Source organism: Psychrobacter sp. AT9, from assembly GCF_047272965.1.
Classification (GTDB): domain Bacteria; phylum Pseudomonadota; class Gammaproteobacteria; order Pseudomonadales; family Moraxellaceae; genus Psychrobacter; species Psychrobacter glaciei.
In genome coordinates, this window is record NZ_JBKOTW010000001.1 from 1,325,904 (window position 1) to 1,441,246 (window position 115,343).

General features: G+C 43.5%; 94 protein-coding genes (2 of these 94 cut by a window edge). 49 read left to right on the plus strand and 45 right to left on the minus strand.

What is annotated here, in order from left to right; genetic code table 11:
• Positions 1 to 335: the final stretch of a saccharopine dehydrogenase NADP-binding domain-containing protein gene (locus ACMFL8_RS05730; protein WP_413190329.1), read on the plus strand. The gene continues 940 nt to the left of window position 1, outside the view; 335 of the gene's 1,275 nt are visible here — the last part of the coding sequence; its start codon lies beyond the left edge, outside the window; the stop codon is at positions 333 to 335.
• Between the two features lie 358 nt (positions 336 to 693).
• Here the strand turns inward: ACMFL8_RS05730 and rpoD are convergent, their stop codons facing one another.
• Both rpoD and ACMFL8_RS05740 read right to left on the minus strand, forming a co-directional pair.
• Positions 694 to 2,613 carry an RNA polymerase sigma factor RpoD gene (gene rpoD / locus ACMFL8_RS05735; RefSeq protein ID WP_413190330.1) on the minus strand — a complete coding sequence of 640 codons (1,920 nt, stop codon included), beginning with the start codon at positions 2,611 to 2,613 and terminating at the stop codon, positions 694 to 696.
• 474 nt (positions 2,614 to 3,087) lie between these two features.
• Positions 3,088 to 5,277, minus strand: a complete 2,190-nt coding sequence (locus ACMFL8_RS05740; RefSeq protein ID WP_413190331.1) for a DNA primase — start codon at positions 5,275 to 5,277, stop codon at positions 3,088 to 3,090.
• 423 nt (positions 5,278 to 5,700) lie between these two features.
• On the opposite strand from ACMFL8_RS05740, the gene ACMFL8_RS05745 reads away from it, so the two are divergent.
• Positions 5,701 to 7,329 (plus strand): alkaline phosphatase, encoded by a 1,629-nt coding sequence (locus ACMFL8_RS05745; protein ID WP_413190332.1) that lies wholly within the window; start codon positions 5,701 to 5,703, stop codon positions 7,327 to 7,329.
• A 500-nt stretch (positions 7,330 to 7,829) separates the two neighbouring features.
• Here ACMFL8_RS05745 and ACMFL8_RS05750 read toward each other — a convergent pair whose 3' ends face one another.
• Positions 7,830 to 9,044: an outer membrane protein assembly factor BamD gene (locus ACMFL8_RS05750; protein WP_413190333.1), complete on the minus strand. Its 1,215-nt coding sequence runs from the start codon at positions 9,042 to 9,044 to the stop codon at positions 7,830 to 7,832.
• 1,035 nt (positions 9,045 to 10,079) lie between these two features.
• Between ACMFL8_RS05750 and ACMFL8_RS05755 the strand changes: the two genes are divergently transcribed.
• From ACMFL8_RS05755 to ACMFL8_RS05780, 6 genes are all read left to right on the plus strand, one after another.
• Positions 10,080 to 11,159 (plus strand): RluA family pseudouridine synthase, encoded by a 1,080-nt coding sequence (locus tag ACMFL8_RS05755; protein WP_413191372.1) that lies wholly within the window; start codon positions 10,080 to 10,082, stop codon positions 11,157 to 11,159.
• A 102-nt stretch (positions 11,160 to 11,261) separates the two neighbouring features.
• The gene (locus ACMFL8_RS05760; RefSeq protein ID WP_413190334.1) at positions 11,262 to 12,254 is read left to right on the plus strand and encodes a polyphenol oxidase family protein; all 993 of its coding nucleotides are present in this window, start codon (positions 11,262 to 11,264) and stop codon (positions 12,252 to 12,254) included.
• An 83-nt stretch (positions 12,255 to 12,337) separates the two neighbouring features.
• On the plus strand, positions 12,338 to 12,955 hold the full coding sequence (locus ACMFL8_RS05765; protein ID WP_413190335.1) for a flavodoxin family protein: 618 nt from the start codon (positions 12,338 to 12,340) through the stop codon (positions 12,953 to 12,955).
• 1,096 nt (positions 12,956 to 14,051) lie between these two features.
• On the plus strand, positions 14,052 to 15,521 hold the full coding sequence (locus tag ACMFL8_RS05770; RefSeq protein ID WP_413190336.1) for a c-type cytochrome: 1,470 nt from the start codon (positions 14,052 to 14,054) through the stop codon (positions 15,519 to 15,521).
• 206 nt (positions 15,522 to 15,727) lie between these two features.
• Positions 15,728 to 17,329 (plus strand): flavin monoamine oxidase family protein, encoded by a 1,602-nt coding sequence (locus ACMFL8_RS05775; RefSeq protein WP_413190337.1) that lies wholly within the window; start codon positions 15,728 to 15,730, stop codon positions 17,327 to 17,329.
• 44 nt (positions 17,330 to 17,373) lie between these two features.
• Positions 17,374 to 18,051 carry a c-type cytochrome gene (locus ACMFL8_RS05780; protein WP_413190338.1) on the plus strand — a complete coding sequence of 226 codons (678 nt, stop codon included), beginning with the start codon at positions 17,374 to 17,376 and terminating at the stop codon, positions 18,049 to 18,051.
• Between the two features lie 162 nt (positions 18,052 to 18,213).
• Here ACMFL8_RS05780 and ACMFL8_RS05785 read toward each other — a convergent pair whose 3' ends face one another.
• From ACMFL8_RS05785 to tolQ, 4 genes are all read right to left on the minus strand, one after another.
• On the minus strand, positions 18,214 to 19,506 hold the full coding sequence (locus ACMFL8_RS05785) for a translocation protein TolB (protein WP_413190339.1): 1,293 nt from the start codon (positions 19,504 to 19,506) through the stop codon (positions 18,214 to 18,216).
• 137 nt (positions 19,507 to 19,643) lie between these two features.
• Positions 19,644 to 20,672, minus strand: a complete 1,029-nt coding sequence (locus ACMFL8_RS05790; RefSeq protein WP_413190340.1) for a TonB C-terminal domain-containing protein — start codon at positions 20,670 to 20,672, stop codon at positions 19,644 to 19,646.
• 75 nt (positions 20,673 to 20,747) lie between these two features.
• Complete coding sequence (gene tolR / locus ACMFL8_RS05795; RefSeq protein ID WP_194619882.1) at positions 20,748 to 21,206, minus strand: protein TolR; 459 nt, start codon at positions 21,204 to 21,206, stop codon at positions 20,748 to 20,750.
• Positions 21,203 to 21,931 (minus strand): protein TolQ, encoded by a 729-nt coding sequence (gene tolQ, locus ACMFL8_RS05800; protein WP_413190341.1) that lies wholly within the window; start codon positions 21,929 to 21,931, stop codon positions 21,203 to 21,205. Before tolQ ends, tolR begins: the two co-directional genes overlap by 4 nt.
• 610 nt (positions 21,932 to 22,541) lie before the next feature.
• On the opposite strand from tolQ, the gene ACMFL8_RS05805 reads away from it, so the two are divergent.
• From ACMFL8_RS05805 to ACMFL8_RS05815, 3 genes are all read left to right on the plus strand, one after another.
• Positions 22,542 to 23,837 carry an NCS2 family permease gene (locus tag ACMFL8_RS05805; RefSeq protein WP_010201193.1) on the plus strand — a complete coding sequence of 432 codons (1,296 nt, stop codon included), beginning with the start codon at positions 22,542 to 22,544 and terminating at the stop codon, positions 23,835 to 23,837.
• A 741-nt stretch (positions 23,838 to 24,578) separates the two neighbouring features.
• Positions 24,579 to 27,854 carry a bifunctional proline dehydrogenase/L-glutamate gamma-semialdehyde dehydrogenase PutA gene (gene putA, locus ACMFL8_RS05810; protein ID WP_413191373.1) on the plus strand — a complete coding sequence of 1,092 codons (3,276 nt, stop codon included), beginning with the start codon at positions 24,579 to 24,581 and terminating at the stop codon, positions 27,852 to 27,854.
• Positions 27,855 to 27,865: 11 nt separating this feature from the next.
• Complete coding sequence (locus ACMFL8_RS05815) at positions 27,866 to 28,555, plus strand: 1-pyrroline-5-carboxylate dehydrogenase (RefSeq protein WP_201588386.1); 690 nt, start codon at positions 27,866 to 27,868, stop codon at positions 28,553 to 28,555.
• A gap of 142 nt (positions 28,556 to 28,697) precedes the next feature.
• Here the strand turns inward: ACMFL8_RS05815 and ACMFL8_RS05820 are convergent, their stop codons facing one another.
• Positions 28,698 to 29,870 carry a JmjC domain-containing protein gene (locus ACMFL8_RS05820; protein WP_413190342.1) on the minus strand — a complete coding sequence of 391 codons (1,173 nt, stop codon included), beginning with the start codon at positions 29,868 to 29,870 and terminating at the stop codon, positions 28,698 to 28,700.
• 167 nt (positions 29,871 to 30,037) lie between these two features.
• Here ACMFL8_RS05820 and ACMFL8_RS05825 point away from each other — a divergent pair, with 167 nt between their 5' ends.
• Positions 30,038 to 30,223 (plus strand): NF038104 family lipoprotein, encoded by a 186-nt coding sequence (locus ACMFL8_RS05825; protein WP_010201200.1) that lies wholly within the window; start codon positions 30,038 to 30,040, stop codon positions 30,221 to 30,223.
• Positions 30,224 to 30,248: 25 nt separating this feature from the next.
• On the opposite strand, the gene ACMFL8_RS05830 is transcribed toward ACMFL8_RS05825, so the two are convergent.
• The 3 genes from ACMFL8_RS05830 to mnmA all read right to left on the minus strand — a co-directional run bounded on the left by ACMFL8_RS05830 (position 30,249) and on the right by mnmA (position 33,604).
• Positions 30,249 to 30,884, minus strand: coding sequence for a DUF2238 domain-containing protein (locus ACMFL8_RS05830; protein ID WP_413190343.1), 636 nt, complete (start codon positions 30,882 to 30,884; stop codon positions 30,249 to 30,251).
• Complete coding sequence (purB, locus tag ACMFL8_RS05835; protein WP_413190344.1) at positions 30,871 to 32,274, minus strand: adenylosuccinate lyase; 1,404 nt, start codon at positions 32,272 to 32,274, stop codon at positions 30,871 to 30,873. The genes ACMFL8_RS05830 and purB overlap by 14 nt, the downstream gene beginning before the upstream one ends.
• Before the next feature lie 112 nt (positions 32,275 to 32,386).
• Positions 32,387 to 33,604 (minus strand): tRNA 2-thiouridine(34) synthase MnmA, encoded by a 1,218-nt coding sequence (gene mnmA / locus ACMFL8_RS05840; RefSeq protein WP_413191374.1) that lies wholly within the window; start codon positions 33,602 to 33,604, stop codon positions 32,387 to 32,389.
• 278 nt (positions 33,605 to 33,882) lie between these two features.
• On the opposite strand from mnmA, the gene ispF reads away from it, so the two are divergent.
• From ispF to ACMFL8_RS05870, 6 genes are all read left to right on the plus strand, one after another.
• Positions 33,883 to 34,374, plus strand: a complete 492-nt coding sequence (gene ispF / locus ACMFL8_RS05845; protein ID WP_413190345.1) for a 2-C-methyl-D-erythritol 2,4-cyclodiphosphate synthase — start codon at positions 33,883 to 33,885, stop codon at positions 34,372 to 34,374.
• Positions 34,375 to 34,542: 168 nt separating this feature from the next.
• The gene (grxD, locus tag ACMFL8_RS05850; RefSeq protein ID WP_010201219.1) at positions 34,543 to 34,893 is read left to right on the plus strand and encodes a Grx4 family monothiol glutaredoxin; all 351 of its coding nucleotides are present in this window, start codon (positions 34,543 to 34,545) and stop codon (positions 34,891 to 34,893) included.
• A 201-nt stretch (positions 34,894 to 35,094) separates the two neighbouring features.
• Positions 35,095 to 35,682, plus strand: coding sequence for a hypothetical protein (locus tag ACMFL8_RS05855; protein ID WP_413190346.1), 588 nt, complete (start codon positions 35,095 to 35,097; stop codon positions 35,680 to 35,682).
• A gap of 272 nt (positions 35,683 to 35,954) precedes the next feature.
• The gene (mnmG, locus tag ACMFL8_RS05860) at positions 35,955 to 37,850 is read left to right on the plus strand and encodes a tRNA uridine-5-carboxymethylaminomethyl(34) synthesis enzyme MnmG (RefSeq protein WP_210540642.1); all 1,896 of its coding nucleotides are present in this window, start codon (positions 35,955 to 35,957) and stop codon (positions 37,848 to 37,850) included.
• 223 nt (positions 37,851 to 38,073) lie between these two features.
• Positions 38,074 to 39,033: an AEC family transporter gene (locus ACMFL8_RS05865; protein WP_413190347.1), complete on the plus strand. Its 960-nt coding sequence runs from the start codon at positions 38,074 to 38,076 to the stop codon at positions 39,031 to 39,033.
• Between the two features lie 67 nt (positions 39,034 to 39,100).
• Positions 39,101 to 40,132 carry an ornithine cyclodeaminase family protein gene (locus ACMFL8_RS05870; protein WP_413190348.1) on the plus strand — a complete coding sequence of 344 codons (1,032 nt, stop codon included), beginning with the start codon at positions 39,101 to 39,103 and terminating at the stop codon, positions 40,130 to 40,132.
• A 99-nt stretch (positions 40,133 to 40,231) separates the two neighbouring features.
• Here the strand turns inward: ACMFL8_RS05870 and ACMFL8_RS05875 are convergent, their stop codons facing one another.
• A complete protein-coding gene (locus ACMFL8_RS05875) occupies positions 40,232 to 40,378 on the minus strand; it encodes a hypothetical protein (protein WP_189584903.1) in 147 nt (48 codons plus the stop codon).
• A gap of 30 nt (positions 40,379 to 40,408) precedes the next feature.
• The gene (locus ACMFL8_RS05880; protein WP_413190349.1) at positions 40,409 to 41,428 is read right to left on the minus strand and encodes an LLM class flavin-dependent oxidoreductase; all 1,020 of its coding nucleotides are present in this window, start codon (positions 41,426 to 41,428) and stop codon (positions 40,409 to 40,411) included.
• A gap of 393 nt (positions 41,429 to 41,821) precedes the next feature.
• Here ACMFL8_RS05880 and ACMFL8_RS05885 point away from each other — a divergent pair, with 393 nt between their 5' ends.
• A complete protein-coding gene (locus tag ACMFL8_RS05885) occupies positions 41,822 to 42,073 on the plus strand; it encodes a hypothetical protein (protein ID WP_413190350.1) in 252 nt (83 codons plus the stop codon).
• 25 nt (positions 42,074 to 42,098) lie between these two features.
• Positions 42,099 to 42,533: a hypothetical protein gene (locus ACMFL8_RS05890; RefSeq protein WP_413190351.1), complete on the plus strand. Its 435-nt coding sequence runs from the start codon at positions 42,099 to 42,101 to the stop codon at positions 42,531 to 42,533.
• Between the two features lie 82 nt (positions 42,534 to 42,615).
• On the opposite strand, the gene ACMFL8_RS05895 is transcribed toward ACMFL8_RS05890, so the two are convergent.
• Positions 42,616 to 43,560, minus strand: a complete 945-nt coding sequence (locus ACMFL8_RS05895; RefSeq protein ID WP_413190352.1) for a LysR substrate-binding domain-containing protein — start codon at positions 43,558 to 43,560, stop codon at positions 42,616 to 42,618.
• Positions 43,561 to 43,999: 439 nt separating this feature from the next.
• Complete coding sequence (katG, locus tag ACMFL8_RS05900) at positions 44,000 to 46,183, minus strand: catalase/peroxidase HPI (protein WP_413191375.1); 2,184 nt, start codon at positions 46,181 to 46,183, stop codon at positions 44,000 to 44,002.
• Between the two features lie 774 nt (positions 46,184 to 46,957).
• Between katG and ACMFL8_RS05905 the strand changes: the two genes are divergently transcribed.
• From ACMFL8_RS05905 to ACMFL8_RS05925, 5 genes are all read left to right on the plus strand, one after another.
• Entirely contained in the window at positions 46,958 to 48,868 is a 1,911-nt protein-coding gene (locus tag ACMFL8_RS05905; protein WP_413190353.1) for an AmpG family muropeptide MFS transporter, read from the plus strand.
• A 57-nt stretch (positions 48,869 to 48,925) separates the two neighbouring features.
• Positions 48,926 to 49,798, plus strand: a complete 873-nt coding sequence (prmC, locus tag ACMFL8_RS05910; RefSeq protein ID WP_413190354.1) for a peptide chain release factor N(5)-glutamine methyltransferase — start codon at positions 48,926 to 48,928, stop codon at positions 49,796 to 49,798.
• Between the two features lie 45 nt (positions 49,799 to 49,843).
• Positions 49,844 to 50,632, plus strand: coding sequence for a HesA/MoeB/ThiF family protein (locus ACMFL8_RS05915; protein WP_413191376.1), 789 nt, complete (start codon positions 49,844 to 49,846; stop codon positions 50,630 to 50,632).
• 71 nt (positions 50,633 to 50,703) lie between these two features.
• On the plus strand, positions 50,704 to 52,056 hold the full coding sequence (locus ACMFL8_RS05920) for an ABC1 kinase family protein (RefSeq protein ID WP_189584921.1): 1,353 nt from the start codon (positions 50,704 to 50,706) through the stop codon (positions 52,054 to 52,056).
• A gap of 94 nt (positions 52,057 to 52,150) precedes the next feature.
• Positions 52,151 to 53,407, plus strand: a complete 1,257-nt coding sequence (locus tag ACMFL8_RS05925) for a YbfB/YjiJ family MFS transporter (RefSeq protein ID WP_413190355.1) — start codon at positions 52,151 to 52,153, stop codon at positions 53,405 to 53,407.
• Positions 53,408 to 53,412: 5 nt separating this feature from the next.
• Here the strand turns inward: ACMFL8_RS05925 and ACMFL8_RS05930 are convergent, their stop codons facing one another.
• Positions 53,413 to 53,901 (minus strand): Lrp/AsnC family transcriptional regulator, encoded by a 489-nt coding sequence (locus ACMFL8_RS05930; protein ID WP_189584927.1) that lies wholly within the window; start codon positions 53,899 to 53,901, stop codon positions 53,413 to 53,415.
• 217 nt (positions 53,902 to 54,118) lie between these two features.
• Here ACMFL8_RS05930 and leuA point away from each other — a divergent pair, with 217 nt between their 5' ends.
• Positions 54,119 to 55,903: a 2-isopropylmalate synthase gene (leuA, locus tag ACMFL8_RS05935; protein WP_413190356.1), complete on the plus strand. Its 1,785-nt coding sequence runs from the start codon at positions 54,119 to 54,121 to the stop codon at positions 55,901 to 55,903.
• 266 nt (positions 55,904 to 56,169) lie between these two features.
• On the plus strand, positions 56,170 to 56,790 hold the full coding sequence (locus ACMFL8_RS05940) for a hypothetical protein (protein WP_413190357.1): 621 nt from the start codon (positions 56,170 to 56,172) through the stop codon (positions 56,788 to 56,790).
• A 178-nt stretch (positions 56,791 to 56,968) separates the two neighbouring features.
• Here ACMFL8_RS05940 and accC read toward each other — a convergent pair whose 3' ends face one another.
• The 5 genes from accC to ACMFL8_RS05965 form a co-directional block, all read right to left on the minus strand.
• Positions 56,969 to 58,330 carry an acetyl-CoA carboxylase biotin carboxylase subunit gene (accC, locus tag ACMFL8_RS05945; protein ID WP_010201258.1) on the minus strand — a complete coding sequence of 454 codons (1,362 nt, stop codon included), beginning with the start codon at positions 58,328 to 58,330 and terminating at the stop codon, positions 56,969 to 56,971.
• Between the two features lie 139 nt (positions 58,331 to 58,469).
• Positions 58,470 to 58,898, minus strand: a complete 429-nt coding sequence (accB, locus tag ACMFL8_RS05950) for an acetyl-CoA carboxylase biotin carboxyl carrier protein (protein WP_010201260.1) — start codon at positions 58,896 to 58,898, stop codon at positions 58,470 to 58,472.
• 399 nt (positions 58,899 to 59,297) lie between these two features.
• Complete coding sequence (locus tag ACMFL8_RS05955; protein WP_240215974.1) at positions 59,298 to 60,665, minus strand: MATE family efflux transporter; 1,368 nt, start codon at positions 60,663 to 60,665, stop codon at positions 59,298 to 59,300.
• A 484-nt stretch (positions 60,666 to 61,149) separates the two neighbouring features.
• Positions 61,150 to 62,190, minus strand: a complete 1,041-nt coding sequence (locus ACMFL8_RS05960) for a hypothetical protein (protein WP_413190358.1) — start codon at positions 62,188 to 62,190, stop codon at positions 61,150 to 61,152.
• 156 nt (positions 62,191 to 62,346) lie between these two features.
• Positions 62,347 to 62,844: an EVE domain-containing protein gene (locus ACMFL8_RS05965; protein WP_413190359.1), complete on the minus strand. Its 498-nt coding sequence runs from the start codon at positions 62,842 to 62,844 to the stop codon at positions 62,347 to 62,349.
• A gap of 383 nt (positions 62,845 to 63,227) precedes the next feature.
• Between ACMFL8_RS05965 and hemW the strand changes: the two genes are divergently transcribed.
• Positions 63,228 to 64,550: a radical SAM family heme chaperone HemW gene (hemW, locus tag ACMFL8_RS05970; protein ID WP_413190360.1), complete on the plus strand. Its 1,323-nt coding sequence runs from the start codon at positions 63,228 to 63,230 to the stop codon at positions 64,548 to 64,550.
• A gap of 123 nt (positions 64,551 to 64,673) precedes the next feature.
• Here hemW and ACMFL8_RS05975 read toward each other — a convergent pair whose 3' ends face one another.
• Complete coding sequence (locus ACMFL8_RS05975) at positions 64,674 to 64,814, minus strand: entericidin A/B family lipoprotein (RefSeq protein WP_189584958.1); 141 nt, start codon at positions 64,812 to 64,814, stop codon at positions 64,674 to 64,676.
• A 362-nt stretch (positions 64,815 to 65,176) separates the two neighbouring features.
• On the opposite strand from ACMFL8_RS05975, the gene ACMFL8_RS05980 reads away from it, so the two are divergent.
• Positions 65,177 to 65,740, plus strand: a complete 564-nt coding sequence (locus ACMFL8_RS05980) for a tRNA (cytidine(34)-2'-O)-methyltransferase (protein WP_413190361.1) — start codon at positions 65,177 to 65,179, stop codon at positions 65,738 to 65,740.
• Positions 65,741 to 65,815: 75 nt separating this feature from the next.
• Here the strand turns inward: ACMFL8_RS05980 and ACMFL8_RS05985 are convergent, their stop codons facing one another.
• The 4 genes from ACMFL8_RS05985 to tusD form a co-directional block, all read right to left on the minus strand.
• Positions 65,816 to 66,151, minus strand: coding sequence for a TusE/DsrC/DsvC family sulfur relay protein (locus tag ACMFL8_RS05985; protein ID WP_026037337.1), 336 nt, complete (start codon positions 66,149 to 66,151; stop codon positions 65,816 to 65,818).
• A gap of 14 nt (positions 66,152 to 66,165) precedes the next feature.
• On the minus strand, positions 66,166 to 66,495 hold the full coding sequence (locus tag ACMFL8_RS05990; protein WP_413190362.1) for a hypothetical protein: 330 nt from the start codon (positions 66,493 to 66,495) through the stop codon (positions 66,166 to 66,168).
• Between the two features lie 54 nt (positions 66,496 to 66,549).
• Positions 66,550 to 66,873 carry a hypothetical protein gene (locus tag ACMFL8_RS05995; protein WP_413190363.1) on the minus strand — a complete coding sequence of 108 codons (324 nt, stop codon included), beginning with the start codon at positions 66,871 to 66,873 and terminating at the stop codon, positions 66,550 to 66,552.
• 67 nt (positions 66,874 to 66,940) lie between these two features.
• On the minus strand, positions 66,941 to 67,402 hold the full coding sequence (tusD, locus tag ACMFL8_RS06000) for a sulfurtransferase complex subunit TusD (RefSeq protein WP_413190364.1): 462 nt from the start codon (positions 67,400 to 67,402) through the stop codon (positions 66,941 to 66,943).
• 580 nt (positions 67,403 to 67,982) lie between these two features.
• Between tusD and glnE the strand changes: the two genes are divergently transcribed.
• From glnE to ACMFL8_RS06030, 6 genes are all read left to right on the plus strand, one after another.
• Positions 67,983 to 70,850: a bifunctional [glutamate--ammonia ligase]-adenylyl-L-tyrosine phosphorylase/[glutamate--ammonia-ligase] adenylyltransferase gene (glnE, locus tag ACMFL8_RS06005; RefSeq protein WP_413190365.1), complete on the plus strand. Its 2,868-nt coding sequence runs from the start codon at positions 67,983 to 67,985 to the stop codon at positions 70,848 to 70,850.
• A 560-nt stretch (positions 70,851 to 71,410) separates the two neighbouring features.
• Positions 71,411 to 72,340 (plus strand): branched-chain amino acid transaminase, encoded by a 930-nt coding sequence (locus tag ACMFL8_RS06010; RefSeq protein ID WP_194363167.1) that lies wholly within the window; start codon positions 71,411 to 71,413, stop codon positions 72,338 to 72,340.
• 106 nt (positions 72,341 to 72,446) lie between these two features.
• Positions 72,447 to 73,283, plus strand: coding sequence for a glycosyl transferase (locus ACMFL8_RS06015; protein WP_210540623.1), 837 nt, complete (start codon positions 72,447 to 72,449; stop codon positions 73,281 to 73,283).
• An 89-nt stretch (positions 73,284 to 73,372) separates the two neighbouring features.
• Entirely contained in the window at positions 73,373 to 74,254 is an 882-nt protein-coding gene (locus tag ACMFL8_RS06020) for a glycosyltransferase (protein WP_413190366.1), read from the plus strand.
• 66 nt (positions 74,255 to 74,320) lie between these two features.
• On the plus strand, positions 74,321 to 75,412 hold the full coding sequence (locus tag ACMFL8_RS06025) for a glycosyltransferase (protein ID WP_413190367.1): 1,092 nt from the start codon (positions 74,321 to 74,323) through the stop codon (positions 75,410 to 75,412).
• Positions 75,413 to 75,744: 332 nt separating this feature from the next.
• Complete coding sequence (locus ACMFL8_RS06030) at positions 75,745 to 76,854, plus strand: glycosyltransferase (RefSeq protein ID WP_413190368.1); 1,110 nt, start codon at positions 75,745 to 75,747, stop codon at positions 76,852 to 76,854.
• Between the two features lie 73 nt (positions 76,855 to 76,927).
• Here ACMFL8_RS06030 and ACMFL8_RS06035 read toward each other — a convergent pair whose 3' ends face one another.
• The 4 genes from ACMFL8_RS06035 to ACMFL8_RS06050 form a co-directional block, all read right to left on the minus strand.
• A complete protein-coding gene (locus ACMFL8_RS06035) occupies positions 76,928 to 77,695 on the minus strand; it encodes a hypothetical protein (RefSeq protein WP_413190369.1) in 768 nt (255 codons plus the stop codon).
• Positions 77,696 to 77,775: 80 nt separating this feature from the next.
• Positions 77,776 to 78,789 (minus strand): NAD-dependent epimerase, encoded by a 1,014-nt coding sequence (locus tag ACMFL8_RS06040; protein ID WP_413190370.1) that lies wholly within the window; start codon positions 78,787 to 78,789, stop codon positions 77,776 to 77,778.
• Positions 78,789 to 79,955, minus strand: a complete 1,167-nt coding sequence (locus tag ACMFL8_RS06045) for a nucleotide sugar dehydrogenase (protein WP_413190371.1) — start codon at positions 79,953 to 79,955, stop codon at positions 78,789 to 78,791. The genes ACMFL8_RS06040 and ACMFL8_RS06045 overlap by 1 nt, the downstream gene beginning before the upstream one ends.
• Before the next feature lie 44 nt (positions 79,956 to 79,999).
• Positions 80,000 to 81,001 carry a capsular polysaccharide biosynthesis protein gene (locus ACMFL8_RS06050; RefSeq protein WP_413190372.1) on the minus strand — a complete coding sequence of 334 codons (1,002 nt, stop codon included), beginning with the start codon at positions 80,999 to 81,001 and terminating at the stop codon, positions 80,000 to 80,002.
• Between the two features lie 334 nt (positions 81,002 to 81,335).
• On the opposite strand from ACMFL8_RS06050, the gene ACMFL8_RS06055 reads away from it, so the two are divergent.
• Positions 81,336 to 82,448: a glycosyltransferase gene (locus ACMFL8_RS06055; protein WP_413190373.1), complete on the plus strand. Its 1,113-nt coding sequence runs from the start codon at positions 81,336 to 81,338 to the stop codon at positions 82,446 to 82,448.
• Between the two features lie 11 nt (positions 82,449 to 82,459).
• Here ACMFL8_RS06055 and ACMFL8_RS06060 read toward each other — a convergent pair whose 3' ends face one another.
• The 4 genes from ACMFL8_RS06060 to aspS all read right to left on the minus strand — a co-directional run bounded on the left by ACMFL8_RS06060 (position 82,460) and on the right by aspS (position 87,207).
• The gene (locus tag ACMFL8_RS06060; protein ID WP_413190374.1) at positions 82,460 to 83,317 is read right to left on the minus strand and encodes a hypothetical protein; all 858 of its coding nucleotides are present in this window, start codon (positions 83,315 to 83,317) and stop codon (positions 82,460 to 82,462) included.
• A gap of 64 nt (positions 83,318 to 83,381) precedes the next feature.
• Positions 83,382 to 84,128: a glycosyltransferase gene (locus ACMFL8_RS06065; protein WP_194620402.1), complete on the minus strand. Its 747-nt coding sequence runs from the start codon at positions 84,126 to 84,128 to the stop codon at positions 83,382 to 83,384.
• 180 nt (positions 84,129 to 84,308) lie between these two features.
• Positions 84,309 to 85,313 carry a lysophospholipid acyltransferase family protein gene (locus ACMFL8_RS06070; protein ID WP_413190375.1) on the minus strand — a complete coding sequence of 335 codons (1,005 nt, stop codon included), beginning with the start codon at positions 85,311 to 85,313 and terminating at the stop codon, positions 84,309 to 84,311.
• 79 nt (positions 85,314 to 85,392) lie between these two features.
• Complete coding sequence (gene aspS / locus ACMFL8_RS06075; RefSeq protein ID WP_194619804.1) at positions 85,393 to 87,207, minus strand: aspartate--tRNA ligase; 1,815 nt, start codon at positions 87,205 to 87,207, stop codon at positions 85,393 to 85,395.
• Between the two features lie 377 nt (positions 87,208 to 87,584).
• On the opposite strand from aspS, the gene sohB reads away from it, so the two are divergent.
• From sohB to ACMFL8_RS06100, 5 genes are all read left to right on the plus strand, one after another.
• Positions 87,585 to 88,565 (plus strand): protease SohB, encoded by a 981-nt coding sequence (sohB, locus tag ACMFL8_RS06080; RefSeq protein WP_194619802.1) that lies wholly within the window; start codon positions 87,585 to 87,587, stop codon positions 88,563 to 88,565.
• A 260-nt stretch (positions 88,566 to 88,825) separates the two neighbouring features.
• Positions 88,826 to 90,076 carry an acyl-CoA dehydrogenase family protein gene (locus ACMFL8_RS06085; protein WP_227676190.1) on the plus strand — a complete coding sequence of 417 codons (1,251 nt, stop codon included), beginning with the start codon at positions 88,826 to 88,828 and terminating at the stop codon, positions 90,074 to 90,076.
• 177 nt (positions 90,077 to 90,253) lie between these two features.
• Positions 90,254 to 91,540, plus strand: coding sequence for a phosphotransferase family protein (locus ACMFL8_RS06090; RefSeq protein WP_413190376.1), 1,287 nt, complete (start codon positions 90,254 to 90,256; stop codon positions 91,538 to 91,540).
• A 48-nt stretch (positions 91,541 to 91,588) separates the two neighbouring features.
• Positions 91,589 to 92,347 carry a histidine phosphatase family protein gene (locus tag ACMFL8_RS06095; RefSeq protein ID WP_210540610.1) on the plus strand — a complete coding sequence of 253 codons (759 nt, stop codon included), beginning with the start codon at positions 91,589 to 91,591 and terminating at the stop codon, positions 92,345 to 92,347.
• A 109-nt stretch (positions 92,348 to 92,456) separates the two neighbouring features.
• Positions 92,457 to 93,326 carry an SDR family oxidoreductase gene (locus ACMFL8_RS06100; RefSeq protein WP_413190377.1) on the plus strand — a complete coding sequence of 290 codons (870 nt, stop codon included), beginning with the start codon at positions 92,457 to 92,459 and terminating at the stop codon, positions 93,324 to 93,326.
• 140 nt (positions 93,327 to 93,466) lie between these two features.
• Here the strand turns inward: ACMFL8_RS06100 and ACMFL8_RS06105 are convergent, their stop codons facing one another.
• The 5 genes from ACMFL8_RS06105 to ACMFL8_RS06125 form a co-directional block, all read right to left on the minus strand.
• A complete protein-coding gene (locus ACMFL8_RS06105; RefSeq protein ID WP_194619794.1) occupies positions 93,467 to 95,170 on the minus strand; it encodes an AMP-binding protein in 1,704 nt (567 codons plus the stop codon).
• Positions 95,171 to 95,939: 769 nt separating this feature from the next.
• Positions 95,940 to 97,637, minus strand: a complete 1,698-nt coding sequence (locus ACMFL8_RS06110) for an AMP-binding protein (protein WP_413190378.1) — start codon at positions 97,635 to 97,637, stop codon at positions 95,940 to 95,942.
• 557 nt (positions 97,638 to 98,194) lie between these two features.
• Positions 98,195 to 98,986, minus strand: a complete 792-nt coding sequence (locus tag ACMFL8_RS06115; protein ID WP_413190379.1) for an ABC transporter permease — start codon at positions 98,984 to 98,986, stop codon at positions 98,195 to 98,197.
• A 77-nt stretch (positions 98,987 to 99,063) separates the two neighbouring features.
• Entirely contained in the window at positions 99,064 to 99,906 is an 843-nt protein-coding gene (locus ACMFL8_RS06120; RefSeq protein ID WP_413190380.1) for an ATP-binding cassette domain-containing protein, read from the minus strand.
• Positions 99,907 to 99,918: 12 nt separating this feature from the next.
• Complete coding sequence (locus ACMFL8_RS06125) at positions 99,919 to 100,512, minus strand: thioesterase (protein ID WP_413190381.1); 594 nt, start codon at positions 100,510 to 100,512, stop codon at positions 99,919 to 99,921.
• Between the two features lie 221 nt (positions 100,513 to 100,733).
• Here ACMFL8_RS06125 and xthA point away from each other — a divergent pair, with 221 nt between their 5' ends.
• The 3 genes from xthA to ACMFL8_RS06140 all read left to right on the plus strand — a co-directional run bounded on the left by xthA (position 100,734) and on the right by ACMFL8_RS06140 (position 103,608).
• Positions 100,734 to 101,558: an exodeoxyribonuclease III gene (gene xthA, locus ACMFL8_RS06130; RefSeq protein WP_189585038.1), complete on the plus strand. Its 825-nt coding sequence runs from the start codon at positions 100,734 to 100,736 to the stop codon at positions 101,556 to 101,558.
• 47 nt (positions 101,559 to 101,605) lie between these two features.
• Positions 101,606 to 102,829 (plus strand): bifunctional glutamate N-acetyltransferase/amino-acid acetyltransferase ArgJ, encoded by a 1,224-nt coding sequence (argJ, locus tag ACMFL8_RS06135; RefSeq protein ID WP_413190382.1) that lies wholly within the window; start codon positions 101,606 to 101,608, stop codon positions 102,827 to 102,829.
• A 380-nt stretch (positions 102,830 to 103,209) separates the two neighbouring features.
• Positions 103,210 to 103,608, plus strand: coding sequence for a DUF4377 domain-containing protein (locus ACMFL8_RS06140; RefSeq protein WP_010202007.1), 399 nt, complete (start codon positions 103,210 to 103,212; stop codon positions 103,606 to 103,608).
• A 114-nt stretch (positions 103,609 to 103,722) separates the two neighbouring features.
• Here the strand turns inward: ACMFL8_RS06140 and ACMFL8_RS06145 are convergent, their stop codons facing one another.
• Entirely contained in the window at positions 103,723 to 105,156 is a 1,434-nt protein-coding gene (locus ACMFL8_RS06145; protein WP_413190383.1) for an L-serine ammonia-lyase, read from the minus strand.
• Positions 105,157 to 105,697: 541 nt separating this feature from the next.
• Here ACMFL8_RS06145 and ACMFL8_RS06150 point away from each other — a divergent pair.
• Positions 105,698 to 107,116, plus strand: a complete 1,419-nt coding sequence (locus ACMFL8_RS06150) for a solute carrier family 23 protein (RefSeq protein ID WP_413190384.1) — start codon at positions 105,698 to 105,700, stop codon at positions 107,114 to 107,116.
• Positions 107,117 to 107,214: 98 nt separating this feature from the next.
• Here the strand turns inward: ACMFL8_RS06150 and ACMFL8_RS06155 are convergent, their stop codons facing one another.
• On the minus strand, positions 107,215 to 108,147 hold the full coding sequence (locus tag ACMFL8_RS06155; RefSeq protein ID WP_413190385.1) for a DMT family transporter: 933 nt from the start codon (positions 108,145 to 108,147) through the stop codon (positions 107,215 to 107,217).
• A gap of 491 nt (positions 108,148 to 108,638) precedes the next feature.
• Between ACMFL8_RS06155 and ACMFL8_RS06160 the strand changes: the two genes are divergently transcribed.
• A complete protein-coding gene (locus tag ACMFL8_RS06160; RefSeq protein ID WP_413190386.1) occupies positions 108,639 to 109,679 on the plus strand; it encodes a WG repeat-containing protein in 1,041 nt (346 codons plus the stop codon).
• 104 nt (positions 109,680 to 109,783) lie between these two features.
• Here ACMFL8_RS06160 and ACMFL8_RS06165 read toward each other — a convergent pair whose 3' ends face one another.
• Positions 109,784 to 110,815: an alpha/beta fold hydrolase gene (locus tag ACMFL8_RS06165; protein WP_194619774.1), complete on the minus strand. Its 1,032-nt coding sequence runs from the start codon at positions 110,813 to 110,815 to the stop codon at positions 109,784 to 109,786.
• Between the two features lie 27 nt (positions 110,816 to 110,842).
• Positions 110,843 to 111,007 (minus strand): rubredoxin, encoded by a 165-nt coding sequence (locus ACMFL8_RS06170; protein ID WP_010201990.1) that lies wholly within the window; start codon positions 111,005 to 111,007, stop codon positions 110,843 to 110,845.
• 329 nt (positions 111,008 to 111,336) lie between these two features.
• Here ACMFL8_RS06170 and ACMFL8_RS06175 point away from each other — a divergent pair, with 329 nt between their 5' ends.
• Entirely contained in the window at positions 111,337 to 111,906 is a 570-nt protein-coding gene (locus ACMFL8_RS06175; protein WP_210540601.1) for an adenine phosphoribosyltransferase, read from the plus strand.
• A gap of 82 nt (positions 111,907 to 111,988) precedes the next feature.
• Here the strand turns inward: ACMFL8_RS06175 and ACMFL8_RS06180 are convergent, their stop codons facing one another.
• Positions 111,989 to 112,456 (minus strand): hypothetical protein, encoded by a 468-nt coding sequence (locus tag ACMFL8_RS06180; protein ID WP_413190387.1) that lies wholly within the window; start codon positions 112,454 to 112,456, stop codon positions 111,989 to 111,991.
• Positions 112,457 to 112,564: 108 nt separating this feature from the next.
• Positions 112,565 to 113,506, minus strand: coding sequence for a transaldolase (locus ACMFL8_RS06185; RefSeq protein WP_413190388.1), 942 nt, complete (start codon positions 113,504 to 113,506; stop codon positions 112,565 to 112,567).
• A 491-nt stretch (positions 113,507 to 113,997) separates the two neighbouring features.
• Between ACMFL8_RS06185 and pheA the strand changes: the two genes are divergently transcribed.
• On the plus strand, positions 113,998 to 115,173 hold the full coding sequence (gene pheA / locus ACMFL8_RS06190; RefSeq protein WP_189585062.1) for a prephenate dehydratase: 1,176 nt from the start codon (positions 113,998 to 114,000) through the stop codon (positions 115,171 to 115,173).
• A gap of 93 nt (positions 115,174 to 115,266) precedes the next feature.
• On the plus strand, positions 115,267 to 115,343 hold the 5' end (the start) of the coding sequence (gene hisC / locus ACMFL8_RS06195) for a histidinol-phosphate transaminase (RefSeq protein ID WP_413190389.1). The gene runs 1,054 nt beyond the window's last position; the window shows 77 of its 1,131 coding nt (coding positions 1-77); its start codon is at positions 115,267 to 115,269; the stop codon falls past the right edge of the window.

Consider the following 115,343-nt stretch of genomic DNA (forward strand, 5'->3'; position numbering starts at 1 on the left):
CAAGCTCGCTTGCGCCAAATTATACGGGCAAGACTTGCATCGGTGACAAAGTCAAAGGCACCATTAACGGCATCGATACTGAGGTGTTTATTTATAATATCTCAGATCATGAAGACGCTTATAATGAAGTCGGTAGCCAAGGTATTTCTTATACCGCAGGTGTGCCACCCGTCGCCGCCGCGATGCTGGTCGCGACTGGCGAATGGGACGCTGGCAAGATGGTTAATATCGAAGAGCTAGATGCTAAGCCGTTTATTAACCTACTTAATAAGATTGGTTTGCCAACACGTATCAAAGATAGCGAAGGCGATAGAGCACTAGCGTTCGACATTTAATACGTTATCTGCATTCAAAAAAAGCTCGTTTAAATTCTCAGTCAGAGAGTTAAACGGGCTTTTTTGTGTGGTTTGTGTCGTTTAAATTGAGATGTGTCTAAAATTGATATCAGCAATGCGTGATGTATCGATATGACTTTTTACTGACTATATTTAATGAACGTCTCATGATTGGGAAGATTATCATTATTGGTATGGTGATTTGCCTATTTGATGTGTTAATTGGTGGTCACGCTTAATAATCATTATCATGAGGTATCTAACAGGCACAAAAAAGCCGAGATATACTCGGCTTTTTTAATGCTTTCTTGATAGATATTTAAGACCTATTGTCTAAGCTCAATACTTTCTTGAGAATCTAGTCATTTTCAAGGAAAGAGCGCAAGTGCTCAGAGCGTGAAGGATGACGCAATTTACGTAGTGCTTTTGCCTCGATCTGACGAATACGCTCACGCGTCACATCAAACTGCTTACCAACTTCTTCCAGCGTATGATCCGTTGGCATATCGATACCGAAACGCATTTTTAGCACACGCGCTTCACGTTCAGTCAAGTTACCCAACACATCACGGGTAGCTTCACGTAGACCAGCAGACGTCGCATCATCGACAGGACTTGAGATCGTACCATCTTCGATGAAATCACCTAGATGCGAATCTTCATCGTCACCGATTGGTGTCTCCATAGAGATAGGCTCTTTAGCGATCTTTAGTACTTTACGGACTTTGACTTCGTCCATCTCTAAGCGTTCGCCTAATTCCTCAGGCGTCGGCTCGCGTCCCATTTCTTGTAGTAGCTGACGTGAGACACGGTTGATTTTGTTGATAGTCTCAATCATATGCACAGGAATACGGATGGTACGCGCCTGATCCGCGATAGAGCGGGTAATCGCCTGACGAATCCACCAAGTGGCGTAGGTCGAGAACTTATAACCACGACGGTATTCAAATTTATCGACGGCTTTCATCAGACCAATATTACCTTCTTGGATAAGATCCAAGAACTGTAGACCACGGTTGGTGTATTTTTTAGCAATAGAAATAACCAGACGTAGGTTGGCTTCGACCATTTCTTTCTTAGCGCGGCGAGCTTTTGCTTCACCAACAGCCATACGGCGTGCGACATCTTTCATGTCGTGGATTTTCATGTCGAGCTGCTGCTCGTAATCCCGAATTTTGCGCTGTAATAAAATCACGTCATCGGTGACTTTTTCTAGAGTGCCAGCAAACGCAGGCTTACCTTTAATACGCTCAATGAGCCAATCAACGTTGGTTTCGTTACTAGGGAAGGTCTTGCGGAACTCGTCACGCGGCATACGACCACGGCGAATGACCAAACGCATGATTTGACGTTCTTGCTTACGCACATCGTCATACACGTCATGCATAATAGCCATGACTTGATCTGACAAGCGGTTGTTTAGCTTTAGCATCATAAAGCGCTCAGCAAGTAGAGCATACGCTGTGTCAGCCTGTACGCTACCACGGCCATAATCGAGCAAGGCTTGCTTGGCTTTGATAAATAGATTTTCGATCTCTTCTAGACGTAGGCGTACTTCTTCTGGATCGATACCGCCAGTTTCTTCTTCCTCTTCCTCAGCGTCGTCAATATCATCAGAGTCGTCGTCATCGAGATCCTCTTTAGCATTGGCTTTTGGCTTGACTGGTGGTGGGTTTTCTTTTTCTTCTTTGATGCGTTCTCTTTCTTCTTTTGCCGCCTCTTTGGCTTCTTGTGCGGCTATTTTGTCTTCTTCAGTTTCAGGATCCAAAAAGCCAGTAATAACATCAGAGAGCTTTTTGTCACCATCTTGTACTTTTTGATATTCATCAAGGACGAATTGTACTGTACCAGGCCAATAAGACATGGCATGCTGCACGTCACGAATACCTTCTTCGATACGCTTGGCAATAACAATCTCGCCCTCACGGGTTAGCAAATCGACCGTACCCATTTCACGCATATACATACGCACAGGGTCGGTGGTACGACCTGGATCGGTTTCAACTGCGGCTAATACAGCGGCGGCTTCGTCTGCTGCCGACTCATCATCACTCGAATCATCGTTCATCAAGATGTCATCGGCATCAGGTGCAGATTCAAAGATTTTAATACCAACGTCGGTCAGCATTTGCACAATATCTTCGATCTGATCGCTTTCGGTAATAGAGTCGGGCAGTTGGTCATTCACCTCAGCATAGGTTAAATACCCTTGCTCTTTACCCATTTGGATTAAGGTGGCCAGTTGAGATGTGGACTTAGAAACTGACTTATCGTTCATAAATACTCGCTTACTTGCATCGGACATTTTTATATTGTGACGCGCTATCGCTGGCTGGGTGCGTTGATCTTATCAATCGATTGATCAAAATGTGGCGTAGAGGTTGTCAATAATATCAAAAATGAGTGGATATGAATAAAGGCTCAAAACACTACAATAACAGGGCTAAAAAACCACTAAAAAACTGTTAAAAATATATCAAAAATAATAATTGCTAAAAATAATACTTAAAATTCGTGCTTAACGATGCATGCTTATCATTATTTCGTAAGCCATGCCATAAATAGTTAGCGACACAGTTTAACACAGACCAGTGTAATCAAGCACGAGGTAGTGAATGCTCGCTACCATTTTTTACTATCTGCTTAACGATAAAGAAACGGTCTGAGCGACTGACCATAATCATTATTAGTGGGGTCAATCATCATACTTTTAAAGGGCTGGCATTTTATAAAACATAAATAACACCAAATATTAAGACTGAACCGTGACCATCTGCGCTGATTGTTCGGCTTGCTGTGCACGTAGCCAATCATTTAATAACTGTGACTGCTTACGAACTATCGCTAGCTTAATGTGGTCAGGGTTTTTGATCAGCTCTTGCATCTTTTTTTGCAAATGTAACTTAAGCAATTGCATGACTAAATTTTCGACCAATTCATCGAGGCTTAAAATATTTCTTGCCGTTAACGTTTTATAAAACCCACCCCAACTACGGCTGAGTGTCTCTTGAGTCATCGGCTGTACGTTAGATAATATAAAGTGTGCTGCTGCGTTAGCATCTGTTGGTAGATATGTTAGGCAACGCTTGATCGTACTGACAATATCCAACAGGTCGGTATCTTGCAGGTCTTCCCAAGCAAGTGGACGAAGGGTATCGCTCGCAGCTTTCTGTTTGATATGCGCAGGCAGCTGTAAGTCACTGATACCTGCTTGTTGCCAAATCGATTCAATAGGGTCTTCGAGTAAGGCGCGCGGTTGGAATAAAAAGCACAGCTGCAACTGCTGGCTGATGGTCATGTCACCATCAAAATCTAGCAGGGCGTCTTTCGCTTCGATGTTTTGACTGCGTTTACCACCAAGCTTTTGATAAATGTCATTATTCAGCAGGTAACGAAAGCTACTGCCTTTGGGAAGCGCCATGGTTAGTGAGCGTACCTGTGACATCAGCTTGGCTTTGCCTTCTACCAAGGTCAAATCGTAACGTTCGCTTAAGTAGGCAAAAATATACTGTGACAGCGGCATGGCATTTTTGATTTGCTCCCGCATGGCGTCACCGCCCTGACTTTTGATAAAAGTATCAGGGTCATGATTATTCGGTAAGGTCAAAAACCGCAGCTCTTTATCATCAGCCAGTACAGGCAGAGCAACTTCTAGCGTGCGCCAAGCGGCTTTTTGTCCAGCACTATCACCATCAAAACTCAATGTGAGGGTTGGGTTGAGGGTTAATAGCCGTGATATTTGGCTCTCATTAATCGCTGTACCCATAGAAGCAATTGCGCCATAGATACCGGCTTGGTAAAGGGCAATCACATCCATATAACCTTCGACCACTAACCAGCTGTCTGCGCGCTGCTGGCGAGATTCATAATAGCCATACAGTACGTGCTGCTTATGAAAAACGGGCGAGTCGGAGGAGTTAATGTATTTAGGCTTCACTTCATCATCGAGCGCGCGACCACCAAAGCCAATGGTGCGGCCTTGATTGTCTCGAATTGGAAAAATCACCCGATCACGTAGTAGATCATAATCGCGTCCGGACTCCGATTGGCGAACCAGACCTAGAGCTTTGAGTCCTTCAATGTCCTGCGGAAACTGATGCTCAAGATGCTGCCAACCAAATGGCGCATAGCCTAGACCGAAAGTCTCAAAGATGTCTTCCGTGATACCACGCGATAAAAAGTAATGTTTGGCATGAGGGTGGGTCGTCAGACTGTGCTGATAAAAATGCTGAATTTGCTCTAACAGATCGTATAGGTTTCCGTCTTTATCAGAGACACTATTATCACTAGGTAAGCCTGCACCAACATTGGTATCGGTCAACCATGCAGGTGGAGCACTATTATCAGCTGTGTCTTGATAATCGGTGGGATAAGAATCCGTCGGGTAAGGCGCTGAATCGTAAGCGTCTAACGATGGATAACCGTCGTAGCTGTCTTCATAGCTATTGTCATAACTGGTGTCATGGCTATTGCTGTCATTATAAGTAGGCTGATCTGCATAATTTTTCTGCTGATAATCAGGCGCTATGCTTGATGGTAATTGCTCATCGGCAGTTGGCTGAAATTTAACGGTTTCAGCCGGCGCACGCGTGGTAGGTTTTATAGCAGGTTGTTTTTTTGTGCGCTGATAACTGACGTTTTGCTGTTCTTCTTTTGGGACTTCAATACCGGTTTGTTTTGACAGTTCATTGACCGCTTCAATAAAAGTGAGGTTCTCATAATCACGTAAAAAACTGATGGCATTGCCGCCGACACTACAGCCAAAGCAGTGGTAAATGTTTTTTTGTGGATTGACATAAAAAGAAGGCGATTTTTCACCATGAAAAGGGCAGCAGCCCTTAAACTCACTTCCAGCACGTTTAAGCGTCGTGTGACGCCCAATAATACTGATTAAGTCAGCTTGGCTATTTAATTGTTCGAGAATGTGGTTTGGAATGCTCATAAGGACGCATATTTTACCACAAGGTCTACATACAATTCATAAATGGGGACTACCGATACCTAAAATAGTTTCAGACTAGGTGAGAAACCGCTTAATTTGTCATGAAATTCGGTGCAAGATTGTAACAGAAGTGTGTTAGTGTGTTCGTTTGAACTCTCTCTCACTGCAATGAGCATCCATTTTATAGGGAAGTTATTAAGAGAGCGGTATGAGTTCAATGAGCCATGGAGTGCGCGTACTTCATGAAGATTTGCGTAAAAAACCCTGTCTGCTAATTCTGCTGTAGGTAAAAAACAGTGAAATAATCGGCGCCGTTGGTGACCGAGATCTACCCCATGATAGATAAACATCTGGACGACAGCTAAGGCAGCAGTAGCCGCACCCAAATAGCCATAAAAACACAAACCGCAATGGGATTTGATTATGAACGTCCGTAAAGCCACAGCAGCAGGGTTGGTCACAACCTACCTCATGCTGACAGCGTGTACAACAATGCAGTCCGCGCCGCAAGCAGTACAATCCACGCCGGAAAAAGCCAAAAATGTCATTATGATCATTGGTGACGGTATGGGGCCACAACAAGTTGGTCTACTATTGGCGTATGCCAAGCAAGCGCCAAATTCGGTAATCACCGACGGCACGACAGCCTTTGACCGAATCGCCGCCAACGGCCGTATGGGTATTTCCATGACCCACGCCAACAACAACCTAGTGGTCGATTCTGCCGCTTCCGCCACACAACTGGCAACCGGTCAGCTAGCTGGCGCTGAGATGGTTGGCACAAATAAAGACGGTAATAGCGCAGAAAGCATACTGGAAAAGGCCAAAAAACTAGGAAAATCTACCGGGCTGGTGTCCGATACCCGTATTACTCATGCAACCCCAGCAGGCTTTGCCGCGCACCAGAGTCACCGCAGTCTGGAAAATGAAATTGCGGTTGATCTGCTGAACAATAACGTAGATGTCATGTTGTCCGGCGGTCTGCGTTACTGGATTCCTGAATCCGCTAATGACGAGCAATCAGCTGTCCGCCAAGAATTGGAAGTGCTATCAGAAGGTAGCGTCGTTATTAAATCTAAGCGTAAAGACAACCGAAACTTGATCGCCGAAGCACAGCAGAAGAACTATGACCTAGCATTCAATCGCTCACAGATGGAAAAGGCCGACGGCAAGATACTCGGCCTGTTTGCTTACTCAGCGTTGCCAAACGGTATTACCGAGCACCAAACTAAGAATGACCCCGCACGCACTATACCAACGCTGAAAGAAATGTCAGAAAAAGCGATTAATTCGTTGTCCAAAAACGATAAAGGCTTTTTTCTGATGATCGAAGCTGGGCAAATCGATTGGGCAGGGCATTACAACGACACTGGCACTATGCTGCACGAAATGCTGCGGTTGAACGAAACACTTAATCACGTATTGGATTGGGCGGAAGGCCGTGACGATACTCTTGTTGTGGTGACTGCCGATCACGAAACAGGTGGCTTTGGCTTCAGCTATTCTGCTAACGATCTACCCCATGGACGTGACCTACCGGGCAACGTGTTCAAAGAGCAACAGTTTCAACCACTCTTCAACTTCGGCGACGTAGCGACCCTCGATAAACTATACGAGCAGAAGTCCTCCTACGGCGATATCTTCTATAGCCAGTTCGATGCATTAGAAGCAGACCAGCAAACACCTGCTAGCTTAGCCCGTATTGTAAACGCTGAAACTGGTTTCGATATCACCGAAGCTCAGGCCAAGCGAGTGCTCGCAACCGAAGACAATCCTTTTTATACCGAAGGCCATCCTTATCTGAGCACCAAAACTGTCCCAAAAATGAACGCTAACGGCGCCTTTTTCGCTTACCAAACTGACGACAATCGCCAGAATCTGCTGGCTCGCGAAGTGGCAGAACAGCAAAATGTAGTTTGGGCCACCGGCACCCACACCAATACACCGGTACTAGTATTCACCCAAGGCCCGGGAGACACTACCGCACCCTTTGGTAAGGTGCTGCATCACACAGAAGTAGGTCAACACGCTATTGAAGCACTAGAAGACTAATAACCGCCTGAAGACCTTTTGAATACCTTACCGGCCCTCGATACTTATCGGGGGCCGGTCTACTTTTAGTATCTTTCTTATCTTCTGCGAACTGAGGATATAGACTCGCTGCGGTTCATGTTGCCCATGTCCTCGATTCCTATAATATTATGCCACTACAGTATGGTTGACTTTAAGAAATAAAAAAGTCACGCGATTATATGATGAGGGTTGGAAACGTTGGGCATAAAATGAGGGAACACGTGAAGAGTTTTTAGGCTGAGCTCGTACGTGTCGTTATCGGTGCAATGAGATGCGATCATCATGCGAGTGGAAATGCTGTGATCAATATTTTTAACCCATTTAGGTGCTTTCGTTCAGATTGAGGGCACACCCTAGTATGAACTAAATAAGGCCAACATGAGCGTTGGCCTTATTTAGTTCATACTGTTTCTTAATATGTTAAAAAGAAAAAATGCTATCTTAATTAACGTAGATAAGCCATCTTAACTCTAGAGCATTTATTCATCATCCATATCGGTACTATCGACATTTGGATTTGATGGCGTGATACCAACACCTTGGTCAGATAGCGTTGTACGGCGTGTAGGGTTAATATTTTGTGGATCTACATTCGCTTCTCTAGCGGTAGAGCCAGTGCTCGATTGGCTAGTCACGCGCTCAGTTGATGCCTCAGGCAGACCCAAGCCTACATTGATGCCATTACCACGTGTAGGAGAAGTATTGGCTATCGGTGCGTTGGCAGACGTAGTGTTTTCGCTAGGCAATCTCAATTGACTGGCATTACGAATAACTTGAGTTTTGGTCGCGCCAGTATAATTGCCTTCAGAGACCGAGCTGTCTTTAATACCTGAACGACCAAGCTTACCAAAGGTTAGCTTGTTAAACCAAGTGCGGTCACGTTTGGTATTGAGCTTAACGCGTCCATCATTGGTCAGCCAATTCGGATAGTTGATCTGTAGTAGGGTTTTGTATTCTTTTGCCAAGTCCGTTAGCCCCAGTTTTTCATGGCTATAGGCCAAAATGGCGATGGCTTCGGGTACAGATTCACTCAGTGGATAGTATTGAAACACCCATTTGGCACGGTTGACAGCGGCGACATAAGCCTCACGTTCAATATACCAACTGGCGGCACTCAGCTCACTTTCGGCAAACTGGTTATAAATGAAGGTCATACGCTGCGCAGCATCTGGCGTATAAGGACTATTTGGGTACTTATTAATGAGCTCTTGGAAGTTAGCAAAAGCGATACGCAGATAGGCAGTATCACGTTCAGCTTGGTTCAGCTTGAACAGTTTAAGGCCTTCAGATGAGCCTTGCATATTGGCGACACCGCGCACGTAATAGGCGTAACTGACCTGAGGGTTAGAAGGGTAGAGACCGATAAACTGATCGGCACTAGCCGCTGCCAATTCGAACTTACCGCTTTCATACTGGGCATACATCATATCGAGCAGGGCTTGCTCAGCATATTGTCCGGTAGGATAAAAGGTACGCAGATTGGTCAAGTCTTCAATCGCTTGAATATAACGAGATTTATCAATCTGAGCGATGGCATCGTTATAGTAGCCTTGCTCTGACTTTTCCGCAGTTTCGACTGCATCGACGTCTTTGTTGGTCAGGTTCTTAAAAGTTTGACAACCCACCAAGTTGACACTTATTGCAAGCAGGGTGATTGAGGACAGTTTGATAAACGTATTGCCAACAGCGTGCATACTTCTTCTCCGACACAAGGCGCATAATAGCAGCGACGCTATCATACTATATATAAGGTTAATAATAAAAACGATGCTTATCGCACCAGTTAACTGTCTATTATTGAGCGTGCTAGTGGTTAAAACGACTCGTAATTGACATGATTTTTATCAAAGGCAGTTTTTGCTATGACCTATTAAGAGGGACGTTTTTAAAAATACCGTGCCATAGCATACAGTAAAATAACGCTTACTTTATAGAATAACCACCGTTTCGTCTATTTTTTCGTCATCTATTTTGCAGTTCATTTATCTAGGCTGCTTTGAATTTTAGCAAGCCTGCAATATTTATCTTAGTGTATGACAGTCTGACCCGCGGATATATCCTAAACGTCTTTGTCTATTATGTTTCATCTATAACGTGTCAGCTTTGCAGTTTAGCATGAGCCGCCGCAACGAGCGATATCGAATGTCACTGACATCGACAAATATACAGTAAATTACAGCAATGTCATATTTTAGAGAGTTAATCGTCAATGATTTAGGTATCAAATGATATGCATAAAGTGACAGATAACAGTCAGCTTCTATAGGGCTTGAGCGCTTGGCATGCTACACTATGGCAGTATTGCCTCTGCTTTTTTGACCATGATAGGTTTTAATCATCAGGGCACGGCACTGTTTTTCTTATGCAGCACTATATTTTCTTATTATATTCTCTTATAAAGTGCCTTACAAAAACCTGTCAGGGACTTTGCTATATATAAATATAAATCTGTTATGAATAATAATACTATGACCACCCATTTATCACCGAATCAATCGCTAGATACTGATTTATCAGCGCCACATTTATCAGCGCAAGAGCCTTCCATGCCAAATAAAGTTTTAAAAAGTAATGAATCATCTGATGCTAAGCAGCTAGACACTGAAGACCGAATCAACGCAAAAACTGTGTCCAATGACGCCCTCTCAGAGGATGCTATGTCACAAGCTTCTGAAAGTATTGTTTCAAAAGATGCTGCCTCAAAAGATAGTGATATGCTCGATGACGAGATGATTGAGGACTATGAAGCCGATGAGGCTGATGAAGGGATTGATGACAGTGACGACGATGACAGTGACGACGATGACGCTGATTATGAAGCGCCAACTATAGGCCAAGCGGTGCCAGTCATTATCGATGCCACCTACACGGTCACCGAAGAAGAAGCTGGTCTACGTATCGATAAGCTGGCATCACTGGTGTTTACCGACTTTTCGCGTGCGCAGTTGCAAGGCTGGATCAGCGATGGTAGCTTGCTGTATAACGATAGCGTGCAAAAACCAAAAATTCGAGTCAAAGTAGGTGATGTCATACATCTATCAACGACGTTGCAGCAGCATAGTGAAGATCAGCCAGAAGACATCGATATCGATGTGGTGTATGAAGACGATGATGTCTTGGTGATTAATAAGCCAGTTGGCATGGTGGTTCATCCTGGCGCTGGCAATCAGACGGGCACCTTGGTTAATGCTTTGCTGTATCACTATCCACAGCAGCATCATTTGCCGCGTGCCGGTCTGGTGCATCGCATTGACAAAGACACTTCTGGATTGCTGCTTATTGGCAAGACTAAACCGGCACAAATGGCATTGATGGATCAGCTAAAAGACAAGTCAGTCTATCGTCATTATCAGTGTGTGGTGGCAGGGGATGCGGCAAGTTTATTGCGTCATCGCCGTATCGATGCACCGATCGGTCGTCACCGTAGTCAGCGTACCAAAATGACGGTCATGACGGCAGGTCGTGAAGCAGTCACGCACTTATTAAATGTGACCGCGCTCAATGGTAATTATTGTCTGTTAGACGTGGGTCTTGAGACGGGTCGTACGCACCAGATTCGTGTGCATTTAAGTCATATTACCTATCCGATTGTAGGCGATCGCGTCTATGGTGGTCGCCGTCAACTGCGGGCAGGTCTGACAGAAGTACAGCGTCAGGCGATCAGCAACTTCCCGCGCCAAGCACTGCATGCCTATACGTTGGGTTTTGTTCATCCGACGACAGGTGAGGATGTCGAAGTCACAACGCCAATCCCTGAAGATATGCAGCAGCTAATGACAGTGTTAAGTGATGGCTACGATGAAGAGTAACCGTTCTGTGTAAGCAGCGTAAATACGCTTATAATAGACAGATAACAGCAGTAAATAGCTATCAGTGATGTAAAGACGACTCATTAAGACGGTAAATCAGCCATGACTCATAAGCTTCCTATGACATTACTAGCGCAGCTAGAGGATGTGGCGGTTTTTCAGACATCCGCATTCACTAATAAGGATGAAAGCGAGGCTGATATAACCAGCCAGCTGAGACAAGCGGATTATGGCACGCTCAATTTAGGCTTGCACGTCAGTGATAACGCTACCGAGGTCTTAGACAATCGCATGCGGCTCTTAACGGTGATGAATGAGCAGTTTACTAGCTTGCCATCAATCCGCGAGCGATATACGCCTATTAAAAGACTGCATTGGGTCAATCAAGTTCATGGCAATCGCATTCATGATACTGACTCCACAGCGCTCAGTATGCGGCCGATGGCGGCTGATGCTATGTTGAGCCAGCAAGCAGGAGTGGGTCTAGCGATAATGACTGCTGATTGTGTGCCTATCGTTCTATACCAACCAGCCAGTGGCAAAATTGCCGCTATTCACGCGGGTTGGCAAGGGTTGGCATGTGGCGTCATCAAAGCAACGACTGAGTGTTTTACTGATTCAGGGCAAATCATGGGTTGGATTGGTGTCTGTATCAGCCAACAAAATTATGAAGTGGGCAGTCAAGTTCGCGATAAGCTGCTGGCAGGTTGTATAGACAGTCAGTCATTGACGTCAGCCAGTATTGACAAATTTGATGAGCGCTACGTGATGGTTTCTAAGAATCAGATCGCTGATGACAGTCGTACTGATATGAGTAAAAAGTCGAATATTGATCCTCTATACTTACATAAGTCAGTTGATAAACTATCAAATTACGCTAAAGTAAACGCGGATAAAATTAAGCTGAACTTACCAAGACTTGCTGCTGATCAATTAAGCACTGCTGGTGTAATATTGTGCAACGAGTCACCTATAGACTGTAGCTATGCCGATACTCGTTATTACTCTTATCGACGTCAGACGCATTTACGGCAGCCAGCGACAGGACGGATGGCACTGGTGATTGTACGCCGTTCTGCTACCCAGTCAGAATAAACCTACCGGACGCTGGTAGATACTAAGCATCCTTAATCCGTTTTATTTCTATTCAATTATTTATAGCTATTATTAGAGTTTGTATGAATACATCTGCCACAGCATCTTTGACATCTACACTGACTGACAGCACGCAAAGTGTATCGATTGCCGTCATCTATCATAGCAACTACGGTCATACCAAGCGTGTGGCTGAAGCAATCGTCATGGGCGCGCACCAGCAACTTCCAGAAGCACAGGCAAAAGCCGTCGATGTTCACGATGTCGACTGGGATTTTTTAGATCAGGCAGATTTGCTGGTTTTTGGTAGTGCCGTCTATATGGGCAGCGTGACTGCTGAATTTAAGACTTTTATGGATGAGACCTCAAAGCGCTGGTATCACAGAAAATGGGAAGGCAAGTGGGCAGCCGCTTTTGCCAACTCGGGTGGACTGAGTGGTGATAAACTTGCTGTGCTACAGCAGATTTCTCTATATGCCATGCAGCATGGTATGAATTGGATCGGTTTGCCATTAATGCCGACAGGTCATGAGGCTCATGACTTGAACCGTCTATCTAGCTTTCTAGGATTAATGACGCAATCTCTTGATGGTCCACCTGAAGAGACCCCAGGGAAAGGCGATATCGATACAGCTATTTGGTTCGGTGATCATTTGGCTAAGACTATCATAAAGCATCAACCAACCACATCAACTTGCTAAAGTACGATTATGATATAGTCAATCCCATATAAATTAGATACGGTGTCAGGCTCGCTTAGTCTACTATTTGTAGTACTTTCACTCGCCTTTCTGGTATCCAAATTATATTGAACCGACTCTAGAGCATGCTGATAATATCAATATCATTAGACCTTAGAGTTTATTAAGTAAACCAAAAAAGCAGATATCAACTTGATATCTGCTTTTTTTATTGTCATGAGTAAAGCTATTTATCAATGACCTTGGTTGACAACGCCGTAACAGGAATAGGACTGTCGAAAAATTGAAAAGATTGGCATGCGGTTAATAGCATCGTCGCCGAAAGTATATAAGTCATAATGAAGGGTTTCATAGGGATATCTCAGGACACAGTTGGCATTGTTAAAACAGCGTTCATCATAAACAAATTACCGTGTTATACAACGGCTAATGCCATACATATAATAAATACTAGGGAAAGCAGGGACAGTATGCTGATTCTACAATGTGTATGTATTATGTACAGTGGAAATTAAAAATAACAGCTAAATTATGCGTTTATTAAGTTTTTTTTAACTGGTTCGTCACTAGAAAAAAATGAATTGAGCGATTCATAATGATGAGTAGTTGTTTTCCATCAGTATTTTAAAACATCAGCAGTAATAATATAAAAAAACATATTAATTAATTAAAAACTCAGTGCTGATTATAGGAACTTTTATTTTTGTAAAAAAATAGGAGGATTAAGTTACTATTCGAACAATTTTAGCAAAATAGTTTTACCTTAGTAAGAAGGACAGACATTCTACGGTAACTAAGCTTGATAATTGCCTTATGAATAACAAAGAAAAATTCGTTATCGACTTTTAATATTTATAGTCGATTCAATTCAAAAGTAGTACAAGGCAACCGAGTGTAGATGTATATGTGATACTTCAAGCGAGGTTAACGCTGTAATACTTTTATAGTGGAATGACTATAGTACGAAGAACACACAGCGAAAGCATAGATAAATAGTGGAAGACTTGGATTTTTTGAATGTAGATACTGTTGGATAGTAACTGTCATGAGTTAAAAATAATTAAAACACCCTAGATGCCAGCTATATGAGGATATTATGAAGCCACTTTCTATGATGTTATCGATGCTCGTCATTGGTATGACCTCCAACGCTGCGATGGCTGAAGGTGCAAGCAGCGTTAATACAAGCCTAGCCAATACCAGTTTACCTAATACTAGTTTACCTAATATTAGCCCTGCCAATAGCGAGCTTGTAAATCGCGGTGTCTACATTGCCCGTGCGGCCGATTGCATGGCATGTCATGGTGAGGACTATACCGGTGGGACACCAATCGAGACCCCAATGGGGGAGATTTACTCGACCAATATCACGCCATCCAAACGTTACGGTATCGGCGACTATACCGAAGCGGACTTAAAGAATGCGCTGCAAAAAGGTCGTGCGCCTAATCACATGCTTTATCCTGCCATGCCATACCCTTCTTATAGTGGTATGAAAGAAGAAGATATCAGTGCGTTGTTTGCTTATTTACAGACAGTACCAGCGGTTGACGAAGCTCCCAAAGAAAAAACGGACTTGCCATTTCCTTTTAATATTCGCAGTTTAATGATTGGCTGGAATTTGCTCAACGTACCGTCTACTGAAAAGCGCGACGGACTGAACGAGACCCAAAAACGCGGTGAATATCTGGTCAATAATCTGGAGCACTGCGGTACTTGTCATACCCCGCGTAATAGTACGATGGGTTTTGATAAGAGTATGTACTTATCTGGTGCCCAGCTCGGTCATTGGCATGCACCAAATATCACGCCTGATGAGTCGAGCGGTATCGGCAGCTGGAGTGAGCAGGATATCGTCACTTATCTGCGTACGGGTGAGCTTGACCAGCGTGCTTACGCGGGTGGCCCCATGGGTGAAGCAGTCGCGCACAGTACACGCTACTTAAAAAACGAAGACTTGAGTGCCATTGCTTCTTATCTGAAGGCAGTACCTGCTGTCCAGACCGACGATAAAGTGTCTGCGGTAGATGTGTCGCGCCTACCAACGCCAATCAACGAATCTATCACTCATGATCTACTGGCGCAAAAAGAATATTTGAAACAGGCAAAAGCCGCAGTAGGTAATGGCAGTAATTCCCCCGAATCATTATATTTAGCCACCTGTGGTAGTTGTCATGGGGTTGACGGCTATGGTCAGCCTGATGCACGTTATGCCCCTATCGTCGGCCTGAGTAGTATCCGCCGCGAAAGACCTGATGCGCTGGTCAATATGATCCTTCATGGGGTAGAAGGGGCAACCAATACATCGCCCATCATGCCAGGGTTTTCAGATGAGTTAAATAGCGAGCAAATCGCTGGTATTACCAATTACGTACGGGTGAACTTTGGTGGTCTTACCAGCAGTGACGTGAATGCCAGCGATGTCGATCGCATCGCAAATACTGGCGTTGATAAGCCTTTCTTGATTAAGTACGCAGGCTTACTGGCGATAATCGGTATTATCGTCGCGATTGCTATTATTGTGTTTATCATCCGCGCCATCTTACGCTCTAGACGCCGCGCTTAGTTTGACTCTATTTAGGTAAACGGTCGAACATAGAACTTATAAAGGCGTTCTAGACGCTGATTACAGTACGAGAATTAAGGTTAAAACGGTAATGCATTAAGGCTTGGCAAGACAAACGTTCGAGATAAACTGAGCCGATAATAAAAGCAAAATGCCAAAGACGATTGCCTACCGTTATACATGACGTCTACTTTAAGGACATTATTATGAAAGACATGCTTCAATCACCAACGCGGCGCCAACTGCTCTCGATGATTGGTAAAACCGCAGGCGCGACAGCGATGTATCAGGCAATGACGACGTTAGGATTTGCGTCAGAGTCGAGTTTTAAAGAGACCATGGATCTTAAAGGTGCACCTCCGGGCGCTAGTATCGTCATTCTTGGTGCGGGTCTTGGCGGACTGACCGCGGCTTATGAGTTACGCAAAGCGGGCTACGATGTCAAAGTGCTCGAATATCAAAATCGTGGCGGCGGTCGTAGTTGGACATTGAACAGCGGTGATAAATATACCGAGCTTGGCGGTGAAGAAGTCACCTGTGATTTTGAAGAGGGCAATTATTTTAATGGTGGGCCGTGGCGTCTACCAAGCCATCACTATGCCGTCTTCCATTATTGCAAACAGTTCGGCGTTGAGATGCAGCCCTTTATCCAAACCAATGATCGCGCTTATTTGCATCGTACTGATCATTTCAATGGTGTACCTCAGCGTTTGGGTGATGTGAAAAACGATATTCAAGGTCATGTCGCGGAGCTGCTATCAAAGTCAGTCAACGTCGGTGGTCTTGATCGTTCGGTCAATACTGAGGACAAAGAAAAGCTATTAGAAGGTTTAAAAGGCTGGGGTGTGCTCGATAAAGATTATCGCTATCGCGCCAGTAATGAAACCAGTAAACATCGTGGCTTTAGTGTCTTTCCAGGTGGTGGCCTGATGCCCGATGCGACACCATCAAAACCTTTGCCAATCAGTGAGATATTGGATTCGGGTATGTGGGCAGATATTTATGGCAATCATATGACTTATGCTCACCAGCCAACCATGTTTCAGCCAGTAGGCGGCATGGGGAAAATTGGTGATGCGTTCACTCGTGAATGCCGCGATATGATTGAGTTTAATGCAAAGGTCACTAAGATTCATCAAGATGACAGTGGCGTCACCGTCGATTATGTCGACAGCAACAGTCCAGATGGTGCCACCAAGACCATTCGTGCAGATTGGTGCGTGTGCAATATTCCGCTAACGGTGCTGACGCAGATTGATATCAATGTCTCAAAACCGATGAAGCAGGCGATGGCCGCTGTGCCTTATGAGACCTCTTATAAAGTTGGTCTAGAGTTCAACCGTCGCTTTTGGGAAGAAGATGAGTGGATATTTGGTGGTCTGACTTATACCGATATGCCCATTGCGCAAATTGCCTATCCGTCACAAAATATGTTCAAAGACGGTACGGGCGTGTTACTCGGCGCGTATGGTTATGGTCCTACGTCTTATAAGTTTAATACCTTAACGCCGAAAGAACGCATCAATGTCGCGCTTGCTTATGGTAAATACATCCATCCCCAATATCCAAAAGAATTCCGCGCAGGGACATCAGTTGTCTGGCACCGTATCCCATGGACGCTTGGCTGTTATGGGATTTGGAATGAGTCGACCCGTCGTCAGCATTACGACACCTTGTGCAGTATTGATAATCGTATTGTGCTGGCGGGTGAGCATTGCTCACATATTCCGGCATGGCAAGAAGGCGCTATTTTATCTGGTATGGATGCCGCGAAGCGCCTACATAAAAAAGCAAAAATGCTTGTTTAATAACGCTTGGTTAATATGAATAACTACAAAATTCAGAGGCTATTATGGACAATGCAATCGTGAAAAAGGCAATCTTGAAGGAAAAAGTCACGAAAGAGATGACACTCAAACTGCTGACGGTGATGCTGCTGAGTGGGATAAGCAGTGCAGCACTGTTGGGCTGTAATCAACCGTCAGAGGATGAAGTAACGGTTTCCAGTGTACAAGATCAGGATTCCCTAACAACCAATGACTATCAAGAAAGCCGAAATACGGGTGCGTGGGGCGGTGTTTATATGAGCCGTGAGGAGCTTACGGCACCTCCTATCAATATTGTCGACGACAGCTCGTTGCCCAATATGGAAGATGACCCAAGTATTACTAAGTGGGACGCAAAGTTTGAAGGCACAAATGGGTTTGTGACGACAGATGGCAAAAAGCTGTATCACGACTCTTGTGCGGCGTGTCATATGCACAAAGGCGAGGGTGCTGATGGCGCAGGCTATTACCCACCACTGGCGAATAACAGTAAGATGCAATCAAAGTATTACATCATCGATATCTTGATTAATGGCTTTCGAGGTATGCCGTCATTCCATGGGATGATGAACGATGTGCAGATGGCTGCGGTTACTCAATATGTGCTCAGTGACCTAAATGGTTTTACCGATACCGTTACCGCTGAAGATGTGGCAAAACTGCGGCATCCCAATCCATCAGCGGGTGATCCAAGTGATGAATAACACTATTATTTAAATTCTTAGCTAATAGTTTTTTAAGCGAAAATGGTTCGTACAAAAGTGTCTTAACCATTCTCTGCAACATAAAAAAGCGCCTAATTATTTATTAGGCGCTTTTTTATAGGCAAGGCTTTATGGATTAAGAAAGATAATGAGAAAGAGGGTTTATTTAGGGCTGGATGACCAGACTGGTGAGCGAATAGTGCCTTGACCAGACTTACCGAATGACTCACCACCGTTCAGTGATTTGATGGTTAATATACCTTTGCCGCCTTGGGTAGAAGCATAGACCACACGCTTACCGTTAGGCGAAAAGCTCGGTGCTTCATCGATACCCGTATTGCCCAAATTCGTAGTGATAGCACCGCCGCTATTCATGATCGCCGCTGAGCGACCACTTAAAAAGGCAATTTGTGAGCCATCGCTACTAAACTGCGGGCTAGTGGCATAACCGCTATTTGATACTTTGGTCGTATTTCCTGATCCAAACTCATAACGGTAAATCTGTGGTTTGTTAAATCCTGATCGGTCACTGACAAATACAAAAGATTTGCCATCGGGTGCATAGCTTGGCTGTACCTCGCTGCTTGGCCAATTGGTGATTCGTCTAGGTTTACCGCCGCTGGCACTCATCTCATAAATATCAGCACTGCCTTCAAAGCTGCTAGAAAACAGTATCTTGCTGCCATCTGGTGAGAATGATGGGCTTAAATTACTACCAGAGAATGGCGTCAAAGCATTGGCACTGCCGCCGCTCACGTTTTGTACATAAATAACAGGATATGATTTATCGCGCTGCACAGAATAGGCGATGCGATTACCATCTGGTGACCACGATGGGGAGAATATAGAACCAGCAACTTCAGTAATGGTCTTAGCGTTTTCGCCATCAGCATCCATGACTTTTAAGCGCGATACTTTTTCTTTACCAGTACCAACTTCTTCGATGTAAGCAATACGTCCGGAGAAGTCACCTGGAATACCAGTAATCAGCTCATAAACTTTGTCAGCGATGACGTGACCGGCATAGCGCATGCTTTCTTTATTATTGTCAGCCGTTAAGCTTTGCTTGCCTTCAATCACTCGGCCAGATTTGATATCAATCACTTCGTAATCGGTGACTACTTTACCGCGGTTGCTGCGGGTACTACCGACCACTAGGTAAGGAATCCCCATACTTTGCCAAACCGGTAATGTGCCTGACAGCTCGCTAATACTGCGCGGCTGCTGTGGCAAATCTTTACTGGTCACCTTTAATTCAGTTTTGCTCAAATCATTGAGAATAATCGGCGATAGCACAGAATCACCTGCAAACGGCACAAAAGCCACTTGGTTTTGTTGGACTGGAATATCGTAATCTAATTCTAAGACGACAGGCGCCGCCAACAAGTTGGAAGAAATAAGCAAGGTTGAGGTGCTGGCAAGTAAAGAAAGGCATAACTTCTGATGAGTACGCATGACCGAATTGAACTCCTGAAATAGTCTAATCGTTATTTTTTATAGGGGCTAAGTTTACCGTTACGGTATGGCAATATTACACACAGTGCAAGCAGTTTAAGGTAACGTTATCAATAATATAGGGACTGGGTAACTGATTAATTGCTACCTTTAAACTGTATGGTAAAAGTAGGGTACTTAGGATCATCAGCATCAATCGGTAAGCTGCCAGTATTCAAAACTGCTTGTTTGGCTGCTTCATTGACCGCGCTATCAGGTCCTGAAGCGGAGACGTTGACCACATTGCCGCTCGCATTGACAGTGATGGTTAAGGTGGCGCGCTGAGTCGAGCCTTTGGCAGCGGTTGGCGGGCTATAATTGCGTTTGATTAAATTGATAATTTCACCATTGCTGGCACCGCGACTGCCACTTGAGGCAGAGCGACTACTACCTTTTGCCGTACTAGAGGTAAAAGAATCACCAGATACAGTCGACTCACCATCTTCTGATAAGCTAAAGTTTTTACTGGCACTGCCAGAGCTGCCAGTATCAATTTTTAAATTTTTATCAGTAGCAGTAGGGCGTGTAATTCTAGGCGGGTTGTTTTGTTTATTACGGTAATCCCTAAGCTGTTTTTGTTCTTCGATGAGCTGTTGTCTTTTATCTTGTTCAACTTGACTGTGTTCTTCTACTACCGACTCATCTAGCTGTGCTGCCCATTCAGCCATATTGCGCTCATATTCTTGATTTTGCTCAAGTAGCCGCTGATGCTGTTCTTCACTCATCAGCATCGGGCGACTGGCAGGATCGTCAGAGCGTGTAAAGACAGGCACGCGCTGAGAGTTTGGTTGGTTGGGGTTTTGAATGCTAGCGCTACTGTCAGCCGTGTTCTCTGGCATATCACTGAATGAGCCGCTCGTACCACTATCAGCTTGCATAGCACTGGCAGCAGCGGCACGATTGGCAAGGATTTGCCCTTGCATCTCAGCCAGCTGTTCAGGGGATACCATGACGGTCTCTAAGCTACCTACCGTTTCAACTTCTGTATTTTGATAGGTATAAATAAGTATGCCAATCACCAGACCATGTGCAAGAAAGCTGAGCAGCGTAGGCAGTGTCAGCCCATTACCTTCAGGTTGGGTCGGCACATAAACAGCAGGCGCATTATTCATGGCAGTGATACTCATGGACATGATATTGGAGGATGAGGTTCATCAGATTATCTACTTTATTATAACAAGCGGTGCTAACAATAGGATTCATTATGATGAGGGTGTGGGCAAGGGTGCGCCCGTTAATAGTCCCACCTTTTGGATACCTGCTTGCTGCAAGCTTGCCATCAAGGTCATGATAGCGCCATATTGATTGTTTTGATCGGCATTGATCATGACCTGTAAAGGCTGCGCGCCCGCATCGCTGCTTTGCGCCTGCAAATTAGACAAGGTGTTAATCAGCTCTGGCTCACTAATCGGTAAGTCGATATTGCTCTCATAACTGATAAAAATCTCGCCACTATCGGTTAAGGAGACAATCACGGGTAGCTGGCTTTGACTCATGGTATTGGTTTGCTCTTTTGGTAGCTCGACATCGACGCCGGTGATCAGCATCGGCGCAGTTACCATAAATATCACCAGTAGCACCAGCATCACGTCGATATAAGGAACGACGTTCATCTCCGCATTCAGCGCTTTTTTCTCGCGGCGATAGGGGTTTGGTTTCATAGCCCTGTCACCTGACCTGCATGACCATTAAGTGCGTTGTCTCTATCTACCACGCTTTGGACGCTTGTCTCACGTTGGAGCATACCGGTCATCTCATCGCAGAATAGTGCGCGTGAATCATACAAACGGCTTGATTTGGCTGTAAAGTGGTTGTACGCGAGCACAGCAGGAATAGCCGCAAACAAACCCATGGCCGTGGCGATTAGTGCTTCAGCGATGCCAGGCGCGACAGAGGCTAGGGTCGCCTGTTCAGTTTGGGATAGTCCCAAAAAGGCGTTCATAATGCCCCAAACCGTACCGAACAATCCAACATAAGGCGCGACTGAACCAATACTCGCTAGCGTAGTAAGCCCAGATTCTAATAGTTGCTGCTGACGTCCTAAGCCGACCCGAAGCTTACGCTCAACCCCATCGATAATGTCATCTTTTGGCTGACGTTTTTTGTGCATTCTGAGATATTCAGAAAAGCCCACATAAAATATCTGCTCAAGTCCTTGGCGCTCAGGGGAGCCTTGCACGCCTTGGTACAACTTTGCCAAATCTTCACCCGACCAAAACCAAGTCTCGAACTGTTGATCAAAGTTCTTAGCCGTACCAAGCCGTGCACTCATACGAAAAATAATGACCCAGCTGAGCAAAGACGCTAGCAATAAGAGCGCCATCACAATCTGTACCAATAGACTGGCTTGGGTGATAAGGTCGATAATATTTAATGATTCAGGCATGTATTGGACTCACGGGTAATTAACAATAACTGGTATACGCGCCATACGTAGACCGGATAAGACCTCTAACAACTATAGAATATAGGGCATCGAAACTAAGCTGGTAATAGCTGGTAACACAAGCTGGTAATAATAGAAGGTATTCAACAAAATGCACTTATATTATGCACGAATAATATTTTTCATATAGTACAGCGTGCAGAATCGATAAAACGATCATACTATGAAGCGTCAATGCATTATGCACACTTATATCAACCGACTAGTGTACTGCTAAATGAAGAAAAGGTCATTTTTTTAAAAGGTTAAAGCGAAAAAAACTGCATTTTATTGATAGAGGTGTAATTTTCGTCGATATAAGGTGGGTTTAAAGGCAGGGTTGGGTAGTAATACAACTATTATCCAGTATTTAAACGCCAAGACAGCCTTATTTCCGTTTTAAACCAGCAAGGCACGGGTAATGATTGAATTTGTATCTCATTTTCTCTAAAATGTTGCTCTTTGTTACCGCTGCCTTTTGATTATGACGTCGCAACCTGCTTGTTGACGTCATCTTTATTTTAGGCACCAATAAATTTGTTCTTTCACTAGCAAGCTGGGCGCGACACTTATGAATGCAATTGAACGCTATTTTGGGATCAACGGTGAAAACACCACGGTCAAAACGGAAATTCTTGCCGGTATTACTACCTTTTTGACGATGGCTTACATCATCTTTGTGAACCCCAATGTATTAGCAGAAGCGGGTATGGACAAAGGAGCGGTGTTCGTTGCTACTTGTTTGGCAGCAGCAATAGGCTGCTTTATTATGGGTATTTATGCCAGATTGCCAGTGGCATTAGCGCCAGGTATGGGCTTAAACGCCTTCTTTACCTACGGTGTGGTGCTGGGTATGGGCTATGCATGGCAGACAGCGTTAGGAGCAGTATTTCTATCTGGTTGTTTGTTTATCCTTTTAAGCTTATTCAAGATTCGCGAATGGATTATTAATGCCATTCCAACGAGCCTTAAGCAAGGTATCGTTGCTGGTATCGGTGCATTTTTGGCATTTATTGCCCTGCAAAGCTCTGGCATCATCGTAGGTCGTGATGCGACCTTGGTCATGCTTGGTGATATGACTGCATTTGCCCCTATGATGGCTGCTCTCGGTTTCTTTATTATCATCGGTTTGGTGTATAAAAAAGTCCCAGGTGCGGTAACCATTGGTATTTTGCTGATTACCTTGATCAGCTTGGTTACTGGTAACACGCAGTTTACGGGTATTATGTCGGCACCGCCATCGATTGCGCCAACACTCATGCAGCTTGATATCGCAGGCGCGTTTGATATTGGCATGATTAGTGTTATTTTTGCTTTCTTATTCGTTGATTTGTTTGATACAGCAGGCAGCTTGGTTGGTATTGCCAATAAAGCAGGCCTGATTGATAAAGATGGCAATATTCCTAATATGGACAAAGCGCTATTGGCTGATTCAACGGCTACGGTTGCTGGTGCCATGCTAGGTACTTCGTCAACGACCAGTTATATTGAAAGTGCGTCAGGAGTTGCGTCAGGTGGTCGAACTGGTCTGATGGCTGTGACGGTTGGTGTGCTATTCTTGCTTAGTATTTTCTTTGCGCCATTAGCGGGTATGATTCCCGCTTATGCAACCGCAGGGGCGATATTCTATGTGTCGGTATTGATGCTGTTCACTCTCAAAGACATTAATTGGGAAGACTTGACGGAAGCAGCACCAGTAGCAGTGGTATTATTACTAACACCGCTTACGTATTCTATCGCTGATGGTATTGCGCTTGGATTTATTACCTTTACAGCGGTGAAGTTGATGACAGGCAAGTTCTCTGAAATTACGATTCCAGTATGGATTTTGACAGCCATTCTATTGGCAAAGCTGGTACTTTTATAAGTCGCTAACGTGATGTGGATAGTTTATATCATGTAGCTAACTATACTAGCATTACGTATATTCTGACCCTCTTTATTATGGATTAATAAGGAGGGTTTTTTTGTGTTTTAAGTAAAGTGCCTTGCGATAACTAACCGAAATTCTCTGCTCTACAAAACAATTAATGACCAATAGTAAACAAAAAATTATAACTAAAGCGTCATTGCCGTCATGATAGTTATAACTAATTGTTTTTAAAGTAGATATTTATTGTCTTAAATCCTAAATATCGTTAGTTTGAAATTTTTTTTCATGATACCATAGCCAGGTTAAGCGCATCACCTCAATCAACGCCGTAGAGGTTTTTCTTACAGTGAATTAGCGTCATATAAGATGGTAGATTTTGGCTTATTAGCATGATAATCGATAGATTATTGTCCTAATGATATTCAGCCTTGAACCATTAATCAAACTCCTTTCACTACTAACAAGAAGAAGGCACTAATGCCGCTTAACTGTTCGTTGTTGCCTTTATATTGTTAACGTAGCCCGTTTAACACTCGAACGACCTACTTAAACGTTTCCAGCTTATGCTGGATTTGCTCGTTTTACGATGGCGCCGTTTGGTCTTTTGATTATTGCTGTGAGTCACAGTCAATAACTCCTATTAAATATGGTAGGGTTATAGACAGTGAACCAGAGCGCTCAGTTTTCCTCATGGACCATTTATCATGGTTTTTAGACGATAGTGATGGAGTTGGTATGAACCCAGTAGAGCAGTTTACCCCGAAAGAGCCGATTTTATTTAATCCTGTCGATATGCTATCGCCAGACTATATTGACCTGTCTGCAGATGAGCTGTATGCACGCATCTCACCGTTATATAGTGTTGATGAGCAGCGCTGGTTGTCTGACTTATTGCCACTTGCTAAACCAAGTGACGAAGAGCGTGAAGCTGCGAGTGACCAGACGCGCCAGCTGGTTGAGTATGTGCGTAATGATGGCAAAGCGATCAAAATGGTCGATTCATTATTACTTGAATACAGCCTTGATACGCAAGAAGGTATTTTGCTGATGAGTTTGGCTGAAGCCCTGATTCGGGTGCCAGACAACTATACAGCTGATGCGCTGATTCGTGACAAAATGAGTGTGGCGGATTGGAAAAAGCATTTAAAAGATGACAATGGTTTTATGGTCAATGCCTCGACGTGGGGCATGATGATGACAGGACGTGTCGTCAGTATCGACAACGGCACGACTGCCTCAGGATTTTTGGATCGAATGACCAAAAGAATGGGCGAGCCAATGATTCGGGCGGCGATGCAAAAAGCCATGCGTATTATGGGGCATCAGTTTGTCCTTGGTGAGACGATTGAAGACGCCAACAAAAACAGTCAGCCGTATCGTAATAAAGGCTATACCTATTCGTTCGATATGTTGGGTGAAGCGGCGATTACCCATAGAGACGCTGAAAAATACTTTAATGACTATTTGCATGCGATTAAAGCGACTGCCAATGTCAAAGTTCAAGAGGGTATGCCAAAGCCGTCTGTTTCTATCAAGCTGTCTGCACTGCATCCACGCTATGAGGCCACGCAAGAAGCTCAGGTGTTGGGATTATTGCGTCAGCGTTGCTTATTGCTGATCGAAGCGGCACGCGAAGTGGATGTGGATTTGAGCATCGATGCCGAAGAAGCCGATCGCCTAGAGATATCTCTAAAGCTGTTTGAGTCGCTCTATCGTGATTCGCTAACCGCTGGTTGGGATGGATTGGGCATAGTGGTGCAAGGTTACTCTAAGCGCGCCATTGCTATTTTTGCTTGGCTTGCACGCTTGGCAAAAGAAGTTGGCGATCGTATCCCGTTACGCTTGGTTAAGGGCGCTTATTGGGATACTGAGATTAAACTTGCCCAACAAAAAGGCTTGTCAGGATATCCCGTTTGGACGCGTAAAGAAGGCACGGACACCGCTTATTTAGCCTGTGCGCGCTTCTTGTTGTCTGAGCATCTGCGCGGACTTATTTGGCCGCAGTTTGCGACCCATAATGCTCATACTTTGGCATCAGTGATGACCATGAGTGCGCATAGAGATTTTGAATTTCAGCGTTTGCATGGCATGGGTGATGCGCTTTATGACCATATCTTACAAACATACAAGATCCCTGTTCGTATTTATGCCCCAGTTGGTGCGCACAAAGACTTACTGCCATATCTAGTACGTCGTTTACTTGAAAATGGTGCAAATAGCTCATTTGTGCATCAGTTATTAGATAAGTCTTATCCGATTGATAAGCTGACGGTGCACCCGTATGACAAGCTAGTAGCGAATGATACGTTAAACAATCCAGAGATTCCGTTGCCTTTAGAGATTTATGGCGATCGCCGTGCCAGCTTTGGTCCCAATATATTTGTAGAGTCGCAGTGGCTATTATTCAAAGCCGCGATTGACAGTCATTTAACAAAGACATGGTCAGCGTCGCCTATTATCAATGGGCAAGCAATACATGACTCTTCAGTGGATGGTAAAGATCAGAAGCTTGATAGTCATACAGTGCGTGCGCCGTGGAATCATGAAGTTATCGCAGGCGACGTACAATACGCCAATGCAGACTTGGCGCGTCAAGCCATTGATGCCGCAGTAGCCGGACAAAGCGCGTGGCAGGCAGTGCCAGCGGCAAAACGTGCGGCAATATTGCGCAAAACCGCTGATCTTTACGAAGAAAACTATGCTGAACTAATGGCCTTGTGCCAAGTTGAAGCTGGCAAGACCATGCAAGACAGTATTGATGAGATCAAAGAAGCCGTTGATTTCTGCCGTTTTTATGCGGATGAAGCGGAACGCTTAGACGCAAAAGCGCATGAGTTTATTGATTTATCTGGCAAGCAGTCGCGTCAAGTGTATAAAGCGCGCGGCACCTTTGTATGCATTAGCCCTTGGAACTTCCCATTGGCTATTTATACCGGTCAGATTGTGGCAGCACTTGCCGCCGGTAATACCGTTGTCGCAAAACCTGCTGAGCAAACCAGTTTAATCGCGCATTTCGGTGCGCAGCTGATGTATCAAGCTGGGGTGCCAGTCGAGGCGCTACAGTTTGTCACTGGAGCAGGTGAAGTGGGTGGGGCATTAACCGCCGCTGACAATTTATCTGGTGTCATCTTTACCGGTTCGACCCAAACCGCGCAACGTATCAATCAAAGTCTAAATGATCATGCGCAAGCCAGCGGGGAGTTGCCCGTGTTTATCGCTGAGACAGGTGGTCAGAACGCCATGATTGTCGATTCAACAGCCTTGCCTGAACAAGTGGTCAGAGATGCTGTACTGTCTGCCTTTGGTTCGGCAGGTCAGCGTTGTTCAGCTTGTCGCATACTCTGTGTACAAGAAGAAGTGGCTGATGAGTTGATTGAGCTACTGCAAGGCAATATGGCTGAGCTAGTCGTGGGCAACCCGCTGTATGCAGCTACCGATGTCGGCCCAGTCATTGATAATGATGCCAAGCAAGGTCTTGAGGCGCATATCGAACGCATGGTCGCTGAGCCAACGGCCAATATCTTGGCGCAGACACCGATGAGTGCCAGCTCGGTTGTCAGTCAAGAGCAGTCTACCTTTGTGTTACCAACTGCGATTGAAGTCAAAAGTATCGACGTGATTGGTGGTGAGCATTTCGGCCCGATATTGCATGTGCTACGTTATCAAGCCCGTGATTTAAACAAGCTTATCGATGCTATCAATGCTACTGGCTTTGGCTTAACGCTAGGTATTCACAGCCGTATTGAAAATATTGTTGAGCATATTGAACGTCGTGCCTTTGTCGGTAATACCTATGTCAACCGTAACCAAATCGGTGCGGTCGTAAACGTCCAACCGTTCGGTGGTTGTGGTCTATCGGGTACGGGTCCAAAAGCGGGTGGTCCACATTACGTCGCCCGTCTCATGCAGCTAAGCTCTGAGTCAGTTGCTACTGAGCAAACAAGTGCTACTAAGCAAAACACTGCTACCAATACTAAAACTGAATCACTTACTCAACCAGAAATCGCATAAGGAGCAGCAACATGGCGACTGAATTTAAAAAAAATCATGCCCAGGTTTGTGAAGCTTGGCGATTACTTGGCGCAGTCAATCGTGCAACGTATCTACAAGCAGCCATCCCAAAACTGGCGCTGCTGACTGGTGATGTCAACAAGGCAAAGCGTCTATTCCATCACTTATTGAGCGCCGCGCCCAGTCTGGATGAAGTACAGCGTATGACGGGTGCCACGGGTGAGTCCAACGACTTATATGTCACTGGTCGTGGTAAAACGATGGTTATCGGCGGTGAGTCTGCGCGTGCAATGGCAGTACTTGGACAGCTAATCGCTGCATTATTGACGGGCAATGAAGTGATATTGCATTGTCCTAGTCAGGCTGAGATGTGTGATGAAGCAGCAAAAGTCCTTTATGACACTGGCATTAGCGATGATGTATTGAGTGTGGCTAATGATTCGCAAACGATCACGCTGTTATACATTGACCGTCTTGCGCAAGTTGCTGTTGCAGGCAATAACAGCGAAATACAGACAATCAGTCAAGAGCTTGCCAATACAGATGGTATTTTGACGCAAGTAATTGCTGTAACCGATATGGAAGGCATGTCAGAGATGCTAACGCCTGATTACCTCCATCGTTTTGTCACTGAGCGGGTAAGAACGATTAATACCACTGCTATTGGTGGTAATGCGAGCTTGCTTGAGCTTGGTACTTAGCCAAGGATTTAAGTAATGTCTGATGTCACAATAAAGACTCTAACTTAAAAAGTAATATGCATTAAAAAACCGATATCTGAATCAATCAGGTATCGGTTTTCTCATGTCTGGATAAGCCAATTACGTGCAATTTTATGCAAAGTTATTCAGCCGCGTCGATCCACACCCAGCCGTTCTCTAGCCATTCACTCAAATCATCTGCATCAATATCGGTGACATCTTGGCTATTTAGGTGTTCGCCATTAGCCAAACGGATCAATACAGCGCCCGCTGCCTCGTCAAGCCCGTCAATGCGCTGACCATTTGCATATAGCGTAATGCCCTCATTAGTCCGGCTATAGAGTAGACGATTGCTATAGTCCGCTTGCAACGTGGCACCTTCTGCTAGAGCTTGTATCAGCTCATCGGTGTCTAACGTCTCTTCTGGCATCAGTGCATCATACTGGCGCTTGCTGACGACTTCAGACACTGCTTGGCGAATGATATCATCACCACGCTCAGACTGTAGCATTTGTAATAGCTGATCTTTGATGGCATTAATGCTGCTCGCTTGCAATTCACCTGATGCTTGCAGCGCTTGTGGCAACAGCATTGGGATGAATAAGTCGCTATCGTTGGTGGCGATATCAGCCAAGCTATCGATGATTTGCATCAAGTTTGGACGACGACAGCCAAAAGAGAAAGTCAGGCAATCATCTTGTGCGACACCAAAATGCGATAGTTTCGGCGGTACATAAAGCACGTCACCGGCTTCTAGTATTTCATCAAATATAATCTCGCCCATATCATCAAACAATCGAATCGGCTCATCAGCGACGAACTCAGTATTTTTATCACAGAATTTACCCAGCTGCCAACGTCTAGACCCAAATCCTTGCGCTAAAAATACATCGTAATCGTCATAATGTTTGCCGACTGAACCACCTTTGGGCGCATAGGAAACCATGATGTCATCACGTTGCCACTGAGGTATAAAGTCAAAGGCTTGCCACAATTGACCAAGTTCAGGTGACCACTGTTCCATGTTCTGCACCAATACGGTCCATTGATCTGGTAATTTATTAAAATCAGCTTCAGCCAGTGGGCTTTTTTTGAGTTGCCATTGCGCTTGACCTTCTTTTTTACTGGCTGCTTGGGTCAGCAGACGCGCGCTGGCATCTTCTTCAAGGGCTAGACCAAGCATGTCGTCAGGTTCAAACATGCCAATAAGTTGTGGTAAACCTTGCTTGATAAGCAAGGGTTTTTTTTGCCAATACTCGCTCAAAAATTGCTCAGGAGTAATGGCGTCGGGCAAACAAAGGGGAATTGAGGTCATTGATAAGTCCATATCTGAAAATGGGTATAAGATTAATCGTGAGGAGTGCTTTATAGGAAGGTTTTAATAGTTTATGATTATCGCTTATCTGATAACCAGTCTTATTGACGTTAATTGCTACTTGTTAATGGCCAATATCAGAGCATCCCATCAATCGTAGGAAGTTTATGAAAAAATTACATTTTATCGTCATTATCGCTAGTATTTTTTTACTACAAGCCTGTGTACACAAGATAGTAACCGTACCAGCTAAAATCGCTTATAAAACCACTAAAGGTGTGGTTAAAGGTACCGTCGCTGTGGGTAAAGCCATCATACCGGGCGACAGTGATGACGACAAAAAAGATGATTAATTTATTATTCGGCTGTTATTTTCGGCTACTTGATCACGACATTATCGTGGCGAGTTTGAAATAGAGTAATCACCGCAGCAATCAGCCCACCGAGTAGTGCTAATGCCATGTCTTTGTGGGCATCCCAAACATCACCTTGCTGACCATTGTAAGCCTCTGCCGCTTCTGGCGATAAAGTCGCTGCAATTCCCCATTCTAATAGCTCGTAAAGCAGGCTTGATGACATATTAATCATGAGTGCAATGGCTATCAAAAGTTTGATGGATGATATCCTAAAGATAAATTTTGAGCTCCCAACCATCGCACTGAACAGTAAAAGCCCATAGCTAAAATGTACGAGCCTGTCATACATATTACGCTGCCAACCAAAAAAATCGTTTAAGCTGACACCAAATATGAGCTGTGTCCAATTATCATAGGGCACATATGAATATAGATAACGTGCACCGATAATATGAATAAATAGAAATAGTGAAGCGAGAACATAGGAGCGTGAGCTAATATGCCAATAGCGGTAGGCTAGTAGCATCAACCCTAAAAAAATCAAGGTACCCAACTGATGTAGTAGGTAGCTTGACCATTCTAGAGGCTCAATACTTGCCAGCACCATTACGATGAATACCGCAATGGTACTGACAGCTACTGATTTAAAGTTTTGCAATCCAATCTTTAATGGTAAGGGCTTGCTCAGTAGCATTACCAATATAAGTCGCTGGTGTCATGTCACGTAGACGCGCTTTATCCGCATCGCTCACCGCAGATAGCTCATCACTTTCAACGAATGTCAGCATGGCTTCGCGAGTCATGGCGTTACCACGAGTCAGAGCTTTAAGCTTCTCATATGGGTTTTCAACACGGTAGCGGCGCATGACGGTTTGAATCGGCTCAGCCAATACTTCTTGTGCATTGTTTAAGTCGTCATCCAAACGCTGCGCATTCAATTCAAGTTTGCTCACGCCTTTCAAACAAGCATCATAAGCAATCATACTTTGCGCCAGACCAACACCGATATTACGAAGTACGGTAGAGTCTGATAAATCACGCTGCATACGTGAAATTGGCAGTTTTTCGCCCAAATGTGCCAGCATCGCATTGGCAACGCCCAAGTTGCCTTCTGAGTTTTCAAAATCAATCGGGTTGACTTTATGCGGCATGGTAGAAGAACCAACTTCGCCATCTTTTAGGCGCTGTTTAAAATAGCCTAAGCTAATATATTGCCAAATGTCACGGTTGAAATCGATCAAAATGGTATTGAAGCGTCTTACTACATCAAACAACTCAGCGATGTAATCATGCGGCTCAATTTGCGTGGTGTAAGGATTAAAGGTTAGCTCTAAACGCTCATTAATAAATTGCTCAGCATGCGTTTGCCAATCAACATCAGGATAAGCTGAGAAGTGCGCATTGTAGTTACCAACCGCGCCATTGATTTTACCTAATAGCTCTACTTGGTTGATTTGTTTGATTTGACGGGCTAGGCGATAGGCCACGTTTGCCATTTCTTTACCAAGGGTTGTTGGGCTGGCTGTTTGACCATGGGTACGTGACAGCATCGGCTGGTCTGCATGAGTAATAGCCAAATCAACGATGCTATCGGTCACTTGTTGCATCTTAGCAACCACAATCTCGCGGCTGTCTTTGAGCATCAACGCATATGATAGGTTATTGATATCTTCACTGGTACAAGCAAAGTGGATGAACTCTAGCGAATCAATGAGTGCGTCCTGACCACGGAATTTGTCTTTGATAAAGTATTCAACGGCTTTCACATCATGATTGGTTGTGGCTTCGATGTCTTTGATGGCTTGCGCATCTGCTTCACTAAAATCATCAACGATAGCATTTAAAAAAGCATTCGTTGCCTCATCAAATGCTGCCAATTCGCCGATAGCGCTATTATCAGCCAATGACTGCAACCAGCGAATCTCAACGGTAACGCGAGCTTTGATCAGACCGAATTCAGATAAATAAGGACGTAAACTGTCGGCTTTAGACGCGTAGCGACCGTCGATTGGAGAAAGGGCTGTCAAGGCAGAAAAAGAGGTGGTCATAGATATCCTTTAGCTTAGTCAGTGATTGTAGTGAAATAAATCGTTTTAAGTACAACAGTAAAAATAATTTAATAATGGTGTCGCGGTTCTCGAAAGTAACGCTATAATTCTTTTAGAATCCACAAGGCGCATCAATTGACGCAATCACGCCACCGCCTAAACAAACCTCATCAATATAAAAGACTGCTGATTGACCAGGAGTGACTGCGCGTTGTGGCTCGTCAAACACCACGCGGACATCACTTCCGTCAGCACTTGTCGCAAATACACGACACGCTTGATCTGGTTGGCGATAGCGTGCTTTTGCCATAAAGCGTAAACCCTCTGTGGTAAACACTTCCATAGGTGGCAGACCATCGACCCAATCCATTTTATAAGCGGTCAGCTCATTACTGAGCATCATTGGATGCTCATGCCCTTGACCAACGATCAAACGGTTTTTGTCTAGGTCTTTTGCCAATACAAACCAAGGTTCTTCAGGACGATCTTTGACACCGCCAATACCGATACCGCCACGTTGACCCAAAGTATAATACATCAAGCCATCATGAGTGCCGATGGTATGCCCATCGTCAGTCACGATATCGCCTTTTTGGGCGGGCAGGTATTGTTGTAAGAAATCTTTAAAACGGCGCTCACCGATGAAGCAGATACCTGTAGAGTCTTTCTTTTTGGCAGTCGCCAAATCGTGCTCTTCAGCGATCTGACGCACCACTGGTTTTTCAAGCTCACCAACTGGAAATAGTGTCTTGGCAATTTTATCACCACCGACGGCATGTAAGAAGTAGCTCTGATCTTTATTATTATCCAAGCCGCGTAATAGCTGAGCGACCTCATCACCATTGGCGTTGGTGTAATTCATACTGCGCCGCGTATAGTGACCAGTAGCGATGTAATCAGCACCAAGGGTCAAGGCATAGTCTAAGAACGCCTTAAACTTAATCTCTTTATTACATAAAATATCAGGATTGGGTGTACGTCCAGCTTTATATTCCGCTAAAAAGTGCTCAAAAACCCGATCCCAATATTCCATGGCAAAATTGGCAGTGTGCAGCTTCATACCGATTTTATCGCATACCGCTTGCGCATCGGCCAAATCGTCCATTGCTGTACAGTATTCGGTACCGTCATCTTCTTCCCAGTTTTTCATAAACAGACCCTCGACCTTAAAGCCTGCTTGCTGGAGTAGGACGGCAGACACAGAAGAATCAACACCACCTGACATACCGACAATCACATGCTTGGTGCTAGGATTGTCGATATCGGCAAGCGTTAAAGGACGCTGGGCGTTAAAAGAATCAGAAACGGGTATGCTTGAAGTGTTTGGCATGACTGACATAGAGCGGCTCAACTTTTTATACCTTATCCAAATTTGAACGACTACTGAAATTAATGTAACCCCTAGGGTTAACAGGCTTAGCGATTTGATAATCTCAGCTTATCTTTTGGACTTATCTCTTAGACTGGGTATTATGATAAAATAAGCGTCATATTATACCAGTTAATTAAAACTGGTGGCGAGCTAAGCGGTCTTACCGTCAGAAAATAGCTTTAAAAATTCAGATAGTGGTTTTCAATTATTTTAATCACGCTCAATTTGGAATAATAATGATAAAAATTGGTCAAGGTATCGACGTTCATGCTTTTCATAATAATGGTCAGCAGCAGCAATATGTCATATTAGCAGGCGTGCCCATTGAGCATACTCACAGTTTGCTGGCGCATTCTGATGGAGATGTAATGCTACACGCCCTCGCGGATGCGCTGCTTGGTGCACTGGCACTTGGTGATATCGGTCAACATTTTCCTGATACTGATGCGGCGCATGCGGGTTTGGATTCACGAGTTTTGCTACGTTATGTTTATGGTAAAGTACAAGAAGCAGGGTACCGGCTAGGCAATGCTGATATCACCGTAATGTGCGAACGTCCAAAGCTGGCGCCGCACAGTCAGGCAATGCGTGACAACATCGCCAGTGATTTACATACTGATATTGGAAATATCAGCGTTAAGGCTACCACCACTGAAAAACTAGGCTTTACCGGTCGGCAAGAAGGCATCATGGCTAATGCCGTGGTATTATTAGTTCCTGTCATCTAACCTAACGTCATCGAACCTAGCTAGAGAGCGATTGACCAAAAGAATGATTGGCTGAATCGATATGTAGATTCTGCTTGTAATACTATGACGATTGCCCCATATCTTCATATAATTGTTTTATTATATAAATAACCATTTTAATGAACCGCTTTATCAATAGGAGCTTTTATGAGCGAACAAACCCCAAATACTGCTGCAAACGATGTTGAACAATTGATCCGTGATCAAATTAAAGATAATAAAGTTATCTTATACATGAAAGGCACGCCGCAATTTCCACAATGTGGCTTTTCTGCTAAATCGATTGAGGTTCTTACTCAGATCGGTCGTCCGTTTGCCTTTGTAAATATTTTAGAAAACCCAGAAATCCGTGCAACGTTGCCAAAAGTTGCCAATTGGCCAACGTTCCCGCAGTTATGGATTGACGGCGAGTTGATGGGCGGATCAGATATCATTTTGCAGATGTATCAATCAGGTGAGCTTAAGCCGTTGGTTGAAGCAAACAGCCCTGCTGCCTAATATTTAAGCGCTTTTATTGGACTGTGTTAATGTCTAAATAATCGTCGCATAATCATGAAGCACAGCGAATCCGAGTAGCCTCTCTTAACAGATTGGACTGGCTGCTCGGGTTTTTTATTGTCTATGCAATTGATTGTTTTTATAGGTTTTAACCCCATATAGTGTTCAAGATAAACCCAGTTTACATAATAAGAGAGCCTTATGAATACTAAATCAAATAATAATGAACTCACTGAACCACAAGCTGCTGATCAAGAAAATGACCAAAAAGATAAGCAGCAAGAAGCCGCCGAGCAAGCTGCGATTGAAAAGCGCCGTGACTACTTAAAAAGTGAATCGACACGCATTACAGAAATTGCAGGTAACGAGCCAAATTCAGCACTGAAATGTATTCATCAGCTCAGTGTGGCGGGTGGTGCGACTGAAGGCACTTATATTGCTATCGAACAACGTGTCGTTGCGGATCAAGATACCGCGGGTGCTTACCATTTAGCTTTGCTGGCACAAAATACGCCAGATCTACCGATTGATGCCCGTCAGCTTATTGAGCTGGTTGTCAATAAAGGGGATAACGATCAGCGCTTGGCACTACTTAAGAACTTACCATTGCCGCCAGTAGATATGATTAAAGAACAGATTTTAGCCAGTGACGATGGTGATGCCATTGGTTTGATGAATGCATATTTACAGATCAATCCAGAGGGTTATGGTAGCCATCATATGCTGGGTAGTGGTCAGGCAGATCGTATTGTACCGCTGAGTCCTGGTAACAGCTTAGACCTGAAGTAATCATGATAATTTAGCATTTGCGAGAAAGTGCTCATGGGTTAAAGGGTACTGCGAAAGCTTAATTTCAATAGTTTTTGCAGTAACGTTTTTTAAGCATCAAAAAATTGTTATAATGATGGGTTATCTATTAAGCTCCTTTTTTTTCTAAAGGTCTTTAGCGATTTACCTTATCCGTTCTTAAAATACGATTGACGCCTATTTATCACGCGACAAGTTATGGTCAATAATCCATAACTTGTCGCCAGAAATATCGTCATTCAAGCGAGGCATGCATGCAATATCCAAAACATTACGACGTGGTAGTTATCGGTGGCGGTCATGCCGGTACGGAAGCTGCCTTGGCAGCCGCACGTATGGGCGCGCAGACCTTGCTGTTGACGCATAATATTGAGACGTTGGGGCAGATGAGCTGTAATCCAGCGATTGGTGGAATTGGTAAATCACACTTGGTACGTGAGATTGATGCGTTGGGCGGTGCCATGGCGCTAGCAACTGATAAAGCGGGTATTCAGTTTCGCGTATTGAACAGCCGTAAAGGTGCTGCCGTACGCGCGACACGTGCGCAAGCGGATCGTATTCTTTATAAAGCCTCTATCCGTCATACATTAGAGAACCAGCCTAACCTGGATTTATTTCAGCAAGGTGCTGATGATATTTTGGTAGAAAATGGTCGCGCAACGGCGGTTGTCAGCTCGACAGGCATTATCTTTAAGACTGAAACAGTGGTTTTGACTTCAGGCACCTTCTTAGGCGGTGTTATTCACATCGGACTTGAAAACTCAAAGGGTGGACGCGCAGGAGATCAACCGTCTATCAAGCTGGCTGATCGTTTACGTGAATTAAAATTACCCGTTGGTCGCTTAAAGACAGGCACGCCCGCACGTATCGATGCACGTAGCGTTGACTTTAGTGTGATGACGGTACAGCCGGGTGATACACCGTTGCCAGTGATGAGCTATATGGGTGATGTATCCATGCATCCTGAGCAGGTCAACTGCTATATCACGCATACCAATGCGCGCACTCATGACATCATCCGTGAGAATTTAGACCGCTCACCGATGTTCTCTGGCAAAATCGAAGGGGTTGGTCCACGTTATTGCCCATCGATTGAAGACAAAATCCATCGTTTTGCGGATAAAGACAGCCATCAGATATTTATCGAGCCAGAAGGTCTGACCACGCACGAGCTATATCCAAACGGTATCTCAACCAGTTTGCCGTTTGATGTGCAGTTAGACTTTATTCATAGTATGAAAGGGTTAGAAAATGCGCATATTACTCGTCCAGGTTATGCGATTGAATATGATTATTTTGATCCGCAAAACTTGAAGCCAACGCTTGAGACCAAGTCTATTGATCGTTTATACTTTGCTGGTCAAATCAACGGAACGACTGGCTACGAAGAAGCGGGCGTGCAGGGTCTACTAGCAGGTACTAATGCGGCACTCGTCACCACTAATAATAGTGAGTTTGAGACGTGGACACCGCGCCGCGATGAAGCGTATCTTGGTGTGCTTGTCGATGATTTGATTACCCATGGAACGACTGAGCCATATCGCATGTTCACGAGCCGCGCAGAATATCGCCTACTGCTACGTGAAGACAATGCAGATCAACGCTTAACTGAGACGGGTCGTAAGCTTGGCTTGGTAGATGATGTGCGCTGGCAGGCTTATCAAGAAAAAATGGAAGCGATTACGACAGAGACTTCACGTCTAAAAGACATGTGGGCAACACCTTCTAATGCGCTAGGTAAACAAGTCACTGAGCAAACTGGTGAAGTGCTCTCTAAAGAATCGACAGCCTTTGATTTGCTTAAGCGTCCGCAGATTCACTTTGCTGATATAGCTGCTATTACAGACTCAAAAGTCGACACACAGGTGGGTGAGCAGATAGAGATTTCTGTCAAATACGCAGGTTATATCGATCGTCAGCAAGAAGACATCGATCAAATGAAGCGTCTAGAAAATACAGCTTTGCCGTTAGACTTTGATTATAGTGTGGTGTCAGGTCTATCAAACGAGATAGTACAGAAACTTACGCAAGTCCGTCCTGCCACGTTGGCTCAAGCTGGACGTGTGAGCGGCGTTACGCCTGCTGCCATACAGCTGTTAGCAATGACGGTCAAAAAACACAAAAAAGCGAAAGCGGCTTTGGGCTCTTAAACTTAGCACAATCACGCATATAGAGTACAAAAAAACCCGTGATAATACGTTATCACGGGTTTTTATTTGTCAAAAATACAGTTGCCATTAAAAGAAAACGACACAACCTTGTTTTACAGGCTACTTTGTCTCTATACTGGGTCAGAGAGTTTCATTATTACTTGTTAATTTATCTCGTTGATGTCCATATTATGATGGGCTTGTCATCGAATTGAGCCTATTTATGATTGATGCTATTGTCTTTGCCATTACTATTGTCCTGCCCAACCTTGCCTTGATGTGGTTGGGTTTTTTTATGCAAAGACGTGGTGAGGCAAGCCAAACGTTTATTGACCAAGCATCGAGCTTTGTCTTTAATTACTGTTTGCCGTGTTTGCTTTTTTTTAGCGTTGTCGATAGTGATGTCGATTACAGCAAACAAATCACGCTGATAGTGGCTGGTATTTTGGTGACATTTATTTTGTTTATTGGTGCAGAGATTTACGCCAAATATTTTGTGAGCAAACCGGCTGATCAAGGGGTGTTTGTACAAGGCATATTTCGGAGCAATATGGCCATTATTGGACTGGCAACGGTGGCTAATGCCTATGGGGAGCGGGGCTTAAGCATCGGCGCAGTCTATATGGGTGTGGTCACAATATTGTTTAATATCTTAGCGGTTATAACCCTCAGTCGCGTGTCTAAAAGCATGGATGATACGTGGGTTAGTCGCAGTACCATGATTGTCAAAAAGCTGTTTACCAACCCATTGATCATCGCCTTGGTAGCGGCATTTGCTTATAAGGCGTTACCGCTACCACCTATTACGGGTGTGATTCATACGACTGGTGATTTACTCGCCGCGGTGGCATTGCCGTTAGCGTTGATTTGCGCCGGTGCCAGTATTGATTTGAAGTCAATGTTGCACCCTTCTGGATTGTCCATGCAGGCCAGTATCGGTCGTATTGTCATTGCGCCATTGATTGCCATCGCTATTGGATTGGGTTTTGGTCTATCAGGTGTGCATATGGGTGTATTGTTTTTGATGGCAGCAGCACCCACAGCTGCCGCCAGCTACGTGATGGCAAAAGCCATGGGTGGCAATGATGTGTTAGCGGCGAATATCTTAGCTTTTACCACCGTCGTAGGCATGTTTGGAATGGCGATTGGCGCGGCAACGTTGCGTGCATTGGGGCTGATGTAGCACCCGTTTTAACATGATAAGATAAGAGACGAGTTCAATAATAAAAATCCAAAGAGGAGCCATGTCAATGCAATTATTAAATCAAGCGGTAGTGACCGAACATCTCAATATGCAAGCTGCGATTGAGGCGATTGAAAGCTTATTAACTCAGCAAGCAGCACATCCTAATTGGGTTAAAGCACCTGAGCGCTTGGTTATTGAGACCTTTAGTGAAGATAAGAATCACAGCTCAGGCTCGCATCTATCAATGCCAGCGACTATTTATGATGGTGATCAAGAGTACACCACGGTGAAGCTAGTCACCATTTGCCCTGATAATCCCAGTCGTAATATGCCAACGACCACCGCTATCATCACTGTCTCCAACAATGATACAGGTGAGATATTAGCGATTATGGATGGCATTTATATTACGCAAGTGCGTACGGCCGCCTTATCAGGTATCGCAACCAAATACATGGCAAAGTCTGATTGCCAAAGTGTGGCGGTTGTCGGTTGTGGCGGTATGGCTTATGAGCAGCTGCATGCTGTAATGACAGTGCGCCCTGATATTAAAAAAGTGTATTTATGGAACAGAAACAATGAAGGTGCTGAGCAATTTAAGACTAAATTTGCTCGTGATTATGCGCAATGGGACGTTGAAATCCAGGTTTGCAAGGAGATCGGTGAAGCTATCCGTGATGCCGATATTATTAACGTAGCGACTCGCGCAACCGAAGGCTTATTTAGCATCGAACAAATTAAATCTGATGCACATATCAATGCCGTTGGTGCTTATCAGCCCTCGATGCAAGAGATTAGCAATGATGTGGTAGCAGGTAGTAATATGGTCGTCGTGGATGATTTGGCTGGTAGTCGTCACGAGGCTGGCGATTTGATTCAAGCGCATAATGCTTCTGACTGCGCATGGACATGGGATGACCTTAGTGGTGATTTACAAGCGCTGGTAACAGGCGAGCTAAAAGAAGATACGACTAAGTCTAAAAAAGGCATCACCCTATTTAAATCAGTAGGTGCCGCCAGTTTCGATGCGGCAGTCGCTCTGTATATTGCCAAGCAGGCTGTACAAAAAAATATCGGTTCATCAGTGGATTGGTAATACTGTTTATCACAGAACAATTGGCAAAAGTGCTACATCTTAATCAGCAATAAAAAAGCCCCCTTTTCAAATAAGAAAAGGGGGCTTTTGACATTAGCTTTAGTTATCTCTATCGCGCTTATCTTCACGGCGCTGTTTGCGTTTTGGACTGGTACGATACGTTAAATACCCACCAACGACCATAACAGCGATGAACGCTATAATGTACAAAAATATTGACGAACCAATAAAGGCAGACGGTTCCATAACCATAATCTCATTAAAAGTTATGAATGATTATGCAAGTGCGGCTGCCGATTGTAAAGTAAACAAGTTTAGCTCAGGTGTAAGTTCAAGTGAACGCAAACGTGCTGCTTGATCATAGACGTTTGCAGTGACAATCAACTCATCTGGCTGATATTGGGCAAGGAACTTAGCCAATTTGGGCTTGACCGTTTCAACAGAGCCAATGAACGAGATCGATAGCGCATTGTCCACCATCATTTTCTCTGCTTGACTCCAGATGCTATCCATATCGTAAGTTGGTTTTGGCATTTGACCCGTTTCACCACGGCGCAAACGTACGAAGCTCTGCTGCGCTGAGGTAAAGTGATAATGGGCAGTCGCATCGTCATCAGCCAATAGTAAGTTCGCTGCTACCATCACATATGGCTTGTCTAAATAGGCTGAAGGCTTGAACTGTTCACGATAAGTAGAGATTGCCTGACTAAGCATTTGCGGTGCAAAGTGGGAAGCGAACACGTAAGGCAGTCCTAAATGTGCGGCCAAGGTCGCCCCAAAAAGCGATGAGCCTAATATCCAGATAGGAATATTTGATTTAGCGCCAGGGAATGCTTGGACAGGACTGTTGTCAGTCGTATTGCCTAAAAAGTACATTAATTCCTGTACATCTTGTGGAAAACGATCAGCATCTTGCATTTGACGGCGTAGTGCCTGAAAAGTCGCGCCATCTGTACCAGGAGCACGTCCTAAACCTAAGTCGATACGGTCGCCATAGAGCGCTTGTAACGTCCCGAATTGCTCAGCAATCACCAGTGGGGCATGGTTAGGAAGCATTACGCCGCCTGCGCCAATACGTATTCGCTTGGTTTGACTGCCGATATGCGCTAGTAGTACTGAGGTCGCCGCACTCGCAATGCCAGGCATGTTGTGATGTTCTGCCATCCAATAACGGTTTAAGCCGACTTTTTCTGCAAGCTGTGCGGTCTCAACCGTCTGGGCGATACCTTCAGCAATGGTATGACCTTCAGGAACGGGGGCTAAGTCTAAAAAGGATAAGGGAATGGTATTACTCATAGATCACCTGTTTTATAAAGTTAAAAGCATTCATGGTCGTTCTGACAGTCTTATATAGGCTGTTTATAGCAACCATTGAACGCTTGTCACTTCATATTATGGGGTAGTTACTGTAAATATAAAGAGGTGTGTTAATGAGGGTAACAAATATTAGTATTGCGTTATACTCAATCATTTGATGGGCGTAGGCTAGGTTTTTAACCCAACTTTAAAACTCTACAAAGTTGTAATATTGAGATAGAATTCTATATGTAGTTTGGGTGGTAACCCAGGGATTGAACGTAGTCTGCTACTCGTGAGCCGTCACACTAGGGATTGCCATCTATATAAGAATGAAACTAGACATAAAGATATCGTTATCAATGAATAAAGCAATTAGTTATGGAGAGCGAGATGATAGAAGATGTCTTCGAAGGTATATTCAGAGTTATCGGTCGCTTCATTGGATATTTTATAATTGAGATAGTGTTTGAGGTACTATTAAAAGGAACTGGTTATTTCATTACTAGATTATTTACCAAAAACGACCCTAATCCAGAAGGCTTATTGGTAATTTTTGTAGGAACTGTGTTTTGGGTGATTGTATTTATTTTAGCCTATAGTATTTATGTCAATATAATTGCCAAGCTATTAGCTGTGATGTGAATATAAATTTATTAGGTCTTTAGACATGAATACAGTAAAAATCGAATTCGGTGTACCAGTCGATGGTTGGTTGGAGCTTACTATTAGCAATCAAAGCCAATGCATCACATTAGATATCTCTGACGTTCCATGTGATTCAATTAGTGAGCTGGCTAAAGCAGTTATTAATCTACAATTTGGCAGCAAAACTGAAGAAGTTGAATTTTCATTAGAGCCTGATTTTGCATTATGGCGTTTTATAAGCTTTGCAGATGAACTTCAAATTCAGGTATTTCCGAATTCTAGTCGTGGTAAGCCGTTCATATTTAAAGGCACTAGAGAAGAAGTGCTTTATAATTTATATAAGGCGTTGAAAGAGCTTGAGACTGAATCATTTATGCAGGATCCTGACGATATGATGCATGTTTGGTCGTGGGACTTTCCAAGCATAACATTGAATAAATATAGTAGGCGTACGTAGTAGGTAGCGTGGGTGCTAACCCACGAAGTGCGAAAATTGGAACACAATCAATCGCTTACGACATAATTTTTTAAACTATCATCTACACTAAATTACTAGGATGATCGAACTGCTTTTGGCATAATTCCATAAAAGCACGACCGTATTGGCGAATTTCGGCATCGTCCCGTACGGCCATCCAACTGGTAAAGCGGCCGAAATGATCCACTGGAATAGCTGTTAAGTTTTGATAATGACTTGGCTCAAAAGCCATTTCAGCAATAATACCAATCCCTAAACCAAGACCAACATAAGTGCTAATAACATCGGCATCGAGTGCTGCCAAAACAATGTCTGGCTCAAGACCTGCATCTGTAAAGGTTTTATCAATCGCACCGCGTCCGGTAAAACCACCGTGATAGGTAACAATTGGATAGCTGGCGAGGGTCGGCAAATCAATAGATTCGTAACTGGCAAGCTCATGATCGCTTGGCACGATAACGCGATGCGTCCAGTCATAATAGCGATAACAGCGCAGATAGTTATTATGGAGCAACGACTCGGTTGCAATACCGATGTCAGCTTGCCCGCGTATCACCATCTGGGCGATGGTCTCAGGATCCGCCTGTTGCAAGATTAGATTCACTTTAGGAAAGCGTTCTTTAAACTCTTTGACCACTTGCGGTAACACGTAACGCGCTTGCGTATGGGTGGTAGCAATGGTTAAGGTACCGACATTGGGGTTGTTAAAATCAAGGCTTAGATTCTCAATCGTACGGATTTCAGCAAAGATGGACTCGATATGCGGCATGAGCGCTGTACCCATGGTCGTCAGACCGGTCAAGCGCTTGCCTTGACGCACGAACACTTCAGTTTTTAGTTGGTTTTCAAGCGCTGCGATATGCTTGGATAAGCTTGATTGACTGGTGTGCAGTACCGTTGCCGCTTGACTTAGGTTATAGCCATTGATCACCGTATGCCACACCGTCTCCAACTGCTTGAGTTGAATTTGCAAGTGCCGCTGATTGACCACTACGTCGATTGCCATAACTGAATCCTATTGTATAAATATACAAATCCTGTCTGTATATAGAAATAAAAACGAACAAATATGCCGTAAGCGACCAGTGTAAATCAAATCTATTATTCTTGTATATAATAAATAGCTATGAATTAATAATAATTAGGAATATAGAAGTTATAATCTAGTTGCTACAGTCAGTGAAAAGTAATATCAATACATCACGCACTGCTGATATCAATTTTTCTTGCTTGCTGTGCCTGTGCCGACAGAGGCTACAAAAAATTAATATCAGCAGTATCGTAGCGTTTTTGGGGTATTGTGACTATAACTAGTTTTGAAATTGCAATAAAAGCGCATTGTTCAACAAAAAAACAGCCACCTTTTAAAAGATAGCTGTTTGTAGAGTTTGGATTTAATCCGTACCGTCAACCTTAATAAATAGCGTCAGACTAAGTACAAAAGGCTAGTCAGCGATATCAAAACGATCGGCATTCATGACCTTGTTCCAAGCACGAACGAAATCACGAACGAACTTCTCTAAATTATCGTCTTGCGCGTATAGCTCAGCATAAGCGCGTAGTATAGAGTTTGAACCAAACACTAAGTCCACACGGCTCGCTTGCCATTTTATCTTGCCAGTACTGCGTTCGCGTACTTCATAGTTACCGGCAGTATCATCACCTGTTTTTACAGGGTGCCACGTGTGGTTCATGTCTGTTAAGTTGACAAAGAAGTCGTTGGTAAGTACGCCAGCACGGTCAGTAAAGACGCCATGTTGGCTTTGACCATGATTGGTATCGAGAACTCGCATACCACCAACCAATACCACCATTTCAGGCGCGGTCAAGCCCATTAGTTGAGTGCGATCAAGCAGCATCTCTTCAGGCGATACCGCATAGTCTCGCTTGACCCAATTACGATAACCATCGTGTAAAGGCTCCAAATCTGCAAAAGATTCAGCGTCGGTCATGTCACCATCAGCATCACCGCGGCCTGCTTTGAATGGTACAGTAACGTCTACGCCGGCCTCGTTCGCTGCTTGTTCGATACCGGCATTACCAGCCAACACAATAAGATCAGCCAAACTGACATCTTTGTCAAAACCAGCTTGAATGCGTGTCAATGTCTCAAGCACGCGTTGTAATTGCTCAGGCTCATTGCCTGTCCAGTCTTTTTGCGGAGCCAAACGAATGCGTGCACCATTTGCACCACCGCGATAGTCTGAAGCACGGAATGTGCGAGCACTATCCCAAGCGGTAATGATTAACTCACGGCGGCTCAGATCGCTGTCTAATATTTGTGATTTTAGCGTCGCAATATCATCAGCAGTTAGGTCAGCATTTCCTGTTGGAATAGGGTCTTGCCATACAAAGTCTTCGATTGGCACGTCTGCACCTAAGTAGCGAGCTTTAGGACCTAAATCACGGTGAGTCAGCTTGAACCATGCTTTGGCAAATACTTCATCAAAATATTCAGGGTTTTGATGGAACTTCTCTGAAATCTCAAGATAGACAGGATCTTTAATCAAGGCCATATCCGCATCGGTCATGATTGGGTTGCGGCGGACACTTGAGTCATGCGCGTCTAATGGTCGATCTTCTTCTTTGATATCCGTTGGTTCCCACTGCCACGCGCCTGCTGGGCTTTTGGTCAACGCCCAGTTTTGGTTTAAGAGTAACTCAAAGTAGCCATGATCCCATTGGGTAGGATTGGTCGTCCATGCACCTTCGATACCACTTGAGACGGTATCACCTGCATTGCCATTGCCTTTAGGGTTGCGCCAGCCTAGACCTTGTTCTTTGACATCGGCAGCTTCTGGCTCATCTTCTAATATCGTCGCATCACCATTACCATGACATTTACCAACGGTATGTCCGCCAGCTGTCAAAGCCACAGTTTCTTCATCATTCATCGACATACGAGCAAAGGTGGTACGCATATCTTGCGCTGTTTTGAGCGGGTCAGGGTTGCCATCGACCCCTTCAGGGTTCACATAGATCAAGCCCATTTGCACTGCTGCTAGTGGGTTTTCGAGTGATGCACGGTCTTCATCGCTGTCATAACGGTTTTCGGTAGCAGCAAGCCATTCACGCTCAGAACCCCAGTAGATGTCTTTTTCTGGATGCCAGATATCAGCGCGGCCACCAGCGAAACCTAAGGTTTTAAAGCCCATAGATTCATAAGCCATGTTACCTGCCAAAATCATCAAATCAGCCCAAGATAATTTATTGCCATATTTTTTCTTAATTGGCCACAATAGACGACGGGCTTTATCAAGGTTGACGTTATCAGGCCAGCTGTTCAATGGTGCAAAGCGTTGGTTACCAGTGTTAGAGCCGCCGCGACCATCAGCACCGCGATAGGTACCAGCTGAATGCCATGCCATACGAATCATCAAGCCACCATAGTGACCCCAATCGGCTGGCCACCATTCTTGTGACTCAGTCATTAGGTTTTTTAAATCAGTTTTGACAGCTTCTAAATCAAGCTGCTTAAAAGCTTCAGCATAATCAAATTCTTCACCCATTGGATCAGTTTTTTTGTCTTGCTGATGCAATATGTCTAGGTTTAGGCTGTTTGGCCACCAATCAGTTGCAGCAGAGGCAGTGGTAGTATGTGCTTGATGCATAACTGGACAGCCGCCCATACTAGGTCGCTGCGGCGCATGCGTATGATCGACGTTTTCACTATGAATCGTCGGTCCCTTATCATCACCTTGGTCATAAGTTGTATTGGTTGGTGCATCGTTGTTGTCACTGCTGTCATGATCAATGGGGCAACGTCCAGCATCTGGTGTTGCGTTCTTATCAGCTGTGGTGGGGGTCGAGTTGGACATTGTATAGCTCCTAGGCTTTGTTGATAGATGTGTTGATAAAGAGGACAAACAGTTAATCGTGTTGACCGTTGCTTATACACAAAGCATAACCAAGTACTATGTATTTATAAAACTAATATATAAGAATCATAAGTTTTAAATAACCAATCATCAAAGTCTTGAAGTTGTCTATAGTCCGATGCACGGTTAACGCCATGACTGGGTATCAAGAATCCAACCCATGCTGATTTTATCTTGGTCTGTATAGCAAAAAAAGAATGGTTAGGTACTCTTAAAAACAAAGAGAATGTATGGAAAGATCAGGAAATTTTTACCCTTAATTACAGATTATCATATCCCCTGTTACGACTGTGAAATAGATGTCCCAGTGGAGTGCTGTCCGTGATAAGTTAATTCAGAAATATCTAGTCAAGGTAGGCGTTCTCAAGTACCATAATTGAATTTTGTGGTAATGCTCGTTTTGTGCAACGCTGAGCAATTTTTATCAATCCTTTTTGGCGACAGCTGATAGCGGATTTTTGTTATAAATGATTGATAAAAATTGTGCGCAGTTGTGTTTTTTGTCTCAAGTTTCGGTGAGTTATTATGTCTGCTGTTAAATCTGTGCCACCCAATCAGCCACTTGTCAAAAAATCCTGGGGAGAGGCTGCCAAAGCTTATCTAGATCCCCGTGTCATTATTATGTTGTTTTTGGGTTTTTCAGCGGGTATTCCGATATTGCTTATTTTTTCAAGCTTATCATTATGGCTTCGAGAAGCAGGCATCGACCGAAATGTTGTGACCATGTTTAGTTGGGCAGCATTAGGGTATTCGTTTAAGTTTATTTGGGCACCATTAATTGATGCGCTCCCTGTGCCGTTTTTGACCAAATGGCTTGGGCGTCGCCGCAGTTGGATGGTCGTGTCGCAGCTACTCATTGTACTGGCGATCATTTTGATGGCAAAAGTGAACCCTGTCAGTGAGGATGTACTGGTCTATATGGCAGGCGCTGCCGTGCTGCTTGGTTTCTCTTCTGCGACACAAGATATCGTGATTGATGCTTATCGTATCGAGCTGGCACCGCCATCTATGCAGTCTATTTTGTCTTCTATCTATGTGTCAGGCTATCGTATCGGTATGATCGTGGCTGGGGCGGGCGCATTGTATTTGGCGGATTACTTTGGCTCGAATGAGACTTTTTATAGTTATGAGGCATGGCGTAATACTTACTACATCATGGCAGGGGTGATGACTTTAGGGATATTAACCACTTTCGCCAGCTATGAGCCAACCGCTGAGACGGTACAAACCCAAAAGCAAAAAAGCAATTTAAAAATATTCCTTGTGTACTCTGGTTTACTGCTCGTACCGGGTTTGCTGTTTGGTGTTATCTACCTGATCAATATTTTGATCAATACCGTGTTTGATAGCACAGTGGCATTGATACCACTAATGCTGATGCCAGCTATTAAGTTTTACTTTTTGGCATTGGTCGCGTGCGCACCGTTGTTGCTACTTTACTTCATTATTAACCAGCCCAAAATCATTAATAAAGCGCCATTGGTCGCTGAAACTCGTGAAGACTACGTCAGATTAGTAGCATTGTTTGTATTTTCAGTGATTGCGTTTATCGCCGCTTATATAGTGATGGGACAAGTCCTGCCAGAGTTTGAAGGGGCGTTTGTCAGCTTCTTTGTAGAAACCTTGCATCTGCTAGTGAGCTTAGGTGTGGCAATGGCGGCAGGCTATGTATTGGTACAAGTGGGTCTGGTCAAAAAAGAAGTGGCCATGGCCACTTGGATTGAGCCAATTTTAGATTTCTTTCGACGCTATGGCAAAAAAGCTCTATTACTATTATTGTTGATTGGTCTATATCGTATTTCAGATATCGTGGCAGGGGTTATCTCAAACGTCTTTTATCAGGATATGGGCTTTAGCAAAACGGATATCGCCAATGCCGTAAAACTGGTCGGTGTGATCATGGCGATTGCAGGTGGTTTCTTAGGCGGGCTATTGGCTCAGCGTTTCCGAATTATGCAAGCTATGATGATTGGCGCTATTTTAGCCTGTGCAACCAACTTACTGTTTGTGCTATTGACGTATAATCCAGGCAGTTTGCCAGTCATGTATTTGGCAGTGATTTTTGATAACTTGGCCGCAGGCCTTGCGAGCGCCGTATTTATTGCCTTCTTATCCGCATTGACTTCCATTCGCTTTACCGCCGTTCAGTATGCGATTTTTTCCTCACTGATGACGCTGATACCCAAAGTGATGGGTGGTTATTCTGGTGCCATCGTTGATAATATGGGTTACCCATTTTTCTTTATCTTCACCTTTGCTATTGGTATTCCAATTTTGGCACTGATTTACTTTGTCGATAAACACATTGTCATTGGTGATAACGATGATATTTATGGCGATGATGATAACGACAGCAATAGTGGTGGTAAGCCCTCATTAAGCAAGGTAAACCCTAGTTTAACAGATACTAAAGAGCCACCACGTGCAACGGAGTAGTGGCAGCATCAGGTTTTTTATCTTATTTAACATGCATAATATTTTTGAGAGTTACTTATGACAGCATCGACCATTCGTCAAATAAAGCAGCAAATTGGGCAACTGACGAATGATGAGTCAAATAATCAGCTACCATCGTTTTGGTTTACTGATTGGCTACTGCATGTCATAGATAAGCCTGCGATAGCGTTGATGACGGATGAGGCTTACCAGCTAACTGATAGTGAGCTTGCTCAGTTCAACGCTGGTGTGGTGAAAATGCAGCAAGGCATACCGCTTGCGTATCTGACTGGGCAGCAGGAGTTTTGGTCGCTTAAATTTAGCGTGAATGAGCACACGCTGATACCTAGGCCTGATACCGAAGTATTGGTCGAGCAGGTATTAAACTGGATAAATGCTCAGCCAACGCAACTCAGTAATAAACGATTACTAGATTTGGGGACAGGTTCAGGTTGTATCGCTATCAGTCTTGCTCATGAGTTAAAGCACGCTAATTGGCAAGTCGTGGCGGTTGATTTATCGTCAGAGGCGCTTAAAGTGGCTCAGCAAAATGCGGTGAGCAATAATGTTGCCAATGTTGAATTTATTCAAAGCAGTTGGTATCAGGCGCTATCTATTTACGATGAGCCGAAGTTTGATATTATCGTATCAAACCCTCCTTATATTGACGAGACAGACGAGCATTTAGCCCATCTAACAGCTGAACCGATCAGTGCGCTAAGTTCGCCGAATCAGGGTTTGGCTGATATCGAACATATTATCCAGCAAGCACCGCAATATTTACGAACAGGTGGGTTATTAGCTATCGAACATGGCCATGACCAAGGTGCTACTGTTAGGCAGTTGTTTTTGGATAGTAATTTTGAATCAGTGTATACCGTAAAAGATTACGGTGGTAATGATCGCGTCACGCTAGGACAAGCTCAGTAGACAGATTTTTTAGTAAACTTATTTGATTATAGGCTTTGAATGACTATGGTAGAAGCGCTGTTACAGCTATCAGATGACGAGCTGCTCCGTTATGCTCGGCAAGTTTTATTAGACGGTTGGGATATGGATGCTCAGCTACGACTGAAATCAGCACGCGTGGTGATGATAGGGGCAGGCGGTCTTGGCTGCCCTGCATCTGAGACTTTGGTACGTGCAGGACTTGGGGAAATTCATCTGATCGATGATGATGAAATTGAGGCAAGCAACTTACAACGGCAAACGCTGTTTTTGCCTGACGATATCGGTAAGCCCAAAGCATTGACCGCAGCAGCCATGTTAGAGCGCATCAATCCTTTAATAAAGACTCGCGGCACAGTTGCACGGTTAGATGAAGACAATGCCTATGAATTGCTCGATATAGCCTCTGGTAAGCCGGACTTGCTCTTAGACTGTACGGATAATTTTGACACACGTGACATTATCAATCGTATCAGCGTGCGCTACCAAATCCCGCTATTGTCCGCCTCAGCGATTGCTATGCAAGGTCAGCTCGCACTGTTTGAGCCTCATTTGAACACTGGTTGTTATCACTGCGTATTTGGCTCAGTGGTGCTTGACGAAGCGGCTGATGAACGTACGTGTGCCAATTCAGGAGTGCTAGCCAGTACCACTGCTGTTATGGGCAATCTTCAAGCGAATGCTGCCTTACAGTACTTAGGATTAACCAAAAATCCACTGACAAATAAGCTGTTAATATGGGATGGTAGTCAGATGCAGCAACGGCTCATGGGCTATCGTCAAGATCCACAATGTCCCGTGTGCACCAGTCATTAGCAATGACTCGATACTTAGCTTTTGTAATCATCTATCCCCAAACATTCCTTTTATTACCATAGTTGTTTCTTATGAAAATTCATCGTCCGCATTTATTAAAGCATACTTTTAATGTCGTCAATCGTGTTCGCCAAACAGCTAGCGTGGCAGGTTTATCTGCGCTGAGAGTGGCAAAAGGTGAAAAACCTGATGCCATGCTACTTAAAGAAACCTTTGAGCAGTTAGGTACGACTTATATCAAAATTGGCCAGTTTATTGCCAGTACGCCGTCATTGTTTCCACGCGACTATGTCAAGGCGTTCCAAAGTTGTTTGGATCAGACGACGCCATTATCTTTTGCGTATATTGAACAGGTGCTCACAGAAGAGCTGGCGATTGATGGCATGACGCTTGATGACAAGTTTGCCCATATCGACTCAAAGCCACTAGCGTCAGCCTCTATTGCCCAAGTCCATGCAGCGCGTTTGCACAATGGTGATGAGGTTGTGCTAAAGGTACAAAAGCCGGGCGTTGAGACCATCATGCAGACGGATTTGGGCGTATTGCATGGCGTCACTAAGTTAGTTGAGCTACTCATGCCATCGATGAAGTTTGCGAGCATTGCACCTATTATCGATGAGATTCGTTTGCGAATGCTTGCTGAGACGGACTTTATCGCCGAGGCGCAAAACATCCGTGATTTTCAGCAGTTCTTAGCAGTATCAGGTAACACTCGCGTGGTCGCACCCAAAGTATATGAAGCGCTGACCACCAAGCGCGTGTTAACTATGAGCCGTTTATATGGCGTCTCTATGGTCGATGAGTCGCTCATGCGCCAATACTGCGCTGATCCTGCGCAAGTTATGGCAGATACGTTAAACACATGGTTTGCCAGCCTCATGCTGTGCAATAGCTTCCACGCTGACTTGCATGCGGGCAATTTGATGCTGCTGACTGATGGCCGTATTGGCTTTTTGGACTTTGGTATTGTCGGTAAGCTTAAAGCCGAAAGCTGGCGGGCTTGTATGGGCATGATGCAAGCCATGCAGGACAGTGACTATCAATCAATGGCACGCCATATGATTGATATGGAGATGACGCATGGTGGTAATAAAGTCGATGTGGTGGCATTGGGCAATGATTTGCAGCGTATGATGAAAACCATCATGGCGGAGGACAAAGCCTTTACCAGCGGTGTGCCTTTTAACAGCAAAGAGCAAGCCGATGAGATGAATAAAATGATGCTAGAAATCGTAGAAGTCGGTAAGCGTCATGGCATCCATTTTCCACGTGATTTTGCCTTATTGACCAAGCAGATGCTTTATTTTGACCGTTTTATGCGTACGCTGGCGCCTGATATGGATATGTTTAGTGATCAACGTGTGCAAATGTTGGGACATACAGAGATAGATGCAACCATGCCACCAGCATTAAATGTATCGTAAGTTTTTATTGTATGTTTCATTATTAACTTGTCACTGCTTTTGAATGCTTTAACACAAAGGATTGTGTGCTAATGGTCGCAAAAATGGCTCTGTCATGATGACGGCTTTTAAAAACCGTATTTTCCCTACGATTACCAACGAAGCTGCCATTGCCTGTATCGGTCTTTACTGCATGGCAGTGGTTATGGGCTATGGCCGCTTTCTTTTTACCGCCACCTTACCTGATATTATGGTGCAATTGTCGTTATCGACGACGATTGCAGGCTGGTTGGCTTCAATCAATTATATTGGATACTTTATCGGCGCGCTCATTGCCATGTTCGTACCTCAGCGCGCGACATGGCAGGTCATGACGCTTTGGGTCATGGTAAGTATCGTCACAACGATGCTGCTGGTTGTGCCATCTATGTCGTTAAATTTATGGTATATCATTCGCTTGCTGGCAGGCATTGCAAGCGGTGTGGCAATGATTTTAAGCTCTTCGTTTGTGATTCAAAATCTCAGTCCTGAGCGTCGCTCTGTACTTTCGGCAGTACATTATGCAGGTATTGGTGTTGGCATTAGCGCCTCCGCCATACTGACGTGGTGGCTATTAATATTGGGTTATCATTTTGATGTGATTTGGCTAGTAGCAGGTCTTACTAGTCTGCCGCTTTTGTGGCTGCTCTATGCTATAAAACCAAGACAGTCACAGCATACTGAATCTCAGCACATTCGCGCTAAACAGCACATATCAGTGCATCAAACCTATTTAAATTTTAAGCATTCCTTATACGAAGCCGTTGCTGGTCACCATAAAGCCCTTGCGCTACTTTCTGTGAGCTATGTACTTGCTGGGTTTGGTTATATCAGTTCTGCGACTTTTTTGCCAGTGATGGCAGCGCAGCGGTTAACAGCGCAAACTTATGCTGGACTATTGATTTGGCTGGTTGTTGGTATTTTTGCTATGTTATCAAACCCCTTGTGGGGGGCACTTGCCAAGCGAATTGGGGAAACAAAAACCTTGATGGGTTTGACGGTATTGCAAGCATTTGGTATGTGCTTACCCATATGGTTCGATGGTGCGATTGGCTTGTATGGTAATGCCGCTATCTTAGGGCTAACTTTCGTTGGTATGGTATCGATGACACTCACTTTGTTTAAAAATATCAATCCTGCCTATTCTAATTTGCTGATTGCATTGGCAACATTGGCTTATGCATTGGGGCAGTTTTTAGGGCCATTGGTGACTGTGGCCTTGGCAGGGCAGGACGACAATTTCAATGCAGGGTTACTTGTTGCTGCTATTGGATTGATGATTGGATTGGTACTATTAATATTGTTCCATCGGCAGTCACCCACAAGTGCTTAAACCCTTTACACCACGCTGCGGCTAAATACTTCTCGTAGCTCAAAACTGGTATGCACTTGCGCCACGCCTTCGATACGATTGAGCCGATGTAATAAAAACTCCTCGTAATGCGCCATATCGCGCACTCTCACTTTAATAAGATAGTCTTCCGTGCGTCCTGTGACGATGCTACAGCTAATAACTTCCTCAAAACTCTGGACCTTGCGCTCAAACTGCTCGAAACGCTCAGCCGTATGACGATCCATACTGACTGCGATAAATACGGCGAGCGGGTAACCAAGTTTTTGCGCATCTGTTTTGGTATGATAGCCAGTGATGACGCCAGTATCTTCTAAGCGTTTGATGCGGCGGGCACAAGGGGTCGCAGATAAATTGACACGTTCGGCAAGCTCGGTGATACTCATTCGGGCTTCAGTCTGTAATAAACACAATAAACGTCTATCAGTCTCGTCAATATCAGTCAATATGGGACTATCAGAATGACTACTAGGCATGGAATAGTTACTCGCTAGTGAAATAATCTAATTATATCTAAAAAAACGCTTTATTTCACTAAATAAACTCTAATTATAGTGTAATAAAGCGAGTTTCTCTCTCATAAACTTTGCTATTATTAGAGTATAAGTTTTAGTTATCTCGTATGCTCAATACTGATCTAATCAGCAGCCTTATTCGCTAAAATATAAATTTCATATTACCTAAGGATTGATTATGTCTGACCAAGCCACACGCACTGTAGCCACGCCGACTGCCAAAAAGACACCAAAAAGTGCCGCTTTTGACTATCAAAAATATCGTCCATTTGCGTTTGCGCCCTCACTGCCGGATCGCACATGGCCAAGCAAAACGATTGAGAAATCACCAATATGGGCAAGTGTCGATCTGCGTGATGGTAATCAGGCTTTGATCGATCCGATGACTATTGAACAAAAAATGCGCTTTTTTGAAACTTTAGTCGATGTAGGGTTTAAAGAAATCGAGATTGGTTTCCCATCAGCGGCGCAAGTTGAGTTTGATTTTGCCCGCAAACTCATCGAAGAAAACCATGTGCCTAATGATGTGACGTTGCAGGTCTTGGTACAGGCACGTGAGCATCTAATTGCCCGTACGTTTGAATCATTAAAAGGCGCAAAACGTGCTGTCGTCCATGTCTATAATTCAACCAGCTGTGTCCAACGTGAAAAAGTCTATGGCAAAGACAAAGCTGAGATTAAAGAAATTGCTATCGTAGGTGCCAAGCTATTGAAAGAATATGCGGCAAAATACCCTGAGACAGAATGGGTGTTTCAATACTCGCCTGAAAGCTTTAGCCAGACAGAGACTGAGTATGCGGTAGAAGTCTGCGATGCGGTTTGTGAAATTTGGCAGCCGCAGAATGGTCAAGAAGTAATTTTTAATTTACCGGCGACCGTTGAAGCATCTATGCCCAATGTCTTTGCCGATCAAGTTGAGTATTTCTGTCGCCATCTTGCTATGCGCGAGCATGTGATCGTTAGTTTGCATACGCACAATGACCGTGGCTGTGCTGTTGCCGCTGCTGAGCTAGGGGTGCTTGCGGGTGCAGATCGTATTGAAGGCACGTTGCTTGGTAATGGCGAGCGTACCGGTAATATGGATATTATGGTCATGGCGATGAACTTATTTAGCCAAGGTATTGATCCTGAGCTTGATTTTAGCAATATGAGTGAAATCGTCCAAGTGGTCAGCGAATGCAATAACTTGCCGCTGCATCCACGTCATCCTTATGTTGGTGAATTGGTCTTTACTGCCTTTAGTGGCTCACATCAAGATGCCATCAAAAAATCTCTCGATTATAATGAGCAACATACAGACCAAACCGATAACGTTTGGGATGTGGCATATCTACCTATTGATCCGGCACACATTGGTCGCAGTTACCAAGATGTGGTACGTATCAACAGCCAGTCTGGCAAAGGTGGGGTCGCTTATATCTTGCAACGCAATTATGGCTTTAACTTGCCACGTTGGATGCAAATTGACTTTAGCCGCGTGGTTCAGCAGCAAGCTGAAACAGTGGCGCGCGAATTACAAAATGATGAAATCCTACAGACCTTTGAGGACACCTATTTACGTCAAGGTAGCTTTGAGCTACTAGACTACAGTGTGAACAACAAAGGTGGACAGGTTTATTTTAACGGTCAAGTACAGATGAATGGCGATACCATTACTATCGATGGCACGGGTAATGGTCCATTGTCCTCATTTATCAATGGTCTTGCGCAGCATACTGGCAAGTCGCTACATATCATTAATTATGCTGAGCACGCGATCAATCCGCAGCACAATAGCGGTAATGGCATCGATGATGATAACAATCGTGATAACAAAACCAATGCCAATGCTGCCGCTTACATTCAATTGAATGTTGATGGCGAGGTTTACTCTGGTATTGGCACCTGTAGCAGCACGGTATCAGCGATGTTAAAAGGAGCATTATCCGCCTTTGCTCAAGCATTAAATACTACGGCTGCTTAATAGCTTAACAGTAGTACATAGCGCGCTAGTAGCGTTGATACTGCCCACGCATAACGTCATGGTTCTTTACGATTCGTCAGTGAGAGCCATGGCGTTATTGTTTGAGTGGTTAAAACAGACACGGGTGATAAAATAATTAATAGCTTATTGGATTCTGTGTGTCATAAATTCATAAACCCAATAGCATAATGTTACTTGTGTTTTTGGTGTCTAAGACTTACGCTAATGTGCGTATTGCTCAATTATTATAAATAAAAAGGTTAATTATGGAACCGATATCATTTGCTTCATTTACATTGGCCTCTATTCTGGCTTCCTTGCCAGTGAATGGCGAAGTAGTTAGTAAGCCGACGATTACGACGCATATTAGTCCTGCCATTGCTGGACAATGGGAAATAGACTTAGACAGTAGTATGACCATGACTAAAGAGGCTGAGGCTAGGCAAGCGGCATTGGTAGACACGCCAGCAAGCAAAGGTGATGAGTCAAAAATAAATGCTGGTACAGACGGTGGGATTCTTACACAAAGCGAAGAGCGTGTTCTCAATATTCAGCCGAACACTCGCAATAATTTAATGGCGTCAGCGTTGGCTTCCAATCAATGCCGTGAGTTATATAACTTTGGTGCCGACAATGAAATGTGGGCTGTCAGTGGTGAAGAATGGACGTACGGTCGCTATCTGGTCACTCATCGCGAAGAAGGCTTACCCGTTATTGCCATTCGAACGGTATATGACAATAATGAAGTAGACTGCTCTGGTAATAAGATTGATCAAACTGATGAAGCGCTGATAGCGTTTTTGAACCATGATGGCAACCAAATGCAGTGGTGCGCTGACCCTGATGGCAAAGAATGCTTTATGAATTTCAACAGAGTATTGCCATAATGTTTGATACATTCTATTGATATTATTATCTATAAAGAAAACTTAATTTTATGTGAGCCCATTAAAAAACCCGCTATCTTAATAGATAGCGGGTTTTTTTAGTCTATTTATCAGGTCTGTTTATCAACGCTAAATGATGATTTTACTCATTATCGTTATATAAAAATAAAGTGGCAAACTAAGACGCTGATTTGGCTTTGTGTGCTGTTAATAATTCTCTTTCTAGATAGTGAATGTTTTGTGCTTCTTGTACAAAACTATCATCCGCTAATATCACGTCACGATGTAAAGGAATATTGGTTTTGATGCCCTCAATCACCAATTCATCAAGCGCATGTAGTGTCTTCGAGATGGCTTGCTGGCGAGTTTGACCATGACAGATAAGCTTACCTATCAACGAATCATAATACGTCGGTATCTCATACCCAGGATACAAATGCGAATCGAATCGAACACCAGCACCGCTTGGCGCAAACAACTGGTTGACGGTACCCGGACAAGGCATAAAGGTCGCTGGATCTTCAGCATTAATACGGCACTCAATCGCATGACCTTGAATTTCAATCTCGCTTTGACGATAAGACAAGCCGTAACCTGCGGCAATTTTTAGCTGCTCAACGACGACGTCGATACCCGTAATCATCTCAGTAACGGGATGCTCTACCTGTACTCGAGTGTTCATCTCAATAAAGAAAAACTCGTTGTTTTCAAACAAAAACTCAAAGGTACCGGCACCGCGATACTTGACCAGCTCGCAAGCTTTGACGCATGCCCTTAAGATAGGCTCGCGCACATCATCAGGGATATCGGGCGCAGGTGCTTCTTCTAGGACTTTTTGATGACGACGTTGTAATGAGCAATCACGGTCATATAGATGAATCGCATTACCATTGCCATCGCCCAGTACTTGTACTTCGACATGACGTGGGTTTTGTAGATAGCGTTCCATATAGACGGTATCATCACCAAACCATAGCTCAGCTTCTTGTTTTGCTGCTTGTACTTGTCCGATGACCTCTTCGAAGCGCTCAACCACGCGCATCCCACGACCACCACCACCAGAAGCCGCCTTGATCAATAGGGGGAAACCAATGTTGCGTGCTTGTTCTTCCGCATTGTGTAAGGTCACCGCTCCAACAGAGCCGGGTACGGTAGGTACGCCTGCTTTTTTCATGGCATTAATAGCGGAGACTTTATTACCCATGAGTCGGATATGATCGGCATTAGGGCCAACGAAGGTTAGTCCTGCTTCTTCAACACGCTCAGCGAACTCGGCGTTTTCGGACAAAAAACCATAACCGGGATGGATAGCATCAGCACCAGAGATTTCTGCTGCGGTTAAAATAGTATTGATATCAAGATAGCTTTGATTGGCATTCGGCTTGCCGATACAAATGGCCTCATCAACAAAACGCAGGTGCATCAAATTGGCGTCAGCCGTTGAGTAGACGCCTACGGTTTCGATTCCTAGCGCTTTACACGCACGAACGATGCGTAGTGCGATTTCACCTCTATTGGCGATGAGCAGTTTTTTTATCATGGGGTCATCCTTGTCGAAGCGGTAGTTAATGACTAAGTCGCTATGCCAGTCATCGATTGCCATCATCAAATGCAATGGTGAGAAGCGATGAGCAATAACGAGATATCAATCATAACGAAGTAAAGGTTGGCGAATCTTATTACGCTTTGTAGCGAATCATAGGCTGGCCAAACTGTACGACTTCAGAGTTATCTACCAAAATTTCGTCAACGACACCACTTTGAGTCGCTTCAAGAGGATTCATGATTTTCATGGCTTCGATAATACCAAGCGTATCACCCGCTTGAACCTTTTGTCCGACTTTCACAAATGGTGGATCATTCGGGCTAGGCGCTGAATAATACACGCCAACCATTGGTGAGGTTTCAACGCTACCAGCTTTTATGGCCGGTTTTGTGTCAGCAGCAGCAGGTGCTACTCCAGCAGCAGGCGCAGCCATCATCGTTGGTACTGGCGTGTCATAATGCCTTGTCAGACTAATATGCTCATCATCCGAACTGATTTCTAAATTGACCAGTTCACTTTCTTCCATGAGGGCGATTAGGGTACGTATTTTTTCAATATCCATAGTTTTTATAATGCCTTGTACTAAATTCAAGAAATAGTGTAACGAAATATTGTCTAAGTAATTGCTAATGATACCTAGATTCATGGCAATGAGCAATCAATGTACAGTTGTTAACTGAGAAATTTTACATATTTTGACGTAAGCTTTTCTTATGAGTAAGAAATCATCAGTGATTTATCATAGTCTATGTGGCCAAGTAGTGCCAGCATTGGTTACTAGACACTACGATTAGAGAAGAATGATATAGTCAATCCTATATAAGTTGGATACGGTGTCAGCCTTGCTTAGTCTACTCGTTGTAGTACTTTTAGTTGTAGTACTTTCGCTCGCCTTCCTTGTATCCAAATTATATTGAACCGACTATATTTAACCGACTATATTTAACCGACTATAGCAACTTTAAGCCCAAAGTATCGTGAGGCGCTTTTGTTGATAGCGTAGACGCAGGGTGAGCAGGATAGAGGATAAAAACAAACCCGTGATCAATGCCATCCAAAAACCTTGCGCGCCCACATCCGTGAAACGCACCAAATAGATGCCAAGTGGCAAGGCAACCAACCAATAGCAAAATAGCGTCACCCACATCGGTATCGTGGTGTCTTGCATACCGCGCAGTATCCCGGCAATGTTGACCTGCCAGCCATCAAATAGTTGGTAAGCAAGGGCAAAGATGAGAAGGTGCATGGCTTGTGCTCTGACTTCTACATTGTCCGTGAACGCGGCTGCCAGTTGTGGGCGGAATAGCCAAATTCCAAGCATACAAACGATGGCAATCAGGACAGTCCAGATAAGTCCGGTCGCTTGTACATGGCGCAGTGCCAGCAGGTTCTTTTCACCAAATCGATTGGATATCATAATGGTCAGTGCCATGGCAACCGAGATAGGTATCATAAACAGCTGCGATGTCACCGCCAGCGCCACTTGATGCGAGGCAGTTGCCAGCTCACCCAATGGACTGATGACCAGTGCGCCCAAGCTAAATAGACTGGCCTCAAAGAAGATTGAGATGCCAATCGGGATGCCAAGCTTGAGCAGTTTTTTTATCTGTGTACGATTGGGTCTGGCAAAACCATAAAAGAAGCGCGTGCTGGCAAATTGCTGGCGCTTAGTAAAGCTGGTATAAGCGACGAGCAATAAGACGTTTATCCATAATACTAATGCCGTTGCAACCCCGCAGCCTGCGCCGCCCATTTCTGGCATGCCAAACAGACCATGGATAAAGATATAGTTGAGTGGGATATCTGCGATCAGGCCAATGATACTAATCACTGTCACCGGCTCAGGTCGCCCAAGCGCCTCGCAATAACTGCGTAGGACGGCATAGACTGCCAGTGCAGGAAAACCAAACGACACCCCGTGTAAATACTGTGACGCTATCGGTTGGATATTTTCGGGGACGCCCATGACACCAAGGACATTGGGTGCAAGATTGACAATAATAAACCCAAGAATCCCAATCACACCTGCTGTCCATAAGGATTGCTGAGTGATATGTGGTACTTGGTTGTGTTTATTCTGTCCTATAGCTTCCCCAATGAGAGGGGTGGTGGCGATTAAAATACCCGTGGCTAATAAGAACAGAGGCAGCCAAATACCAGAGCCAACAGCGACCGCTGCCAAGTCGAGGGCAGAAACTTGACCTGCCATGATAGCATCGACGACACCCAGCGCTGCTTGGCAAAACTGAGTAATCAAGATGGGTAAGGCGAGCACGCCCAAACGTAAACTGTAGCTTTTGAAATCGGTAAAGGATATTGGCAAAGCCATAATTAGCAACTTTTCATAATTCGCGGTGGTTAGTGTTGATAGACAAATACTGTCATCGACCACTCAATAGCGAGACAGCAACAGTGGCGTTGTACTGACAATAAATAAGACAAGCAATTCGATAAGTAAAGACACTTAAATAAAAATAACCCGTCAATCCAAGTGATAGATTGACAGGTCATAAGTAGATAAGATGGTAAAGAAGCCAGACTGGGATGTCAACGTTTTAGAAAGGTTTTATGGCGCTTAGTAACATCCATCACGTTGGTTAAACCTAAGGCGTGTCTTCAATTCACTCGATAGTCATCTGAATGGGCTAAAAATGGCTAAATCTTGCCAAACATCGTCAAATAGCTGGTTAATATCCCGATATTATCTGCACTATTTTTCTTGTTTGACGGCAATTTATCTCATTTTTATCACCATTTTTGAAATGAAGACATGCCCTAGGCTTCTACAAGAAAGCCTATTATATGGCCAAAATCTATCGGGATTCTGGCAAATCTTGTACCACTGCTTGATAGCCGATCAAGTTGTTATTAGCATCGAACGCTTGCACTACGATGGCGTAGTTGGTCGAGCTGTTTGGAATCAACGGTGTAAACTGTGTCTCAAGGTTGCTCAACACGAGGTTTTGGACGTAACCATTGGCGCCAGACTCGGCTTTATTAACATCAATTTGACTGACCAATACATGCTGAGTATCGATCGGATTCTGCCAAGTAACGGTTTTTTGGCTACCATTGCCCGTTACATCGAGGTTCATCTTGCCAAGGTCGTAATCGAGCGCGTAAGTGGTAAAGTTAGAGCGATCGCTTAGGGTATAAGTCACCTTGCAGTTGTCTTCACCGCTGGACAGTTTTTGCCCGCCTAAGCCGTCTAGGTATTCAAAACTGCCTTTCCACGGTGAGCCAGCTTGTTTTTCCTCAAAGCTCCCTGCAAAAGTGGTGAGCAAGTTTGGCGTCTCTAATCCTAAGTCACTGACATACTTGACATCCAAAAACTCTAAGGTATCGAGGCTACCCGTGACTTTGCCAGCGATATAGTTATCGATTTTGAGCGCTGAGTTTATGCCCAAAGCATTATTTTCTTGGCAAGCTTGCTGCTGATAACTAAAGCTACCATCGACGCTACCCGCACCTTGATTACTGATGTCGAAGTAGACCGCACCGATATCGATGTCATTATTATCACCGTCGTTTAGCTCGACGAAGTGTCCGACATATAGACCGCCGCGTCCGCCTTCTGGAGTGAGCTTGTCTAAGAAATTATCAAATGACTCTTCTGGTAAAAATACAGATTCTAAAATCTCTGCCATACTCTTTTCGTCATCGGTCAGCTTATCTTCGGCCTCTTTATACTTTTCTTTGACCTTGTCTTCTATACGATCGTATTCATCTTTAACCTGATCTTCTACACGGTCATACTCTTCTTTGATCTTATCGCTATCACTGCCGCAAGCGCTCAGCGTTAGGCCAAGCATACTAACGGTTAATAAAGACAATACTAGTTTGGGTGCGCTCATAAACGAGTCCTGATGATTAAAATATAACGGTTATAAAAGGTTAGAATATTGCTTTTGGGTATATAGTTTTTTATTTGGGCTGATAAATATAGCAAAATTTAAAAGGCAAACGCATGAATAAGTGTTAATTGATGTCATAGAAAACATACGCAATGGTTACAGTGCAAGATTGTTATTGGCGGATATCAAATCAAGCGTTTCTGCCATATCGATGATAGCCTGACAGTGTTTGGGTTCTAGAGGAATAACGGTTAACTGCTGACAGCCTTTCCTAAGCAGCAATGAGTCCTCAAGTGCGGGCAAAAACTTGAGCTCTAATAAGGGTAAGACCTCTATAAATGCCTGTTCAAAGGTGACATCTACCATGTACCATCGTGGCTCATCTTCGGTGGCGATAGGGTCGTAGTGACGATGTTCGGGATGAAACTGGGTCGGGTCGGGATAGCCCGCTTGACTGACGGTCATAATGCCAGCAACGCCAGAGGGTTTGGCGCTAGAGTGATAAAAGAATACCTTGTCACCGACTTGCATGTCATCGCGCATAAAATTACGGGCACGATAGTTGCGCACACCATCCCAACCTTCTGTGCCTAAGCGTTGCAAATCCTGAATACTAAAAAACTTTGGGTTTGATTTCATCAGCCAATAGGCCATATCTGGTATTCCTTTATTGGTATAGTCAGTTCAGAATAAAATCGATATATTACCAGTTAGGTGTGACTGGTATAAATTTTCCTTGCTTGCTGCTATTACAGAGGCGACGAAAAATTCAGCCCAGTCACACTGCCTCTTTTTTAAAGTGAATCTACTATAGCGGTGGTTTATTAGCGACCAATTTCTGTGAGTAATGGCTATATTGCCTGTCAGATGCCAGTATTAACATAGATTTTGTGAGTGGTTTTGTGAGTTATTTTGTTGTCACGATGCTTTTCATTAAGGCCTCTAACCGTTATCCTAGCGATACTTTTTATAGCTATAGTCAATCCTACATACCAAATAAGACTAATGCCTTCGATTTTACCAATAGCGATGCTCATATGACTGATATAAACGTGATGAATATTCCGTTAGCACTTTACATTCACATTCCATGGTGTGTGAAGAAGTGCCCTTATTGCGACTTTAATTCGCATGAGCTGCCAGTAGACAGTCAGCTATCGATGTATGACGAATACGTCGATGCTTTGTTATTGGATGCTCAAATGCAGCAGTCGTTGACTCAAGGGCGTGAGATTGGCTCGATATTTATCGGTGGTGGGACGCCATCACTACTGCCGATTGCGCAGTATCAGCGTTTATTTGCGGGCTTGCGTGCGTGTTTTATATTCGCAGATGATATTGAAGTTACGATGGAGGCCAATCCGGGTACGCTTGAACACGCGCCATTTGCTCAGTATCTGGATGTCGGTATCAATCGCTTGTCAATTGGTGTGCAAAGCTTCGCTGCGGATAAGCTTGAAACTCTCGGGCGCATACACGATCCCAAGCAAGCATTATCAGCGATTAAGGCGGCACGGAATGCTGGGTTTGAACGCGTCAATGTCGACTTGATGCATGGCTTGCCGCAGCAAAGCTTGACTGAAGCACTGAATGATATTCAAATCGCGCATAATGCTGGCGCGACCCATATCTCTTGGTATCAGCTAACGATTGAGCCTAACACGGTGTTTTATCGCAGTCAGCCTATTTTGCCAGATGAGGACAGTCTCGCTGATATTGAGCAAGCCGGTCAGGCATTGCTACAGCAATTGGGTTATGACAATTATGAAGTGTCGGCATGGTCTGGTGCTTTCGATAAGCCATGCCGCCACAATGTCAATTACTGGCAGTTTGGTGATTATTTGGCGATTGGCGCGGGTGCTCATGGCAAGGTGACTGTTGATAAGAACGAATCAGATGATAACAATAAGTCAGATAATAATAAGCAATCAGGTGATCGCGCATCATTATTAAGTGAGAGCACGCTCAAGCCGTTAGAAACGCATGAAGGGTTAGACAGTGAGTTAGTAGCAGAATCAGGTATTTATCGTTTTAGTAAGTCACGTTTACCCAAGGATTATGTCGACTATCAAGATATAACTGAGACATCTCATGACAGCCAACATTTCCCAAAAATGATTGGTTGGCAACAGATTGCTAGTGACGAATTGGTGAGCGAGTTTATGCTAAATGCACTACGTCTGCACGATGGTGTGTCGTGGGCACTGTTTGAGGATCGAACAGGACTTTGCTATGACAGTGTCGCTGGGCAAGTAGATAAGCTAGTCAAGCAGGGGTTACTCGTAGATGATCGTCAGCAGCTAAAGCCAACAGTATTAGGCAGCAGGTATCTAAACCAAATATTAAGAGCGTTCTTATAACAGGACTTTGCTCGTTTTAAAGATGCTGCAAAATGATTGCTCAACAAGATAAAATATGGAAACAAAAAAAGGCTTACCAAATAAATGGTAAGCCTTTTAAAAACAAGTCTAATGAATTAATAATTAGATTTTGTTTTGAACTTCTTGAGCACTACCAGTTACAGCATCACCGGCGCCAGATACGTCTTGACCTAGACCTTTAAAAGTGTTGCAACCAGTCAATACAAACATAGCCGTCAAAGATGCAATGATTAATTTTTTCATAATAATTCCTCAAAATAAATGGGTAGTTATAAGTAACAGCAGCGACGCTAAGCAAATTGCTTAAGCCTAACTGAAGGATTACAGGATACGATAACAATGTGTATATATTATCTCGCAATCCAGTAGAGCCATCATAAAGAAAGTTAAAATATATGCCCAGTATCAAAATGTAATTTTTGCCAGTAAACTGTAACTTTTAATTACGCTTGATATATATATTCTATTCAAGATTATTTTCATATAAAGACAACGAGCGAAGCTACTAACAATAGTAGACTAAGCCAGCCTGACACCAAGTTCTATTTATATAAAATTTGCTAGAGAATTAAAATAATGTTATTCAGACAATTGATGGAGTGATAATGACTATTCATATCGTGCTGGTAGCACCCAAAATGCCTAGTAATACTGGCAATATTATTCGTTTATGTGCCAATAGTGGGGCGCAGTTACATTTGGTGAAGCCTTTAGGATTTGAGCTTGACGACAAGAAGCTACGCCGTGCAGGATTGGATTACCATGAGTATGCCCACCTGCAGGTACATGACGACTGGGCAGCTGCTAGGCAAGCGCTCATAGCATCGGACTGTCATGTCATCACAGCATTGACTACCAAGCTGAGCAAGCCATTTTATGATTATAATTTCAGTGGGCAGGTCACTGGTGATGATGGTGAAAAAAATGCGTTGCCCCCCAATATTGCTTTAGTATTCGGCTCTGAGACAGCAGGGCTGGCAGATGATATTCGTGAAAGTATTGGTGCCGACCATTGGTTACGCTTGCCCATGCTGGCAGATTCACGCAGTTTGAATCTGTCCAATAGTGTGGCGATATGTTTATATGAGATATGGCGTCAGCAGGGTTTTGTGGGTGATGAAGGTCGCAGTGTTGGTTATGACACTCTGACAGTATATGACCCTAAATAGTGGTTGATATACTTATTGATTCTGATTGGAAGTCATGTTTTAAACCTCCAAATTCGGACAGCAGTCAGTGTGACTTTATAAACAATTAGGCGGTTTAGGCAATCCAGCGAGACGATTGACGTGACGCGCGACCAATCCAGTATTAAACAATTGCTGCAACTTTTGATTACTAATATCCTGCTCAGGCAGGGTTTTCTGTAGCCATTTAATGAGCGGACGCGTGGCAGGCGCATGATTGAATTTGACAAAAAAGGCGCGCACCTGTTGTAAAATCTCTAGATGTTCAGCAATCAAGTTGATATCCAGTGTATTTGCCAGCTGCTGCGCAATCGCAGGCGACCAAATAGTGTGATCACATAAATGACCGTCTTGATCTAAGGCGATATCGGTTGTCGCCATCGTAGTAGGCATAGGTATAGGCATAATCATAAGGCAGTGGTCACCACTTTATCAAACTGGCTGTCTTGAGTCAGCTCGACCCATTCTTCATCCGTTAAAATACGGGTCAATTTGCTCTCTAAATTTAGCTTGCTAGTGGTGTTTTCTGTTAACTGCGTTATATCATCTGCTAAGGCATAAATACCTGCAATGCCATCTATCTCACTGTCATTCAAATAAGCATTGAGCCAGTCAATAAAAGCGACAGTTGTGCCTAGTAGTAGAATACTGTCACCTGTGTGCCAAGTGCGTGATATCTCTTCTGTGCTGCGTCTGAGCTTGTCCATGCTGCTATGTAATTGATATAAAGTTGCCATAAAAGTATCCGATTACGTGCTTTGTTATTTTATAAGTCTAAATTCTGTAGCGATTTAAAAGGTCAGTATCTGCTCAAAGTCTTGTGAGTTGATGACCTCTGGCACTAGTGTAAGCTGTGATGCCAAATCTGTCGGCAACATACCAGTGACCCAGCCACTAAAGACATCATCAGGTAGCCAAGCAGCTGGCATGTCATAAAGCTCAAGTGATTGAATCATGCCATGCAGCCGCGAGTCAGATTGCATCAATAAGCCAAAAACAAGGGCATCTAAGTACAGCTGGACGTCGTGTCCAAACGTTGCCAAGGTTAAAGCGAGGGCACAACCTTCATAGCTTGCCATTTCTGTTGGTGTACGCAGCTGAATCAATAATTTCATGGTTTATTCCAAAAGTTGTTTGTCACAAGCAGTCGTCGTCAAAGCAGTCGCTGTTAATAATGCGCTGTTAGAATTGTATGAGGCGACAGTTGCTTTGCATCATCATTGCCAGCTCGCTCATACCAACCAAGCTAAATCCTGTTGCCAAATTGTCACCGTCAAGCCGATGGCGAGTACCGTTTTCGCTATCACTAATTCCGCGACTGAGCGCAGTACTGACGCAGACGGGTAATGGTAACTGATAATGGTCAGCCAGATTTTTCCATTCTTGGGTCAGGTCGATCTGCTCAGCTGACTGCCAACGCAATCGATTGGCTATATGAGCCGAGTCCCCATAAAAAAAGACATTGAGCAGTGGTTGTTCAGTGGTAGCATTATCGTTGCTGCCTGTACTATTAGTGTCATTGTCATCAATATCATGACTATTCGCTGCGCTCTTTAGGTAAGCGCGTGCGTAACGTAATGCCAAGTGTGCCAATGGATGACTAGGGTCAGAAGTAATCAGTAATAATGGGGTAGTGGTCGTCATAAGGCGCAGTATCACATATTATAAATAAGAGTTTAAAAAGTACGGCCAAGTTGCTATAAATGCTTTTTATAAATTAATTTGAATGACATTATTATAGCGTCTGCGTGCAAATTTGCGTGACAGAGAACAGAGTTTATACTGATAATGCGACATACAGCGGATCATACTGTCACATCTAAGGCGTGTCATCATTTAGATTGTGCGGCTTAAAATGAGGAAAATTGCAGCCAAACAAGGAAGAAATTGCCGTAAATATGAACATATTGACAAGGTTTCTGACGATGTTTGGCTAAATTTAGCCATTTTAAGACCACTAAATGTATCCATGTGCTAATTGATGACATGCCCTAATATCGTTATATCATAAAAGAGAGGTGAGTCGTCTCTATCAAAGATGTTTATGCTAACATAAAGCGCCGCAAACCAAATAGAGTCACTGTTATTTAACGTGGTTTTATCTCAAGTGTAGGCACATTGAGTATTATTATTTGATGCTGTGACTGCCTCGTAAGAAAAAACAATAAACTTATGAGCTAGGTTCACGTAGTCTTACCATTCTATGTAAGGAGTTTTCGTCACTATGTTACCTGCTATGCCCTCACGTGTGAACAATGGTACAGATTATCAGCCTACCGTAGAACAACTGCAAGTATTGCAAACGGCAAGTGAGTTTGCTTATCAGATTTGGGAAAGTCGGACCGTTTCATGTCAGACGTTTTTACGCAGTTATCCTCTTGATCATACCTTAACACGCCAGCAAATTGATGATCTGATCCAAGATTACACGCTAGATGAAAATTACCAACTTGCTGATGAAGCCAAGGTCATGAGCGGCCTCCGAAACTTACGGATGCTGTTGATGATGCGCTGGATTTGGCAAGATGCCCTAGGCATGATTGCCCTTGAGCAATTAACCGATGAGTTATCTGAGTTTGCGGATGGTTGTATTTCATTTGCCAAGGAGTATACCTATCAGCACTTAGTTGCTAAATATGGTGAACCAACCTTTGTCAATGAGCTAGGCAATGTGCAGATCGATGATATGGCAATCATGGCCATGGGTAAGCTTGGTGCTCATGAGTTGAATCTATCGAGCGATATTGACTTGATATTTGTGCATCAAGCGCGCGGTGAGACCAATGGTGACAAAGCGAAGGGCACTCGTAGCATAGACAACAAGCGTTTTATGACTCGGCTTGGTCAAGGGATTATTAAACTACTGGATAATAAAACGGCAGATGGTTTTGTATTTCGGGTAGATATGCGCTTGCGCCCATGGGGTGATGGAAGTGATTTGGCCATTCATCTCTCAGCCTTACAGAAGTATTTTGCCTTGCATGGACGTGCTTGGGAGCGTTTTGCTTGGCTAAAAGCACGTGTGGTCGGGCAGATAGAGCCGCCATTTTATGATGAGATTCAGGCACTGATTAAACCGTTTGTCTTTCGTTATTATGTTGACTACAGTGCTTTTTCAGCACTCAGAGAAATGAAATCTCTGATTCAAAATCAAGTTGCACAGCGTGAAGACTTAGATAATATTAAGCTTGGCGCAGGCGGTATCAGAGACATTGAGTTTATTGTACAAGCTTTTCAGCTGATTTATGGTGGTCGGCATCCGCAACTACAGATCAAGCCTTGTCTACAAGCAATGCAAGTGTTGTGCGAACTTGGATATCTAGAGCAGTCAACGTACGCGCAGCTGCAAATGGCTTATCGCTTTTTGCGTCGGCTTGAGCATGCTATTCAGGCGATCAATGATCAGCAGACTCAGCGTCTACCACATGACCCTTATTGGCAGAACAACCTAGCAGTCACGTTAGCGTTTGATGACTGGGAAGCATTACTCACCCAGCTCAATCATCATCGAGACAATGTCAATGTGCCATTTGAACGTATGGTCACTGAGCGCCAAGTACCTGATAATGATGATACCGATTTAGAGCCAGAACATCTAGAAGAGCAGATTGCGCGCTTAGACGAAGTATTAACAAAAGGCAATCGTGAGTTATTACAGAAGTTTTGGCAGTCAAAAATGGTCGCTAACTTGAGTGATGAGGCCAGAGAGCGCTTGGATGATGCTTATCCTGTGATTGTCCACGCGTTACTCGCTCATCAAGAACAGCAGCAGCTGGCCAATACTGCTTTGCCACGCTTGATCGCATTGCTAGAGGCTATTTGCCGCCGGTCTATATATTTGGTGATGATTGCTGAAAACCCCAATGCAACAATCGAGCTGATACCGATGCTATCAGCCAGCCCTTGGATCGCAAAAGAGCTGGCGCAGTATCCTGTGTTGTTGGATACCTTTTTGCAGCAGCGCTATCGCCATTTGCCAGATAAGCGTGAGCTGCGCGATATCCTGCGCCAACAGTTACTGCGCGTCGAGCCTAACGATGAAGAAGAGCTACTAAGCGTTTTGCGACTGTTCAAAAAGAACCAAGTATTGGCTGTCGCGGCTAGCGATGTATTGGCTGAACGTCCGATAATGAAAGTGTCGGACTCATTGACATATATTGCTGAAGTAGTACTAGAAGCAGCGCTAGAGCGTGCTTTTGCGGAGATTGTGAACCGCTATGGTTATCCTATTGGCCAAGATGGTGATCCGGTCACTGAAGCGGACTGCGGCTTTGCTATTATCGGTTATGGCAAGCTTGGCGGGTTAGAGCTGTCGTATTCTTCAGACTTGGACTTGGTCTTCTTGCATAAGATAAAAGAGCAGGGTATGACCACTGGCGAGAAGTCAGTCAGTGGTATGAAATTTGCCGCTCGTCTGGTACAAAAGCTAATGAATTATCTCAATACTCAAACCCGTGATGGTCGCGCTTATGAGATTGATATGCGCCTGCGACCTTCGGGGAATGCTGGCATGATGGTGGTATCTTGTCATGCGTTTGAAACCTATCAAATCGATAAAGCGTGGTCATGGGAGCATCAGGCGCTGGTACGTGCTCGCGCGATTTGTGGAGACAGACGAGTCACTGCACGCTTTTGTGATATTCGCCGAGATGTGTTGTCACTGCCACGGACATTGGATCAAGTACGTAATGAAGTCACCAGTATGCGTATCAAAATGCAAAAGCATCTAGGTACCAGTCAATGGCAACAGCAAGCAGGCAAGTTTCATCTCAAGCAGGATGCAGGCGGTATTGTAGATATTGAGTTTTTAGCACAGTTTGCTGTACTGGCTTATTCGCATGAATATCCAAGCTTGACCAAATGGAGTGACAATGTGCGTATTTTTTCAGAAGTTGCTTTGCTTGGCATTTGGCAAGAGCAAGTCTGTCAGGAGTTGACCGATGCCTATCTGAGAATACGCGCTGCCACCCATCAGTTAGCATTATCAGAGCAGTCATTACTCGCTGATGAGTCGCTATGGCAAGAGACGCGAGCGTTAGTACAAGCGCAGTGGCAACACCTTATGGGTGTAGAATCAGCAGAGCAAAAATAATAGTAACTTCTTTACTTATCGTCTACTCATAATAAGGCAATGTGCTCAAACTAAATATTTTAATATAAACAAGAGCCACCTAAGCACAAACTAAAACCTTGCATTTGCCAGCATGGCCAATGATATAATCGGTCGCACATCATCATAACACTGTCAGTCGTTCGTCATAATAATGCTGTGTTTTAAGCAATAAAAATTGACGCTGTAGTGTTATCATACGATGTTGATCGATACTATTAGGGTCTGTTGAACATTCAAATATTAGGACTGCTGATCGCTAAAATCTTCCCAAACTAGGCGTAAACCGACGATAATGTCGAGACCTTAGCTAGGTTTACAACAACGTTTGGGAAGATTTTAGCATCAGCCTTTCAGGGCAAGGCTATTTTTTGCCAATACATGGCGAAATTGTCTAACCTAGAATGACTAGGCATCAAAAATTTCACTGCGTATTGTCTAAAAAGTAGCCACTGCCAGTTCCACATTTGAATGTTCAATAGACCCTAAATAAAACCTACTTAAAAAAAGTTAGACGTCAGTGCTAGCATAAGGACTATAAAATGAATATGGCAACACAAGATGGTAAACTTTGGATGAATGGCACGATGATTGAACAGCCAGATGCTAAAGTTCATGTGCTTACGCATAGCTTGCATTATGGCATGGCTGTGTTTGAAGGCGTACGTGCTTACCAAACAGCTGACAATCGCACGGCTATTTTTCGCCTAAAAGAACATACCGAGCGTCTACTGGGCTCAGCGAAAATCTTTCAAATGGATGTGCCGTTTGATGCTGCCACCCTAGAGCAAGCGCACAAAGACGTGGTCAAACAAAACAACTTAGCAGAAGCCTATATTCGTCCCCTCATTTGGGTAGGCGCAGAAAAACTTGGCTTGTCATCACGCGATAACAGCATCAACGCGATGGTTGCTGCATGGCACTGGGGCGCTTATCTGGGCGAAGAAGGTATCAAAAACGGTATCCGTGTAAAAACCTCTTCATTTACCCATCACATGACCAACGTGACCATGTGCAAGGCCAAAGCCTCTAGTAACTATCCAGTGTCTATCATGGCCAATCAAGAAGTCACTCGTAATGGCTACGACGAAGCTATTTTGATGGATCCGCAAGGTTATGTTTGCCAAGGTGCTGGCGAAAACTTGTTCTTAGTAAAAGACGGTGTGCTGCATACCCCAGACTTAGCGGGCGGGGCACTTGATGGTATTACTCGTCGTACTATCATTCAGTTCGCTGATGATTTAGGTATTAAAGTCGTTGAGCGTCGTATCACTCGTGATGAGTTTTATCTCGCGGATGAAATTTTTATGACTGGTACGGCTGCTGAAGTCACACCTATCCGTGAATACGATGATCGCACGGTCGGTAATGGCGGTCGCGGACCTTTGACTGAGAAACTGCAAACCCTGTACTTTGATGTGGTACATGGCCGCAATGAGCAGTATATGGATTGGTTAAGCTTTATTGACTGATAAAGCAGTTACTTTGAAGACCAAAAAGGCTGAACATAATTGTTCAGTCTTTTTTTTGTGCTAATATAGCCATCATATTTATTCATAATATTAAAGTGAGCAGTCAATGCCAATAGATTCTAGTACAGCAGATAATAAGAATATCAAACAAATAATCTGTATTAAATGGGGCACAAAATATGGTGCTGATTATGCCAACAAACTGTATGGCATGGTGTCTCGTAACATCACACCACCATTCCGCTTTGTCTGCTTCACTGATGATACAACAGATGTCCGTCCAGAAATCGAATGTCAAGCACTGCCGCCACTAGATGTTGCTATGCCAACCAACACACTCGGTAAATGGCCAAAATCTCGTTTGTGGGGTGAGACGCTTGGTGATTTGACGGGTACAGTGCTGTTTGTAGATTTGGATGTGATTATAGTAGACAGCCTCGATCCTTTCTTTGAATATGGCGAGCCGGATGATATTATTTTATCTTATAACCCAAGTAATCCATTAGAGCGCTTGGGACAGACGTCTTGCTTTAGATTTCAGATAGGGGCGCTTGTTTCATTGCAAGAAAAATTCAAAGCAGATCCACAAGGTATCGCTGATGAGTACCGTTTTGAGCAGCGTTTTGTCACTCGTAATGCCCCCGGCGGCGTCAAGTTGTTTCCAAAGGCATGGGTGGCACACTTTAGACGCAAATGTCGTCAGCCATTCCCGCTTAACTACTTTAAAGAGCCAAAGATTCCTAAAGGTGCTCGTTTGGTTATCTTCCCTGGTGATTTGTATCCAACGCATGCGATCGAAGGCAGATACAATAAAAATGCTGCCAATAACGCCAAGGAACATTTGAAACAGCTTACTGAGCCCAAAAACTTAAAAAGTCCACTACGTCATTTGCGCCATTTTATCTTACCAGTAGGGTGGATTGAGAAGTACTGGAAAGAGTAAGCGCAACACGGCCTAGTAAAAATTAGTATCGATGTTTTAACCCTTATAAATATCAGGGTTAGAGCATTCCCTAGTGAACGGATAGAGTTATGAAAACAAGCGATACCATCAGAGTCTTTGTTGGCTGTGATCCAAATAACTGTGATCTAGAGCAGATGATGGTTCTAGATTATAGTATTCACAAACATACCAGTGTACCTGTTGAGATAGTATGGATGCAGCTATCGCGTGACCATGATAGTTATTGGTATTCGGATCCTGAAACTGGTGAAGGGTGGGATACGACTAAGTGGTCGACACCTTTCTCTGGTTTTAGATGGGCGATTCCGGAGTATTGCAATTACTCTGGACGTGCGATTTATATGGATGCTGATGTCGTAGTTTTAGATGATTTATCAAAGTTGTGGCAGCATCCTATCGAAGGGCAGTCTATAGTAGCGGCCAAAACAAATGCTGACATGACTCGGCTATGTACTTGTGTTTGGGATTGTGAGGCCGCAAAAACTGCTGTTTTACCTATTGAAAAACTCAAAAAAAATCCGAAAAGTCATCAAGAAATGATGGCGCTATTTAAGAAAAATACTCAGTTGATTGAGCCTTACCAAGACAGTTATAACTGTATAGATGGTGAAGAGTTAGTGATAGAAGAAATTAAAATTCTACATTATTCGGATATGGGCACACAGTTTAGTCATCAATACGCAATAGCCAGAGTGAAGGAAGAAGGCTTTGAGCATTGGTTTGATGGTGAGATAATGCCGCACCCAAGACAAGATTTGTCCGAATTTTTTGATGTCTATTATAATGAGGCGCTTGCCAATGGATATCATTTAGATAATTATCGAGTAGAGCCTTTTGGAGATTTTCCGAAAAAATCTCAACAAGGCTACAGTGGTAATAAAGTCACTCGTCCGAGCGTTTCTAAATCATTATTTTCTAAGTCATTGTTTTCTAAGTTATTTAAGCGCTAGCTGTTTCGATAAAATAATTGCAGGTTTTTTTAAGTGACTAAAGATTTAATCCATAGGTTGTAGTTTATGAATCAGCACAAAAAAATAGCGTTACTCGTTATTAATTGCCTACAAGGTGGCGGTGCGGAGCGTGTGGTATTAACTTTAGGTCAAGGGTTTGATCAATTAGGCTATGAGGTACACGTCTTAAGGTTCAAACCTTTGGTAGAGTACGACTTAAGTCCAAATCTTCATTACCACGTACTCAAATTCAAACCCTATAAACTCATACCTGGATGTGAAAGGCGTGATAAAATTTTTGCGCGTTCTGTTGATAAATATATTTCACAGAATATCGGTCAGCCTGACATCATATTGTCTAACCTTGATCGAACGGATAGTATCCTGAGTAACAGTAAACTGCCCAATATCATCTATATTATTCATAACACCGTATCACTGCTCTACAAATTCAATAAAAATTGCGATGCTGAGCAGTTGAAGAAAAAAATGGTGGAGATATATACTAAGCATCCGTGTGTATGTGTCAGTGAGGGCGCTGAAAAAGATTTTATCAAAAGCTTTGGTCATATTACGCCAACGACTGCAATCCACAATCCAATTGATAAAGACAGCATTCAAAAGCAGGCTGATGCTTTCATTCCTGAATATCAAAACTATATAATCCATGTGGGTAGCTTTAAAGATGCGAAGCGTCACGATATATTGATAAAAGCCTACGCAAAAACTGATCAATCTATGCCGCTATTGCTCTTGGGTCAAGGTAAACACAAGAGCGAGATAGAGAGATTAGTCATAGAATTAGGTTTAGAAAAAAAAGTGGTGTTTTTAGGTTTTTGTGACAACCCTTTTCCCTATATTAAGCATGCACAATTTAAGATACTAACTTCTGACTGGGAAGGCTTTGCTTTGGTCATTGCGGAGGCTCTAGCGCTAGGTACTCCAGTTATTAGCACCAACTGTCCGTCAGGTCCAAGTGAGCTACTGCCAGAAATTAACTTGATGCCAATGGGCGATATTGATACGATTGCCGAAAAAATGCGCCAGGCAATGAATAATCCACAAAAATTTCATGCGCCATTTAATGAGTCACTTATGCCAGCCAGAATAGCTGAGAAATATCTTGAGTTTGCTCAAAGACTGGACTTTACAAAGTAGGTTCTATTGAACATTCAAATATTAGGACTGCTGATCGCTAAAATCGCCCCAGACCTTTTATCAAATCAGGCGTAAACCGACGATAATGTCAAAACCTTAGTTAGGTTTACAACACGTTTGGAGTGGTTTTAGCATCAGCCTTTCAGGGCAGGGCTATTTTTTGCCAATACATGGCGAAATTGTCTACCCTAGAACGACTAGGCGTCAAAAATTTCACTGCGTATTGTCTAAAAAATAGCCACTGCCAGTTCCACATTTGAATGTTCAACAGACCCTAATAAAATCACGTCACCTTTAAATTCATAACAACTATTTCTAAGAATATTTAATAAATGATTAATACTACTACCCAGATAAAAGAAGACTTCAATAAAAAAGAAAAAGTACTACTAGTTATCAATTGTCTTCAAGGTGGCGGCGCTGAGCGGTCTGTTTTGACTCTTGGACAAGGTTTTTATGAGTTAGGTTATGAAGTCCATATTTTGCGATTCAAATCTAAAGTAGCCTACGAGCTCAGTGATAATCTCTTTTATCATCAGCTGGATCTGAATGCCTATAAATCTGTACCTACTAAGCCTCTTAGACACTGGTATTTTGCAAAAATGTTAGACAAGTATGTGACTAAGGAAATTGGCATACCGATATTGACGTTATCGAATTTAGATAAAGCTGATATGGTCATGCGTCACAGTAATCTACCTAATATTGCACATATTATTAGGAATACTATTTCTAAAAAAATCGAGTTGTTTAGAAGCGAAGGTAAAAAAGTAGGAGAGAAAAAATTAAGTAATATTTATTCTCGGCATCCTTGTATCTGTGTTAGTCAAGGTGTTGAAAAAGACTTTCAATCTACCTTAGCTGTTACAAATACAACGACAATATATAACCCAATTGATCAAATACAAATCATGGAGTCGGCATCAGAATTTAAACCAGAATTTGATGATTATATTATTCATGTTGGCAGTTTTAAGACACAGAAAGCTCATGAAGTATTACTTAAGAGTTATGCAAAAACCAGTAAGACACTCCCACTTCTATTATTGGGCGAGGGTGCTTTATTAGAATCAATGAAAGAGTTAACCACTTCTCTAGGTCTAGATAACAATGTGCATTTTCTAGGTTTTCAGAAAAACCCATATCCTTATATTCAAAAAGCAAGGTTTATGGTTTTATCTTCAGTATTTGAGGGGTTTGGACGTGTTATTGCTGAGTCATTGGCTTTAGGAACACCTGTTATTAGTACAGATTGCCCATCAGGTCCAAGAGAGTTGTTACCGCCATATAACCTTGTTTCCGTAGGAGATATTGACGCTTTAGCTAAGAAGATGGATGAGGCGATGGCTAATGCTGATATCTATCAGTCTTCGTTTGATGATGAGCTATTGCCAATTAAAATTGCTCAACAATATATAGCGTTCATGACTAAAAGTGATTAGCTGCTTCTTACTTATTAATTTGAATTCAACTACATATAAAATTTACTATAGATCAGAACAAAAGAGCTCTATATTAATCCAACCACCATTTAGACCAATCATCTTTATGTAGTTGTCGTAGAGTGGCAAAAGCACTACCATTATTTTGCAGTTTTTCAAATACCGCTAATAGCATGCTTGTGGCCATTTTATCAATTTTTTGAAATTTACTATATCGTTTTCGCATATTCCTTAAGCTGTCATCAGTGCCGATACGAAAATAGGTAAGGCCATCATATAGAGACAAATCGCCGGCATACAGTATGTCGGTTTTTTCATCTAATAATGGTATGGGTTCAGCACCCGGAGGTGTTTGTAAAAAGTTTTTGGTCTCATAGGTTCGCAAGGTATTCATTAGAGTCACGACATTCATCAAAATAGCCGCTCTATGAGCATTGTCTGAATGGTCAACAAACGTATCGCAGGCGGAAACAATCCAGCGTAAAGATAGGTGCTGCAATAGATAATTGCTTTCAGCCTCCCAGAGCCTCTCAAATTCAGTAAATGTTTTATCTATTTTGTATTTACGGCGCATCAATATAATAAGCGTATTGTGATAAAAGCAGAGTTCAGACTCTCCTAATGATTGATACTTTAAATTGTTTAAATGGGTTTCTAAGTCTGTACTTTTACGCTTATTTGTTAGTGCCTCAATATCGCACAATGACTCAGTAATAATCGTTGCTTTCATCTCATTGAAGCTTTTGCCCCTATAATTTTTGACAACCTTACTCGCATTCAACCTTTTTTCACTTCGAAACATGAGTAGCAATTTTCTTTGCCAATTAGAAGGTGTGGTCATGTCATCAAAATCCTTTGAGAAAATACAACGATATTAAAGCTTTAACATCTATAACACGGGTTTTAGAGATAATTACTTATTCAAACTGAATAATATTGTTTATACCAAGCGACAAATTTTTCAATACCGTCTTCGATACTGGTTTCAGGCTTGAAGCCAATATCATCTACCAGCTCATCTATGTCCGCATAAGTAATCGGCACGTCACCTGCTTGCATCGGTAATAGATTTTCCTGAGCTTTTTTGCCACAAGCGTCTTCGATAGCACTTATAAAGCGCCGCAAAGTGACTGGTTGATTGTTACCAATGTTGTAAATCTTGTATGGGGCAGTCGCTGTAGTGATAGTAGAATACTGGGGAGAGGGTATTCTATTCATTATGCGAATGACGCCTTTGACGATATCATCAATATAAGTAAAATCACGCTGCATATCACCGTTATTGTAGATATCAATGGGTTCACCAGCCAGAATTTTTTTGGTAAAAGAAAAATACGCCATATCAGGTCGACCATAAGGACCATAAACCGTAAAGAACCTTAATCCTGTCGTAGGGATATTGTATAAATGACTGTAGCTATGCGCCATGAGCTCATTCGATTTTTTGGTAGCGGCATATAGGCTGATAGGAAAGTCAACACAATCAGCAGTCGTAAATGGCTGTTTGATATTCATACCATAGACAGAGCTAGAGCTGGCATAGATTAAATGCTTGATATTGTGGTGACGGCAGCCCTCAAGTATATTAACAAAGCCAACCACGTTTGAATCAATATAGGCGTTTGGGTTTTCGATAGAGTAGCGTACGCCTGCTTGGGCACCCAAATTAATAACCGTATCAAACTGATAATCAGAGAAAAGGTTTGACATAGCATCGCGATCAGCAAGATCTAACTTAATGAACGTAAAGTTTTCTGGTGTTGATACGCTATTTAATATCTCTAAACGCTCTGCTTTTAGGCCTATTTCATAATAATCGTTAAGATTATCAATACCAACGATAAAGTGGTCTTTACCAGATAAGTCTGTTTCCAGTAGCGCTTTGATCAAATGAAAACCAATAAAGCCTGCAGCACCCGTGACTAAAACTTTCATCAGTCGCTCCCGAATAGGTCTCTTGTAAATACTTTATCAGAGACATCTTGTATGTCAGCAGATAGGCGGTTTGCCACGATGATATCACTCATCGATTTGAATGCTTCTAAATCTTGAATAACTCGCGAATTAAAAAATTCACTCTCTTGCAGTGCAGGCTCATAAACAACGACTTCGATACCTTTTGCCTTGATGCGCTTCATAATACCTTGTATCGCAGAAGCTCTAAAATTGTCTGATCCACTTTTCATGACCAGTCGATGTATGCCCACGATTTTTGGCCGTTTTTCGATAATTTTATCAGCAATAAAGTCTTTGCGAGTTCTATTAGAATCGACAATAGCCTTTATAAGGTTGCTTGGCACCTCATCATAATTTGCCAATAGCTGCTTAGTATCTTTGGGTAGGCAGTAGCCGCCATAGCCAAATGACGGATTGTTATAATGGTTACCTATACGTGGGTCTAAGCCGATACCTTCTATGATTTGTTTGGTGTCAAGCCCAAAGGTTTGTGCGTAAGTATCGAGCTCATTGAAATAGGCCACGCGCATGGCTAGGTAGGTATTGGAAAACAGTTTAATGGCTTCAGCTTCAGTTGATTCTACAAATAGTAGCGGTACCTCTTTTTTGACTGCGCCTTCAAGCAATAACTCAGCAAACTGATGTGCCTGTTCAGACTGTGCGCCTACGATGATTCGAGAAGGGTAAAGATTGTCGTGTAGTGCTTTGCCTTCTCGCAAAAACTCAGGCGAGAAAATAATACGATCAGTGGCATAGCGCTCTCTGATACTAGCGGTATAGCCAACGGGCACGGTAGATTTTATAATAATAGTCGCTTGCTGATTGACTAGAAGTACTTGCTCAATCACTGCTTCTACCGTTGATGTATTGAAATAATTGGTTTTGGTATCATAATCGGTCGGCGTTGCGACGATGATGAAATCAGCCTCTTCATAGGCTGTCGCAGCATCAAGTGTCGCAGAAAAGTTGAGATTTTTATGCGATAGAAAGTCTTCAATATCTTCATCTTCAATTGGAGATTGTTTTGCATTTAATAGGTCTATTTTTTCAGGAATAATATCGACAGCGACGACTTCATTGTGCTGTGCCAATAGCATTGCATTTGATAAGCCTACATAGCCTGTACCTACTACTGCTATTTTCATAATATATCCAAAGTTGTCTTTTGTTTATTATTTTAAGTTTATTGCTATTTATTGCCATTTAACAATAATGACGAGGGTAAATAAGCTGAGAATTTTTGCACCATAGCAGTGGTGATTTTTTGATAGGAGTTCGCTTCAAGTAAATCCAGACTTTGTATGCACCCATATTTAATAGACTTTTTGTGCAAATCGGTTATAAAGTCCTCGACACCCTTCTCATTTTTTAGATAGTTGATAGACGTATCGGGTTTCAACTCGGCTTGGCCTTTTTGGATTTTTAAATGATTCATCAGTGTTATGGGGTTTACTTGCGCAACATTTCTGAATTTGTACTTTATTTGCTCTGTCAATAATTGAGGATTATCCAACAAATGGGCTTTTAAAATATTTTTATCGACAATATGAGGATAGTGATGAATCTCAAAAAATTTATCCATATCAAGTATTTTAGCACTTAACATTTGCGCTATCGTGTGCCTCGGTTGTATCGGTGTTCCAAACAGTTTGAAGCGAGATTTTCGAAAATTAAGCTTGGCATTTAATGCAGCACTTTTACGCCACTGTCCATGAATGATAATTTTTTCACCGTCCAAAAAGTCATTGATCCTCACGGGCTGATTAAAAAAGAAATCGTCATTCATATAGATGAAATAGTCAGACAGTCCTTTAATATTCCATATCATCGTCTCAATCGATCGGGTATTGAAAGTGGGTAAAAACTGCTCGTAACCAACGAACATCTCTTTATGATCCACAATACGTATTTTATCTACTGAACAGATATTTTGCTTGGCAAAATCATCGATGAATGCTGGTCGTTGTTGGTCGGTGACAATATATATATGACGACAAAAAGGCACGTATTTAATGATAGACGCTATATTATAGTATATCTCGTCGTCACTAGCGAAACGCGTGGCCGTGATCGCATCTGAAGCGACTACTTTGCCTGATTTATAACTTTCTCTCTTTTGTTTGAGCATGGGATCTGCACCATCCACCCAGGCGATGACAACATCTAATGTTTTCTCGTCAGGTTGCTTCATGACTGATCCTATTTTTTGTAAACATGTTCTATCAACACGCTGATGTTTGTATTAGCTACATCAATCCAGCGATGATATTTGTTGATATGAGTATTGACAAGGTTTAGTTGGTTTATACAATAAAAATTGATGATTATTTTGCTATGCTATGGTTTGTTATGCTATGGGAAATCAGGCAAGCCATGACTATCCTTCAAGCAATAAAAGCAAAGGTCTAAAGGTAGATGAGACTAGCATATAAAGTCAGAACGCTGCAATAATTATGACTATTGATACACTCATTTGGCTGATCCTTCCTACTTATACCTCAACAAAATTGTGAGCTGAGACTCTGATGCCACCTATTATTCTACTAATGCTAAAGGCGCTGGAAGGTCGCGGCGCTGAGCGCATGGTCACGACTCTGGCACGTGCTTATGCTGATTTAACCTATGACGTTCATGTGCTTTGTCTCGAATATACTCAAGATATGCCATTAGATTCACGTGTTCAATATCATGTAGTGCCATATGACGAGGTGTTTTCTGAGCAAAATATCGAGCCACAATCTAACCAAGCACAGGCCTATGAAGCAGTCGCTAGGCGTATCGATGATTATGTACTGAGTCAAATAGGAACACCAGATCTGATATTGACCAACATCTATAAAATAAACTGGATTATGGCATATAGTCGATTACCAAATATCGTAAATGTACTACACACGGCGCTATCTAAGCAGTTTCAGAATCTATTATTAGATGCGCCGGTACAGACTATAAATCATCTAAAAATGGTCTATGGCGCCCATCCGTGTAGCTGCGTCAGCGATGGGGCGCGTCAGGATTTATTGGCACTGATAGGCAATGTGAATAAGACGACGACCATCTATAATCCTTGCGCTGTCGATGACATACAAAAAGCCGCCAAGCAATCGTTAGCGCTCAGCCAATTCGGTATAACGTATAAAGGCTATATGATTCACGTTGCCTCGTTCGATAGCATGAAAGGTCATCACGACTTACTACATGCCTATGCCAAAACAGCACGGCGCTATCCTTTAGTCTTGGTGGGTAAGGGGATGCTGGAGAGTGAGATTAAACAGTTAGCTACGGCGCTTGGCATTGACGATTGTGTGAAGTTTCTTGGTTTTCAAGCCAATCCTTATCCATTGATTGACTCAGCGGCTTTGCTGATAATGAGCTCTAAGTTTGAGGGTTTTGGGTATACCATCGTTGAGGCGCAAGCGTTAGACGTACCTGTAATAAGTACTGATTGCCCGTTTGGTCCAAGGGAGCTGTTACCCGCTAAGAGCTTAGTACCAGTAGATGACATTGATGGGTTGGCTATGCTCATCGATCAGACAATAGACGATCCAACACACTATATAGTACCGCTAAATCAGCAACTACTGCCGAATCACATCGCCCAGCAATACTTAGCGTTTGGTTCAGTGTTGAATTCATGAGGTAATAAGTATTAGAGATCATCGAATAGGGTTTTGGAGACAGGGGAGTGATTAATGACGGAGACACCATGCGACTTATAAGTTCTACTTAGCAAGTTAAACGAAGGTACAATGCGCTCGCTCATGACCTTACTAAGCATACTTGGGGCGCTGTTGTTCTTGTTTTCGTAGAAGCGTGGCTGCTCACTGTTGAGCAAATCGATGCCGTATAAGTGGATAGTAGCCGCATGACGTGAGAAAGCCAACTGCGTGGCCACATAAGCGACAGTTCCTGCCTCTACAAAGCCATGCGTAATATTTAGAGATACGCCGATATTAACTGCTCTATAGCTGTCATCAATAATAAAATCTGGATGGTTGATAAAGTATGATAACGGCATTTTCTTATTTAGTAGCTTTTTCTTAAAAATCAGCTTACTAAATGACAGCTTATTTGATTTGACGCCCCATGGTCTGTCTACTGGATACAACACACGCATGACGTGATGGTAAGTCCGCATGATATTGGGAAGGGCTGTTGCCATCGCTTCAAACACAGCTAGCGTTGCATACAGAGGTTGACCAGTATAATACTGCTGTAAAATCTCAGGTTGATGGTGGATAAAGCGCGCATCGCTAATGACATAGCCGACGATATCGGTGAAGCAATATTTCTCAGTTAGACTGATACTACCATTGACAAAGATAGTAGGCGTGTCCAATAGCTCTAATAATGGTAGTTGTTGTATAGAGGGGCCTGAGGCGATAATATTAACGTTTTTCTTGTGCAGGCTTTGCTCTGGCTCATTGGCATTAAAAGCATCGATAACGATGAGCTCATTATCAATATTAAACCTAGCCGTAGCAGGTAACCTCAAGTATAGCGCCATACTATTTCCTAGTAGTTGACTTCTTCCCAGTAGTTGATTTCAAATATCGTTATTATTTAAACGATCATTGCCAGTGATTCTTTAACCATGGGCTTGGTTTTACATGTCGATACCATTTACCGCCGCCGCCAGCAATGGCGTCTGGTGGATTGATCTCACCATGAAAAATAACGATTTTTGCATCATCAGGCAAAGTAGGTTTACGCACTAGGTTAAAGGGAATGGGCGCGATACATTGGTATTTGAAGCTAACGCACCATGTCTTATCCCAATACTCTAAGTGGTGATATTCATGTAAGTAGTTGGATAGATAGGCTTGCTCGTGACGAACTTGGGTACGAATGGTCTCAAAGTTACGTTCAAAGTTTGCCAGCAAGTCGGGATAGGTATTCATACCAATATTAAAGCGATAGACCGAGCTGTTACCAATCATCCGCCATGGTTTTTTCCAGTCACGGATAATGACGACGCTATCATTATATTTGGCTTTATAAGTAAAAAAACTATCAATATTATCAACGATAACGATATCGATATCTAAAAATAGCGCTACCCCTTTTAGATCATATAAATTTGGCTTAAAAGTCGTCAGTTTTTTCCAGCCACGTTCAGGACCATCTGGTAAATCCATTTCAGGTATAGGGTAACAGGCAATAGCAGTGTCGATACCTGTACTGTCATCGGTTAAGCAGATCATCTGAAAATCTAATGTTAAATGGCGATTGACCATGTTATACAGACGATTGACGTATTCAGGGCCGTACTTATCGCCCCATTTCATACAAATAATATACCGTTGTCCAGCACGCATGGTGTCTTTTTGCGGGTGATTTGTCGATAAATTTTCGGCTACGTCAGTTACCATAGTGCACTCGTATTGATGTGAATGAAAAAATGTTACTCTCAAAAGCAAAAGGCATAAAAGTATGAGTCAATGTTAGCACAGCTATCATTGACGATATGTTTAAACGTTCAAAAATTTGTATGGTTATTACTGCTGATTCTCGTTTAGTACATTTTTGTGATTAGCGTCACTATCAGGAGGTAATGATTTGGTCGCTAACGAGGCAGCAGACAAAGATAAATGATCTCGATTGGCACGAATGAAATCTGCCAATACTGTTTCATTAGCACGGTAGGGATTGCCTAAAGTTGGGATGCGCTTAAAACGTCGATAGCCCCACATATAGTGGCTACAGTTGTCTTTAATCATGTGCTCCATAGACTGATTGAGCGCATGAGCTGCTGTTTCGGAATTACGGTCATATAAGGCTGGATTATCGAGTTTATAACAATAAATATCAAAACCACGACCATCGTCACGGCGGATACAAGATAAGCCGACCAACGCACATTTGGTCTTGCTAGCGAGTTTGGATGCGAGAGTACTGGTTAACGTTTTAACACCAAAGAACGGTACGACAACACCGCCTGAAGGGTCAGGAACATGATCGGGCAATACAATGCTAAAGCCCCCTTGTTTGAGGGTTTTGAATATGGCTTTGACACCGCTACCATCAGTGGGTACTAGTGTTGCATTGAGGCGTGATCGACCTTGCAGTATAAAGTCATCAGTTATATTACCCTTAACGGGCTTGTACATGATGGTTGGTGAGCCAAATTGATTGAGCCAAGCATTCATCATCTCCCACGTACCCAAATGCGGTACGATGGCGAGCATACCATTCGGGCTAGCCAGTCCTTCTAAAAGAATGTCTTTGTTATGCACATCTTGTATTTGAGCGATACTCCACTCAGGTGGCATTGCCCAGCTTTTGATAGACTCAATACTGGTCATACATTGGTGGTAAATAATATCTTTGACTAAGGATCGTTTTTCATTGTCTGGTAACTCGTGGCGGGTCAGTGCTATATTAATATTGACGGTACGCATGATACTCAGACTGGGTATTTTTATAATCACCCACGCAACAAAACGTGCCAATATCTGCAATACAGGTAATGGCACGAATTTGAAAATATGATACGGATTCATGACCATTCGCATGGTGATGAATCATGTAACAAACAATGTAAAACAGATCTGAGCATCATGAGACCAGTTATTAAGCAGGTTATTTGGCATCAGCCTGAGCTTTTTCGCGCACACGAATACCAAGATCACGTAGCTGCTTGCTATCAACTTCAGCAGGGGCTTGGGTTAATGGGCACTCAGCAGTTTTAGTTTTTGGGAAGGCAATCACGTCACGAATAGACTCTGCGCCTACCATAAGCATAATTAGGCGATCCAAACCGAAGGCTAAACCGCCATGCGGTGGCGCACCAAATTTCAATGCATCAAGTAAGAAACCAAACTTATCTTCAGCTTCTTGCTCGCCGATACCTAAAGCTTCAAGTACGGCTTGCTGCATATCAAAGGTATTGATACGTAAGCTACCACCACCCACTTCAGTACCGTTTAATACCATATCATATGCGATAGATAGGGCCGATTCTGGGTTGTTTTTCAACTCTTCAACTGAGCCTTTAGGCTTGGTGAACGGATGATGCATTGACGTCCAACGACCATCGTCAGTCTCTTCAAACATTGGGAAGTCGGTCACCCAAAGTGGTGCCCATTCACAAGTCGTCATTTCAAGGTCTAGACCAATTTTTTGACGTAGAGCGCCGATTGCGTCATTGACGACACTGGCTTTATCCGCACCAAAAAAGATAATATCGCCGTCTTCTGCACCAGTACGCTCAATCAAGCTTACCAATACATCATCGGTCATGTTTTTGATGATAGGAGATTGTAGACCAGATTCTTGGTCAACGCCATTGTTGACGCTGCTAGCGTCATTGACTTTGATATAAGCCAAACCACGTGCGCCATAGATACCGACAAACTTGGTATAGGCATCGATTTGCTTACGGCTAATCGAAGCACCGCCAGGGATACGTAGAGCTGCAACACGACCTTTAGGATCGTTAGCAGGACCTGCGAACACTTTGAAGTCAACATCTTTCATCAAATCTGCAACGTCGACCAGTTTTAGTGGAATACGTAAATCAGGTTTGTCTGAAGCATAATCACGCATTGCTTCTGCGTAAGTCATGCGAGGGAACTGCTCAAACTCAACGTCCATCATAGTCTTGAACAAATGCTTGATTAGACCTTCGTTGATGTTCATGATTTCTTCTTCATTTAAGAAAGAAGTCTCAATATCCACCTGAGTAAATTCAGGCTGACGATCGGCACGTAAATCTTCATCACGGAAGCATTTAGCGATTTGATAATAACGGTCAAAACCTGACACCATTAACAATTGCTTAAACAGCTGTGGCGACTGCGGTAATGCAAAGAAGTTACCTGGGCGTGTACGTGAAGGCACAAGATAATCACGAGCACCTTCTGGCGTCGCACGTGTCAGAATAGGGGTTTCAACATCCAAGAAACCATGATCGTCTAAATAACGACGAATCGCTGAGGTCGCTTTGGCGCGGAAAACCATACGCTCTTGCATTTGCGGACGGCGCATATCAAGATAACGATATTTTAGACGCAAGTCTTCTGAAACTGTGGTTTTTTCGTCATTCAATGGGAATGGCGGTGTTTCAGATTTCGCCAACACTTCAATTTCTTTAGCCAATAGCTCAATTTGACCACTGGTCATGCTATTGTTTTCAGTACCTTCGTAACGGCGACGTACACGGCCAGTAATTTTTAGCACATATTCAGGACGTACGGCATCAGCAATCGCAAAAGCTTCTGGGGTATCAGGGTCAATGACGACCTGCAAGATGCCCGCGCGGTCACGCATGTCTAAGAAAATTACGCCACCGTGATCGCGACGACGATGTACCCAGCCTACGATATTAATGGTTTGCTCAAGTAAGCTTTCGGTTACGGCTCCGCAATATTCGTCTCGGTATTCGCTATGCGTCATAATATAATTATCCAGTTGTCAGCCCAATTCGAAATACAATAATGCAGCCATTGTTGCACGATTCAAGCGATGCGCAAAAAAAAGCACAAACAACGCGATTAAGACAAATGGTCATCACGTTGGCTGCAGAAAATATGATATAAACGCATATTATGCCTAATCTGCCCTTGTTATACAACCAGCTGAGTCCAATCAAAACGCAGGAATGCTTCGGTATCGAGGGTATTTATCCCGTAACATCTGCATTGGGTTAAATATTGTCATTTTGCTTGAAAACATGAGCCACTGTGCACATATCAAGCTCACTTATAAAATCCTATTGATCCTATTAAAGTTATTTCAATAAAGTTATCTCAATAATGTAAGGAATACTGCTCATGCTTTTTCATCCTGCCAAAAATCCTGTTGAATTGCGGGTTATTCATTTGAATAAAAACCAAGAACAACGCCGTGAAGACTTGATGGAAGCCACGCAAGGTAAAGCGGCTCTTAAGCAGTTCAGAAAAACGATGGCTAAAACAGCCAAACAGGCATTAAAAGCAAAAACCAAAAATAAGAAAAAAAATGCCGATGATAAGTCACAAGTTTTCGTTCTCGACTTTGATGGTGATATCAAAGCAACCGCAGTTAAGCATCTGCGCGAAGAAATCAGTACGTTAATCAGTGCGGCTAACAAAGGTGATGAGGTAGTGGTGCGTCTTGAATCCGGCGGTGGTTTGGTGCATGGTTATGGGTTAGCGGCAGCGCAATTGGTTCGCTTAAAAGACGCTGGTCTAAAGCTAACTGTCTGTGTCGATAAAGTTGCAGCGAGCGGTGGCTATATGATGGCGTGCGTCGCAGATAAGGTAGTGGCGGCACCATTTGCCATTATTGGCTCAATCGGTGTGGTATCACAATTGCCAAACTTCCATAAATGGCTCAAAAACCATGACGTCGATTATGAGATGTTTACCGCTGGCGACTACAAGCGCACAGTCACTGTCTTTGGAGAAAACGATGCCGAAGATCGTGCCAAATATCAAGAAGAGCTGGAGCAGACGCACGAGCTATTCAAACATTTTGTGAATAACTATCGTCCAACATTGGATGTCGCAAAAGTGGCCACTGGAGAGCATTGGTATGGCGAAGATGCATTAAAACTTAATTTGATCGATAGCTTGCAAACGTCAGACAGCTATATTTTAGAACGTATGGAAGACAATGAAGTATACGCATTGCATTCACGCCAAAAACCAACCCTCGCTGAAAAATTAGGATTGGCTCAAGCGGCAGAAGCGACCGTAAGCTTGGCAATTAATAAGCTGCCGGATGCGTTAGCACGTTTTGATTTTAACAGTCGTTTAAATATCCTAAAATAGCGTTAGATATCATTGTATTAATGAATATATAGTATTTTAGGGTTTCGATTCTTATTGATGCATTGTTTGTGTTTTGTAAAAGGCGTGTCCTAGCTGGTCGCGCCTTTTTGCTGTTTAATAATAATTGCTGTGTTATAAATGATGCATACAGAAGACAGTATACGTACGTACACTATAAAGATTCCATCAACTTTTTAATCAAAGGTTGATGAAAATAATCAACAAAGAAAAGGATGTCACCTATGTCTGATAATACATTGATGTTTACGGCAACAGAACATGGTCAAGCCATGCACGCCAAAGTCAAAGCATTTATCGAAACCCAAATCGAGCCGATCGAAGCGCAGTTTTGGCAAGAATGCCATGCGCAAAATCCGGATGGCAATTGGAAAAACTGGCAGTGGCCAGAAAAGTACGAAAGCCTGCGTAAACAAGCACGCGAAGCGGGTTTGTGGAATCTATTCTTACCCGATGATACTTTAGGTGCTGGGCTTTCAGTGACCGATTACGCACCCATTGCAGAGTTGACCGGTCGCAGTTTACTTGCGCCTTATGTATTTAACTGTAATGCTCCTGATAGCGGCAATATGGAATTGTTGTGGCGCTATGGCTCGCAAGAGCAGCAAGACAAATGGATGATGCCGATTTTAGAGGGTAAAACTCGTTCGGTTTTTTGTATGACAGAACCTGATGTTGCTTCAAGCGATGCGACCAATATGCAAGCCACAGCCGTAGTTGATGGTGATGAGATTATTATCAATGGCAGCAAATGGTGGTCATCTGGTCTTGGCGATCCTGCGGTCGATGTGCTGATTGTGATGGCTTACACCCCTGATGAGAGCAAAGGTCGTCATCAGCAGCATTCTATGGTATTGGTGCCAGCGAAAACAGCGGGTGTCAATATCGAGCGTATGCTCAAAGTATTTGGTGATTATGATGCACCGCATGGTCATGGCGAAGTCAGCTTTAATGATGTACGCGTGCCGGTCAGTCACTTTATCGGTGGACCCGGTATGGGCTTTGAGATTGCGCAGGGTCGTCTAGGGCCAGGTCGTATTCATCATTGCATGCGTTGTATTGGCGCTGCTGAAAAATCTCTAGAGTTGGCAGTTAAGCGTGGCATGTCACGTACGGCCTTTGGCAAACCATTATTACAGTTGGGTGGCAATTTTGAGCGTATCGCTGAAGCGCGTATCAAGATTGACCAAGCACGTCTGCTGACTTTGTATGCCGCGCAAAAAATGGACGCGCAAGGTACAAAAGCCGCATTGACTGAAATTTCTGCTATTAAAGTGGTTGCGCCGACGGTGTTGCAAGAAGTGGTTGATATGGCGATTCAAATTCATGGTGGAATGGGCGTTTGCCAAGATACGATGCTGCCAAGCTTTTATGCGCAAGCACGTGTATTACGTTTAGCGGATGGCCCTGATGAAGTGCACAAAACCATGATTGCTAAGTTAGAGCTCAAGCGCCAAGGTTTTAGCCGTCCGTCTAAACCTGCCAAAGCATAATTGTGCTTGCTAACCAACGTAGTCATCGGCTTCAATCGCCATTCGTTTAATAATAGGCCTGACGTAAAACCCAATGAAAAGTTCACTATCAATATTTGATAGTGAATTTTTCATCACTCATATTTCATCACTCATATATGTTATAAAAATAAATGACCACATGATAAGGAATGTCTCATGGCAACTGATAACCATGCCAACGATACTGGCATGACAAACAGCGCAACTAATAATAAAGTACTTGATAAAGGCGGTGATGTCCGCGAGGGCGAAGAGCTCGACGCCCAAGCAGTCAGCAATTGGCTACGTGAGCAAGGTGTCGATATAAAAGGCGAGCCAACGGTCACGCAATTTTCAGGCGGCGCGTCAAACTGGACGTATCGTCTGCAATATGAGGGTGAAGGCGAGAGCCAAGATTTAATCTTGCGTCGTCCACCAAAAGGCACTAAAGCCAAGTCAGCGCACGATATGGTACGCGAATATACCGTACAAAAAGCATTAAAAGATGCTTATCCCTATGTACCCAAGATGATTGCCTTATGTACCGATGAAACTGTCATTGGTGCCGATTTTTATGTCATGGAGCGCATGGAAGGTATCATTCCTCGTGCCAATTTACCCAAAGGCATTGATTTAGACGAAGCGCAGACCCGTACATTATGTACCAATGTGATTGACGCTTTGGTTGAATTGCATCAAGTGGATTATACCGAACATCCTGATTTGGTTACGCTGGGTCGTGGTGACGGTTATTGTGAGCGCCAAGTCACGGGCTGGGATAAACGTTATGTCAAAGCAAAAACGCCTAACGTACCAAGCTTTGCACTGGTACGACAATGGCTTGGCAAGCACACGCCTGCTGATAGCAAAACTTGCGTTATTCACAACGATTGGCGCTTTGATAATGTGATTTTGGCAGCTGACGACCCGACCAAAGTGATTGGTGTACTCGATTGGGAAATGGCAACTCTTGGCGATCCTTTGATGGATTTGGGCAGCGCTTTGGCTTACTGGATTGAAGCAGATGACAACATCGTCATGCAGCAGTCACGCCGTCAGCCAACACATCTAAAAGGTATGATGACCCGTGATGAAGTGGTCGACTATTATCTTGAAAAGACGGGCTTAGAGATAGCCAACTGGACCTTTTATGAAGTGTTTGGTCTATTCCGTCTGGCGGGCATTGTCCAGCAAATTTACTATCGCTACTATAATAAACAAACGACCAATCCAGCCTTTAAGAATTTTTGGCTTATCGTCCATGTATTACACGCTAAATGTCTTAAGCTGATAGCGCAGTATGAAGGTGAGATGCTGTTCAATACTCATGTACAGCCGCATCTAAAAGACATGGGTGTCGACGCACAAACGATTGAACAGCTACCAAGCCCAGTACAAAAAGTGGTCAAAGGTATTTTACCAAAAGGCTATTTTGCTAAAAGTACGGATGCCTCTGACCATTAATTTTCTTAAAAGCAGCCATTTAGTGAATACAATCAAAAGGGATTATTTATGACAACCATACTTTTGGCACGTCATGGTCAAGCGTCATTTGGACAAGAAAATTATGATCAGCTCTCAGAGCTAGGCAGTATTCAAGCGCAGATGCTCGGTCAGCATTATGCGACGACTCAGCGCAGAATCGACGCTATCTTTAGTGGCAGCTTAGTACGGCAGCAAGACTCGGCACGACATTTTTGGGAGAGCTACCAGTCCTCTATGGATAATAGCAACGAGGCACCCATTTTAGCCGCACTCGATATAAATGAGCCTGACAGCTACATCATTCCGCAGTTTGATGAGTTTAATCATAAAGATGTATTGGTCAAATCCAATCCTGCTTTTGCTAGTAAAGCAGCCATTGCGATTGAACTTGCAAAGGCAGATGTTCCAGCGACGCGTCTAGCTGAACTGTTCGATCGAGCGATGCAGCGCTGGCATGCGGGTGATGATGACCGTGACTATCTTGAGAGTTGGTCACAGTTTAGCAGCCGTGCCCAACAAGCAGTTGAGCAAATACGTATGCAAGTGGCGAGCTTAAGCTTAGATCACCATAGTACAGTATTAGTCTTTACCTCAGGCGGCGTGATCGCTGCTATTACCGCGCAGCTATTGCAGCAAGGTAGCCAGACTGCTTATCAGCTCAATAAAAGCTTGGTCAATACAGGGGTGACGTCTATTACGCTAAAAGATCAGAGTACACGCCTAATGTCTCTTAATGAATATAGTCACTTGTTTGCTGACGGAAAACGCTTTGTCACTTGGCGATAGACGAGAAAACTGTTATTTTGGCGACATACAAGGCGCTGAATACATGACCGCGATTTAGTGGTTAGGGCGTGTTAAAGCTATTTCGTTATCGATATACAAAGGATTGTTTATGAAAAACCAATTAATGAGCTTAGTCACAAAAGGTACTAAGCAAAGTCAGCAGCAGGTATTGAGTGCGATTCAACCGTCACGCTATCTTAAAGGCTTAAATAAGCAGCAAGTAGGACGTGATAAAACCATTTTAATCACCGGTGCTAGTTCAGGCTTAGGCGAGGGCATGGCTCGACTGTTTGCCAAGCTTGGCTACAACCTCGCTATCTGTGCCCGTCGTACTGAGCGCTTAGAGAGCTTGAAGTCAGAGTTGATGGCAGCTTATCCCAATATTCGCGTTGAATATCGAGTATTAGACGTCAGTGACTACGATGCAGTTTTTGAGGTTTTCGATGCTTTTGCCGCTGACTTTGGTAGTATTGACCGTGTTGTGGTCAATGCTGGTGTCGGTGAGAGTCGCCGTATCGGTAAAGGGCGTTTTGAGACCAATCGTCGCACTGCTGAGATTAACTTTATTTCAGCGCTGGCACAGTGTGAAGCCGCCATGGATATTTTTCGAGCACAGAATAGTGGTCATTTGGTGGTGATATCGAGTATGTCAGCGATGCGTGGTCTACCTAGGCATCTGACCACCTACGGTGCGACTAAAGCGGGGCTGGCTCATTTGGCAGAAGGCATTCGAGCTGATATGCTGTTGACCAAATTGCCGATTAACGTTTCTACTATTTATCCAGGCTATATTCGTACTGAAATCAACGAAAATGCCAAGCCGTTACCGTTTGAAGTAGATGTTGATACGGGTACCAAAGCAATGGTTGCTGCAATCGAAGCGGGTGTTCAAGAAGCTTGCGTGCCTAGCTTGCCTTGGTCTATGGTCAGTCATGCAATGAAACATTTACCATTACAAGTACTCAATAAACTGAGTTAATGCTGTTTAGATTGACATAAATTCAGACAATAAAAAGCCCTTTACAGATGATGTAGAGGGCTTTTTATTATGGAGTTATTACTGATGCATCCATTTAGCGATACATCAATAATAAATCTTATGGTAAGGCTTTATCTTCATTATGAGAAGGTTTGTGGGTTGTCCAGCATATGCTGCTCACGTAACTTTTGACGCAGTACTTTACCCACATTACTCTTAGGCAGCTCACTCACAAACTCAATATGACGCGGACATTTATAGCCAGTCAAATTATCTAGCGCAAACTCTTTGATATCGCTTTTGCTAACATTATTGTCGACAGGAACGATATAAATTTTAACCGCTTCCCCTTGGTTTTCATCAGGAATACCAATCACTGCACAATCAATAATGCCATCACAATCGAGCATGACAGATTCGATTTCATTCGGAAAGACGTTAAAGCCTGAGACCAAAATCATGTCTTTTTTGCGATCTAATAAGGTAATGTAGCCTTTTTCATCCATGCTAATGATATCGCCAGTACGGAAATAACCATCGCTAGTAAAGTCATCGCTGTTGTCTTTGTTGAAGTAACCTGACGTGACATTTGGTCCTTTGATGCACATCTCACCCGCTTGATGTAGACCTAAACGTTCACCGTTGTCGTCCACAACGATGATGTCGACGCTAGGGACTGGGATGCCGATTGTACCGTTGAATTTACGGTCAGTGATGACGTTGGCAGTACCTGCTGCGACACCTTCGGTCATGCCCCAACCTTCAACCATTGGACAGCCAGTCACTTCTAACCAGCGTTTAGCCGTTTGCTCGGTAGCAGCCATACCACCAGCTTGCGAAATACGCAACGAGCTAAAATTGAGATCTTTGAAGTTTGGTTGATCGAGCAGGCCTTTAAATAGTGTATTAACCGCAGGAAAAATATGGAAGGGTTGTTTTGACAGTGTTTTGACAAAGCCTGGCATATCACGCGGATTTGGTACTAAAATAAAGGTATATCCTGAACGCATACCCAATAGGCTAAGCATAAAAGCAAAAATATGATAGAGCGGCAGGGCCATAACCATATTGATATAAACTTCATTGATATCTGAAGTCACAGGGCGATACCACGCCTCTGACTGTAGCGCTGCTGCTACTACGTTACGCTGCGACAGCACAGCACCTTTAGACAGCCCTGTGGTACCACCAGTGTACTGTAAAATAGCCTTTTGCTCTAAAGAGGTCTTTTGTGCTTGAAACGGTAAGTTTCTGCCTTTTTTGAGAACGTCAGGGAATTTGGTTACCTCGTGCTTAGGGTCGTCAAGCTTGTACTTGGGTACAAGGCGTTTTACTTGACGAATAACCGTATTGACCAAGATCCCTTTGAGACCCATCATATCGCCCATTTTTGAGAGGACAATACGTTTGATGGCTGTCTCATCGATGACTTGCTCAAGTGCTTGGGCAAAGTTATCGACCACAAATATAATCTGAGCGCCCGAATCATTCAGTTGATGACGCAGCTCACGACCAGTGTAGAGCGGATTGATAGGTGTGCAAATATAACCTGCGCGCAAAATACCAATCATCGTTGGCAAGTACTGCGGCACGTTTGGCATCATGAGGGCGACCACGCTGCCTTTGGGAATACCTTGGGCTTGCAACCATGCAGCAACCGCTAGTGAGGCTTTATCAACGTCTCCATAAGTGTGTGTCACACCCATGCAGATAGACATTGGATGCAGACGGAAGCGATCAAAGCATTCCTCATAGAGTTCTATCAGGTTTTCGTACTGATCAGGATCGATTGTCTTGGGTACGCTTGCAGGATATTGAGCAAGCCAAGGTTTATTCACGGTCATATTTAGCGTCCTTAAATATTAATATAAGTTAAGGTCTTATAAGAAAGTAGTCACATCCCTGTCAACAACATAAATCATTGCATGGTAAGCAATGCAGTGCTGAGTGCTATCCTAACTATTAACTGACTGCTAACATACGGTGGCCTTTATACAATTTTGTCCAATCACAAAGAATGATCTGCCTTGTAGATTAAACGGTAAATAAGTACATTTGATGATTAAAATGTCACTTAAAAAATATCGTCATGCCTCAATAACCCTTGTAAGTCACTTTCAATAAAAACCTTATCAATTAAAACTTTAGAACATTGACTGACATATTTTGGCAACACACTAACACAACTACAACTGAATTCGATATTATGATAAGCGTACTTCACAGTCCATATATAAATTTGATAAATGAAGTCATATGTGTTGTAAATCAAAAAGGATGAGTGGTAGATAAGTTGGGATAAGCTGTTCTATATCGCAGAAAAAATAACTAAGTCTTATTTCTTTATGTCCTGTGCCGTTCTAAACGGCAGCGCTCAAGGAGTATGCTTTGAAGTTACTGTTACAATCTGTTGATGTTTTTTTCCGAACAGAATCCTATCTTGGTGGTTAGGATAATTTGCTCATTAGAAAAAACAAGAGGTTCAGCAGACTCTAAGCTTAGGGCGTGTCCTCATTTTGAATAGCTGAGTAAAAAAAGCGCTTCACAATTTATGTGAAGCGCTTTTTATGTCTGGATTTATGTGACTGCTATATGTAAATCTATTCAGCTTGTTTATGACTGAGGATGATCTGCATCATGCCTTTCACGCAATTTTTGACGCAATACTTTACCGACGTTACTCTTTGGTAGTTCGCTGACAAATTCGATATGACGTGGACATTTATAGCCGGTCAAATTATCCAGTGCAAACTCTTTGATGACACTTTTGGTGACGTTATTATCCTCTGGCACGATATAAATTTTTACCGCTTCGCCCTGATGTTCGTCAGGAATACCAATGACTGCACAATCAATAATACCGTCACACTCGAGCATCACAGACTCAATCTCATTCGGATATACGTTAAAGCCTGAGACCAAAATCATATCCTTTTTACGATCTAATAAGGTGATATAGCCTTTTTCATCCATGCTGACGATATCACCAGTACGGAAATAACCATCGCTAGTAAAGTCATCACTACTGTCTCTGTTGAGATAACCTGACGTTGTGTTAGGACCTTTGACACACATCTCGCCAGCTTGGTTCAGACCCACACGATTGCCATCATCATCGATCATAATGACATCGACACTCGGAAGTGGCAAGCCGATAGTGCCGTTAAAATTGCGGTCAGTTACTAAGTTATTAGTACCTACTGCCACACCTTCAGTCATACCCCAGCCTTCAATCATTGGACAACCTGTGACCTCCAACCAGCGTGCGGCTGTTTGCGGAGTGGCTGCCATACCACCTGCCTGTGAGAGGTGCAGGGTGCTAAAATCTAAATTTTTAAAGTTTGGATTATCAAGCAATCCTTTAAATAAAGTATTAACGGCAGGGAATATATGGAACGGCTGTTTTGACAAGGTTTTGATAAAACCTGGTATATCTCGCGGGTTAGGTATCAAGATAAAAGTGTGGCCCGAGCGCATGCCTAACATACTAAGCATAGAGGCAAAAATATGATATAGCGGTAAAGCCATAACCAGATTGATGTATACCTCGTTAATTTCTGAAGTAATAGGGCGGAACCATGCTTCAGACTGCATAGCAGCGGCTACAATATTACGCTGAGTTAAAATGGTTCCCTTAGACAGACCCGTTGTACCACCGGTATATTGTAAAAAGGCCGTTTTATCCAAAGACAGTTTCGGCTTTTGGAATGGCAGGTTTCTACCTTTTTTGAGGACGTCAGGGAATTTGGTTACCTCATGCTTAGGATCATCAAGCTTGTATTTGGGTACGAGACGTTTTACCTGACGAATGATGGTATTCACTAAGATACCTTTTAGACCCATCATATCGCCCATTTTTGAGAGAACAATACGCTTAATGTTGGTCTCGTCAATGACTTGCTCGAGCGCTTGGGCAAAGTTATCAACCACAAAAATAACCTTAGCACCTGAGTCATTTAATTGATGGCGCAGCTCACGACCCGTATAAAGGGGGTTGACAGGCGTACAGGCGTAACCGGCACGCAAGATACCAATCATCGTCGGCAAATATTGCGGGACGTTTGGCATCATAAGCGCAACCACCGTGCCTTGAGGTAAGTCTTGAGCTTGTAACCATGCAGCAACGGCTAGTGACGCCTTGTCAATGTCATCATACGTATGAGTAACGCCCATACAGATACTCATTGGATGCATGCGGAAGCGATCAAAGCATTCTTCGTATAGCTCTACTATGCTGTTATATTTATCTGGGTCGATCGACTTCGGTACGCCTGCCGGATATTGGGCAAGCCAAGGTTTATTTAACGTCATAGTCAGCGTCCTTGCGAGTTAATATAGATTAAAGTTTAGTGAGAAAGCAGTCATATCCGCATCAACAAAATAAATCAGTGCTGACGTGGACTGGTGTCCGCTAAGAGCGATAACATCCTTATTTATCAACTGGTTGGTAAAATTTTCGCTATTATATGGTTCTAATTAACTATTTTTGGGGTAAATAATTAACTAAGATGAAAAAATGGCTGGGTAACAAAAACAGTATTTATTCCGAATATTTTTAATCTGTTATTTACAACCAAAGTATCAAAAGAACGATATATTTAAACAATACATTAGCATGAATATGGTTTAAAACAATACCAGTATGTGATACTGAGTAGTACATAAAATATACTAAGAGATACAGTTGATATGTGGTGTAGGAGAAACAAGTCTAATTATGACGAGGTTGATAATCTATCAAAGCGCTAGCTCAAAACTATAGCCGACTTTTAATAAAATAGATACGTCAATAAACATGTGTCACTAAAATTGAGGCTATGAAAATTTATCACAGTAGCCTGTATCAATTCTAAATTCAGCCGCTTATATTACGGTGAAAGGAACTGCTCATGTTTATTAAAAAAACGCCGATAAATAAGCAACGCGCTAATAGTGCATCCTAAAGTGCTGCTAACACAGATTAAAAACATCGTGACAATTTGATAGCGTACCGCTTGAGTAGGATCTGCACCCGCCAGTATTTGTCCTGTCATCATCCCTGGCAAGCTGACAATACCAACCACCAGCATAGAGTTCAGCGTTGGGGTCATACCATTGATGATGGCCGCTCGTATCTGCTCATGCACGGCTTCAAAGGGCCTGGCAGAGAGGCTGAGCATCATTTCAATACGTCCTTGCTGCTCATGAAAAGCTTCAATCAACTGATTGCTGGTCAATGAGATGGCGGTTAAAGAGTTGCCTAGTATTAAGCCCAATATAGGGATGACAAATTGCGGCGTATACCATGGCTGCACTCTTAATATCACAAAGATGGCGATACTGGTGACCAATACGGCTGATAGGCTGACAGCGAGGAGGGTATCGATGAATAAACCTTTGTAGCTGCGCTTGACACGATTTTTGGCTGCACCTCCTGCAATCAAGGTCATGATAGTCAGTATGAGAAGGACTTCATACCATTGCTCACGAGCAAAAATCCATGCCAGAATCAAACCGATAAAGCTCAGCTGGACTATAGTACGAATAGCCGCTGTTAATAGTGTTTTGGTTAATGTTAAGCGTAGTCGCCATGACAGGATAAGGACGATAATAATTAAGCTGCTGGCAAGCGCAATATCACCGTAAGTGAGGAATATTTGCATATCATCCGTACTGCTCATAGCTGCTCATTATTAATGTCGTTAAGGTGAGAGAAATAAGTATTAGGGGCAGTCACGATTAAAAGTCGATTATGAGATTAGCGCATTTTGGTTAATACGCCTGCCTGCATGTGCCAATGCCTGTCGGCTAATGGCATGATATCTTGTGTATCATGAGTCACCCACAATATGGTGCGCTGTGCATCGCCGCGCAACCAGTTAACCAGTAGATTCACTAGCTGGGTTGAGGTGTCAACGTCTAAAGCCGCTGTGGGCTCATCTAATAACAATACCTGTGGGTTTAGTTGCAAAAGACGTAAGGTATTGACCAGTTGGCGCTCGCCACCAGAGAGATGACTTGCCTCTTGTTGTAAAAAGTCAGCACTGCGCTCTAAATAGACCAACTGAGCGATATGCCAGTCGATATCAAAGTCAAGATGTTGATGCGCTTGTAGGCGATAGGGCATCTGTAAGTTTTCAAGCACATGGCCTTCTAGCAGCTGTGGGTTTTGAGCCAGTAGGGCGATGCGTGTGCGCCACTGGGTCGGCGGTGTATCATGAATGCTTTTATAACTGCCGCTATTTGATGCATCATGACGGCGCAAACAAATCTCACCGCTGCTCATCGGTAATAGTCCTGCAAGCACACGTAGCAGTAAGGACTTGCCACTGCCAGAAGCACCTGTTAAAACGGTTATTTCCCCTGCTAACAGTGTACCGCTAACGTCATTTATCAATATCTTTTTATGCGTCGGCAACCTCTGATCGGGGGTCGAGATTTTTTTAAACTTGGTCATCCATTTATCGTAGATGGCAGACACGCTATGGATTTTCGTTTTAACTGCACGTCGTTGATCATCAGTGTTGATTGGCGTGATACGTTTGCTATGTACCCAGAGGTGTTCAAATTCAACGATAGGTGTGTCAGTATCAAGGCTCATAGGTCAGAATCATTATGCATTTATAGACTGGTTAATCGCTTCTTGTAAAGCATCACGTAGCTTTTTTGGGACACGAATCGGTCGCATGGGCGAGGCGCTAGCCACGGCAGTATCCGACTCATCATGAGACACAGGCTCTGTCCTGACTTGATTTTGCACACAAGCGATGACGATTTTGGTGCTACTTAATAAACTGTTTTTAGCGTTGGTATTGTCATTCGTATGATCGGTAGAGGAGCTGTCTGAGCCATGACGATGAATGCTCTGGTAAAAAATAATGCTGGCAGGTTTTAATTCGACTTTATCGATACGTACATTGATGATTTCGTCTAAAAGAATGGCTCTTTTGTATTGCAAGTCTGCTTGACTCACGACAAAATGCTGTACTTGACCGTCATCGGTCTGCAAGAAATACCCATTTAAACCCAGTTGACCAAACCAGTCACGGCGGCAGTTTTCAAAAAACACCAAGTGATTGGCATGGTAGACTATACCGCCAGCGTCAGTATGGTTAATATAGACATTGTAGTCTTTGGCAAATAATGGCGTAGTTTCATTTGCTGTCGTTGGTAAGGCGTTGGTAGTTTTGCTAATAGTGGTTGTCATAACAATGCTCAATAATTATTTTAATAAGTGTTCCGTGATAGCCATGATTCGATACACAAGATTTGATAGCAATCATACGAATAACAACTACTCTAGCGTAAGATATCAGGGCGCGCAACAGCTAGGTCAGTCTGCCTCTGTTATGATAGGGTTTTATGTATGGTCACATCCCAGCTCTGTATATTAGCACCGTATTTTCATCAATTAGTATAGGATAATTTATGACCCGTTTTGTCAGTTTTAATATCAATGGTATTCGTGCTCGTCAACATCAGCTGGAGGCGGTACGTGAGGTAATCGATCCTGATGTGATGGGTCTACAAGAAACCAAAGTACATGATGAGCAGTTTCCACTAGAAAACATAGAAAGTCTTGGTTACCACGTAGAGTATTTTGGGCAAAAAGCCCATTATGGCGTGGCACTCTTGTCCAAGGTTGCACCAATATTTGTACAAAAAGGTTTTCCTGGCGAAGATGTCGAGGCGCAAAAGCGTTTTATTCATGCACGATATGAGTTTGATGGTCGTGAAATCGACGTACTCAATGGTTATTTTCCACAAGGAGAAAGCCAAGATCATCCGACCAAATTTCCCATGAAGCGTGCTTATTATGCAGATTTGATGGCTTATATTGATGCTTTGAAGGCGGAAGGGCGCTCGCTCATTATTATGGGTGATATGAATATCGCTCCAGAAGATATCGACATTGGTATCGGCGAAGTCAATGCAAAGCGCTGGCTTAAGAATAGAAAAACCTCATTTTTACCAGAAGAGCGCGAATGGTATGCAGCCCTGATGTCACGCGAGCTGACTGACACATACCGTCTGTACTATCCAGAGAGTACAGAGTTATACAGCTGGTTTGATTATCGCAGTCGTGGTTTTAACGACGAGCCTAAGCGCGGTCTACGTATCGACCATATCTTGTGCACCTCAGACTTAGTCGATGACTGCGTCGATGCTGGTATCAGCTATGAGCTACGTGCCATGGAAAAACCGTCTGACCATGCACCGATTTGGTCGGCATTTAACTTAAGCAAACCCTAATAGTATTCTGTCTATAACTATGAAAATTGAAAAATAAGGATGTCTCTATGGCTGTTGGAAATATTGCAGTACCGAATACTATTTACCCAATTGACGGTATCAAGTTAAGTGCTACTGCCGCAGGCGTACGCTACAAAGATCGTGATGATTTGGTCGTGATTGAGATTGCTGAGAACGCAACCAGTGCGGTCGTCACCACTAAAAACACCTTTTGTGCCGCGCCAGTGCGAGTATTACGTGAGCATTTTGCTAAGGCTAGCCCACGTTATTTGGTCACCAATACTGGCAATGCCAATGCAGGGACGGGCGCTGATGGCAAGCGCCGCGCTGTTGATATCTGTACAGCGCTGGCTAGTAAAGCTGGCGTGGCTGTCAGTTCTGTATTGCCGTTTTCTACTGGAGTGATTGGCGAGCCCTTAAATAGTGAGGCGGTCATCGCTGGTTTAGATGAGGCACTTGCCAGTTTAGCTGCTGATAATTGGCTGGCGGCGGCGAATGGTATTCGCACCACAGATACGATTCCTAAGCTTGCTAGTCAAAAAATCGACGTGGCGGGTAGCAGCTATCATATTACGGGCATGTCAAAAGGCTCAGGTATGATACGACCAAATATGGCGACCATGCTAGGCTATGTGGCAACAGATGCCAACATTGCAGCTGACTTATTACAAGAGATGTTAAGCGCCATTAATGAGCAGTCTTTTAACCGCATCACCGTCGATGGTGATACGTCGACCAACGACTGTTGTGTGTTGATCGCCACAGGTAGAGCTAGCTCAAATATTATCGACAGCTCAGAACATCCACATTATCAGCCTGTTTTTGAGGCATTAACCGAAGTATTTGTTCGTCTGGCACAATTAATCGTGCGTGATGGGGAAGGCGCTACCAAGTTTATGACTGTCAAAGTCACTGGCGGTAAGATGACGCAAGAATGCTGCGATGTGGCATACGCGGTTGCACATTCACCACTAGTCAAAACCGCATTCTTCGCCAGTGATGCCAACTGGGGTCGTATCCTCGCTGCAGTAGGTTATGCGGGTATCGAAGATTTAGATACCGAGCAAGTCGATGTCTATCTAGATGAAGTCATGATTTGCCAAAATGGTGGTGTTGCGCCTAGCTATACGGAAGCGGCGGGCAAAACGGTCATGAGCCGTCCTGAAATTACCATTCATATTGATTTGGCACGTGGCGACGCTAGCGATACGGTTTATACCTGCGATTTGTCTTACGATTACGTCAAGATAAATGCCGATTATCGTAGCTAATTATCGAAATGGATGTTAATTAAGGCGTCCTCTTAATCTGAACGAAAGCGATTAAATGGTCGGAGTAATGATTACTTCGGCCATTTTTTTGCAATGTCAAATATATATTGGATTGGTCTGCTTTTTAATACGTTTGACTAACATGAGTTGCAAAAGCTGACGTTACTTTACAAACCAGTCATAGAGGATAAGTCGTTTTGCGACATATACTAGTCTCAGTAAACAATAGACGATACTGCTGAGAAATTATCAGCTTTGTTTGGTTGTCTAAATTGACTTTGCCAGTATGGTCACAAATGCCTTACGTTTTGAGCGTCTATAAATGATTAAAACGAGCTCAAACGGGCAATAATGAAGATTACTTAACTGAGGATTGAATAATGAAAAAATTAGCACTTGCCGCATTGATGACTACTTTTGCCCTGTCAGGTTGTTCTACTATGGGTATGGACAATGAGCGTACCATGGTCGTTGAAGGTCAGACTATGAATGTTAAAGTTATTAACATTCCAAGCTTTGAAGTAGAGATTGCACCGCGTAAAGCAGTTTGTGATCTTATGACTGCCAATGGCACCAAAGTTGAATCAGAGTGCTTACAGTATCGCCAAACTTATCAGAAAAACTATACAACTCTAAACGGCAACATCCAAGGCTTCACTTATGAGCCAAATTACCGCTATGTTTTGGACGTACGTCAAGAAGCGATGATGAATGAGACCACCAACATGGTTAAGCCAGTTTGGATTTTAAACGAAGTGGTTTCAAAAACTGCTGAGTAAATGATCACACGGCCTAGTCAGAATAAAAAAGACCTCTAATGAATTAGAGGTCTTTTTTTGTCATGAGTGTTTATGAGAATCACATCACGACAGTCTACACCGACATTAATTATATTAGCATTGACTATATTTTACACTGACACCATGACTTGCAGTGGGTATGCGGTTATCAGCATAAACAGCAAGACCCCCACGTGAGGTTTCTTTATACTTATCTAGCATATCAGCCCCAGTTACTTTCATCGTTTCAATGACCTTATCTAAAGAGACAAAGTGCTGGCCATTGCCGCGGCAGGCGAGACGTGCCGCGTTGATCGCTTTTACCGCGCCCATCGCATTGCGTTCAATACAAGGGACTTGAACCAAGCCGCCAACAGGGTCACAAGTGAGACCTAAGTTATGCTCGATACCAATTTCAGCAGCATTCAAGCATTTGGCAGGATCGCCGCCCATAATCTCAGCCAATGCAGAGGCGGCCATTGCACATGCAGAGCCAACTTCACCTTGACAGCCAACCTCAGCACCAGAGATTGAAGCATTTTGTTTGATAAGGCTACCGATGGCAGTGGCATTTAACAAAAATTTATAGACGCCGCTTTGGCTGTAGCTTGGTAAAAAATCACGATAGTAATGTAGAACTGCCGGTATGATGCCAGCGGCACCATTGGTAGGAGCGGTCACCACTTTACCGCCATTGGCGTTTTCTTCGTTGACGGCGAGCGCATACAAATCTACCCAATCCATCGCTGCTAATTTATCGGTTTTTGTGATGGGTTGGTTCTTCTCCGCACACAGTTGTGAATATAGATCTTGGGCGCGGCGTTTGACATCTAAGCCGCCAGGCAAAATACCGCCATTTTCACAGCCCTGTTTGACGCAGTCTTGCATCACGTCCCAAATGCTATCTAAGTAGGCAAAAACCTCTGTTTGCTCGCGGTAATGACATTCATTCGTGAGGACTAAATCACTGATACTCAGCCCATGCTGGCGACATTGCTCTAATAACTCGGCGGCGCTATTGAAGGGATAAGGAATACTATCAATGGTGGGGCTAGCATGGTCTTCATCTGGATTGGTGGCATTCTCTTCATTAATAACAAAGCCACCTCCAACTGAGTAGTAGGTCTGCTGATAACGAGTACCATCTACCAACAACGCTCGAAGCGTCAGAGCATTAGGATGATAGGGTAGGACGGTATCATCGTACCAATAGATATCACGCTCTGTGTCAAAAGCAATCATATGAGCACCTGATATGTTCAGACTTTTTTCTGAAAATATGGGTGCCAAGTAGTTGCTGGTCAGACGCGTATCGATGGTGCTGGGCGTATGTCCGAGTAACCCTAGCAAAATGGCGGTATCCGTTGCATGCCCTTTACCGGTCGCAGCCAATGAACCATAAAGCTCAATCTCAATACTGTCTATAGCGGTCAGCTGCGCTTGCTTGAGCAAAGACGCCAAAAACAAGTTCGCCGCTACCATCGGACCGACGGTATGTGAGCTTGAGGGTCCAATACCAATTTTAAATAAATCAAAAACACTAATCATAATAAGCTACCAAAAATTTTAAGTGCATCAGCATAGGTTATCGATTGGCTTCAGCACTGGCATGAAAAATATAATAAACCGCCCCAACCAACAAGCACCGATAAGTGTTTAGTTTGGGGTGTTGTCTATGAAAGTATGTAAACATGGAAGTACATGTGACGAGTGAATAATAACTTTTATTTATTATTAAACTCCGTTATGATGCTTGGAGCCAACGTTTATGTAACATCCTGTAAGTTGGTTGTCGCTGTGAAATACGTCAGGCAAAAATGATTTAGACGGTAGTTCAAGTAGAACATATCCGACCTTATACATCTAGCAAAACATAGCTATCATACCAAATAATACTTTTGGTTTGCTACCTTACAACATAAATGAATGAATTGGGTGACATATTATAAGAGGTATGGTGTTGAGTCTTGGTTTTTATCGTTATTTTTAGCCACCTACTTCTATTTATTGACGTTCGACTTTAGCTCAGTTTTTATTCATCCAGTTATTTTAGCCTATTATTAGCTCCGCACACATAGGACAAGCATGCATGACATCTCCCACCGATAACTCCTCTCAATCAGACAAAAGTGCTGAAGCATTACCTGCTCATAATGCATTAGAAGCGGCTGGTATTTCCTCAGCAGCCATGAACTATCCAAAAAATCCAGATTTCGAAAATGGTCGTTGGTTTCCGACTTGGCGACCTTATGGTGGCGATTTAGATCGTGATCCGGTCGGTATCAATGAATATTTGCCACCGTCAAAAAGCATATTACTGGGTGTGCAGCATACTTTTGCGATGTTTGGTGCGACGGTGCTTGCGCCACTGCTAATGGGTTTTGATCCTAACCTCGCTATTTTGATGTCAGGTATTTGTACTGTGATGTTCTTTATGATCACGGGTGGGCGCATGCCGAGCTATTTGGGCTCCAGCTTTGCCTTTATTGGCCCCGTCATCGCTGTGACTGCGTATGCAGGCGTAGGCTTCAATGACAACTTAAATGTCGCCTTGGGCGGTATTATGGCCTGCGGCATCATTTATGCTTTGATTGGGCTGCTGGTGATGAAAACGGGCACAGGCTGGATTGAGCGTCTGATGCCACCTATCGTCACGGGTGCTATCGTGATGATTATTGGTCTAAATTTGGCGCCAGTGACCATTCAAGGAGTGTCTGCGAATCAGTTTGATGCTTGGATGGCCACCTTAACCGTGTTACTGATTAGTGGTGTTGCTGTGTTTACGCGCGGTATGTTACGTCGACTTTTATTACTGGTTGGCTTGATATTGTCATACGTCGCTTATTTTGTGATGACCAATGTACTGGCTTTTGGTACGCCCATTGATTTTAGTGGGGTGTCTGCTGCTTCATGGTTTGGGTTACCAAGCATTCATACGCCTCGTTTTGAGATGAGCGCCATCATCTTGATCGCACCAGTGGCGTTTATTTTGGTTGCCGAAAATCTGGGACATTTTAAAGCAGTAGAAGGTATGACTAAGGCTCGTGTTACCCCTTATATGGGTCGAGCATTTTTAGCGGATGGCTTAGCAACGACTTTTTCAGCAGGATTTGGTGGTACAGGTGTCACCACTTATGCAGAAAACATCGGTGTCATGGCGGTAACTAAGGTGTATAGCACTACGATTTTTGTCGTAGCAGGTTTGGTGGCTATCATATTGGGGCTTTCACCAAAATTTGGTGCAATCATTCAGACGATACCAGCGGCCTTGTTGGGCGGTGCGTCTATTATAGTATTCGGACTTATCACTGTTGCTGGGATCAAAATTTGGATAGACAGCCATATTGATTTTAGCAAAAACAGCAATCTAATCATCGCCGCTGTCACTGTCATCATGGGAACGGGTAACTTTAGCCTGCACTTAGGTGGCTTTGATTTGGGCGGTATCGGCACGGCTACCTTGGCGGCTATCGTACTCAATGCATTATTCAATCGTCAAAAAGACTGATTGATTGTCATTTAAGCATCACGTTTCAAATAATGACACGCCCTCATTAAAGCTATACGCCAAATAAAACGTAAATATAAATAAGCGTACCCGTATAACTATTTATATTTACGCTTATAAAACCGTGAAAAAAACCGATAGCGACGTAGTGCGCGCGGCTTAGGTTTTAATGAACCTAAGTAAATGGCAAACATCGTCAAGAGCGCGCCGCTCCATTGCAAAGTATTAATCGGTTTGTCCAGCCAAGTATAATCAATGACCAATGCGGCAATTGGTTCAGATAGCAGTAGTAATCCAGTCAGCGCCAAAGACAGCTTAGGGATAGAGTAGGCAATCAGACCCCAAGCCAAGCACTGCATGACCGTACCATAAATAAGTACCCAAAAAATCTCAGACCAACTGTTGGGCAAGATATTGCCCATGTCAAACAAAAACATCGGTACAATCATCGCCAGCACACCGCCGATACTGATTAATTGCATGAGCATAAATATCGGTGTGGGCTCGGTGTCATGCGTCTTACGGATAAATGTCATTGATGCTGCCAGCATCGCTCCTGAGACGATACCCGAGATAAACCCCCAAGTTGCGGCACTATTATGTGCAAATTCAGGGCTACCTATCATCGCCACTCCAGCCATCGCTAGAAATAGACTGATAAGCTGTAATATAGATTGCCGTTCATTAAAATATAAAAACCCAATCGCTGCCAAAAAGAAAATCTGTAAGCTATTAAGTAAGGTTGAAATACCAGGCCCGACAGCATAGATACTCTCGTGCCAAAGCGCCAAATCGAACCCCAAAAATGCGCCTGACAATAAACCATAAAAAATGGCACGTCTTGAGCGTGGCAAACGTTGTCCCATGATTTTTGCCAAGACAGCAAAGACCACTCCTGAGATGGCGAGTCGCCAAAACGACATGGCCCAACCGCCGATATCAACGTGCGCGACGATTAAACTGCCCAGACCAAAGATGATGCAACCAATAACTAAGCCAATAGGTGCAGAGCGTGAAGCGGCAATAGCCATAGGTTGTCCTTAGATTAATCACGTTTGAATGGGTGGCGTTCTTTCTTTAACATTACTGTGTTCACAGTACAATGCACACACCCCACATTGTCGAGGTTTTAGACTTAAAATGAAATGGTTGAAACATAATTTATTCTTATGATGACTGTATTTTGAAAGAACCGAGTATGGTAAGCGTGTGGGAAAATAGATGCTGATAGTCAGCTAACGTCAGCTATAGTGAGTGAAAAGTAATATCGGTACATCACGCACTGCTGACATCCATTTTTCTTGCTTGCTGTGCCTGCGCAGACAGAGGCGACAAAAAATTAATATCAGCAATACCGTCGCGTTTTTAAGATATTTTGACTATATATAATAGTGCTTATATCATCGAGCCACATCCTTACAGGAATAGCATTGGCGTGAAGGTCGCGATTTGCTAATCTGTCTTTTATTACTCTCTTAAAGTGTTCAACATAGTTTCTACTACTTTTAGCTTAGGTTTATTTATGCATCGACGAACTCAATCAAAAAAGTCGCTTTCTTTGATATTTGGATCGCAACTAAAAATGGCACGATATGGCATTCCTATGGGCTTATTCGTCAGTGCGCTATTTATGATGCCGACTGCACAAGCTGCCAGCTGTAAAATACCCAAAAGCTATTATAAGAATGTCTCTTGTACCGCGAGTAGCGGTTATTTTTTGGCAATCAAGGACTTCGGTGCGCCAGTGGCGCTACTGAATAGTAAAGGAAAAAAAGTCGTTGATTTATCACGCTATCAAAAAGTCGATGCAGATAAGATAGCTGGTGGCTTACTACCCGTGCTGCGCAATAGTCACGTCGGTTATCTCAACATGCAGGGTCGTGAGGTGATACCGGCGACCTACGACATGCTAAAGGAAAGTCAGGGTTGGGCGCGTCCGGTATCTGATGGACGTATCGTGGTCAAAAGAGACGGCAACTATGGGGTTATCGATACAGCAAATAAGACCATCGTGTCGTTTTCTGCGTCAATCAGTGATATTGATGATTATCGTGGTGGTGTGACGCAAGTACGTAAGAACCAAGCGACCAGTTGGCTGGATAAAAACGGCAAAGTGACTAGCAATCCAAATGGTAGTGACAGTAATAGTAATGAGCCGTCGTCTGCAAAGCAAACCGCCAATAGTAGGTCTGCTACAGCGTCAGCACAATCTAGGCAAGCAGCGCCCAATCGTTTTACGACGTTACAGCCACGTCAGCAAGATGGTCGATGGGGTTTCGTCGATGAAAACAATGTGACGATGATTACTTATTCATTTGATGATGCTCGTCCTTTTTCAGAAGGACTAGCTGGCGTGCGCATCGATGACAACTGGGGTTTTATCAATTTGGGCGGTGAGCTGGTGATTCCTTTTCGCTTTGATAAGGTGGGTGTGTCGAGTGGTGACAGTTATCAAGGCAAGCCCGCCTTTACATTTGCAAATGGTAAAGCGTGGATTGGCAACTTAAAAAATGGCAATAAGATGTGCATTGATAAAGAAGGGGTGAGTGTTGGTTGTGATTAAAGCGCTTACTCAAACTAAGATACAAAAAAGCGTGTCATGCTTATGAGTAATACATAGCATGGCACGCTTTTTTATCGCCAATGATTGACGGTGTTAACTGCGTATTAAGCCAATAGGTGATTGCGAATCAAATCAATCATATAAGGCTGATAGTACTCTGGGATATCGTGTGCCATGCCTTCGATTAAATGAAACTTAGCATTGGGAATGGTCTTAGCGACCACGCGTCCTTGTGAAGGCGGCAATAGCCCATCTGCACTGCCATGTAGGACGATAGTTGGTGCTTTGACTTGCTTGCTAAACCGGCTAATAGAGCCCGAGGCCAAGATCGCATTGAGCTGTTGCACGGTGCCAAGCGGATGGAAATTGCGCTGATAACGTAACTTGGCAATTTCACGCACCATACGGACGTTGACGTGTCCTGGCGTACCGACTGTTTTCATAAACCAGACGCTATGGCGCACAATATCGCGCTCAGAATGACTCTCAGGGCGATTGATAAGCGTATACAACTGCTTAGGCTTGGGTGGCTTTAGGAAAGCCCGATTGGTGGTGGTAAACATCAAGGCCATGCGTTGTACTAAGCTTGGATAGCGTGCCGCCACGATTTGAGCAATCATACCGCCCATAGAAGCACCCAGTAGATGTGTCTTACCCAGCTGCAACGCCTTAATCAAACGTGCGGTATCTTCTGCCATATCGGTTAAATTATAAGCAACCTGCGTACTCTTATTAGACAATCCGGTTTGCAAACGCATCATCATTTTTAGCTGACTGATACGCGGTAGGCCGTCAATCTGTACTTTGGAAGACAAGCCAATATCGCGATTGTCAAAACGAATCACAAAAAATCCTGCATCAATAAGGCGCTTGATAAAATTGTTTGGCCAAAATATCATCTGCGAGCCAAGTCCCATAATCATCAGCAGTGGGGGATGATTGGGATTACCGCCTGCCTCAACGCACAACTCAATGCCATCACCGATATTTATCATCGCTTGATGGAGGTGTTCGCTAAGGTCTGATTCGCGCCATTGGTGTTGACCAAATCGTTGCCAGTCAGGAGTAGGGTATACCCCAGCATCTCCAGAGGTTTTAAGCAATGCCGCATTATTGATATTATTGGATTTTGTCATGAAGTGTCCTAATTAGAGAGTTGTCTACTAAATCTCAAGCATCTCAAAATCAAGCTTGCCAACACCGCACTCTGGGCAAATCCAGTCTTCAGGGATGTCTTCCCACTTGGTGCCAGGCGCAATCCCTTCTTCAGGACAGCCAAGCGCTTCATCATATATCCAGCCACAGACGATACATTCATAACGTTTCATAAATAGTCCTATCGATCATTACCAGTGTTACAGGGTGTTTTTAGAGCGTCTACTGAGCATTACCGCTCATATTTGGACGGTAAAAACGCCCGTAGTTTAGCATATAACCGTTGTTTTGATAGTTAAGTTTACACTTGTATGTTGAGCTGACTCAGCTTTTATCAAGTCCATGATTGGCATTTTATTGATTCAGGCGATTGTATGATTGTTCGTCTCGCCGCTATATTACACCAAATTATGTTATAGTAATCGCCACTAATTTCACGGTGATGTCTGTCATTTATCACCGTCACTTATTACCATCTAAGCCATATGAGATAAGGGTTATTATGAGCGTTAATGCTGCCGCTACATCTGCTAATACCGAAATTGATCTGTCTAATATACTCAATACTGACCACCCGTTTTGGCAGGTTATTCGCACAGTACCAGACTTTCCAAAAGTCGGCATTGATTTTTATGATATCACCCCGTTACTGCGCAGTCATATTAATGCGGTCATTGATGCAATGCTTGCAACCTTGCCAGAAGGGCTGATGGATGAAGTGGACTGTTTGGGTGCTGTAGAGGCGCGTGGCTTTGTGTTTGCAAGCTTGCTGGCAGGTCGCTTGGGTAAAGGCATGATTTTGCTGCGCAAGCCGGGTAAGTTGCCACCGCCTGTTGCCAACAAAGCCTATGCGCTAGAATATGGTAAAGACACGCTTGAGATGCAAAATAACTTGCCACCTGAACGGGTATTGTTAGTCGATGATATTTTAGCGACGGGTGGTACACTAACCACCGCTTATGAGCTGTGCCAGTCAGCGGATCATACGGTCGTCGGTGCTTTGGTACTGCTGGATTTGGTTGAGTTGCATGGTGAATTCCCCGTACCTGTTTATACGGTATTAAAAGCTTAGAGAAATGGTTTTTAGCATAATAAAAAAGCGCGCTGAATAGTTCAGCGCGCTTTTTTGGTATTAATATATTTTATTTGGTATTTTATTGGTCTTGTTGATAACGCTCACAAGTTTGCTCTACTACTTTTCGACCGATTGTTTTTGGCATCGTAACCTTAAAATCCTTGGTGGTCAAGATGGGTTTGTCGGATTGCCAAGATTTGATGACCTTGTTGTCAGTGCCATAATTGACATAGGCTCTTTTATAGTAACTGGCATCTTTGCAAGATATCAATAACTGCTGATCGCTATGATGAATATAGCTTTCTTTTTTGTCCTTTTTGCCTTTTTTATCCGTCTGTTGTAACTGCGGTGGATAGGTTCTGCGAATGGATACCGAAATGTTTTCGACGTTATTCTCATCTATGATATTGATGTCAGAGCTTTCAATAGAGTCTGAGTCTAAGGTGAAAATCGAACCAGAATCAGTCTCAGATATCTCTACCCAGCTGACTGCATGTGCACTAATCGCTAGCGCACTACCTGCTAATACCACTGATAGCCGTCTCATAATCAAGCCTTGCTTCTTGTTATTTGAAGTGGGTTATAATAACGAACTTACTATTAGCAGGCAAATTTCTTTTATTGGACAGTGTTTAACCACCCGCTATCGCAACGATTAATTGCGCATCGCTGCCAATGCCTGAGCAAGCTCATCACGCGCATCGATAAAGCCATCAATACCCTTAGGTAATAAATCTTGAGTGACGGTATCTTTTTGATAAGCTTGACTAAATTCTTCATGGGTCAAACTCACTCGGGTCATATCATCTAACGCCATCGACATACTTGGTGACAGCTGACGAGGGACTTCTATATCCATCGCTGCCAACTCATCAATGAGGTTGGGGGCAATGGTCAACAGGTCACAGCCTGCTAATGCCAATATCTGCTCAGTAGAGCGGAAGCTTGCGCCCATTACTTGCGTGTTGTAGCCATGCTGTTTGAAATATTGATAAATAAGCTTGACCGATTGCACACCCATGTCATCAGAGACTGGTACGTTCTGACGGTTTTGCTGGCGTTTTTGCCAATCCAAAATGCGTCCAACGAAAGGTGATATCAGGGTCACGCCAGCATCGGCACAGGCAATCGCTTGATGTTGTCCGAAAAGTAGCGTTAGATTACAGTGAATACCTTGGGTTTCCAGATAACGTGCGGCCTCGATACCTTGCCACGTCGCGGCCATCTTAATCAATACCCGCTCTGAGTCGATACCTGCTTGTTGATAAGCTTCCATGAAGTTGAGCGCTTTATCGATAGTCGCTTGGGTGTCATAAGACAAACGCGCATCGACTTCAGTTGAAACGCGACCATCAATCAACGATAAAATATCGCAGCCAATTTTTATGGTTAACGCATCAATTACCGCATCGATGTCACCGCGATGTCGACTCATGGTTTCTGAGAGCATGGCTTGATTGTCAGAGTGAATGAGCGCCTTAGTAATGAGACTGGGGTTGGTGGTCGCATCGACAGGTTTTAGGCGGGCAATAGCGCTAAGGTCGCCAGTATCAGCGACAATGGTGGTCATGGTGCGAAGCTGTTGTAATGCGCTCATCAGGTATCCTTGTGTGAATCAATTGACATGGTTATGTTCTAAAGACTGGGTCTGTTGTTAAACGTGTTTATATTTTTAAACATGCTTATGAAAGGTGCTTTTGACCATTAGTTTTGAACTGTAACATAGTTTTGAGGCGGTGTTCTCTCATAGTTGTGCCGCCTATCGCTGCCATATCAGATAACTGTGCTAATATTTATAGCCGTTAGCCAGTTTACACGCATTTACGAATGGGCACTGAGCGTAGTTTTTGCTATAGTAGAGCCGGTCGTGTCCTTGTCTGCTGTATTGGCTGATGAATCCAAGAATCGTGTAGGCGAGTAGGACATGATATTTTTGATAAACTGTTTTATTGAACAGTGACTAGTAATATGGTCAGAGCTAATCTCAAATAAGCTTAAGTATAGATAAAACCAAGTATAGATAAACCTAAAAGTCACACCAAATAGTTATAAAACTCAGCAATAATATTAGAAAAAGGATGGGCGGTAATGAGTGAGCAGTCACCAGAGCAAAAAATGGACAATCTAAATCAAACTAACGTAAGCGACCACTCAAACGAAAAAGAGTTTTTAGATCAGCTGCGTCATAGTATTGATAGCGTAGACTGCGAAATCCAGACATTGATTAATAACCGTGCCAAACTGGCTCAGCAAGTGGCGACGGTCAAAAAAGAACACATCGCAAAAAGTCCTACTGCTGAAAAAACCAATCCTATTTTTTATCGCCCAGAACGTGAAGCGCAAGTCCTAAAAGCGGTCATGGCGCGCAATACTGGTCCAATCGCTGATGAAAAAATGGCGCGATTGTTTCGTGAAATTATGTCGGTATGCTTAGATCTAGAAGCACCGCAACGTATTGCCTTTTTGGGTCCAGTGGGTACTTTTACTCACGCCGCTGCCCTCAAGCATTTTGGTAAAGCCGCTGATACAGTACCGATGACCACCATCACTGATGTGTTCCGTGAAGTCGAAGCGGGTACAGCGATGTACGGCGTTGTACCGGTTGAAAATTCTTCAGAAGGCGTGGTCAATCACACGTTAGACGGTTTCTTGTCTTCTACCTTAAAAATAATTGGGGAAGTTGAGTTACCGATTCATCAGAATTTCTTGGTTGCAGAGCATACCAAGCTTGACGGTCTCAGCCGTATTTATTCGCATCAGCAGTCGCTTGCTCAGTGCCGTCATTGGCTCGATGTCAATTATCCCAATGTGGAGCGCGTTGCCGTATCTAGCAATGGTGAAGCTGCACGTCGACTCAAGAATGAATGGCATTCGGCTGCGATTGCAGGGGATGTCGCTGCCGCAGAGTATGATTTGCATAAACTTTACTCAAATATTGAAGACAATCCAAGCAATACCACACGATTCCTTATCATCGGTCACGAAGCGATTGCGCCGTCAGGACAAGATAAGACCTCTATCGTCGTCTCAGCACATGACAAAGCGGGCGCGCTTATCGAAATCTTAAAACCATTGTCTTATCATGGCGTGTCGATGACCAGTATCGAGACGCGTCCCGAACGTCCTAATAAGTGGGCATACGTGTTCTTTATTGATATGGATGGTCATGTTAATGATCCAAATGTTAGCGCAGCCATTAATGATATTCGCCCATTGGTAAAAGATTTACGTGTACTGGGCTCATATCCCAAAGCGGTACTGTAAGCGTTTTAAAAGCTAGACCATTTATAGCAGATAGCTGTCATAAGTTCTTGTTATTATTAATAATAGATGGTTCATTACATCTAAGGATACAATATGCAGACAACGCCATTGACCGAATCAAGCTTATTACCACTCGTGCCAGCGTACGACAGTATATTAGAGCTGGCTCC

Bases quoted from the DNA above. Each gene is read 5' to 3' on its own strand.
- rpoD (WP_413190330.1), bottom strand. From the start codon at position 2,613: ATGAACGATAAGTCAGTTTCTAAGTCCACATCTCAACTGGCCACCTTA.
- ACMFL8_RS05740 (WP_413190331.1), bottom strand. From the start codon at position 5,277: ATGAGCATTCCAAACCACATTCTCGAACAATTAAATAGCCAAGCTGAC.
- ACMFL8_RS05745 (WP_413190332.1), top strand. From the start codon at position 5,701: ATGAACGTCCGTAAAGCCACAGCAGCAGGGTTGGTCACAACCTACCTC.
- ACMFL8_RS05750 (WP_413190333.1), bottom strand. From the start codon at position 9,044: ATGCACGCTGTTGGCAATACGTTTATCAAACTGTCCTCAATCACCCTG.
- ACMFL8_RS05755 (WP_413191372.1), top strand. From the start codon at position 10,080: ATGATTGAGGACTATGAAGCCGATGAGGCTGATGAAGGGATTGATGAC.
- ACMFL8_RS05760 (WP_413190334.1), top strand. From the start codon at position 11,262: ATGACTCATAAGCTTCCTATGACATTACTAGCGCAGCTAGAGGATGTG.
- ACMFL8_RS05765 (WP_413190335.1), top strand. From the start codon at position 12,338: ATGAATACATCTGCCACAGCATCTTTGACATCTACACTGACTGACAGC.
- ACMFL8_RS05770 (WP_413190336.1), top strand. From the start codon at position 14,052: ATGAAGCCACTTTCTATGATGTTATCGATGCTCGTCATTGGTATGACC.
- ACMFL8_RS05775 (WP_413190337.1), top strand. From the start codon at position 15,728: ATGAAAGACATGCTTCAATCACCAACGCGGCGCCAACTGCTCTCGATG.
- ACMFL8_RS05780 (WP_413190338.1), top strand. From the start codon at position 17,374: ATGGACAATGCAATCGTGAAAAAGGCAATCTTGAAGGAAAAAGTCACG.
- ACMFL8_RS05785 (WP_413190339.1), bottom strand. From the start codon at position 19,506: ATGCGTACTCATCAGAAGTTATGCCTTTCTTTACTTGCCAGCACCTCA.
- ACMFL8_RS05790 (WP_413190340.1), bottom strand. From the start codon at position 20,672: ATGAGTATCACTGCCATGAATAATGCGCCTGCTGTTTATGTGCCGACC.
- tolR (WP_194619882.1), bottom strand. From the start codon at position 21,206: ATGAAACCAAACCCCTATCGCCGCGAGAAAAAAGCGCTGAATGCGGAG.
- tolQ (WP_413190341.1), bottom strand. From the start codon at position 21,931: ATGCCTGAATCATTAAATATTATCGACCTTATCACCCAAGCCAGTCTA.
- ACMFL8_RS05805 (WP_010201193.1), top strand. From the start codon at position 22,542: ATGAATGCAATTGAACGCTATTTTGGGATCAACGGTGAAAACACCACG.
- putA (WP_413191373.1), top strand. From the start codon at position 24,579: ATGAACCCAGTAGAGCAGTTTACCCCGAAAGAGCCGATTTTATTTAAT.
- ACMFL8_RS05815 (WP_201588386.1), top strand. From the start codon at position 27,866: ATGGCGACTGAATTTAAAAAAAATCATGCCCAGGTTTGTGAAGCTTGG.
- ACMFL8_RS05820 (WP_413190342.1), bottom strand. From the start codon at position 29,870: ATGACCTCAATTCCCCTTTGTTTGCCCGACGCCATTACTCCTGAGCAA.
- ACMFL8_RS05825 (WP_010201200.1), top strand. From the start codon at position 30,038: ATGAAAAAATTACATTTTATCGTCATTATCGCTAGTATTTTTTTACTA.
- purB (WP_413190344.1), bottom strand. From the start codon at position 32,274: ATGACCACCTCTTTTTCTGCCTTGACAGCCCTTTCTCCAATCGACGGT.
- mnmA (WP_413191374.1), bottom strand. From the start codon at position 33,604: ATGCCAAACACTTCAAGCATACCCGTTTCTGATTCTTTTAACGCCCAG.
- ispF (WP_413190345.1), top strand. From the start codon at position 33,883: ATGATAAAAATTGGTCAAGGTATCGACGTTCATGCTTTTCATAATAAT.
- grxD (WP_010201219.1), top strand. From the start codon at position 34,543: ATGAGCGAACAAACCCCAAATACTGCTGCAAACGATGTTGAACAATTG.
- ACMFL8_RS05855 (WP_413190346.1), top strand. From the start codon at position 35,095: ATGAATACTAAATCAAATAATAATGAACTCACTGAACCACAAGCTGCT.
- mnmG (WP_210540642.1), top strand. From the start codon at position 35,955: ATGCAATATCCAAAACATTACGACGTGGTAGTTATCGGTGGCGGTCAT.
- ACMFL8_RS05865 (WP_413190347.1), top strand. From the start codon at position 38,074: ATGATTGATGCTATTGTCTTTGCCATTACTATTGTCCTGCCCAACCTT.
- ACMFL8_RS05870 (WP_413190348.1), top strand. From the start codon at position 39,101: ATGCAATTATTAAATCAAGCGGTAGTGACCGAACATCTCAATATGCAA.
- ACMFL8_RS05875 (WP_189584903.1), bottom strand. From the start codon at position 40,378: ATGGAACCGTCTGCCTTTATTGGTTCGTCAATATTTTTGTACATTATA.
- ACMFL8_RS05880 (WP_413190349.1), bottom strand. From the start codon at position 41,428: ATGAGTAATACCATTCCCTTATCCTTTTTAGACTTAGCCCCCGTTCCT.
- ACMFL8_RS05885 (WP_413190350.1), top strand. From the start codon at position 41,822: ATGATAGAAGATGTCTTCGAAGGTATATTCAGAGTTATCGGTCGCTTC.
- ACMFL8_RS05890 (WP_413190351.1), top strand. From the start codon at position 42,099: ATGAATACAGTAAAAATCGAATTCGGTGTACCAGTCGATGGTTGGTTG.
- ACMFL8_RS05895 (WP_413190352.1), bottom strand. From the start codon at position 43,560: ATGGCAATCGACGTAGTGGTCAATCAGCGGCACTTGCAAATTCAACTC.
- katG (WP_413191375.1), bottom strand. From the start codon at position 46,183: ATGGGCGGCTGTCCAGTTATGCATCAAGCACATACTACCACTGCCTCT.
- ACMFL8_RS05905 (WP_413190353.1), top strand. From the start codon at position 46,958: ATGTCTGCTGTTAAATCTGTGCCACCCAATCAGCCACTTGTCAAAAAA.
- prmC (WP_413190354.1), top strand. From the start codon at position 48,926: ATGACAGCATCGACCATTCGTCAAATAAAGCAGCAAATTGGGCAACTG.
- ACMFL8_RS05915 (WP_413191376.1), top strand. From the start codon at position 49,844: ATGGTAGAAGCGCTGTTACAGCTATCAGATGACGAGCTGCTCCGTTAT.
- ACMFL8_RS05920 (WP_189584921.1), top strand. From the start codon at position 50,704: ATGAAAATTCATCGTCCGCATTTATTAAAGCATACTTTTAATGTCGTC.
- ACMFL8_RS05925 (WP_413190355.1), top strand. From the start codon at position 52,151: ATGATGACGGCTTTTAAAAACCGTATTTTCCCTACGATTACCAACGAA.
- ACMFL8_RS05930 (WP_189584927.1), bottom strand. From the start codon at position 53,901: ATGCCTAGTAGTCATTCTGATAGTCCCATATTGACTGATATTGACGAG.
- leuA (WP_413190356.1), top strand. From the start codon at position 54,119: ATGTCTGACCAAGCCACACGCACTGTAGCCACGCCGACTGCCAAAAAG.
- ACMFL8_RS05940 (WP_413190357.1), top strand. From the start codon at position 56,170: ATGGAACCGATATCATTTGCTTCATTTACATTGGCCTCTATTCTGGCT.
- accC (WP_010201258.1), bottom strand. From the start codon at position 58,330: ATGATAAAAAAACTGCTCATCGCCAATAGAGGTGAAATCGCACTACGC.
- accB (WP_010201260.1), bottom strand. From the start codon at position 58,898: ATGGATATTGAAAAAATACGTACCCTAATCGCCCTCATGGAAGAAAGT.
- ACMFL8_RS05955 (WP_240215974.1), bottom strand. From the start codon at position 60,665: ATGGCTTTGCCAATATCCTTTACCGATTTCAAAAGCTACAGTTTACGT.
- ACMFL8_RS05960 (WP_413190358.1), bottom strand. From the start codon at position 62,190: ATGAGCGCACCCAAACTAGTATTGTCTTTATTAACCGTTAGTATGCTT.
- ACMFL8_RS05965 (WP_413190359.1), bottom strand. From the start codon at position 62,844: ATGGCCTATTGGCTGATGAAATCAAACCCAAAGTTTTTTAGTATTCAG.
- hemW (WP_413190360.1), top strand. From the start codon at position 63,228: ATGACTGATATAAACGTGATGAATATTCCGTTAGCACTTTACATTCAC.
- ACMFL8_RS05975 (WP_189584958.1), bottom strand. From the start codon at position 64,814: ATGAAAAAATTAATCATTGCATCTTTGACGGCTATGTTTGTATTGACT.
- ACMFL8_RS05980 (WP_413190361.1), top strand. From the start codon at position 65,177: ATGACTATTCATATCGTGCTGGTAGCACCCAAAATGCCTAGTAATACT.
- ACMFL8_RS05985 (WP_026037337.1), bottom strand. From the start codon at position 66,151: ATGCCTACTACGATGGCGACAACCGATATCGCCTTAGATCAAGACGGT.
- ACMFL8_RS05990 (WP_413190362.1), bottom strand. From the start codon at position 66,495: ATGGCAACTTTATATCAATTACATAGCAGCATGGACAAGCTCAGACGC.
- ACMFL8_RS05995 (WP_413190363.1), bottom strand. From the start codon at position 66,873: ATGAAATTATTGATTCAGCTGCGTACACCAACAGAAATGGCAAGCTAT.
- tusD (WP_413190364.1), bottom strand. From the start codon at position 67,402: ATGACGACCACTACCCCATTATTACTGATTACTTCTGACCCTAGTCAT.
- glnE (WP_413190365.1), top strand. From the start codon at position 67,983: ATGTTACCTGCTATGCCCTCACGTGTGAACAATGGTACAGATTATCAG.
- ACMFL8_RS06010 (WP_194363167.1), top strand. From the start codon at position 71,411: ATGAATATGGCAACACAAGATGGTAAACTTTGGATGAATGGCACGATG.
- ACMFL8_RS06015 (WP_210540623.1), top strand. From the start codon at position 72,447: ATGCCAATAGATTCTAGTACAGCAGATAATAAGAATATCAAACAAATA.
- ACMFL8_RS06020 (WP_413190366.1), top strand. From the start codon at position 73,373: ATGAAAACAAGCGATACCATCAGAGTCTTTGTTGGCTGTGATCCAAAT.
- ACMFL8_RS06025 (WP_413190367.1), top strand. From the start codon at position 74,321: ATGAATCAGCACAAAAAAATAGCGTTACTCGTTATTAATTGCCTACAA.
- ACMFL8_RS06030 (WP_413190368.1), top strand. From the start codon at position 75,745: ATGATTAATACTACTACCCAGATAAAAGAAGACTTCAATAAAAAAGAA.
- ACMFL8_RS06035 (WP_413190369.1), bottom strand. From the start codon at position 77,695: ATGACCACACCTTCTAATTGGCAAAGAAAATTGCTACTCATGTTTCGA.
- ACMFL8_RS06040 (WP_413190370.1), bottom strand. From the start codon at position 78,789: ATGAAAGTTTTAGTCACGGGTGCTGCAGGCTTTATTGGTTTTCATTTG.
- ACMFL8_RS06045 (WP_413190371.1), bottom strand. From the start codon at position 79,955: ATGAAAATAGCAGTAGTAGGTACAGGCTATGTAGGCTTATCAAATGCA.
- ACMFL8_RS06050 (WP_413190372.1), bottom strand. From the start codon at position 81,001: ATGAAGCAACCTGACGAGAAAACATTAGATGTTGTCATCGCCTGGGTG.
- ACMFL8_RS06055 (WP_413190373.1), top strand. From the start codon at position 81,336: ATGCCACCTATTATTCTACTAATGCTAAAGGCGCTGGAAGGTCGCGGC.
- ACMFL8_RS06060 (WP_413190374.1), bottom strand. From the start codon at position 83,317: ATGGCGCTATACTTGAGGTTACCTGCTACGGCTAGGTTTAATATTGAT.
- ACMFL8_RS06065 (WP_194620402.1), bottom strand. From the start codon at position 84,128: ATGCGTGCTGGACAACGGTATATTATTTGTATGAAATGGGGCGATAAG.
- ACMFL8_RS06070 (WP_413190375.1), bottom strand. From the start codon at position 85,313: ATGAATCCGTATCATATTTTCAAATTCGTGCCATTACCTGTATTGCAG.
- aspS (WP_194619804.1), bottom strand. From the start codon at position 87,207: ATGACGCATAGCGAATACCGAGACGAATATTGCGGAGCCGTAACCGAA.
- sohB (WP_194619802.1), top strand. From the start codon at position 87,585: ATGCTTTTTCATCCTGCCAAAAATCCTGTTGAATTGCGGGTTATTCAT.
- ACMFL8_RS06085 (WP_227676190.1), top strand. From the start codon at position 88,826: ATGTTTACGGCAACAGAACATGGTCAAGCCATGCACGCCAAAGTCAAA.
- ACMFL8_RS06090 (WP_413190376.1), top strand. From the start codon at position 90,254: ATGGCAACTGATAACCATGCCAACGATACTGGCATGACAAACAGCGCA.
- ACMFL8_RS06095 (WP_210540610.1), top strand. From the start codon at position 91,589: ATGACAACCATACTTTTGGCACGTCATGGTCAAGCGTCATTTGGACAA.
- ACMFL8_RS06100 (WP_413190377.1), top strand. From the start codon at position 92,457: ATGAAAAACCAATTAATGAGCTTAGTCACAAAAGGTACTAAGCAAAGT.
- ACMFL8_RS06105 (WP_194619794.1), bottom strand. From the start codon at position 95,170: ATGACCGTGAATAAACCTTGGCTTGCTCAATATCCTGCAAGCGTACCC.
- ACMFL8_RS06110 (WP_413190378.1), bottom strand. From the start codon at position 97,637: ATGACGTTAAATAAACCTTGGCTTGCCCAATATCCGGCAGGCGTACCG.
- ACMFL8_RS06115 (WP_413190379.1), bottom strand. From the start codon at position 98,986: ATGAGCAGTACGGATGATATGCAAATATTCCTCACTTACGGTGATATT.
- ACMFL8_RS06120 (WP_413190380.1), bottom strand. From the start codon at position 99,906: ATGAGCCTTGATACTGACACACCTATCGTTGAATTTGAACACCTCTGG.
- ACMFL8_RS06125 (WP_413190381.1), bottom strand. From the start codon at position 100,512: ATGACAACCACTATTAGCAAAACTACCAACGCCTTACCAACGACAGCA.
- xthA (WP_189585038.1), top strand. From the start codon at position 100,734: ATGACCCGTTTTGTCAGTTTTAATATCAATGGTATTCGTGCTCGTCAA.
- argJ (WP_413190382.1), top strand. From the start codon at position 101,606: ATGGCTGTTGGAAATATTGCAGTACCGAATACTATTTACCCAATTGAC.
- ACMFL8_RS06140 (WP_010202007.1), top strand. From the start codon at position 103,210: ATGAAAAAATTAGCACTTGCCGCATTGATGACTACTTTTGCCCTGTCA.
- ACMFL8_RS06145 (WP_413190383.1), bottom strand. From the start codon at position 105,156: ATGATTAGTGTTTTTGATTTATTTAAAATTGGTATTGGACCCTCAAGC.
- ACMFL8_RS06150 (WP_413190384.1), top strand. From the start codon at position 105,698: ATGACATCTCCCACCGATAACTCCTCTCAATCAGACAAAAGTGCTGAA.
- ACMFL8_RS06155 (WP_413190385.1), bottom strand. From the start codon at position 108,147: ATGGCTATTGCCGCTTCACGCTCTGCACCTATTGGCTTAGTTATTGGT.
- ACMFL8_RS06160 (WP_413190386.1), top strand. From the start codon at position 108,639: ATGCATCGACGAACTCAATCAAAAAAGTCGCTTTCTTTGATATTTGGA.
- ACMFL8_RS06165 (WP_194619774.1), bottom strand. From the start codon at position 110,815: ATGACAAAATCCAATAATATCAATAATGCGGCATTGCTTAAAACCTCT.
- ACMFL8_RS06170 (WP_010201990.1), bottom strand. From the start codon at position 111,007: ATGAAACGTTATGAATGTATCGTCTGTGGCTGGATATATGATGAAGCG.
- ACMFL8_RS06175 (WP_210540601.1), top strand. From the start codon at position 111,337: ATGAGCGTTAATGCTGCCGCTACATCTGCTAATACCGAAATTGATCTG.
- ACMFL8_RS06180 (WP_413190387.1), bottom strand. From the start codon at position 112,456: ATGAGACGGCTATCAGTGGTATTAGCAGGTAGTGCGCTAGCGATTAGT.
- ACMFL8_RS06185 (WP_413190388.1), bottom strand. From the start codon at position 113,506: ATGAGCGCATTACAACAGCTTCGCACCATGACCACCATTGTCGCTGAT.
- pheA (WP_189585062.1), top strand. From the start codon at position 113,998: ATGAGTGAGCAGTCACCAGAGCAAAAAATGGACAATCTAAATCAAACT.